This is a genomic window from Nocardioides alpinus, from assembly GCF_900112035.1.
In the GTDB taxonomy this organism is placed as follows: Bacteria; Actinomycetota; Actinomycetes; order Propionibacteriales; family Nocardioidaceae; genus Nocardioides; species Nocardioides alpinus.
On sequence record NZ_FOKC01000011.1, the window covers coordinates 57,672 to 148,542 of the forward strand.

At 71.7% G+C, this 90,871-nt stretch carries 85 protein-coding genes and 1 pseudogene (1 of these 86 running past the window's edge); 51 read left to right on the forward strand and 35 right to left on the reverse strand.

Features of this window, described 5'->3' with window-relative positions; all coding sequences use genetic code 11:
• Positions 1 to 1,151, forward strand: the 3' portion of a protein-coding gene (locus tag BM127_RS18040; RefSeq protein WP_091200843.1) for an ABC-F family ATP-binding cassette domain-containing protein. Its footprint begins 493 nt before the window's first position; only the last 1,151 of its 1,644 coding nucleotides appear in the window; its start codon lies off the left edge, out of view; the stop codon is at positions 1,149 to 1,151.
• 17 nt (positions 1,152 to 1,168) lie between these two features.
• Here BM127_RS18040 and BM127_RS18045 read toward each other — a convergent pair whose 3' ends face one another.
• Positions 1,169 to 2,611, reverse strand: coding sequence for a phospholipase D-like domain-containing protein (locus BM127_RS18045; RefSeq protein ID WP_157829584.1), 1,443 nt, complete (start codon positions 2,609 to 2,611; stop codon positions 1,169 to 1,171).
• Between the two features lie 136 nt (positions 2,612 to 2,747).
• On the opposite strand from BM127_RS18045, the gene BM127_RS18050 reads away from it, so the two are divergent.
• Genes BM127_RS18050 through BM127_RS18060 form a run of 3 tightly spaced genes read left to right on the forward strand, consistent with a single transcriptional unit; the run spans position 2,748 to position 8,427 of the window.
• The gene (locus BM127_RS18050) at positions 2,748 to 3,413 is read left to right on the forward strand and encodes a hypothetical protein (RefSeq protein ID WP_198554356.1); all 666 of its coding nucleotides are present in this window, start codon (positions 2,748 to 2,750) and stop codon (positions 3,411 to 3,413) included.
• 7 nt (positions 3,414 to 3,420) lie between these two features.
• A complete protein-coding gene (locus BM127_RS18055) occupies positions 3,421 to 5,013 on the forward strand; it encodes a Y-family DNA polymerase (RefSeq protein WP_091200847.1) in 1,593 nt (530 codons plus the stop codon).
• Positions 5,014 to 5,031: 18 nt separating this feature from the next.
• Positions 5,032 to 8,427 (forward strand): error-prone DNA polymerase, encoded by a 3,396-nt coding sequence (locus BM127_RS18060; protein WP_091200849.1) that lies wholly within the window; start codon positions 5,032 to 5,034, stop codon positions 8,425 to 8,427.
• Positions 8,428 to 8,494: 67 nt separating this feature from the next.
• Here the strand turns inward: BM127_RS18060 and BM127_RS18065 are convergent, their stop codons facing one another.
• The 11 genes from BM127_RS18065 to BM127_RS18115 all read right to left on the reverse strand — a co-directional run bounded on the left by BM127_RS18065 (position 8,495) and on the right by BM127_RS18115 (position 24,777).
• The gene (locus BM127_RS18065; RefSeq protein WP_091200851.1) at positions 8,495 to 10,918 is read right to left on the reverse strand and encodes a phosphoketolase family protein; all 2,424 of its coding nucleotides are present in this window, start codon (positions 10,916 to 10,918) and stop codon (positions 8,495 to 8,497) included.
• Positions 10,919 to 10,993: 75 nt separating this feature from the next.
• Entirely contained in the window at positions 10,994 to 11,689 is a 696-nt protein-coding gene (locus BM127_RS18070; RefSeq protein ID WP_091200852.1) for a DUF2238 domain-containing protein, read from the reverse strand.
• A gap of 178 nt (positions 11,690 to 11,867) precedes the next feature.
• The gene (locus BM127_RS18075; protein WP_091200854.1) at positions 11,868 to 12,203 is read right to left on the reverse strand and encodes a cupin domain-containing protein; all 336 of its coding nucleotides are present in this window, start codon (positions 12,201 to 12,203) and stop codon (positions 11,868 to 11,870) included.
• A 34-nt stretch (positions 12,204 to 12,237) separates the two neighbouring features.
• Positions 12,238 to 12,690 (reverse strand): hemerythrin domain-containing protein, encoded by a 453-nt coding sequence (locus tag BM127_RS18080; protein WP_139227790.1) that lies wholly within the window; start codon positions 12,688 to 12,690, stop codon positions 12,238 to 12,240.
• 49 nt (positions 12,691 to 12,739) lie between these two features.
• Positions 12,740 to 13,468 (reverse strand): respiratory nitrate reductase subunit gamma, encoded by a 729-nt coding sequence (gene narI, locus BM127_RS18085; RefSeq protein WP_091200857.1) that lies wholly within the window; start codon positions 13,466 to 13,468, stop codon positions 12,740 to 12,742.
• A complete protein-coding gene (narJ, locus tag BM127_RS18090; protein ID WP_091200859.1) occupies positions 13,465 to 14,163 on the reverse strand; it encodes a nitrate reductase molybdenum cofactor assembly chaperone in 699 nt (232 codons plus the stop codon). The genes narI and narJ overlap by 4 nt, the downstream gene beginning before the upstream one ends.
• Positions 14,160 to 15,809: a nitrate reductase subunit beta gene (gene narH, locus BM127_RS18095; protein WP_091200861.1), complete on the reverse strand. Its 1,650-nt coding sequence runs from the start codon at positions 15,807 to 15,809 to the stop codon at positions 14,160 to 14,162. The genes narJ and narH overlap by 4 nt, the downstream gene beginning before the upstream one ends.
• The gene (locus BM127_RS18100) at positions 15,809 to 19,525 is read right to left on the reverse strand and encodes a nitrate reductase subunit alpha (protein WP_091200995.1); all 3,717 of its coding nucleotides are present in this window, start codon (positions 19,523 to 19,525) and stop codon (positions 15,809 to 15,811) included. The genes narH and BM127_RS18100 overlap by 1 nt, the downstream gene beginning before the upstream one ends.
• Positions 19,526 to 19,539: 14 nt before the next feature.
• The gene (locus BM127_RS18105) at positions 19,540 to 20,712 is read right to left on the reverse strand and encodes an MFS transporter (RefSeq protein ID WP_091200863.1); all 1,173 of its coding nucleotides are present in this window, start codon (positions 20,710 to 20,712) and stop codon (positions 19,540 to 19,542) included.
• Between the two features lie 238 nt (positions 20,713 to 20,950).
• Positions 20,951 to 22,414, reverse strand: a complete 1,464-nt coding sequence (gene cls / locus BM127_RS18110) for a cardiolipin synthase (protein ID WP_091200865.1) — start codon at positions 22,412 to 22,414, stop codon at positions 20,951 to 20,953.
• Between the two features lie 185 nt (positions 22,415 to 22,599).
• The gene (locus BM127_RS18115) at positions 22,600 to 24,777 is read right to left on the reverse strand and encodes a glutamine synthetase III family protein (protein ID WP_091200867.1); all 2,178 of its coding nucleotides are present in this window, start codon (positions 24,775 to 24,777) and stop codon (positions 22,600 to 22,602) included.
• Positions 24,778 to 24,956: 179 nt separating this feature from the next.
• Between BM127_RS18115 and BM127_RS22905 the strand changes: the two genes are divergently transcribed.
• Positions 24,957 to 25,373, forward strand: a complete 417-nt coding sequence (locus BM127_RS22905; RefSeq protein ID WP_157829585.1) for an SHOCT domain-containing protein — start codon at positions 24,957 to 24,959, stop codon at positions 25,371 to 25,373.
• 12 nt (positions 25,374 to 25,385) lie between these two features.
• Positions 25,386 to 26,654, forward strand: a complete 1,269-nt coding sequence (locus BM127_RS18125) for a histidinol dehydrogenase (protein ID WP_139227791.1) — start codon at positions 25,386 to 25,388, stop codon at positions 26,652 to 26,654.
• 6 nt (positions 26,655 to 26,660) lie between these two features.
• Here BM127_RS18125 and cls (BM127_RS18130) read toward each other — a convergent pair whose 3' ends face one another.
• A complete protein-coding gene (gene cls / locus BM127_RS18130) occupies positions 26,661 to 28,127 on the reverse strand; it encodes a cardiolipin synthase (protein WP_231263240.1) in 1,467 nt (488 codons plus the stop codon).
• A 3-nt stretch (positions 28,128 to 28,130) separates the two neighbouring features.
• On the reverse strand, positions 28,131 to 28,322 hold the full coding sequence (locus BM127_RS18135; RefSeq protein ID WP_139227792.1) for a hypothetical protein: 192 nt from the start codon (positions 28,320 to 28,322) through the stop codon (positions 28,131 to 28,133).
• 153 nt (positions 28,323 to 28,475) lie between these two features.
• Here BM127_RS18135 and BM127_RS18140 point away from each other — a divergent pair, with 153 nt between their 5' ends.
• On the forward strand, positions 28,476 to 28,964 hold the full coding sequence (locus tag BM127_RS18140; RefSeq protein ID WP_091200874.1) for a DUF1269 domain-containing protein: 489 nt from the start codon (positions 28,476 to 28,478) through the stop codon (positions 28,962 to 28,964).
• Between the two features lie 151 nt (positions 28,965 to 29,115).
• A complete protein-coding gene (locus BM127_RS18145; protein ID WP_139227793.1) occupies positions 29,116 to 31,821 on the forward strand; it encodes a LuxR C-terminal-related transcriptional regulator in 2,706 nt (901 codons plus the stop codon).
• 7 nt (positions 31,822 to 31,828) lie between these two features.
• Here BM127_RS18145 and BM127_RS18150 read toward each other — a convergent pair whose 3' ends face one another.
• From BM127_RS18150 to BM127_RS18170, 5 genes are all read right to left on the reverse strand, one after another.
• Positions 31,829 to 32,761: an HAD family hydrolase gene (locus BM127_RS18150; RefSeq protein ID WP_091200999.1), complete on the reverse strand. Its 933-nt coding sequence runs from the start codon at positions 32,759 to 32,761 to the stop codon at positions 31,829 to 31,831.
• The gene (locus BM127_RS18155; RefSeq protein ID WP_198554358.1) at positions 32,758 to 33,696 is read right to left on the reverse strand and encodes a formylglycine-generating enzyme family protein; all 939 of its coding nucleotides are present in this window, start codon (positions 33,694 to 33,696) and stop codon (positions 32,758 to 32,760) included. The genes BM127_RS18150 and BM127_RS18155 overlap by 4 nt, the downstream gene beginning before the upstream one ends.
• 1 nt (position 33,697) lies before the next feature.
• On the reverse strand, positions 33,698 to 35,197 hold the full coding sequence (locus BM127_RS18160; RefSeq protein ID WP_091200878.1) for an arylsulfatase: 1,500 nt from the start codon (positions 35,195 to 35,197) through the stop codon (positions 33,698 to 33,700).
• A gap of 101 nt (positions 35,198 to 35,298) precedes the next feature.
• Positions 35,299 to 36,411, reverse strand: a complete 1,113-nt coding sequence (locus tag BM127_RS18165) for an AI-2E family transporter (protein WP_091200880.1) — start codon at positions 36,409 to 36,411, stop codon at positions 35,299 to 35,301.
• A gap of 102 nt (positions 36,412 to 36,513) precedes the next feature.
• Complete coding sequence (locus BM127_RS18170; RefSeq protein ID WP_091200882.1) at positions 36,514 to 37,080, reverse strand: HdeD family acid-resistance protein; 567 nt, start codon at positions 37,078 to 37,080, stop codon at positions 36,514 to 36,516.
• A gap of 136 nt (positions 37,081 to 37,216) precedes the next feature.
• Between BM127_RS18170 and BM127_RS18175 the strand changes: the two genes are divergently transcribed.
• The 6 genes from BM127_RS18175 to BM127_RS22910 all read left to right on the forward strand — a co-directional run bounded on the left by BM127_RS18175 (position 37,217) and on the right by BM127_RS22910 (position 40,354).
• The gene (locus BM127_RS18175; RefSeq protein WP_198554359.1) at positions 37,217 to 37,594 is read left to right on the forward strand and encodes a phage holin family protein; all 378 of its coding nucleotides are present in this window, start codon (positions 37,217 to 37,219) and stop codon (positions 37,592 to 37,594) included.
• Between the two features lie 137 nt (positions 37,595 to 37,731).
• A complete protein-coding gene (locus BM127_RS18180) occupies positions 37,732 to 38,163 on the forward strand; it encodes a DUF6325 family protein (RefSeq protein ID WP_091200884.1) in 432 nt (143 codons plus the stop codon).
• A gap of 54 nt (positions 38,164 to 38,217) precedes the next feature.
• Positions 38,218 to 38,484: an SHOCT domain-containing protein gene (locus BM127_RS18185; protein WP_091200885.1), complete on the forward strand. Its 267-nt coding sequence runs from the start codon at positions 38,218 to 38,220 to the stop codon at positions 38,482 to 38,484.
• 31 nt (positions 38,485 to 38,515) lie between these two features.
• The gene (locus BM127_RS18190) at positions 38,516 to 39,196 is read left to right on the forward strand and encodes a GAP family protein (RefSeq protein WP_091200887.1); all 681 of its coding nucleotides are present in this window, start codon (positions 38,516 to 38,518) and stop codon (positions 39,194 to 39,196) included.
• 97 nt (positions 39,197 to 39,293) lie between these two features.
• Positions 39,294 to 39,824: a DUF1269 domain-containing protein gene (locus BM127_RS18195; protein ID WP_091200889.1), complete on the forward strand. Its 531-nt coding sequence runs from the start codon at positions 39,294 to 39,296 to the stop codon at positions 39,822 to 39,824.
• A 113-nt stretch (positions 39,825 to 39,937) separates the two neighbouring features.
• A complete protein-coding gene (locus BM127_RS22910; RefSeq protein WP_091200892.1) occupies positions 39,938 to 40,354 on the forward strand; it encodes a DUF7144 family membrane protein in 417 nt (138 codons plus the stop codon).
• Between the two features lie 24 nt (positions 40,355 to 40,378).
• Here the strand turns inward: BM127_RS22910 and BM127_RS23170 are convergent.
• A pseudogene (locus BM127_RS23170) lies at positions 40,379 to 40,849 on the reverse strand (acyl-CoA-like ligand-binding transcription factor); the annotation flags it as partial.
• Here BM127_RS23170 and BM127_RS22915 point away from each other — a divergent pair.
• The 8 genes from BM127_RS22915 to mftF all read left to right on the forward strand — a co-directional run bounded on the left by BM127_RS22915 (position 40,776) and on the right by mftF (position 46,895).
• A complete protein-coding gene (locus BM127_RS22915) occupies positions 40,776 to 40,934 on the forward strand; it encodes a hypothetical protein (protein WP_157829586.1) in 159 nt (52 codons plus the stop codon). The pseudogene BM127_RS23170 and the gene BM127_RS22915 sit on opposite strands and share 74 nt — an antisense overlap.
• Positions 40,935 to 41,048: 114 nt before the next feature.
• Positions 41,049 to 41,180 carry a mycofactocin precursor MftA gene (gene mftA / locus BM127_RS21970; protein ID WP_101228900.1) on the forward strand — a complete coding sequence of 44 codons (132 nt, stop codon included), beginning with the start codon at positions 41,049 to 41,051 and terminating at the stop codon, positions 41,178 to 41,180.
• Positions 41,180 to 41,479, forward strand: a complete 300-nt coding sequence (gene mftB, locus BM127_RS18210; protein ID WP_175507447.1) for a mycofactocin biosynthesis chaperone MftB — start codon at positions 41,180 to 41,182, stop codon at positions 41,477 to 41,479. Before mftA ends, mftB begins: the two co-directional genes overlap by 1 nt.
• Positions 41,476 to 42,729 (forward strand): mycofactocin radical SAM maturase, encoded by a 1,254-nt coding sequence (mftC, locus tag BM127_RS18215; protein ID WP_091200896.1) that lies wholly within the window; start codon positions 41,476 to 41,478, stop codon positions 42,727 to 42,729. Before mftB ends, mftC begins: the two co-directional genes overlap by 4 nt.
• Complete coding sequence (gene mftD / locus BM127_RS18220; protein ID WP_091200898.1) at positions 42,726 to 43,955, forward strand: pre-mycofactocin synthase MftD; 1,230 nt, start codon at positions 42,726 to 42,728, stop codon at positions 43,953 to 43,955. The genes mftC and mftD overlap by 4 nt, the downstream gene beginning before the upstream one ends.
• A complete protein-coding gene (gene mftE, locus BM127_RS18225) occupies positions 43,955 to 44,629 on the forward strand; it encodes a mycofactocin biosynthesis peptidyl-dipeptidase MftE (RefSeq protein WP_091200900.1) in 675 nt (224 codons plus the stop codon). The genes mftD and mftE overlap by 1 nt, the downstream gene beginning before the upstream one ends.
• The gene (locus BM127_RS18230; protein WP_091200902.1) at positions 44,626 to 45,396 is read left to right on the forward strand and encodes a mycofactocin-coupled SDR family oxidoreductase; all 771 of its coding nucleotides are present in this window, start codon (positions 44,626 to 44,628) and stop codon (positions 45,394 to 45,396) included. Before mftE ends, BM127_RS18230 begins: the two co-directional genes overlap by 4 nt.
• A complete protein-coding gene (mftF, locus tag BM127_RS18235; RefSeq protein ID WP_091200903.1) occupies positions 45,393 to 46,895 on the forward strand; it encodes a mycofactocin biosynthesis glycosyltransferase MftF in 1,503 nt (500 codons plus the stop codon). Before BM127_RS18230 ends, mftF begins: the two co-directional genes overlap by 4 nt.
• Here the strand turns inward: mftF and BM127_RS18240 are convergent.
• Together BM127_RS18240 and BM127_RS18245 are read right to left on the reverse strand one after the other, a co-directional pair.
• A complete protein-coding gene (locus BM127_RS18240) occupies positions 46,799 to 48,421 on the reverse strand; it encodes an AMP-binding protein (protein WP_091200904.1) in 1,623 nt (540 codons plus the stop codon). The two genes, mftF and BM127_RS18240, sit on opposite strands and share 97 nt — an antisense overlap.
• Before the next feature lie 64 nt (positions 48,422 to 48,485).
• Positions 48,486 to 50,132 (reverse strand): sigma-54-dependent Fis family transcriptional regulator, encoded by a 1,647-nt coding sequence (locus tag BM127_RS18245; RefSeq protein ID WP_139227794.1) that lies wholly within the window; start codon positions 50,130 to 50,132, stop codon positions 48,486 to 48,488.
• Between the two features lie 138 nt (positions 50,133 to 50,270).
• On the opposite strand from BM127_RS18245, the gene BM127_RS18250 reads away from it, so the two are divergent.
• The 5 genes from BM127_RS18250 to BM127_RS18270 all read left to right on the forward strand — a co-directional run bounded on the left by BM127_RS18250 (position 50,271) and on the right by BM127_RS18270 (position 55,928).
• Complete coding sequence (locus tag BM127_RS18250; RefSeq protein WP_091200906.1) at positions 50,271 to 51,386, forward strand: Zn-dependent alcohol dehydrogenase; 1,116 nt, start codon at positions 50,271 to 50,273, stop codon at positions 51,384 to 51,386.
• A 14-nt stretch (positions 51,387 to 51,400) separates the two neighbouring features.
• Complete coding sequence (locus BM127_RS18255) at positions 51,401 to 52,336, forward strand: AAA family ATPase (RefSeq protein WP_175507448.1); 936 nt, start codon at positions 51,401 to 51,403, stop codon at positions 52,334 to 52,336.
• Positions 52,337 to 52,467: 131 nt separating this feature from the next.
• Positions 52,468 to 53,304, forward strand: a complete 837-nt coding sequence (locus BM127_RS18260) for a vWA domain-containing protein (protein ID WP_198554361.1) — start codon at positions 52,468 to 52,470, stop codon at positions 53,302 to 53,304.
• A gap of 9 nt (positions 53,305 to 53,313) precedes the next feature.
• Positions 53,314 to 54,879: a peptide chain release factor 3 gene (locus tag BM127_RS18265; protein WP_091200910.1), complete on the forward strand. Its 1,566-nt coding sequence runs from the start codon at positions 53,314 to 53,316 to the stop codon at positions 54,877 to 54,879.
• Positions 54,880 to 54,968: 89 nt separating this feature from the next.
• Entirely contained in the window at positions 54,969 to 55,928 is a 960-nt protein-coding gene (locus tag BM127_RS18270) for a trypsin-like serine protease (RefSeq protein WP_091200912.1), read from the forward strand.
• Between the two features lie 5 nt (positions 55,929 to 55,933).
• On the opposite strand, the gene BM127_RS18275 is transcribed toward BM127_RS18270, so the two are convergent.
• A complete protein-coding gene (locus BM127_RS18275) occupies positions 55,934 to 57,544 on the reverse strand; it encodes an amidohydrolase (protein WP_091200914.1) in 1,611 nt (536 codons plus the stop codon).
• 16 nt (positions 57,545 to 57,560) lie between these two features.
• On the reverse strand, positions 57,561 to 58,487 hold the full coding sequence (locus tag BM127_RS18280; RefSeq protein ID WP_091200916.1) for a hypothetical protein: 927 nt from the start codon (positions 58,485 to 58,487) through the stop codon (positions 57,561 to 57,563).
• Between the two features lie 116 nt (positions 58,488 to 58,603).
• Here BM127_RS18280 and BM127_RS18285 point away from each other — a divergent pair, with 116 nt between their 5' ends.
• Together BM127_RS18285 and BM127_RS18290 are read left to right on the forward strand one after the other, a co-directional pair.
• Positions 58,604 to 59,980 carry an ATP-binding protein gene (locus BM127_RS18285; protein ID WP_091200918.1) on the forward strand — a complete coding sequence of 459 codons (1,377 nt, stop codon included), beginning with the start codon at positions 58,604 to 58,606 and terminating at the stop codon, positions 59,978 to 59,980.
• Positions 59,980 to 62,010: a phage holin family protein gene (locus BM127_RS18290; protein WP_091200920.1), complete on the forward strand. Its 2,031-nt coding sequence runs from the start codon at positions 59,980 to 59,982 to the stop codon at positions 62,008 to 62,010. Before BM127_RS18285 ends, BM127_RS18290 begins: the two co-directional genes overlap by 1 nt.
• A 24-nt stretch (positions 62,011 to 62,034) precedes the next feature.
• Here BM127_RS18290 and BM127_RS18295 read toward each other — a convergent pair whose 3' ends face one another.
• From BM127_RS18295 to BM127_RS18305, 3 genes are all read right to left on the reverse strand, one after another.
• Positions 62,035 to 62,334, reverse strand: coding sequence for a hypothetical protein (locus tag BM127_RS18295; protein ID WP_091200922.1), 300 nt, complete (start codon positions 62,332 to 62,334; stop codon positions 62,035 to 62,037).
• 80 nt (positions 62,335 to 62,414) lie between these two features.
• A complete protein-coding gene (locus BM127_RS18300; RefSeq protein WP_091200924.1) occupies positions 62,415 to 62,951 on the reverse strand; it encodes a potassium channel family protein in 537 nt (178 codons plus the stop codon).
• A 24-nt stretch (positions 62,952 to 62,975) separates the two neighbouring features.
• On the reverse strand, positions 62,976 to 63,206 hold the full coding sequence (locus tag BM127_RS18305; RefSeq protein WP_198554362.1) for a hypothetical protein: 231 nt from the start codon (positions 63,204 to 63,206) through the stop codon (positions 62,976 to 62,978).
• 174 nt (positions 63,207 to 63,380) lie between these two features.
• Between BM127_RS18305 and BM127_RS18310 the strand changes: the two genes are divergently transcribed.
• Positions 63,381 to 66,008 carry a LuxR C-terminal-related transcriptional regulator gene (locus BM127_RS18310; protein ID WP_175507450.1) on the forward strand — a complete coding sequence of 876 codons (2,628 nt, stop codon included), beginning with the start codon at positions 63,381 to 63,383 and terminating at the stop codon, positions 66,006 to 66,008.
• Between the two features lie 6 nt (positions 66,009 to 66,014).
• Here the strand turns inward: BM127_RS18310 and BM127_RS18315 are convergent, their stop codons facing one another.
• Positions 66,015 to 66,392: an SHOCT domain-containing protein gene (locus tag BM127_RS18315; protein WP_091200929.1), complete on the reverse strand. Its 378-nt coding sequence runs from the start codon at positions 66,390 to 66,392 to the stop codon at positions 66,015 to 66,017.
• Positions 66,393 to 66,528: 136 nt separating this feature from the next.
• Positions 66,529 to 67,287: an aquaporin Z gene (gene aqpZ / locus BM127_RS18320; RefSeq protein ID WP_091200931.1), complete on the reverse strand. Its 759-nt coding sequence runs from the start codon at positions 67,285 to 67,287 to the stop codon at positions 66,529 to 66,531.
• A gap of 150 nt (positions 67,288 to 67,437) precedes the next feature.
• Between aqpZ and BM127_RS18325 the strand changes: the two genes are divergently transcribed.
• Complete coding sequence (locus BM127_RS18325) at positions 67,438 to 68,865, forward strand: short-chain fatty acid transporter (RefSeq protein ID WP_091200933.1); 1,428 nt, start codon at positions 67,438 to 67,440, stop codon at positions 68,863 to 68,865.
• A 20-nt stretch (positions 68,866 to 68,885) separates the two neighbouring features.
• Entirely contained in the window at positions 68,886 to 69,179 is a 294-nt protein-coding gene (locus tag BM127_RS18330) for a hypothetical protein (protein WP_091200935.1), read from the forward strand.
• A gap of 12 nt (positions 69,180 to 69,191) precedes the next feature.
• On the opposite strand, the gene BM127_RS18335 is transcribed toward BM127_RS18330, so the two are convergent.
• Positions 69,192 to 70,040, reverse strand: coding sequence for a DICT sensory domain-containing protein (locus BM127_RS18335; RefSeq protein ID WP_091200937.1), 849 nt, complete (start codon positions 70,038 to 70,040; stop codon positions 69,192 to 69,194).
• Positions 70,041 to 70,128: 88 nt separating this feature from the next.
• Between BM127_RS18335 and BM127_RS18340 the strand changes: the two genes are divergently transcribed.
• The 10 genes from BM127_RS18340 to idi are packed head-to-tail and all read left to right on the forward strand — an operon-like array spanning position 70,129 to position 78,842.
• Complete coding sequence (locus BM127_RS18340) at positions 70,129 to 71,172, forward strand: polyprenyl synthetase family protein (protein ID WP_091200939.1); 1,044 nt, start codon at positions 70,129 to 70,131, stop codon at positions 71,170 to 71,172.
• Positions 71,169 to 72,053: a phytoene/squalene synthase family protein gene (locus BM127_RS18345; protein ID WP_091200941.1), complete on the forward strand. Its 885-nt coding sequence runs from the start codon at positions 71,169 to 71,171 to the stop codon at positions 72,051 to 72,053. Before BM127_RS18340 ends, BM127_RS18345 begins: the two co-directional genes overlap by 4 nt.
• On the forward strand, positions 72,050 to 73,669 hold the full coding sequence (gene crtI, locus BM127_RS18350) for a phytoene desaturase family protein (protein ID WP_091200943.1): 1,620 nt from the start codon (positions 72,050 to 72,052) through the stop codon (positions 73,667 to 73,669). The genes BM127_RS18345 and crtI overlap by 4 nt, the downstream gene beginning before the upstream one ends.
• Before the next feature lie 7 nt (positions 73,670 to 73,676).
• On the forward strand, positions 73,677 to 74,003 hold the full coding sequence (locus BM127_RS18355) for a lycopene cyclase domain-containing protein (RefSeq protein ID WP_091200945.1): 327 nt from the start codon (positions 73,677 to 73,679) through the stop codon (positions 74,001 to 74,003).
• Positions 74,000 to 74,332, forward strand: coding sequence for a lycopene cyclase domain-containing protein (locus BM127_RS18360; protein ID WP_091200947.1), 333 nt, complete (start codon positions 74,000 to 74,002; stop codon positions 74,330 to 74,332). Before BM127_RS18355 ends, BM127_RS18360 begins: the two co-directional genes overlap by 4 nt.
• Positions 74,329 to 75,729, forward strand: a complete 1,401-nt coding sequence (locus tag BM127_RS18365) for a cytochrome P450 (protein ID WP_091200949.1) — start codon at positions 74,329 to 74,331, stop codon at positions 75,727 to 75,729. Before BM127_RS18360 ends, BM127_RS18365 begins: the two co-directional genes overlap by 4 nt.
• On the forward strand, positions 75,726 to 76,874 hold the full coding sequence (locus tag BM127_RS18370; protein WP_157829587.1) for a glycosyltransferase family 2 protein: 1,149 nt from the start codon (positions 75,726 to 75,728) through the stop codon (positions 76,872 to 76,874). The genes BM127_RS18365 and BM127_RS18370 overlap by 4 nt, the downstream gene beginning before the upstream one ends.
• Positions 76,874 to 77,374: a glycosyl-4,4'-diaponeurosporenoate acyltransferase CrtO family protein gene (locus tag BM127_RS22390; protein WP_091200953.1), complete on the forward strand. Its 501-nt coding sequence runs from the start codon at positions 76,874 to 76,876 to the stop codon at positions 77,372 to 77,374. Before BM127_RS18370 ends, BM127_RS22390 begins: the two co-directional genes overlap by 1 nt.
• Positions 77,371 to 78,249: a phosphatase PAP2 family protein gene (locus BM127_RS22395; RefSeq protein WP_091200955.1), complete on the forward strand. Its 879-nt coding sequence runs from the start codon at positions 77,371 to 77,373 to the stop codon at positions 78,247 to 78,249. Before BM127_RS22390 ends, BM127_RS22395 begins: the two co-directional genes overlap by 4 nt.
• Complete coding sequence (gene idi, locus BM127_RS18385) at positions 78,246 to 78,842, forward strand: isopentenyl-diphosphate Delta-isomerase (protein WP_091200957.1); 597 nt, start codon at positions 78,246 to 78,248, stop codon at positions 78,840 to 78,842. Before BM127_RS22395 ends, idi begins: the two co-directional genes overlap by 4 nt.
• 24 nt (positions 78,843 to 78,866) lie before the next feature.
• On the opposite strand, the gene BM127_RS18390 is transcribed toward idi, so the two are convergent.
• The gene (locus tag BM127_RS18390; RefSeq protein ID WP_091200959.1) at positions 78,867 to 79,241 is read right to left on the reverse strand and encodes a DUF2256 and DUF3253 domain-containing protein; all 375 of its coding nucleotides are present in this window, start codon (positions 79,239 to 79,241) and stop codon (positions 78,867 to 78,869) included.
• A gap of 51 nt (positions 79,242 to 79,292) precedes the next feature.
• On the opposite strand from BM127_RS18390, the gene BM127_RS18395 reads away from it, so the two are divergent.
• A complete protein-coding gene (locus BM127_RS18395) occupies positions 79,293 to 80,270 on the forward strand; it encodes a zinc-binding dehydrogenase (RefSeq protein WP_091200961.1) in 978 nt (325 codons plus the stop codon).
• A gap of 15 nt (positions 80,271 to 80,285) precedes the next feature.
• Here the strand turns inward: BM127_RS18395 and BM127_RS18400 are convergent, their stop codons facing one another.
• On the reverse strand, positions 80,286 to 81,140 hold the full coding sequence (locus BM127_RS18400) for a universal stress protein (RefSeq protein ID WP_175507451.1): 855 nt from the start codon (positions 81,138 to 81,140) through the stop codon (positions 80,286 to 80,288).
• A 100-nt stretch (positions 81,141 to 81,240) separates the two neighbouring features.
• Here BM127_RS18400 and BM127_RS18405 point away from each other — a divergent pair, with 100 nt between their 5' ends.
• Positions 81,241 to 81,735 carry an SRPBCC family protein gene (locus tag BM127_RS18405; RefSeq protein ID WP_091200965.1) on the forward strand — a complete coding sequence of 165 codons (495 nt, stop codon included), beginning with the start codon at positions 81,241 to 81,243 and terminating at the stop codon, positions 81,733 to 81,735.
• 15 nt (positions 81,736 to 81,750) lie between these two features.
• Here BM127_RS18405 and BM127_RS18410 read toward each other — a convergent pair whose 3' ends face one another.
• On the reverse strand, positions 81,751 to 82,074 hold the full coding sequence (locus tag BM127_RS18410) for a putative quinol monooxygenase (protein ID WP_091200967.1): 324 nt from the start codon (positions 82,072 to 82,074) through the stop codon (positions 81,751 to 81,753).
• Positions 82,075 to 82,223: 149 nt separating this feature from the next.
• Between BM127_RS18410 and BM127_RS18415 the strand changes: the two genes are divergently transcribed.
• Genes BM127_RS18415 through BM127_RS18435 form a run of 5 tightly spaced genes read left to right on the forward strand, consistent with a single transcriptional unit; the run spans position 82,224 to position 88,371 of the window.
• Positions 82,224 to 84,299 carry a catalase gene (locus BM127_RS18415; RefSeq protein WP_198554363.1) on the forward strand — a complete coding sequence of 692 codons (2,076 nt, stop codon included), beginning with the start codon at positions 82,224 to 82,226 and terminating at the stop codon, positions 84,297 to 84,299.
• Positions 84,292 to 85,326 (forward strand): acyl-CoA dehydrogenase family protein, encoded by a 1,035-nt coding sequence (locus tag BM127_RS18420; RefSeq protein ID WP_091200969.1) that lies wholly within the window; start codon positions 84,292 to 84,294, stop codon positions 85,324 to 85,326. The genes BM127_RS18415 and BM127_RS18420 overlap by 8 nt, the downstream gene beginning before the upstream one ends.
• Positions 85,320 to 86,639: a PIG-L family deacetylase gene (locus BM127_RS18425; RefSeq protein WP_198554364.1), complete on the forward strand. Its 1,320-nt coding sequence runs from the start codon at positions 85,320 to 85,322 to the stop codon at positions 86,637 to 86,639. Before BM127_RS18420 ends, BM127_RS18425 begins: the two co-directional genes overlap by 7 nt.
• The gene (locus BM127_RS18430) at positions 86,636 to 87,346 is read left to right on the forward strand and encodes a glycosyltransferase family 2 protein (protein WP_091200973.1); all 711 of its coding nucleotides are present in this window, start codon (positions 86,636 to 86,638) and stop codon (positions 87,344 to 87,346) included. The genes BM127_RS18425 and BM127_RS18430 overlap by 4 nt, the downstream gene beginning before the upstream one ends.
• 29 nt (positions 87,347 to 87,375) lie before the next feature.
• Positions 87,376 to 88,371: a 5'-3' exonuclease gene (locus tag BM127_RS18435; RefSeq protein ID WP_091201010.1), complete on the forward strand. Its 996-nt coding sequence runs from the start codon at positions 87,376 to 87,378 to the stop codon at positions 88,369 to 88,371.
• 15 nt (positions 88,372 to 88,386) lie between these two features.
• On the opposite strand, the gene BM127_RS18440 is transcribed toward BM127_RS18435, so the two are convergent.
• On the reverse strand, positions 88,387 to 89,061 hold the full coding sequence (locus tag BM127_RS18440) for a GOLPH3/VPS74 family protein (RefSeq protein ID WP_091200975.1): 675 nt from the start codon (positions 89,059 to 89,061) through the stop codon (positions 88,387 to 88,389).
• Positions 89,062 to 89,070: 9 nt separating this feature from the next.
• Complete coding sequence (locus BM127_RS18445; protein ID WP_139227796.1) at positions 89,071 to 89,685, reverse strand: DUF6198 family protein; 615 nt, start codon at positions 89,683 to 89,685, stop codon at positions 89,071 to 89,073.
• Positions 89,686 to 89,773: 88 nt separating this feature from the next.
• On the opposite strand from BM127_RS18445, the gene BM127_RS21980 reads away from it, so the two are divergent.
• Together BM127_RS21980 and BM127_RS18455 are read left to right on the forward strand one after the other, a co-directional pair.
• Entirely contained in the window at positions 89,774 to 90,088 is a 315-nt protein-coding gene (locus BM127_RS21980; protein WP_101228902.1) for a hypothetical protein, read from the forward strand.
• A gap of 3 nt (positions 90,089 to 90,091) precedes the next feature.
• Positions 90,092 to 90,484, forward strand: a complete 393-nt coding sequence (locus BM127_RS18455; protein WP_091200979.1) for a nuclear transport factor 2 family protein — start codon at positions 90,092 to 90,094, stop codon at positions 90,482 to 90,484.
• Positions 90,485 to 90,871 lie beyond the last annotated feature (387 nt).

The window sequence follows — 90,871 nt, forward strand, 5'->3', positions numbered from 1 at the left end:
CCCGGGTGGCGCTGGCCGCGCTGCTGCTGAGCCGCTTCGACGTCGTCCTGCTCGACGAGCCCACCAACGACCTCGACCTCGATGGTCTGGCGCGGCTGGAGGCCTTCGTGCAGGGCCTGCGCGGCGGTGTCGTGCTGGTCTCGCACGACCGGGAGTTCCTGGCCCGCTGTGTCACCCGGATCGTCGAGCTCGACCTCGCCCAGGGGCAGGTCTCGGTCTACGACGGCGGCTACGACGCCTTCCTCGAGGAGCGCGCCGTCGCCCGGCGCCATGCCCGCGAGGCCTACGAGCAGTACGCCGGCACCCGCGCCGACCTGGTGCAGCGGGCGCGCACCCAGCGCGAGTGGAGCTCGCAGGGGGTGCGCAACGCGATGAAGAAGAGCCCCGACAACGACAAGATCCGCCGCAAGGCGGCCACCGAGTCCTCGGAGAAGCAGGCGCAGAAGGTCCGTCAGATGGAGTCGCGCATCGCGCGGCTCGACGAGGTCGAGGAACCCCGCAAGGAGTGGGTCCTGCAGTTCGACATCGCCGCCGCACCGCGCTCGAGCGGAGTGGTCGCGACCCTCAACGAGGCGACCTGCCGACTCGGCGACTTCGAGCTCGGCCCCGTCTCCGTGCAGGTCAACGCTGGCGACCGGATCGGGATCACCGGCCCCAACGGGGCAGGCAAGACGACGCTGCTGCGCCTGCTGCTGGGCGGCGCCGAGCCGGACACGGGCTCGGCCTCACGGGGTGCCTCGGTCGCGGTCGGCGTCATCGACCAGGCCCGCACCGGGCTCGACGACGACCTGCCGCTCGGCGACGCCTTCGAGGCCGCCGTGCCGGAGCTGACCCAGGCCGAGGTGCGCACCCTGCTCGCGAAGTTCGGGCTCAGGGCGGACCAGGTCACCAGCCAGGTCGGTCGTCTCTCCCCCGGCGAGCGCACCCGCGCCGCCATGGCCCTGCTGCAGGCCCGCGGGGTCAACCTGCTCGTCCTCGACGAACCCACCAACCACCTCGACGTCCCGGCCATCGAGCAGCTCGAGCAGGCGCTGGCGTCGTACGACGGAGCGTTGCTGCTGGTCTCGCACGACCGCCGGCTGCTGGAGAACGTCCGGCTCGACCAGCGGTGGGACGTCGATGCCGGCCGCGTCGTCGTACGCCACGTCTGACGCCGGACCGGCCTGCGTCAGTCGTTCTCCCAGTAGGGGCCCTTCGCGTACGGGTCGCGCTCGATCGTGGTGACCGGACGGCGCACCGTGGTCCAGATCCGGCGCGTCGTCCCGTCGGCGTCGCGCACGGTCCGCTGCACCCGGAAGTTGGCGTACGTCGTCGTGTAGGCGTTGCGGGTGTTGCGGGTGTTGTTCCACTGGTAGTCGTAGTTGGCCAGGTACTTCTTCGCCACCGTGGCGCCGCGGACGGTGAACCAGACCTCGTCGTTGGCGGTGCTGAGGCTCGACCAGTTGACCGAGCCGGTGAGCACCATCTGGGCGTCGGGCACCTTGTTGTAGGTCCCCTGGATGATGAGGTACTTCTGGTGGCTGTAGTAGTCGAGGATCAGGTCGTCCACGCCGTCGTTGTTGAGGTCGAAGTTGTCGTCGAGGTCGTAGTCGAGCCCGGTGGAGCGCAGCGGGATCCTGCCGCGGGGCGTGGGCGCGCCGAGGACGCCCTTGGTGTGGAACCCGATGAGGCCGTAGGTGACCCGCACGTCGCAGCCCTGGGCGTACTTGTTGCGGATCGCCGCGGCCAGGTAGTCGCCGCGCTCGCCGCGCATGGTGTGCATGGAGAGGGCCAGGCGGGTGCGGGTGATCGTGCCGGTGACGGGATCGGCGGTGCGGCACTGGACCCGGTCGAGCATGGTGAGGACGAGGTCGTTCTTCGGCCCGGACGCCCGCGGGAACGCGACGACGGTGTGCTTGTCGATCGAGTCGTCGCACACGCCGGCCAGCGGGACCCCGCAGAACGCGATCGGCTCCTGGCGGGTGTCGTAGTCCTTGCGCATGTCGTTGAACAGCCCGACCATCTGGCGGAACAGCTCGTGGTCGCCGTCAGTGAAGTAGAGGTCGTTCCACTGGTGGACCGCGGCATTGCGGGTCATGTTGGCCGACCCCACCGCCACGACGTCCTTGGACCGCCCGGCCTGGCTGAAGAGATAGAACTTCGAGTGCAGGTTGTTGAACTCGTTGGCTGCCCCGCGACAGCTCTGGCGGCACTTGTAGACGAAGCTGTTGCGTCGCGGGTCCTTCCCGACCTCGGCGCGGAGCACCCGCACCGCTCCGTTCTCCCAGTGGTCGTTGAGCAGCATCTGCACCTGCACGCCGCGCCGGTGGGCGGCCACCAGGGCACGGGACACGGAGAGGCGGTCCAGGGAGTAGATCGCGATCCGGATCGTCGACCCCTTGGGCGTGCGGTTGATCGTGTCGATCACCTTGCGCTCGATGCGGAAGTGACCGTCGCGGCGGTGCGGGTCGTTGAAGAACGGCCCGCTGGGTGCCTTCCACTTCTTCGCTGCGGCGGGCTGCTGGGCCGACGTCACGGACGTCTGCGCCGTTGCACCGGCCGACACGGCGGCTCCCAGCGACGCAGCCAGCACCAGGCAGATGCTCCCCACGAGCACCGACAACTTCGTCACGACTTGACCCCCATAGATTCAACAGCCGTGCCAGCATAAGCAGCCACCCCGCCGGAGACCGGCGCCGCGCCCACGACGGGGCGGTCTGCGAGTCGGTCCGCTTGACTCGTTCGAACAGGTGTTCGATCATGGGGACATGTCATCCGCCCGCTCCGTCGCCGCGCTCGACCCGGGGCGTTCGGTGGTCGAGCAGCTGCGCGAGCGGGTCGCTGCCATGGAGCGTAGGCCCGCCCTCGAGCCGGTCGCGACCCTGCCCGGGATCGCCGACCTGGTCCCGCTGCACGCCGGGATGAGCTATGCCGTCGACTCCGCGTCACTGGCCCTGGCCCTGGTCGCCGGGGCCTCTCAGGCCGGCGAGTGGGTCGGTTTCGCCGGCTGCACCGACTTCGGCGCGGAGGCCGCCGCAGAGCTGGGCATCGAGCTGTCCCGCACGGTGCTCGTGCCCGACCCCGGCGAGCACTGGCTGGAGGTGGCGGCGGCGCTGGTCGACGTGCTCCGGGTGGTGGTCCTGCGACCGCCCGCCTCCGTCGACGAGCGGACGGCCGGGATCCTCGACTCCCGCCTGCGGACGCGCTCCGCCGTCCTGGTGGTCCACGGTCACTGGCCCCGCGTGGAGGCGCGGCTGAGCATCGAGCAGTCGAGCTGGCGCGGCCCGACGGCCGGCACCGGCCAGCTGCAGGAGCGTCGCGCCCGCGTCCTCGTGCACCGGGGCGCGCGGCCGCCGCAGCGTGCGGACCTGACCTGGCCGGGGCTCCAGCGGGTGGAGGCGCCCGTGCGCGAGATCCGCCGGGTCTCCGGGTGAGCCTGCGATGAGGGTGATGGTCGTGTGGTGCCCCGACTGGTCGGTGGTCGCCGCGCTCGACGAGGCCGACCGGTCGCTGCGCTCCCCCGCCGCCGTGCTCTCCGGCAACGTCGTCGAGGTGTGCAACGGACCCGCGCGGGCCGAGGGCGTACGCCGTGGGCAGCGCCGCCGCGACGCCCAGGCCCGGTGCCCCGAGCTCGTGCTGCTGCCCGCCAACGCCGACCGCGACGCGCGCGCCTTCGAGCCGGTCCTGGCCATCGTCGAGGAGCTGCGTCCGGGGGTCGCGGCGCTGCGCCCCGGCCTGCTCGCCGTACGAGCTCCCGGCAGCTGGTACGGCACGGAGACTGCGGCCGCCGCGACAGCGTGCCAGGCCCTGGTCGAGGGAGGGATCTGGGACGTGCGGTTCGGCATCGCCGACGACCTGTTCACCGCCGAGCAGGCCGCGCGCACCGCCGACGTCCAGTCGTGGACGGTCGTCCCCGAGGGCGGGTCCGCCGCGTTCCTGCGCGGCCTGCCCGTCCACGTCCTCCAGGACGGCGGCGCCCAGGGGCGCGACCTGGTCGGCCTCCTGCAGCGGCTCGGTCTCCGCACCCTGGGTGACCTGGCCGACCTGCCCGGCGACGCGGTCGAGCACCGGCTGGGCACCTACGGCGCCGAGGTCCGTCGTCGCGCGCGGGGCGAGGACCGCGCGCTCTTCGCCGCCCGCACCCCGCCTCCCGAGCTCGACGCCGAGGTGTCCTTCGAGCCGCCCCTCGACTCCGTCGAGGCGATCACCTTCAGCGTCCGCACCACCGCCGAGCGGTTCGTCTCCCAGCTGGCGCGCCACCAGCTGGTCGCGACGGCGGTCCGGGTGGAGGCCGAGTCCGACGGCATCGTCTGCTCGTCGCGCGCCTGGCTGCACCCGCGCCACTTCGGCGCCCGCGACCTGGTCGACCGGGTGCACTGGCAGCTGCAGTCGGCAGGCACCACGAGCGGGCCGGGCGGAGCGCTCCGCGGGCGCAAGCAGTCCGGCAGCGTGCGGGCCCCGATCGACCGCGTCCGGTTCGTCCCGGAGGTAGTCGAGCCCGCCGCGGCCCACGGCGAGGCGCTGTGGGGTGGCGCGGGCGACGACCTCGTCGAGCGCGGGGTGGCCCGGGTGCAGGGCATGGTGGGCTTCGACGCCGTACGCCGCCCGGTGCTGCAGGGCGGTCGCAGTCCCGCGGCACGGCAGTCCCTGGTGCCGTGGGGCGAGCGGGCCGTCGACCTGCGTCCGGTGGACCGGCCCTGGCCGGGCCGGGTCCCGGGGCCCGCACCCGTCCGGGTGTTCGCCGCTCCCCCGGTCGCCGAGGTCGTCGACGACGCGGGGCGGGAGGTCTCGGTCACCGATCGCGGAGTGGTCAGTGGTGAGCCCCGACGGTTCAGGGTGGAGGGTGCCGGTGACGGGCCACGCCTGACCTGGCAGCCGGTGACCGCGTGGGCGGGGCCGTGGCCCACCGACGAGGGCTGGTGGTCCGGTGGCTCCGGACCGAGCGCGCGGTTCCAGGTCGTCGGTGCCGACGGGCGGGCCTGGCTGCTGCTGCGCGCACCCGAGGGCTGGTCCCTGGAGGCGGGCTATGACTAGGGATCGAGGGGTGCGCTGATGGGCTGGAACAACCCCGCCATGCACTGGAAGGAGCTCGAGCGCCGGCTCAGCGGCCTGCCGGGTGCCGACGACGCACCGGTGTCGCGGCGCAAGCGCGGCGCCACCGAGGCCCGGACGATCGAGCGTCCCGCGGTGGTGACCCCCTACGCCGAGCTGCACTGCCACAGCCACTTCAGCTTCCTCGACGGCGCGAGCTCGCCCGCCGCGCTGGTCGAGGAGGCCGTGCGCCTCGGCCTGCACGCGCTCGCCATCACCGACCACGACGGCTTCTACGCCGCCCCGATGCTGGCCGAGGCCGCGGCGGTCTACGACCTGCCGACCGTCTTCGGAGCCGAGCTGTCCCTCGGGCTCAGCAGTCCGCAGAACGGCGTCCCCGACCCCGAGGGCAGCCACCTGCTGGTGCTCGCGCGCGGGGTCGAGGGCTATCACCGGCTCGCCGCCGCGATGACCGACGCGCACCTGCGCGGCGACGAGAAGGGGCGCCCCGTCTACGACCTCGACGAGCTGGGCGAGCGTGGGCGCGGGCACTGGGCGGTGCTGACCGGTTGCCGCAAGGGCGCGGTCCGGCAGGCGCTGGCGACGGGGGGCGAGGCCGCCGCCGCCGAGGCGCTCGACCGGCTGACGTCGCTGTTCGGGATCGAGCACGTCCTCGTCGAGCTCTCACCACGACCAGGGTCCGACGGCACCAACACCTCCCTCGCCCGCCTGGCCGCGGTCCACGGCCTCGACGTCGTCGCCGCCGGCAACGTCCACCACGCGACCCCGCAGCAGCACCGGCTGGCCTCGGCGATGGCGGCCGTGCGTGCCCGGCGCAGCCTGACCGACCTCGACGGCTGGCTCGACCTGTCGGGCTCGGCCCACCTGCGCAGCGGCGCCGAGACGGCCTCCGCCCTCACGGCGTACGACGGCGCCGTGGCACGCAGCGTCTCGCTGGCCGACGAGCTCGCCTTCGACCTGCACAAGGCCTCCCCCGCGCTTCCCAAGCGACAGATCCCCGAGGGCCACACCGCCGACTCGTGGCTGCGGGTGCTGGCCGAGCGCGGCTTCGCCGAGAGGTACGCCGGTGTCCCCCACGAGCAGCAGGCGCGCGAGCGGCTCGAGCACGAGCTGCGCGTGGTGTCCGAGAAGGACTTCGCCGGCTACTTCGTCATCGTCCACGACATCGTCGCCTTCGCCCGGAGCAGGGGCATCCTCTGCCAGGGCCGCGGATCCGCGGCGAGCTCGGCCGTCTGCTACGCCCTCGGCATCACCGCGGTCGACGCCGTCTTCTACCGGTTGCCGTTCGAGCGGTTCATCTCCGCACACCGCGACGAGGAGCCCGACATCGACGTCGACTTCGACTCCGACCGGCGCGAGGAGGTCATCCAGTGGGTCTACGACACCTACGGCCGCCGCAACGCCGCCCAGGTGGCCAACGTCATCTCCTACCGGCCGCGGATGGCGGTGCGCGACGCCGCCAAGGCCCTCGGCTTCTCCCAGGGCCAGCAGGACGCCTGGTCCAAGCAGATCGACGGGTGGCAGTCGGTGGTGTCCGGCGACGCGGGTGACCCGACCGCCCACGACGTGCCTCCGACGGTGGTGGCACTCGCCGAGGAGCTGATGGGTGCGCCCCGCCACCTCGGCATCCACTCCGGCGGGATGGTCCTCACCGAGCGGCCCATCGGCGAGGTCTGCCCCATCGAGCGGGGCCGGATGGACCGGCGGACGGTGCTGCAGTGGGACAAGGACGCGTGCGAGTCGATGGGGCTGGTGAAGTTCGACCTGCTCGGCCTCGGCATGCTCGGCGCGCTCGACCACATGATGCGTCTCGTCGCCGACCACCTCGGCGAGCGGTGGGACCTCGCGACCATGCCCAAGGAGGAGCCCGCGGTCTACGACATGCTCTGCCGGGCCGACTCGATCGGGGTCTTCCAGGTCGAGAGCCGGGCCCAGATCGGCACCCTGCCGCGGCTGCGCCCGCGCGAGTTCTACGACCTGGCCATCGAGATCGCGCTGATCCGGCCCGGCCCCATGCAGGGCGGCGCCGTGCACCCCTACGTACGCCGAGCCACCGGCAAGGAACCCGTCACCTACGACCACCCCGAGCTCATCCCCGTGCTCGAACGCACCAAGGGCGTGCCGCTGTTCCAGGAGCAGCTGATGGCGATGGCGGTGACCCTCGGCGACTGCAGCCGCGACGACGCCGACCTGCTGCGTCGCGCGATGGGGTCCAAGCGCGGGGTCGAACGGATCGAGTCGGTGAAGCAGAAGCTCTACGCCGGCATGGCACGACGCGGGATCACCGGCGACCTCGCCGACTCGATCTACGTCAAGATCCTGTCCTTCGCCAACTTCGGCTTCGCCGAGTCGCACGCGCTGTCCTTCGCGCTGCTGGTCTACGCGTCGTCCTGGTTCAAGCTGCACTACCCGGCGGCGTTCCTGGCCGGGCTGCTCCGCAACCAGCCGATGGGCTTCTACTCCCCGCAGTCCCTGGTCGGTGACGCCCGGCGCCACGGCGTCGACGTACGCCGTCCCGACGTCACCCGGTCGGCGGCACAGGCCGAGCTCGAGGCGGTGGTGCTCGGTCCGGTCGCGGCCACCGGGCTCGACGCGTGCTGCCAGCCGCGGTTCGACCGCGTCGAGTGGGTGCCGGGCACCCCCGACCCGGTCCCCGCCCACCGCCGCGACGCGGCGCTCGCCGTACGTCTGGGGCTCGACTCGGTGCGCGGCATCGGCCTCGAGGTGGCGCGGCGCATCGTCGCGGCGCGTGACGAGGCACCGTTCACCGGCGTCACCGACCTGTCGCGTCGCGCGGACCTCACGTCCGCCCAGCTCGAGTCGCTGGCCACCGCCGGCGCGTTCGACGCCTGGGGGCTGGACCGTCGTGAGGCGCTGTGGGCCGCCGGCTTCGCCGAGGGGGCCGGGCACCTGCCGGGCACCACCCCGTCTCCGGCCGCGCCCGCCCTCCCCGGCATGAGCGAGCCCGAGATCACGCTGGCCGACCTCTGGGCCACGGGCATCTCACCGGAACGGCACCCGGTCGAGCACCTGCGTGACGAGCTGCGCCGCGCCGGCGTGCGCTCGGTCGCGGAGCTGGCCGACACCGAGCACGGCCGCAGGGTCCACGTCGGCGGGCTGATCACCCACCGTCAGCGACCGGGGACGGCGATGGGCGTCACCTTCCTCAACCTCGAGGACGAGACCGGCATGCTCAACGTCGTGTGCTCGATCGGGGTGATGAAGGCGCACCGGCACGCCGCCCGCAACCGGGTCGCCGTGGTCATCCGCGGGCGCCTCGAGCGCAACGAGGGAGTCACCAACCTCCTCGCCGACCGCGTGGAGGCCATCGACGTCGTCGTCCCGGGCGCAGGTGCCGTGCTCCAGGCGCGGGCGTCCTCGCGCGACTTCAGGTGACGCCGGGAGTGACGCGGTCCGGGCGACGTGGTCGCGGACCCGAGCGGCCTGACGGGGATCCGCGTGGTCAGGTGTTGTCGGCCCCGGTGTCTGGCTCTGCCGTGGTCGAGGGCGACTCCCCGCGCCCCGTGTCGGCTTCGGCGGACCAGGCCCAGTCACGCACCTCGGGGAGGTCCTCGCCGTGGACCCGGGTCCACGCACGTGCCCGACGGCGGGTGTCGACCATCTCCTGCCGCAGGCCCGCGGCCCGCTGCCCGAGGCCCGGCACCCGGTCGATCACGTCCATCACGAGGTGGTAGCGATCGAGGTCGTTCATCATGACCATGTCGAAGGGCGTGGTGGTGGTGCCCTCCTCCTTGTAGCCCCGCACGTGGATGTTGGGGTGGTTGGTGCGCCGGTAGGTCAGGCGGTGGATCAGCCACGGATAGCCGTGATAGGCGAAGATGACCGGCCTGTCGGCGGTGAAGACGGTGTCGAAGTTGCGCGCGGACAGCCCGTGCGGGTGCTCGGTCTCGTCCTGCAGGCGCATCAGGTCGACCACGTTGACGAAGCGCACTGCCAGCTCGGGCAGGCGCTCCCGGAGGATCGACGTGGCGGCCAGCGCCTCGATGGTCGGCACGTCACCGGCGCACGCAATGACGACGTCGGGGTCGCCCTCGGTCGTCGAGGCCCAGTCCCAGATGCCCAGCCCACGGGCGCAGTGGAGGTCTGCCGCCTCCGCGTCCAGCCAGTCGAAGGTCGGCTGCTTGCCGGCCACGACCACGTTGACGTAGTGGGTGCTCTCCAGGCAGTGACGCATGGTCGACAGCAGCGTGTTGGTGTCCGGCGGCAGGTAGACCCGTACGACCTCGGCACTCTTGTTGACCACGTGGTCGATGAAGCCGGGGTCCTGGTGGGAGAACCCGTTGTGGTCCTGGCGCCACACGTGCGAGGTGAGCAGGTAGTTCAACGAGGCGATGGGTGGACGCCACCCGATCGAGCGCGTCGTCTTCAGCCACTTCGCGTGCTGGTTGACCATCGAGTCGACGAGGTGGATGAAGGCCTCGTAGCAGCTGAAGAGCCCGTGCCGCCCGGTCAGGAGGTAGCCCTCCAGCCAGCCCTGGCACGTGTGCTCGGAGAGGATCTCCACCACGCGCCCGCTGCGGGCCAGGTGCTCGTCGACCTCGAGGATCGTGCCGGCGAAGACCTTGTCGGTCACCTCGTAGACGGCGTCGAGACGGTTGGAGGCCGTCTCGTCGGGACCGAAGATGCGGAAGTTGTCGGGGTTGTCGCGCACGACGTCGACCAGGTAGTGCCCCAGCACGCGCGTCGCCTCGTGGGTGGTGACGCCCGGCGCGGGCACGTCCACCGCGGACGCGCGGAAGTCGGGGAGGCGGAGCGGTCGGCGCAGCAGGCCGCCGTTGGCGTGGGGGTTGGCGCTCATCCGACGCTCACCGAGGGGTGCGAGCGCGCGCAGCTCGGGCACGAGCCGGCCGTCAGCGTCGAAGAGCTCGTCGGGAGCGTACGACGCCAGCCAGGACTCGAGCAGCGCGCGGTGAGCGTCGTCCTCGCGGGTGTTGGCGAGCGGCACCTGGTGGGCACGCCACGTGCCCTCGACCTGCACGCCGTCGACCACGTCCGGTCCGGTCCAGCCCTTGGGGGTGACGAGCAGGATCATCGGCCACGGTCGTCGCTCGAGGTCGCCGTCCTCGCGGGCTGCGCGCTGGATCTCCAGGATGCGGTCGTGCGCGTCGTCGAGGGCGCCGGCGAGCTGACGGTGCACGTCGGCCGGGTCGTCGCCCTCGACCGTCCACACCTCGTGGCCGTAGCCCCGGAGCAGGTCGAGCAGCTCCTCCCGGTGGATGCGCGCCGGGATCGTCGGGTTGGCGATCTTGTAGCCGTTGAGGTGAAGCACCGGCAGGACCGCCCCGTCGTGCACGGGGTCCACGAACTTGTTGGCGTGCCACGACGCAGCCAACGGCCCGGTCTCGAACTCACCGTCGCCGACCACCGCGGCCACCACGAGGTCAGGGTTGTCCATCGCCGCGCCGTAGGCGTGCGAGAGCACGTAGCCGAGCTCGCCCCCCTCGTGGATCGAGCCCGGCGTCTCGGGCGCCACGTGGCTCGGGATGCCGCCGGGGAAGGAGAACTGGCGGAAGAGCTCCTGCATGCCGCGGGCATCGTCGCCCACGTGCGGGTAGACCTCGCTGTAGGTCCCCTCCAGCCAGGTGTTGGCGACGACGGCCGGGCCACCGTGACCGGGTCCGGCGAGGAAGATCGCCTTGACGTCGCGCTCGCGGATCAGACGGTTGAGGTGGGTCCACAGCAGGTTGAGGCCCGGGGTGGTGCCCCAGTGGCCGAGCAGGCGCGGCTTGATGTCCTCACGGACCAGGGGCCGCTGCAGCAGGGGGTTGTCCATCAGGTAGATCTGGCCAACCGACAGGTAGTTGGCGGCCCGCCACCACGCGTCGAGCGCCGCCACCTGGTCGTCCGTGAGCTGTGCATCCACCATGGTGGCCTCCTGGGCTCGATCGGGTCCGCGGCGTACGCCACCTCCCGCACGCTAGGCGATCAGGTGCGGTGCGAACTAGGGACGAAGGGCCCTGGTCGCGTGACCGATCGGATCGATCAGGGCCAGGTCCAGGTCCTGCTCCTCATGTGAGGGTCCGTCACCATGCCTCACCCGAACATCGTGGCTGGGGGCGCCCACCAGCAGGGCAGCGAGCACCGCGCCGGCCCAGCCCAGGGTCAGGTCACCGATCGTGTCGGCGTACGCCGTCGACACCTCCGTCGACCTGGTCACGAACGCGACGTACTCCCACAGCTCCCATGCCAGTGCCATCGTCATGCCGGACGCGACGGCCAGCGCGAGCCGATGTCGGAGCGCTGACCCGGCGGCGCCGCACAGGATGACGACCGCGGCGCTCAGGAAGCCCGTGTTGGCGAAGTGCATGAGGTCGTCGAACCAGGACACCCGGTCGTAGAGGTCGAGCCGGTTGCCCAGCACGTCGGAGAACGCGGGGATCGTGATCAGCAGGTCCGCACCCCAGGGGTATCGGCCACGCGAGGGACGCAGCAGGTGGGCCGCAGGAACCAGGAGTGCGAGGAGCGGGTAGGTCCATGCACGCGTGAGGGGTGCCTTGCCCTCGAGGTTGCCCCAGGCAGGATCCAGCGCCACCCGCAGCATGAGCAGGACCAGCACGACCTTGGCCGTGACGTCCACGACCACGACCACGGCCGGGACGGCTCTGACGTCGGGAGTACGGCCCTCGTGCACGTCCATCGCGGACCTCCTGCCTGCGGCCGGTCACGGCACGGCTCTCGCCCCACAACCAGCCTCGCGCACCGCTGTCGAGATCAGCAGGGGCGAAGGTCCCCGCGGTTCCGGGATCCGTCGGTCCCGCTCCCCGCGTCCGTTCGGCCCTGCCGCAGCGCGAGGTCCGGTGACGGATCGCTCCCCCTCAGCCGAGCGCCTTGGCCACGGTCAGCAGGACCGCGGAGTCCTCGACCGCCTCGAGCGAGTGGCGCGAGTCAGGGATCGTGATGAGGTCTCCCGGTGAGCCGTTCCACCGGTGCTCCCCCGCCACGAGCGTGACCCGGCCGTGCAGCACCTGGAGGGTCGCCTCGCCGGGGTTCTCGTGCTCGTCGAGGCTGCTGCCGGTGCGCAGCGCGATCAGCGTCTGTCGCAGGACGTGCTCGTGCCCCCCGTGGACCGTGTGCGCACTCCGACCGCTCGATGCGGTCGCGGCCGCTGCGAGGTGGTGTCGGACGAGCGCGGTCAGTGATTCCTTCTGCATGGGCTCTCCTCGTGTCTCGTGCGGTGGTGGTGCATCAGGTGGCGGCGTTCGCGTCCGCAGTCGTCGTCGACGCGACGTCGAGGAGGAAGCTCGGCGACCCCCTGCGGGCCACGTCGACGGTGGCCCACCCGCTGGCGCCGAGGGTCACGACGGACACCGGGAAGATCCCGAGGTCCTCCCTCTCCACGTGGGTGTCGAGGTCGTCGAGGAACCGGGACACGTCGGCCGCGAAGGTGGTGGAGTGGTGATCGAGTGCGGCGACCACCGCCGCCAGGTCACGGTGCTCACCCTCGAGGTCGTCGATCTCGTCGATGAACTCTCCGGCTGCTCGCATGGCGAGGAAGATGCCGTCCTCCTCGCGGCGCACGTGCCGGTCGAGGTGGGCGACCAGGCTGCCCAGGAGCCGCATCGCTCCGGCGAAGTCACCCGTGCCGAGCGCCTGGCGGACGTAGTGGCCCTCGTCGGCGAGTGCTGTGTGCTCGTCCATGAGCTCGGCGATCGCGGGGACCTCCCGGCATCCGCAGTACTCACACACCTCAACCCACCCGGTCCCAGCCCCGACGGGGCCGGTGGCTGCCGAGCTGGTCGTCGTCACGGCTGCGGTAGACGATGTAGGGGCGGGTGAGGTAGCCCAGCGGCGCGCTGAACACGTGCACGAGACGGGTGAACGGCCACAGCGCGAAGAGCCCGAACGCCACGAGGGCATGGAGCTGGAAGCCCAGGGGTGCCGCCCCCATCAGGTCGCCGTCCGGGTTGAGTGCGAGGAACGAGCGGAACCAGACCGACACTCCTTCGCGGTAGTTGTACTCACCGCCGATGGTCAGGATCGAGCCCGCGACGGTGTTCCACATCCCCAGCAGGATCGCGACGATCAGGAAGGCGTACATCACCTTGTCCATGACCGTCGTCGCCGAGAAGACCGGCCCGACGGTGCGCCGCCGGTAGACCAGGATGGCGAGCCCGACGACCGTAGCGACCCCGGCCAGCAGACCCCCGCCGACCGCTGCCACGTGGTAGGCCTGCTCGCTGATCCCCACGGCGTCGGTCCACGACTGCGGGATCAGCAGGCCGAAGACATGGCCACCGACGACGCCCAGCATCCCGAAGTGGAACAGCGGGCTGCCGATGCGCAGCAGCCGGTTCTCGTAGAGCTGCGAGGACCGCGTGGTCCAGCCGAACTTGTCGTAGCGGTAGCGCCACAGGTGGCCCACGACGAAGACCGTGAGGCAGATGTAGGGGACGACCACGAAGAGGAAGTCGTTCATGCAAGCACCCCCGGGAAGGACGGCATGGGCAGGAGCGTCGGTCCGGCGGCCGCACCCGGGCTGAACTGCGGACTGGCGAACGGCGCCAGCCCCACCTCCTCCTCCGGAGGACCCTCGGCTGCGAGACGTCGTACGGCGTCGCGCTCCTCACCGCGCAGGGGCGGGAGCGTGGCCGTGACCGCATCGATCAGGCTCGCCCAGGGCGAGTGCATGTCACGGAGCGAGAGCCGCAGCAGCTCCAGGCCCGCCCGGTGGTCCAGCATCAGCTGCCGGCCGAGGTCGCGGTCGATGGTGGCAGCGAACTCGAGCACGACACAGAGGTGGTCGGGCAGCTCGGCGTCGTCCAGCTCGAAGCCGGCACCGAGATAGGTCTGCTTGAAGCGCAGCAGCGCCATCCCCCGCTTGCGGGTGTCCCCGTGGGCGAAGTAGGTGAGGAAGAGGTTGCAGCGCCGACGGTTGTCGAACGTCTCGACGTAGTCGGCCTGGAGCTCCGGCAGGGGCGTCGCCTCGAGGTGGCCCAGGAAGTCGCGCAGCGAGTCACCGATCGCGGACGGCAGTCCGGTGGCAGAGGCCCTGACCAGCTCGGCGCGCGCGAGCACGCTCTCGTCGGGGTAGTCGAGCAGCAACGAGACGGACTGCCACACGATGGTCAGCTGGTCGGGCGAGAGCGCCGACGTCGGACGCCGGCCGATCACGACTCCGGTCCCTTCGACGGGAAGAGTCCGGGAGGAGAGCCCTTGCCGTCCCAGTTGAGGAGGTTGATCCGCGCCCCCTTGTTGTCCGGGCCCGCGAGCGAGTCGGAGGTCTGCCGGTCCTGCAGCATCTGGAAGTTCTCCACCGCGATGGGTGTCGGCACGCCGGAACCCTCGCCGAAGAGGTCCTGCTGCCCGCCGCCGTACTCCGACACGGAGCACTCGGTCGACAGCTCCTCCAGCGAGTGGGCCTGCTCGGCGTGCGCGGCGGGGATGACGTAGCGCTCGTCGTACTTCGCGATCGCGAGCAGGCGGTACATGTCGTACATCTCCTCCTCCGTCATGCCGACCGAGGCGGGGATGGAGGCGTCGGGGTCGCGCCCCATGTTGATGTCCCGCATGTAGCAGCGCATCGCGGCCAGCTTCTTGAGCACCGCATCGACCGGTACGACGTCGCCGGCGGTGAAGAGCTCGGCGAGGTACTCGACAGGGATCCGCAGGGCATCGATGGCAGCGAACAGGTTGCCCGTGTCCTCGGCGTCCTCCCCGGTCTCCGCGACCACGTCGACGACCGGTGAGAGCGGCGGGATGTACCAGACCATCGGCATCGTGCGGTACTCCGGGTGCAGCGGGAGGGCCACCCTGAAGGTGTTGATGAGTGCGTGGATCGGCGAGCGCTGGGCAGCGTCGATCCAGTCGCGCGCGATGCCTGCCTTCTCCGCCTCCCGCACGACCTCGGGGTCGAACGGGTCGAGGAACACGTCGCGCTGCGCCTCGTAGAGCCCGTGGTCGTCCTCGGTGGACGCCGCCTCGAGCACCTTGTCCGCGTCGTAGAGCATCAGGCCGATGTAGCGCAGCCGACCGACGCAGGTCTCGGCGCAGACCGTGGGGAGGCCCACCTCGATGCGCGGGAAGCAGAACGTGCACTTCTCGGCCTTGCCGGTGCGGTGGTTGAAGTAGATCTTCTTGTAGGGGCACCCGGACACGCACTTGCGCCACCCACGGCACTTGTCCTGGTCGACGAGGACGATGCCGTCCTCCTCGCGCTTGTAGATCGCACCGCTGGGGCACGACGCCGCGCACGACGGGTTCAGGCAGTGCTCGCAGATGCGCGGCAGGTAGAACATGAAGGTCTGCTCGAACTCGAACTTCACCTTGTCCGCGATCTTCGCGAGCATCGGGTCGCGGTGCGCCGTCTCGGTCGAGCCGCCGAGGTCGTCGTCCCAGTTGGCCGACCACTCGATCTTCATGTTCTTGCCGCTGATGAGGGACTTGGGTCGCGCGACCGGCGTGTGCTCCTGCGCGGGGGCGTCGGTGAGCGTCGAGTAGTCGTAGGTCCACGGCTCGTAGTACTCCCCGATCGACGGCAGCTTGGGGTTGGAGAAGATCGTCATGAGGTTCTTGAACCGACCCCCGGCCTTGAGGACCAGCCGTCCGCGCTGGTTGAGCTCCCAGCCGCCCTTCCACTTCTCCTGGTCCTCGTAGGTCCGTGGGTAGCCCAGGCCGGGTCGGGTCTCGACGTTGTTGAACCAGATGTACTCCGTGCCCGAGCGGTTGGTCCACGCCTGCTTGCACGTGACCGAGCACGTGTGGCAGCCGATGCACTTGTCGAGGTTCATGACCATCGCCATCTGCGCCATGACCCTCATCAGTACGTCACGTCCTGGCTGCGCTTGCGGATGATGGTGACCTCGTCACGTTGGTTGCCGGTGGGACCGAGATAGTTGAAGGCGAAGGTCAGCTGCGCATAGCCACCGATGAGGTGCGACGGCTTCACGAGCAGCCGGGTGAGCGAGTTGTGGATGCCACCGCGCTTGCCCGACGTCTCCGCCAACGGGACGTCGATGAGCCGGTCCTGGGCGTGGTACATGTACACCGTCCCCTCGGGCATCCGGTGCGACACGATCGCCCGGGCGACGACCACGCCGTTGCGGTTGACCGCCTCGATCCAGTCGTTGTCCTTAATGCCGACCTTGACGGCGTCCCGGTCGCTCATCCAGATGTTCTGGCCCCCGCGTGACAGCGAGAGCATGAAGAGGTTGTCCTGGTACTCCGAGTGGATCGACCACTTGTTGTGCGGCGTCAGGTAGCGCACGGTGAGGCCCTCCACCTGCTCGACGCCGTCGACGGACGAGCCGTCGGAGACGTTGCCGAGCGCAGGCTCGGCGAACAGGGCGGCCATGTTGAGCGGTGGCCGGTAGACCGGCAGTCCCTCACCGAGCTCGGTCATCCAGTCGTGGTCGAGGTAGAAGTGCATCCGCCCGGTCAGCGTGTGCCAGGGCTTCTTGCGCTCCACGTTGATGGTGAAGGGCGAGTAGCGCCGACCTCCGGTCTCCGAGCCCGACCACTCCGGTGAGGTGATGACCGGCACGGGTGGGCCCTGGGTGTCGGCGAACGTGATCTGCTTGCCCTCGTGCTCGGCGGCCAGGTCGGCGAGCCGGACGCCGGTCCGCTTCTCGAGGGTCCTGAAGCCCTGGGTGGCGAGGTGGCCGTTGGTCGTCCCCGACATCGCCAGGATGGCCTCGCAGACGTCGACGTCCTTCCGCAGCGACGGCCGGCCGTCGGCGACACCGCCACGCACGGCGCCGTTCTTCGCTCGCAGGTGGTCGACCTGCTTGCTCAGCTCGAAGGTGACGCCCTTGGTCGTTGCGCCGAGGGTGTCGACCAGCGGCCCGAGGGCGTTCATCTTCTCGGCGACCGCGCCGTAGTCACGCTCCACCTCGACCAGCTTGGGCATCGTGACGCCGGGGACCGGCTCGCACTCACCCTTCTTCCAGTCCCGGACGACGCCGTGCGGGTTCGCCATCGCGTCCGGGGTGTCGTGGGTCAGCGGGACCGCCACGACGTCCTTGCGCACGCCCAGGTGGGTGGCTGCGAGCTCGCTGAACTTCTCGGCGATCGTCTGCCACGCGTCCCAGTCGGTGCGGGTCTGCCACGGTGGAGCGATCGCGGGGTTGAACGAGTGCACGAACGGATGCATGTCGGTGGTGTTGAGGTCGTGCTTCTCGTACCAGGTCGCCGCAGGCAGGACGACGTCGGAGAAGATCGTCGTGCTCGTCTGCCGGAAGTCGATCGTCATCAGCAGGTCGAGCTTGCCCTCGGGCGCCTCCTCACGCCACGTCACGTCCACCGGCCGGTGCTCCTCCGGCGTCTCGGTCGCCCGCACCGACGAGTCGGTGCCGAGCAGGTGCTTGAGGAAGTACTCGTTGCCCTTGCCCGACGAGCCGAGCAGGTTGGCCCGCCAGATCGACAGGATGCGGGGGTAGTTCTGGGGGGCGTCCGGGTCCTCGCCGGCGAAGTCGAGCTCGCCCGACTTGAGCTGCTCGACGACGTACTCCCCCACCGGCTGGCCGGCCGCGGCGGCGTCGTCGCAGAGGTCGAGCGGGTTGCGGTCGAAGGTCGGGTAGGACGGCATCCAACCCATCCGCGCGCTCTGCGCGATGACGTCGGCGGTGGACTTCCCGGCCAGCTGGCCGGTGCCGGTGGTGGCGGAGAGCGTGTCCGCGCCGAACTGGTCGTAGCGGAACTGGTTGGTGTGGAGGTACCAGTAGGCGGTCTGGATCATGTTGCGCGGGGGCCGGTTCCAGTCGAGCGCGTTGGCGATCTGGGTGTAGCCGGTGATGGGCCGGACCTTCTCCTGGCCCACGTAGTGCGCCCACCCGCCGCCGTTGACGCCCTGGCACCCGGTGAGGTTCGTCAGGGTGAGGAAGGCGCGGTAGATCGTGTCGGAGTGGAACCAGTGGTTGGTGCCGGCACCCATCACGATCATCGAGCGGCCCCGGGACTCCTCAGCGTTGGCGGCGAACTCACGACCGATCCTCGCGGCCGTCGCGGCCGGTACGCCCGTGATGGCCTCCTGCCAGGCAGGGGTGTACGGCGACTCCGCGTCGTCGTAGCCCGTGGCCCACACGCCGGGCAGGCCAGGGCGCCCGACGCCGTACTGCGCGAGGAGCAGGTCGAACACCGTGGTCACGAGGTGGCCGTCGACGCGGCGTACGGGCACACCCCGCGGCAGGTCGGCAGCGGCACCGTCGGGGGTGTCGAAGCGCGGCATCCGCACGAGCACCGTCTCCACCGGAGAGCCGTCCCCGTCGAGCAGCGAGAGCTGCGGGTCGACCTCTCCGAGCTCGAGGTTCCACCGGCCGACGCCGGCATCGCCGAAACGGTGGCCCAGCGACCCGTTGGGCACGACCGGCTCGCCGGTCCGCGCGTCGATGAGGACCGTCTTGAACGCGGCGTTCTCCTCGTCCGCAGCGGTCGCGTCGAGGTCGGAGGCGGTCAGGAACTTGCCCGCAGTGAGCTGCCCGTCCTCTCCCTCGTGGAGCTTCACCAGGTGGGGCAGGTCGGTGTAGGTCTTCACGTACTGCGTGAAGTAGGGGATCTCCCGGTCGACGAAGAACTCCTTGAGCACGACGTGCCCCATCGCCATCGCCAGCGCGCCGTCGGTGCCGGGCCTGGCGGCGAGCCACTCGTCGGCGAACTTCACGTTGTCGGCGTAGTCGGGGGCGACGGCGATCACCTTCTGGCCGCGGTAGCGCGCCTCGGTCATCCAGTGCGCGTCGGGCGTACGCGTGACCGGCAGGTTCGAGCCCCACATGATCAGGTAGCCGGCGTTCCACCAGTCGCCCGACTCGGGGACGTCGGTCTGGTCACCGAAGACCTGCGGCGAGGCGACGGGCAGGTCGGCGTACCAGTCGTAGAAGCTCAGCATCGAGCCGCCGACCAGGTTGACGAACCGGGCACCGGAGGCGTGCGACACCATCGACATCGCCGGGATCGGCGAGAAGCCCGCGACCCGGTCGGGGCCGTACTTCTTGATCGTGTGGACGTGCGCGGCCGCGATGATCTCGCTGGCCTCGTCCCACGTCGCGCGCACCAGGCCGCCCTTGCCGCGCGCGGACTTGTAGGCCCTGGCCCGCTGCGGGTTCTCGACGACGTGCTCCCACGCCTTCACGGGATCGCCGCCGTGCTGCGACTTGGCCTCACGGAACATCTGGAGCAGGACGCCGCGGACGTAGGGGTAGCGGACCCTGGTCGGCGAGTAGGTGTACCAGGAGAAGGCAGCTCCGCGGGGGCAGCCGCGAGGCTCGTACTCGGGTGAGTCCGGGCCGACCGAGGGGTAGTCGGTCTGTTGGGTCTCCCACGTGATGATCCCGTCCTTGACGTAGACCTTCCACGAGCAGGAGCCGGTGCAGTTCACGCCGTGGGTGGAGCGCACCACCTTGTCGTGGCTCCAGCGGTCGCGGTAGAAGTCGTCCGCCTCCCTCCCGCCTGCGTGGGACAGGGTCCGCAGGTCCGCCGAGACGGTGCCGCGGGTGAAGAAACGACGGCTCCGCACGAGGGCGTCCGCCAAGGGGCCGTCCATGCCGATGTCCTTGCTCAATGGGATTCCTGTCCTTGGGCCGTGCGTCGGACGATGGTCAGCGTGAGGGCGAGGGTGAGGGCCGCGGTGATCGACAGCATCCACAGGCCGATCGCGTACGAATCCGTGCGGCCGTAGACGAAGCCCATGATCAGCGGAGGCAGGAAGCCGCCCAGACCACCCGCGGCACCCACCAGTCCGGTGACTCCACCGACCCGGCTCGGATCGGTGACGGAGGCAATCAGGGCGAAGGTCCCGCCGCTGCCGGCGCCGAGGGCCGCCGCCATCGCGAGGAACGCGAGGGTGCCGACGCCCTCGAGCGGAGGGGTGCCCGCCGAGACGGCGGCACCGACGACCACGACGGCGTACGACGTGGCCAGGACCGGGATCGCGCCGAATCTGTCGGAGAGCCAGCCGCCGATCGGTCTCATGACCACGGCGACCACCACGAAGCCGGCCATCCGGTTGGCGGCGTCGGCTGCGGTCAGGCCGTGCGCGGTCTTGAGGTAGGCCGGCAGGTAGACCGAGAAGGCGACGTAGCCGCCGAACGCGACGGCGTAGAGGATGCAGGCCTGCCACGTGATGGGCAGCCGGGCATTGGCGTTCAACCGGCTGGCCAGGCTGGTCGTCGGCACGGTGCGGCCGGGCGCGTCGCGCAGGAGCAGCCAGGCCACGACGGCATAGGCCGCGAGCACGACCGCCGTGATCAGGAACGGCGCCTTCTCCCCGGTGTTGGTGAAGAGCTTGACGGTCGTGAGCGCGCTGATCGCGGTTCCGCCCATGCCGGCACCGAAGATGCCGATCGCCAGCCCGCGGCGCTCGGGCGGGAACCAGGCGTTGACGAACGGGACGCCGACGGCGAAGACGGTGCCGCCGATCCCGAGGAAGAACCCGCCGACGAGCAGCAGTGCGTAGGAGTCGAGGGCGAAGAAGGCGATGAACAGGACCGGCACGATGGTCGCGGCAGAGATGATCGGGAACATGATCCGGCCGCCGAAGCGGTCGGTCATCGCGCCGGCCACGATCCGTCCGAGCGAGCCGACGAGCACCGGCACGGCCACCAGGAGCGCGACGTCCGACTCGCTCAGGGAGCCGAGCGCACCGGAGTCGCGGAACATGGGTCCGAGGGGGCTGATCAGCGCCCAGGCCCAGAAGTTGACCGCGAAGCCGATCGTCGCGATCGCCAGCATGAGCCACGGTGACCTGACGGCCGCGTCAGCCCGGTCCTCCGAGGTCGACGCACCCGCGGCGGCCGTCCGTGACGGCCCTGGTGCAACGTTTGCGTCTGACATCCACGCTCCCCTCGTAGGCCCACGACGGAGGTGAGACCCTCCGGACCGAGTAGAACGGAAGCCGTGGGCGTTCACGAGGGCCAAAGGTCCCGTCCGAGCGGGGCCCGTGGGCGGCCGAGGTCGACCACCGTTGCTCTCACATCAGCGCGGCGGTGAGGCGGCAGACGTTGTCGACGTACTTCTCGCGCCACGACCGGGCGCTCCACTCCTCCACGGTCAGCACCCGCGACACCGCGCGGTAGTCGGCGTCGTTGCGCTCGAGCCGTTCGACCAGGTCGCCACCGAAGGCGAGCAGCATGATCTCCGAGGTGAGCGCGAAGGACCGGAAGTCCATGTTGGACGAGCCGATCATCGCGACCCGCCCGTCCACGGTGAAGTACTTCCCGTGCAGCACGGTGGGCGCCGGGTAGAGGTGGATCGTCACCCCGGCGTCGAGGAGCGCGGCGTAGTAGGATCGCTGGGCGTGGCCGACGAGGAACTGGTCGGCCTTCTCGCCGACGAAGAGCTCGACCTGCACGCCCCGGTAGGACGCACTGGTGATCGCGGCGAGCAGCGCCTCGTCCGGCACGAAGTAGGGGCTGGTGATCGCGACCCGGTCCGTCGCGCCGTGGATCAGGGCGGTGAAGAGCCGCAGGTTGGGTTCGGTCGCGTAGCCCGGGCCCGACGGCACGAGCTGCATCGCGTGTCCCCGTCCGCCGGCCGGCTGGTCGGGCTGGTCGGCGAAGTAGCGCTCGACGTCGAGCAGCTCGCCGGTCTCGGTGTACCAGTCGGTCGCGAACACGACCGACACCGACGTCACGATGTCCCCGCTGACCTGGAGCGAGACGTCGCTCCACGCGCGGCCCATCTCGGCGTTCTTCGTGCTGCCGTAGCTGGGCGCGATCAGGTTGTGGGAGCCGAGGAAGGCACGCTCGCCGTCGACCACCACGAGCTTGCGGTGGTTGCGCAGGTCGGGTCGTCGCCAGCGCCCCTTCAACGGGTCGATGGGCATCATCAGGTGCCAGTCGATGCCGGCCTCGGTCATCCGCGGCCCGAGCTGCTTGCGGCCGGGATACTTCCGCGAGCCCAGGTGGTCGAGCAGCAGGCGGACCTCGACCCCGCGCGACGCCGCCCGGCGCATCGCCTCGAAGACCACGTCGGTCGCCTCGTCCCAGCAGACGATGTAGAACTCGACGTGGACGTACTCCCGGGCGTCGTCGATCGCCTCGGCGATGGCGGCGAAGTAGTCACCCGTGTCGGGGTACGTCTGCTCGTGGGCGCCGCTCACGCACGGCAGGCCGGTCAGCCGCTGGTTCATCGCCAGGACCGACGCCAGCGTGCGGTCAGGGTCGGCGCCCTCCGGCATCACCGGCCAGAGGTCCTTGCGATCGGCCAGCACCTGGTTGGCCCGCTGCTGGACGACGTGCCGGCGGCCGCTGACGTACGGGCTCCCGATCAGCCAGTACAGCGGGAACCCCACGACGGGGACGAACAGGATCAGCAGCAACCACGCGGACGACGCAGCAGGGCGGCGGTTCTCCGGCACCGTGCCGATCGCGAAGATCTTGAGCGCGTACTCGAGCACGACGACCGTCGTCGTCAGAACCGCAGCGAGCGTCATGCGTCAGCCCCTCTTCCGGAGTGCGCCGCGAGCGTACTCAGTCCTGCGAGGTTCCGCTCGGGTCCGGCCGCTCCGCTCCGCCCGGCTGCGCCCGACTCACGACGTCATGCGGAAGGCGTACCCGCTCGCCCCTTCCGTATGACGTCTGCGCGCGTGCCGATCGTCGTGCCGTGGTCCTCGCGCGGTCAGAGGATGTAGAGCATCTCCTGGTAGGTCGGGAGCGGCCACAGGTCGTCGGCCACGAGCGTCTCGAGCACGTCGGCCGCGGCGCGGACCGAGGCCATCGCCGGGATGACCGAGTCGCGCATGAAGGTCGCCGCCTCGAGCGGGTCGGCGGGGTGCTCGTGGTCGATGGCGGCCGACAGGTCGGCGAGGCCGGCCCGCAGCGCGGTGATGTGCCCGCTGATCGTCTCGAGCCCCGAGGCGTCGGCGTCGATGCCGGCGCCCTTGAGGGCGACGACGTTCTGGGCCAGCTCGGTCTGGTAGCGCGTGGCGGACGGCAGGATCGTCGTGGTCCCGATCTCGAGGGTCAGGTTGGCCTCGACCGCGACGGCCAGGATGTACTGCTCGGCGCCGATCTCGAAGCGGCTGTGGGCCTCGTGCTCGTTGAACACGCCGTACTTCGAGAACAGCTCGATGGCCTCCGGCGAGATCAGCTCGGGCAGGGCGTCGACCGTCGTGCGCAGGTTCTTCAGCCCGCGCTGCTCGGCCTCGATCGGCCACTCGTCGCTGTAGCCGTTGCCGTTGAAGATGACTGCGCCGTGGTTGGCGACGATCTCGGCGAGCAGCGTCTGGACGGCCTCGTTGAAGTCGGTGCCGGCGGCGACGGCCTCCTCGAGCGCGGTGGCGCAGTAGTCGAGGGCCTCGGCCATGATCGTGTTGATCATGACCATCGGGCCGGCGACGGTCTGCCCGGAGCCCGGGGCCCGGAACTCGAACCGGTTGCCGGTGAAGGCGAACGGCGAGGTGCGGTTGCGGTCGCCCGGGTCCTTGGTGAGGTTGGGCAGGGTGTCGACGCCGATGGTCAGCGTGCCCTTCTCCTTGGAGCGGGTGGCACCGCCCTTGGCGATCTGGTCGAACACGTCGGCCAGCTGGTCGCCGAGGAAGATCGAGATGATCGCGGGCGGGGCCTCGTTGGCGCCGAGGCGGTGGTCGTTGGACGCCGAGGCGACCGAGACGCGCAGCAGGCCGCCGTACTTGTGCACCGCGCGGATGACCGCGGCACAGAAGACGAGGAACTGGGCGTTGTCGTGCGGGGTGTCACCGGGCACGAGCAGGCTGCCGAGCTCGGAGTTGCCGAGCGAGAAGTTCACGTGCTTGCCGGAGCCGTTGACGCCCTCGAACGGCTTCTCGTGGAACAGGCACTCCATCCCGTGCTTCTTGGCCACGGCCTTGAAGGTCGTCATCAGCAGCTGCTGGTGGTCCGAGGCCTCGTTGGCGCGCTCGAACATCGGCGCGACCTCGAACTGGCCGGGCGCGACCTCGTTGTGGCGGGTCTTGGCAGGGATGCCGAGCTTGAAGAGCTCCCGCTCGGTGTCCATCATGAAGCCGAGCACGCGCGAGGGGATCGCACCGAAGTAGTGGTCGTCGAACTCCTGGCCCTTGGGCGGCTTGGCGCCGAAGAGCGTACGTCCGGCGTTGAGCAGGTCGGGGCGGGCCAGGAAGAAGTGGCTGTCGATCAGGAAGTACTCCTGCTCGGGGCCGCAGTAGGCCACCACGTTCTCGGGGTTGGCGTGGCCGAAGAGGTTCAGCACCCGCTTGGCGTGCACCGCCATCGCCTGCTGCGAGCGCAGCACAGGCGTCTTGTGGTCCAGCGCCTCACCGGTCATCGAGATGAAGATGGTGGGGATGCAGAGCGTGTTGCCGTTGGGGTTCTCGAGGATGTACGCCGGGCTCATCACGTCCCAGCCGGTGTAGCCGCGCGCCTCAAAGGTGTTGCGCAGCCCGCCGTTGGGGAACGACGACGCGTCGGGCTCGCCCTGGACGAGGGTCCTGCCGGAGAACGACGCGAACGCGGTGCCGTCGCCGACGGGGTCGAGGAAGCTGTCGTGCTTCTCCGCGGTCAGGCCGGTCAGGGGGTAGAAGACGTGCGCGTAGTGGGTCGCGCCCTTCTCCAGGGCCCAGTCCTTCATCGCCGACGCGATGGCGTCCGCGACGTCGGGGTCGAGCGGCGTGGACTTCTCGATGGTGGAGAGCACCGACTTGTAGACCGCCTTGGGCAGCCGCTTCTGCATCACGGTCAGGCTGAAGACGTTCTCGCCGAAGATCTCCCCGGGCTCCTCGCCGGGGTCGAACGTGATCGGCGGCGGCACGAAGGCCTCGACGGCGGTGATGGCAGAAAGACGAACCGGGTTGGCGCTCACGCATGCTCCTCAGACGTACGCCACGCTCCGTGGCACTGCGGCGACCGTAGTGCGGCGACATGTCGATCTCGTTTCGTCGCCGTGACGACCGGCGGCAGGAATGCGACTGTGCCCGAGCCCACTCTCACCCGCTGCGGGTGACGTGCCACTGGCTGCGACTCGACAGGTTGGACCCAGTCGTGCAGGACCCACCTGCCTTCATCCTCGCCCCGGGAGCACCCATGGACGACTTCTCGCTCCTCGACCTGTTCTTCACGTTGGGGTGGATCTACATCCTCGTGGCGTGGTTCTGGTTCCTGATCACGCTGATGGCCGACGTGCTGCGCAGCAAGGACCTGTCCGGACTGAGCAAGGCGCTGTGGATCATCGGTCTCATCTTCTTCCCCTTCCTCGCCGCGCTCGTCTACCTCGTCGCGCGCGGGGCGTCGATGAACGAGCGTCGCCGCGAGGACATGGCTGCCATGCAGCAGCCGCGTCACGCCGCAGCGGCACCGAGCACTGCCGACGAGATCGCCAAGCTGGCGTCCCTGCGTGACTCGGGCGCACTGACCGCGGCGGAGTTCGACACCCAGAAGGCGCGACTCCTCGCGTCCTGAGCGGGTCAGACCATGAGTGCGGAGACGACGACGCCGAAGCCCTCCGGCGCGCGCTGGAGGGCGGTGCTCTCCACCGTCCTGGTGCTGCTGGCAGCCGTACTGGCGCCCGTGGCCGTCGTGGCCTCGTGGGCCGACGACCAGGTCGGCGACACGGATCGCTACGTCGCCACGGTCGCCCCCCTCGCGGCCGAACCCGCAGTGCAGGACGCGGTCATCCGACGGATCACCGACGAGGTGGTCGGTCGTCTCGACATCGTCGGGGCGACCGAGGTGGCCGTGGACGCGCTCGCGGACCGCAACCTGCCGCCCCGGGCGCAGGCGCTCCTCCTGTCCCTCTCCGTGCCGCTGGCCACGCAGGTCAACGACGTCGTCGAGGAACAGGTGACGCGGCTCGTCCGGTCGGAGCAGTTCGAGCAGGCGTGGACCAACGCCAACCGCGAGGCACACACGCAGGTGGTCGCCCTGCTGACCGGTGAGGGCAACGACGTCGTCGCCACCCGCGGCGGGACGGTCAGCGTCAACCTCGCGACACTCATCGACACCGTGAAGGCGCGCCTCGTCGACCGCGGATTCGCCCTCGCCGGGGCGATCCCCGAGGTGGACGCGGAGTTCACCATCGTGCAGTCGGCCGACCTGTCGCGGGCCCAGTCGGCGTTCCGGCTGCTCGACGCTGCCTCGACCGTGCTCCCCTGGCTCGCCGTCGCGCTGCTGCTCGCCGGTGTGGCCGTGTCGCGCTCGCGCCGACGGACCGTGGTGGTCGGGTGCCTCGCCGTCGCCGTCGCGATAGGGTTGCTGGGCGCCGGCCTCAACGTCGCCCGGCTGTTCTACCTCGACGCCGTGCCGCCCGAGCAGCTGCCACCGAACGCGGCGGCGGCGATCTTCGACGCCGTCGTCGTCTTCATCCGGGTGGCCCTGCGCTCGGTGCTGGTGCTCTTCCTCGCCCTCGCGGTCGCCGCGTGGGTGTCCGGCCCCGGGCCGCTGGCCACCAGCGTCCGCGGGGCGTTCTCCCGCGGCGTGGACGGCGCACGCGGTGGCATGGCGCGTGCGGGTGTGGACACCGGACCCGTCGGCACCGCGCTCCACCAGCACGTCGTGGCGATCCGCTGGGGCGTCCTCGGCGTGGCGCTGCTCGTCTACGTCATGGCCCCGCACCCGACCGGCACCTTCTCCGCCGTCGTCGTCGGTGTCGCCCTGCTGGTGCTGCTGGTCATCGAGGTGCTGGCTCGGCCGGGCACCTCGACCCCCGCCGACTCCCCCGCCGACTCCCTTGCCGACGGGTAGCCCCGGTCACTGCAGGGCGGACGTGAGGCGCATGACGTTGTCGACATAGCGCGAGCGGTGGGACCGCTCCTGCCACTCCTCGAGGGTGAGCTCGCGCGACAGGGAGCGGTAGGTGTCCTCGACCACCCGGACCTGCTGCACCACCTCGCCGCCGAGCAGCATGAGGGAGACCTCGTAGTTGAGCGCGAACGACCTGAGGTCCATGTTGCTCGACCCGATCACGACCACGTCGTCGTCGACGGAGAAGTGCTTGGAGTGCAGGACGAACGGTGCCGGGTAGAGCTGGATCCGCACCCCCGCCTCCAGCAGCGCCTGGCAGTACGAGCGCTGGGCGTGGTGGACCATGAACTGGTCGCCGACCGCGCTGACGAACAGCTCCACCTCGACACCGCGCTGGGCGGCGGTGGTGATGGCGTAGAGCAACGACTCGTCCGGCACGAAGTAGGGGCTGGTGATGGAGAGGCGCCGCTTGGCGCCGTAGATCAGCGTGGTGAACATCCGGAGGTTGTTCTCGGTGGTGAAGCCCGGTCCGCTCGGCACGACCTGGGCCACCACGTCGCCGTCGCCGGTGCGGGCAAGGGCGCTGTCCACCGTGTCCGCCAGGATCTCGTCGGTCTCGCTGTACCAGTCGGAGAGGAACACCGCGTTGAGCTCGGCGACGACAGGCCCCTCGACCCTGGTGACCAGCTCGACCCAGGTCCGGCCGGCCTCCTGGTTGGCCGGCTTGTTGTAGGACGGCTCGATGAGGTTCTGGGACCCGGCGAAGCCGATCAGACCGTCCACGACGAGGATCTTGCGGTGGTTGCGCAGGTCGGGGCGCCGCCACTTCCCCTTCAGCAGCTCGAGGGGCATCATCGGGTGCCACTCGATCGTGGTCTCCCGCAGCCGTTCGAGCATGGTCCCGTAGACGGGGATGCCGCGCGAGCCCAGGTGGTCGAAGAGCAGCCGGACCCGCACCCCGCGCTCGGTGGCCCGGACCAGCGCCTCGAAGAACGGCGCGGTCACCTCGTCCCAGGCGCTGATGTAGAACTGCACGTGCACGAAGCGCTCGGCCGTCTCGACCGCCGCCGTCATCGCGGCGATGCTCGCGCCGTAGTCGGGGTAGAACCGGGCCCTGTTGCCGCCCACCATCGGCAGAGCACCCAGCCGACGGTTGAGGACGGCGACGCCCGCGACGTAGGGGATGTCGGGGCGGTGCTCCCCGAGCTCGGCGATGTCCTGGGTCCGGGCGTGGATCTCGGCGTTCACCCGCACCTGCCGCTCACGCCGGTCCCGCTCGACGCGGTTGCTGCCCACGAACAGGAAGGCGAGGAGCCCGAAGAACGGGACGGCCAGCACGAGGATCAGCCAGGCCATCCCGGTGGACGGACGTCGGTTGCCCGGGATGATCCCGAGGGCCGCGACACAGACGCCGATCTGCACCATCACGAGCAGGACACCGATGATCGCCGGGAGTGATCCCAGCCGGTCCACCCGCTACTCCGGGATCGTGAGCACGTCGACGATGGTCACACCCATCGAGGCCAGATAGTTGATGACTCCCTGCAGCTCTTCCTGGTCGACCACCGTGCCGGTCAGGGTGGTCTGGACGTGCGAGACGCTCGACACCAGGTGAGGGAAGGCGCTGAGGAGCTCGTCGCTCACCTCGTCGTCCACTCGGATCATCACCTTGGCCACTGTCGTGCGCCTCCTCGCCGTCCGGGACGGCCGCCCGGTGCTCGACAGTAGGACGCCCGGCGCCGCCGGCACTCACCCGAATCGGTGGATCGCCCGGGCGCTCCTCCGACACAGGGTGAGGAGACCCGAGGACGAGGACCACCCGTGACCACCCTGACCGTCTGGACGTTCGACACCGCAGAGGGTGCAGCAGCTGCCGCCCGGGCGCTCGAGGTGCTCGCCACCGAGCAGGCGCTCGTCCTCCAGGACGCCGCCCAGGTCCACTGGCCCGAGGGGGAAGGCAAGCCGAGGACCCGGCAGCTCGACGCCCTGGCCGGTCCGCTCGCCCTGGACGGTGCCTTCTGGGGCATGCTGTTCGGACTCGTCTTCTTCATGCCACTCCTCGGTGCGGCCATCGGAGCCGCCTCGGGCGCCGTGTCCGGAACCCTTGCCGCCGTCGGCATCGACGACCTGTTCATCAACCGCGTACGCGACGGCCTCACCCCGGGGACCTCGGCGCTGTTCCTGCTGGCGTCCGACGCCGCGGTGGACCGGGTGCGCGATGCTTTCGCCGGTGGCGATCCCGCCGAGCTGGTTGCCACCACCCTCGATGACGAGCAGGAGCGGGCAGTGCGGCAGGTGTTCACCCACTGAGACCGCTGGTCTGAACCACCCGGCCCATCACCCGCGCAGGGTGACGCGATCGGGGTGTGGAGTGGCTAGCGTGACCCGAGAAGCTGCTGGGGGCACCCAATTGGGAGGACCGGGTCGCCAGGGAGGCCAGTGGTCGTAGTGAGGGAGCGGCGTGACGGCAACCGAGGGATTGTCCGACACCACGACATCCGGCGCGCCGCCGGTGCCCGCGCCCGCCGAACGGCGCGACGACGACGGGGCACGCCGCTCGCCCGTGCCGGGAGCACCGTGGCTGCCGAAGCACTTCGTCCCGCGCCCCCTGCTCTGGAGCCTGCTCGACGAGGCCACGGAGCACCCCGTCACCGTGGTCGTGGCTCCTGCGGGTGCCGGAAAGACACTCGGCGTCGCCGGCTGGCTCGCCGCCTCGTCGCCCACGATCACCCCACGATGGTTCTCGGCCACGAGGAACACTCCCGTCGAGCTCCTCGAGGAGGTCCTCGACCAGGCCTCTGAACGGGCCGGGCCCGTGCCGCAGCTCGTCGTGGTCGACGACGCCCACCTGCTGCCGGCGGCCTGCGTCCGCATCATCAACCATCGACTGACCCACTCCCCCGACAGCGTGCGCCTCATCCTCCTGGGGCGGTGGGACCTCGCCATCGACCGATTGGTCCCGGAGCTGCTTGGTCATCTGACCGTCCTGCGCGGCGACGTGCTCCGGCTGACCGCCGAGGAGGCCGAGTCGCTCGCCGGCATGCACGCTCCCGGCGCCCGCCCCGAGGTCCTCGCGGCAGTGGTCCGGCGCGCGGACGGCTGGTGTGCCGCGCTGGTGCTCGCCGCGCGGGCCAGCAAGACGCTGCGCCACGCGGCAGACCTGGAGCTCCTCGGCACGTCCGGGGGACCGATCGCCGACCTCGTCGCGGGCGAGGTGTTCGTGGGGCTGCGGCCCCAGGAGCGTCACCTGCTGCTGTGCGTGGCGGGTGAGCCCGACCTCACCGAGGAGACGGCCCGCCACCTCACCCGGGACGCACGCGCCGGGGAGGCCCTGCGCGCCCTGGAGTCCACCGGGCTCCTCGTCAGCCGGGTCTCGACGGGCCCCGGTCCCGACGGTGGGGGCGACCCCGAGCACTACCGCATCCACCCGCTCCTGCTCGAGGTCGTGCGCCGCCGCATGGTCGCCGGCGGCGTCGACGTGCAGCAGGCGGTCGGCACGATCCTGCGAGCGACCCGGCTCGACCTGTCCAGGGGTCGCACGCAGGTGGCCCTGCGGCGCTTCGTCGCACTCGGCCGGCTCGACGAGGCCGCCGACGTTCTCGTCGAGCAGGGTCCGCGGCTCCTGGCCCACGGACCGGACGACCACGTGTCCTCCTTCGTGCGACAGGCCGGGCCAGCCCTTGAGGACCATCCCGACACCTGGGGGCTCCTGGCGCTCGCCCGCTGGTCCGCCGGTGACGACGACGGGGGCCGGCACTGGGCCGATCGGTTCCTCCGCCGCGTGGGCACCCACACCAGTGCGGTCTCGAGCCTCCAGCTGCACACGGTCCGGCTGCACCGCGCGCGGAGCACCGGCGAGCACGCCGACGAGCTGGTCACGGCGGCGCTCGACGACGTGCGACGTGCGGGTGAGGCCCCGGTCCACGACCCCTATCTCGCCCTCGCCCTGCTCCAGGTCGGCGTGGCGGAGAACTGGCTCGGCCGGTTGCGTGACGCAGAGGCGCACCTGAGCGAGGCGGTGACCGTCGGGCGCGCCGAGGGGTTGGTGGCGACGACCGCCGAGGCACTGACCCACCTCGCGCTCACCCAGGTCATGCTCGGCCGCGAGCAGGCTGCCCTGGAGCTGGCCGAGGAGGCCATCGACCTGGTCGAGCAGCACCCCGGCACCAGCCACGTGGCGCGGACCCGTGCCGACCTGGTCCGGATGCTGGTGTGGTTCGGCACGCACCCGCTGACCCCCGCGCCCGGACGCAAGCGGGACGCAGGTCGTGCGACCTATCCGGACGTGGACCCCCTGACCTTCCGGCTGCCCGACGAGCCGGACGACCTCACCAGCCGGTTCTGGTGGCAGATCATGCATGCCCGGCTCACCCTCCTGGAGGGATCGGTGTCAGGCGCGCTGCGGAGCCTGGACGCGCTGTCGCCGGCAGCGCAGCAGCCCGAGCACCTGCGCGTCAGCGCCCTCATGGAACGGGCCGGCCTCGCGGTCATCACGTCCAACAAGGACGCCCTGCGCGCCATCGACCAGGCGCTCGCCGAGTCCGACGCCGAGGCGGAGCGTTGCTGGGTGCGAGGTGCCAGCGCCGACATCGAGGGCGACCTGCCCGCTGCCGCCGCCCACTACCTCGACGCCGCCGAGCAGGCGCACCGCGCGCAACCTCCGACCGCCGTGCTGGCGCTGACGTGCGCCGCGCAGCTCGTGCACTACCTCGGCGACCCGGTGGCTGCCCACGCTCTCATCACCCGCGCCTCCGAGGCCGCCGAGACCCGACGGCTGGGCAGCCCGTTCCTGGGCTGGAGCCGCCACGGGACCCGCGTCGGCCAGCTGCTCGCGTCGGTGCCGGACACCGATGGATCGGGATGGCGGACCGAGCTGCGTGGGGCGTGCGCGGACCGGGCAGGGGTGGCCACCCTCTTCGCGACGACGGTCGCCACCGCCCGCGAGCTGGCGACGGTCGAGGACGACCGCGTCATGCCGACGCTCAGCCCACGCGAGCTCGAGGTGCTCCAGGAGCTCGCCCGCGGCTCGACCTACGGCGACGCAGCGGCCAATCTCTACCTCAGCGAGAACACGATCAAGACCCACGTGTCCAGCCTCTACACCAAGCTGTCCGTGAGCCGTCGCAGCGAAGCGCTGGCCGTGGCACGCAAGCTCCACCTGATCTGAAGTCGGGTCAGGAGCTCAGTCGCTTGAAGACCGTCTCCCAGTCGCGCGCCATGCTGACGACGGTCCAGCCCGCTCGCGCGGCCACGTCCAGGATCAGCTCGGGTTCCTGGACGCTCTCCGCGGAGCTCACGTAGGCGAACTCGCGTACGTCGTCGTCGTGGTCGACGAGCAGCGCGAGCGTCGGACCTTCGCCTGCAGCCGTCCACTCCAGCATCTCCCGATCGCCGCCGGAGTTCCCGGCGGCGAGCACCGGCCGACGACCCAGGTGCGTCTGGATGTGGGAGACCTTCGCGGCGCCCTCGTTGACGACTCCACTGACGCGCGCGGTCCGGTGCAGCACGGGTCGTACCCGACCACCTGCGCCCGCCGCCTCGGCGACGTAGTCGTAGTCCACCAGTGACCCGACCACCGCCTCCGGCGGGACGCCGTAGAGGTCGTGGCTGACCGCGCGCACGAACTCGGCCCCGCCGCCGGTGACGATGCAGACGGTGAAGTCCAGCGCGCGCAACGCGGCGACCAGCTCGAGCATCGGGACGTACGTCGTCGAACGCACGGGACAGCCGAGAGTGGCGTGCTCGGCTCGGTCCATGAACGCACGCACCTGGGCGGTGAAGTGCTCAGGACTCACTCCTTCGAAGATCCCGAGGAGGGCGAGCGCGATGCGCTCGAGGCCCATCTCGCCCATCGTCGCCCGGTCGCCGGCCAGGACTGCCGCCAGCTCGGGCACCCCCGCCAGGGCCGGGTCGTCGGCCCGGCTGCGCAGGACGTCGACGAAGAAGTCGAGCTGGACGTAGGTCGGTCGCTCGCACCACAGGGTGCCGTCATTGTCGAAGCACGCGACGCGATCACGCGGCGCGATCCCGGGCGCGGCGGCCAGGAACGCCAGCACCGCGTCCCGGGTCCGTCCGGGACGCCAGGACGGCAACCGGTCGTCGCTCATGCGGGTGGCGCCTCGGTCGGGGGCCGACGTACGCACCGAAAGCCCTGGTGGCTCGTGCCCGTGTCGACCATCTGCGGCCGCCGGGCGGCCGGACGGTAGCGCAGGCAGTAGGAGTCGGCGCACAGGTGCGAGCCCCCCTTCACCACCTTGCGCGGGATCGCGAACTGCGGCTGGGCGGGGTCGAAGCTCTGCTCGCGCACGCCGGGGCGCGGGTTGGACGGGATGCAGCACGGCTTGTCGGCGTCCGCCGGATGAGCCTCGGTCCACCAGTCGTCGGTCCACTCCCAGACGTTGCCGGCCATGTCGAAGAGCCCGTAGCCGTTGGCGGGGAAGCTGCCGACCGGCGCCGTGCGCAGGAACCCGCTCTCACCGCTGCTGCGCCAGGGGAAGTCCGGGCCGTCCCAGGTGTTCGCCATGATCCTGCCGTCGGGCCGGGCCACGTCGCCCCACGTGTACGCCGTCCCTTCGAGCCCTCCGCGTGCGGCGTACTCCCACTCGGCCTCGGTCGGCAGTGACGCCCCGGCCCACGCGGCGTACGCCGACGCGTCCTCGTGCGAGACGTGCACGACCGGGTGGTCGAGCAGCTTGTCGATCGAGCTCCTCGAGCCGTGGGGGTGGTGCCAGCACGCACCCGGCTTCCAGCGCCACCACTGGCTGAGGTGGCGCAGGTCGACCGGACCACGGGTCGGCACGAAGACCATCGATCCGGGCTGCAGGTTCTCGGCGGGCGCGGCCGGGTAGTCGGCAGGGTCGAGGTCGCGCTCGGCGACGGTGACGTAGCCGGTGGCGTCCACGAAGGTCGCGAACTCGGCGTTGGTCACCGCGGTCGTATCGATCGAGAAGGCGTCGACCCGCACCCGGTGGGTGGGCGCCTCCTCGGCGTAGTGGTCGTCGGAGCCCATGGTGAACGTGCCACCGGGCAGGTCGACGGCCACCTCAGCTGCTCCCGACGCCGGCCTTCAGCTTCTCCATGACCTTCTCCAGGCTGAAGCTGGCCGGCTCCTGGCGCGGGGGGAACTGCGCGAGGGTCTGCAGCATCCGGGCGACGTAGGTCTGCGCCGGGACGAAGAGCCAGACGCGGTCCAGCACCCAGTCGAAGTAGGTGTTGGAGGTGATGTCGGCCCGCTCGTAGGGGTCGGTCCTCAGGTTGAAGAGCTTGGGGAAGCGGAGCTCGGTGAAGGGCTCCTGCCAGATTCCGAGGGTCCCCGTGACCCGCTGCTCGAGGAAGACGAACTTCCAGTTGTCGTAGCGCAGGGCCGCGAGGTCGCCGTCGTCGGAGACGTAGAAGAAGTGCTTGCGCGGACTCTCGTCAGTGGCGCCGGTGAGGTAGTCGAGCTGGTTGTGCCCGTCGAGGTGCACCCGGTAGCTCGCGCCGTCGAGGTCGGTGCCCGCCCTGAGCCGGTCGGCGATGTCGGTGTCGCCAGCAGCGGCGAGCAGGGTGACGAACCAGTCGTTGTGGCTGACGATCCCGTTGAGCACCTGGCCCTCGGGGATCCGTCCGGGCCAGCGGATCATCGCCGGCACCCGGTAGGCGCCCTCCCAGTTGGAGTTCTTCTCGCTGCGGAACGGGGTCATGCCGGCGTCGGGCCAGCTGTTCAGGTGCGGACCGTTGTCCGTGGAGTACATGACGATCGTGTCGTCGGCGAGGCCCTGCTCGTCGAGCCAGTCGAGCACCGACCCGACCAGCTCGTCGTGGTCGCACATCGTGTCGTGGTACTCCGACTGCCAGCGCCCCGCCCTTCCCTTGCTGCCGTCCTTGATGTGCGTGCGGAAGTGCATGTGGGTGGTGTTGAGCCACACGAAGAACGGCGTGTCCGCCTCGTTCGCGTCGCCCATGAACCGCAGCGCCTCGGGCACGATCTCGTCGTCGATGGTCTTCATCCGCTCCTGGGTGAGCGGCCCGGTGTCCTCGATGCGTTGGGTGCCGTCCTCGTTGGCCCACGAGTGGATGACGCCCCGCGGCCCGAAGTTCTTGCGGAAGTCGGGGAAGTCCTCCTCGGTGGGGTAGTCGTCGAGCTCCGGCTCCTCCTCGGCGTTGAGGTGGTAGAGGTTGCCGAAGAACTCGTCGAAGCCGTGCGCCGTCGGCAGGAACTCGTCGCGGTCGCCGAAGTGGTTCTTGCCGAACTGTCCCGTGGCGTAGCCGAGGTTCTTCAGCGCCGTCGCGATGGTCGGATCCTCGTCCCGCAGGCCGATGTCCGCACCCGGCATGCCGACCTTGGTCAGACCGGTGCGGTAGGGGTTCTGCCCGGTGATGAAAGCGGCCCGGCCCGCCGTGCAGCTCTGCTCGCCGTAGTAGTCGGTGAAGCGGGCGCCCTCGGCGGCGATCCGGTCGATGTGGGGCGTGCGGTAGCCCATCAGGCCGTCGCTGTAGCAGCTCAGGTTGCTGATGCCGATGTCGTCGCCCCAGATGATGAGGATGTTGGGAGCCTTCGCCACGGGAGCCTCCTGGACTCGATGACCGGACCGCACGGCACCGGGTGCCCGTCACGCTAGGTCTGCGCCTCGGCGCGGTCTTCACCTGATGAGGGTGATCGCGATCACCGCTGTCGGCCCGGTCCGGCCGCGGGGTCGGGCTCGGGCTCGGGCTCGGGCTCGGGCTCGGTGCGGTTGGACAGCAGCGGCGTCAGCCAGCGCGACCGAGGCTCCACGTCGACCAGGATCGCCTTGGCCAGCAGGCTCAGCGGGATGGCGAGCAGTGCACCCAGTGCCCCCAGCACCCACGCCCAGAACACGAGGGACATGAAGGTGAGGCTCGTGGAGAGCCCGACCGCGTCGCCGACGAACTTGGGCTGGATCACCGACTGGATGACCACGTTGATGACACTGTAGACCAAGGTGACGGCGATGAAGAGACCGAAGCCGCCCTCCAGCAGGGCGAGGACTGCCGGCGGCACCAGTCCGATGATGAAGCCGATGTTGGGGATGTAGTTGGTGATGAAGGCCAGCAGCCCCCAGAGCAGCGGCACCGGGATCGCGAAGAGCGCCAGCGCGACGGTGTCGATGCACGCGACGATGAGGCCGAACACGGTGGAGACGAGCAGGTAGCGCCGCGTTCCGATCGCGAAACCGATCAGCGCCGCCGCCAGGGGCGCCCTGGCCTCCGCCATCGTCGCGAGCTGGGAGGGGAAGCCCGTCGCGTCCATGGCCAGGAACAGCACGAGGGACAGGATGAAGACCAGGTTGGACAAGACGCTGGCGAGGGCTCCCAGCAGCTCGCCGAGGACCAGGGCCAGGCGCTCGAGGGTGATCGACCCACTGATCTTGGCGATCTGCTCGTCCCCCACTCCCACGTTGGACAGCCAGGAGGCGGCGTCGTGCACCAACGCGTTGAACTCGGGCTTGTAGGTCGGCAGCAGGGTGGCGAAGCGGGCGGTGGCGATCACCAGCGCGATGCTCAGGCCGATCAGGATCAGGTAGACCACGACCACGCAGACGAGCGAGACGGCCCAGCCGGGAAGCTTGAGCCGCGCGAGCCGGTGGCGCAGCGGGTGCACCGCGATGGTGAGCACCAGCGCCAGCATCGCGGGACCGACGATGCCGGAAGCGGATCTCAGACCCGCCACGACGATGACCGCTGCCGCGAGCCCGACCATCACCGTCAATCCAGCCGCCCATCGGGGCGGTGCGTCCAACGGAACGGGCTGAGCCATGGTCACCTCGGAGTGTGCCGGGAGCCTCGTGGGCCGCTTGCGTCGTCCAGTGTCGATGGACCGGCGCCCCGGCACGTCACCCGAGTCAGGTGACTGACGGACTCATGCGGGCGCGGTCGACGCCTCGGTGTCGGACGGGGAGGCTGCGGCGAAGCGCTTGGCCTCGCGACCGAAGACCATGGTCATCAACCCTTCCGTGACCACCTGCACCCCCAGCAGCACGCCGAGGAGGGTGAAGGTCGCAGCCACGATGTTGAACAGGATGATCAGGCCCAGGACCGCGGAGACCGCGCCGCCGAAGACGAGCGACCACCGGTGCTCGGGGTCCTGGAAGGACGCCGCCAGTCGGGCGATGCCCACGACGAGGAACAGCGATCCGGCGGCCAGGGTGACCGTGAGTGCGGCCGCGCCCGTGTGTCGGAGGAACAGCAGTCCGAGCACCGTCATCAGCCCGCCGCCGAGGAGCGCCGTCCAGATCCCGTCCTTCCCGATCTGGAAAACCGCGAGGAACACGATGAAGATGCCGGTGGCGAGGAGCAACCACCCCACGAACAAGAGGGACAGCGCGGTCGCGGTCACCGTGTGCCCGAGGATGATGATCCCGACCAGCACCTGCAGCCCGCCCAGTAGCAGGTCGACCGCAGCGCGGCCCTTCGTCTCGCTCGCCATGCCAAGCTCCTGTCGTCGACCGTCGCCGCCCGCCGCGCTCGGAGGGCCCGGAGGGATTGTCGAACGGCCCGCACCGGACCCGGATCGCCCGTAGCGGGTGAGGAGGGCACGCCCACCCACGTCCTAGGTTCCGGGCATGATCATGAACCTGCTCCTGCGGCTCGTCGTGCTGGCGGCTGCCATCGCGCTGACCACCGCGATCGTGCCCGACATGGACGTCGACGGCGGTGTCCTGACGTACTTCTGGATCGCCCTGCTCTTCGCCATCGTCAACGTCACCCTCGGCCTGGTGCTGCACCTGTTGGCCCTGCCGTTGACCATCCTCACGCTGGGGCTGTTCGCCCTGGTCGTGAACGGCGTCCTCCTCCTGGTCACCGACTGGCTCAGCCGCGACCTCCAGGTCGACGGCTTCTTCACGGCGATCCTGGCCGCCCTCATCATCGCGGTGATCACGGCAGTCCTGCACGTCCTGCTGCCGGACCCGCGGCTTCGCGACGACCACGTCTCTGCCTGACCCGTTCCAGTCACCCAGTTCGGGTGACGCCGTCACCCCGCGGTGTCGGCAGAGTCCGGCACGGAGGCAGTCGGTGCGAGGCACCGGCGGCCCCGGGTCGGTGATCGCCGACCGCGCACCCCACGAGGAGTCCCGCCATGACGCTCGGTCCCATCGAAGTGGTCGTCATCGCCTTCCCCGGCAACCAGTTCAACGGACGCATCCTGCCCGAGCTCGGCCGTCTGCTCGACGCAGGCACGGTCAGCATCGTCGACGGGCTGCTGATCTCCAAGGACGCCGCGGGCAACACCACGTTCGTCGAGATCGACGACGACGGGCTGGGTGAGGACGTCGCCCGGCTCGCCCACCTCTTCGACAGGTTCGACGAGCTGATCTCCGACGAGGACGTCGAGGAGCTCGCCGCGGACCTCGACCCCGACAGCTCGGCTGCGGTGCTCGTGTTCGAGCACACGTGGGTCCGACCGTTGCGCGACGCCATCGTCGACTCCGGCGGTGTGCTCGCCGCCAACTTCCGGGTGCCGCGCGAAGTCGTGGACGAAGTCATGACTGCCCTCGAGACAGCCAGCTGAGAGAGACGAGGAACCGTGCGACGACGTGGAGGACGACCGGGACTGATCGGGACGATGGCGCGCACTGCCGTCATCACCAAGACAGCCACGACCGTGGCGGGCAACAGCCAACGCCGCCAGATGGCGCAGGCCCAGGAAGCGGCTGCGGCCCAGGCGCCCGTCGCGGCACCAGCGGCTCCGCCTCCGCCCCCGGTGGCAGCCGCCCCAGCAGGCACAGACGACCTGATCGACCAGCTGGGCAAGCTGGCGGACCTCAAGGCGGCCGGCGTGCTCGACGACGCCGAGTTCGCTGCGGCGAAGGCGCGCCTGCTGGGCACGTGATCAGCGGCGGCCGCGGTCACCGAGGCGTTCGATGACCTCACTGTGGACCACCCTCGCGCCACTGGCGATCGGCAGCGCTGTCGTCCCGATCCAGGTCGTGGTGACCCTCCTCCTGCTGCGCGGGACGGGCGGCCCGTCGGTGGCCGCGGCCTGGGTCGCGGGCATGACCTCCGTGCGGCTGACCCAGGGCGTCGTCTTCGGCTTGGTGCTCACGGGCTCGTCCACCGGGCAGGGTGCGGACGACGCGCCGGGTCCGGTCGTCTCAGGCATCCTGCTCGTGCTGGCCGTCCTCCTCTACGCCCTCGCCCTGCGCCAGCTCACCGCTGACGACGACCCGGACGCACCGCCGCCGCGCTGGATGGCGATGACCGACGGGATGGGTCCGGGGCGCGCCTTCGCGATGGGTGCCGGCGTGCTCGCGATCGGACCGAAGTTCTGGGTGTTCACCCTCGCCGCCGTCGGGGCGATCTCGGACGCCGACCTCGGGCAGGCGGCCGGGATCACGACCTTCCTCCTCTTCGTCGTGCTGGCCGCGTCCCTCAACCTCGTCCTGCTGGGCGCAGCCCTGGTCGCTCCAGCCAGGTCCGCGCGACTCATGGATCGTGCGTCCGACTGGCTGGTCGCGCACAACGGCCAGATCACCGTCGCCCTCGGGCTCGTGGTCGGCACGTGGTTCCTCGTGAAGGCGCTCACCGGCCTCGGAATCCTCTGAACCGCTTTCACCGATATCGGGTGAGCACCGCGCCGGCCGTGCCGGAGGAGTCTCGACGGTACGGCTCGGATGAAGCTCGGATGAGGGAGGTGACGATGTGCCGACACTGACCGTGTGGCGCTACGACACCCCGTTCGGCGCGGACGCGGGCGAGGTGCGGCTCAAGGCGCTGCAGGCGCGAGGCTCCGTCAAGGTCCACGACGCGATCACCGTGGCCTGGCTCCCCGGCTCGCACGAGCCGCGGATCGGCCACCTCCACCACGCGTCCGCGAGCGCAGCGGGCAAGGGCTCGGTCCTGGGTGCACTGGTGGGCATGCTGGTCCTGGCCCCCGCCGTGGGGGCTGCGGCCGGCGCCGGCGTCGGCGCCCTCGCGCAGCGGTTGCGGGGAACGGGTATCGACAAGGACTTCCTGGCCGAGATCGTCGCCCACCTCGAGCCGGGGTCCTCCGCGATGCTGGTGCTGTCCTCGGACGTCGACATCGACGCGGTCCGCCCGGTCGTCGAGCGCGGTCTCGCCAGCGGGCACACGCTCCTCCTCCACGCCGAGCTGGCCGACGACGCACCGCAGGCGATCCGCGACGCCGTACGCGAGTTCGACAGCCCTGCGAGCGAGCCGGACCAGCCCTGAGCCGCACCACGCCCCATCGCCCGTTCCGGGTGAGCACGGGCCCTGCGGAGCGCGCCTAGCATCGAGGCCCCCGGGTCGTCATCGACCCTTCGTTCGCACCGAGGAGACACCCGATGAGCACCTCATCCGAACGGGCCTTCCAGTCCACCACGGCAGGCATCGTCGCCCAAGGGGCCACGGCCTTCGCCGGCATCATGCTGGCCACCGCCTCGTTCCTGGGGATCCTCCAGGGCATCGCCGCCATCTCGGCCGACAACGTCTACGTCGACACCCTTCGCTACACCTACGAGTTCGACCTGACCCTCTGGGGCTGGATCCACCTCATGCTCGGCATCGCCGGCGTGGCGGTCGGCATCGGCATCCTGATGGGCAAGGTGTGGGCGCTCGTCGCCGGCATCGTGATGGCCGTGCTGAGCGTGTTCGCCAACTTCGCGTTCCTCCCGCAGTACCCGCTGTGGTCGATCGTGATCATCGCCCTGGACGTCTTCGTCATCTGGGCCCTCTGCGCGCAGGTCGACCAGAAGGTGTGACCGCGACTCGCCGAGGAGGTGCAGCAGCCGCTCGCGGTCGCCGCCCTCCTCGGTGAGCCACTGCTCGTAGGCACTGAGGGCGATCCCCAGGGCGACGTGCCCGTAGAGCTGCGGGCGCAGGTCCGTGGGCCGCTCCCCCAGCCGACCCGCGACGAACTCGGCGACGACTGATCGCCACTCCGCATACCTGAGCGCCGAGTGCGCACGCAGCGCCGGCGTCCGCAGGATCAGCTCCATCCGGGCGCTGTGGATGGGGACGGCGTCCTCGGGGAAGTCGTTGAAGGCGACGACGGCCTCCCCCACGGCATCCAGCACCGTGCGGTCACGTGGCTGGGCCTCCAGCAGCTCGCGGAAGTGGAGCAGGGTCCGGTCGAACCGCCCCCACGGGATGTCGTTCTTGGAGGCGTAGTAGCGGAAGAGCGTGCGCCGACCGACCCCCACCTCCGCGGCGATCGCCGCCAGGGTCGTCTGCTCGAAGCCCCGCTCGGCGAACAGCCGGAACGCCGCGGCCTCGATCTCCGCGTGGGTGGTCGCCAGCGGCCGCCCCAGCACCACGCGTACGTCCTGCTCGACCACGTGACCAGTGTGGTTGTGGCCACGAGTGCCAGATGTCCAGAGTCTGAACACCCGGGCCCCCTGGTGCGAGCGATCCTCGACAGGTGCCACCACCGGCACCGACCGAGAGGAGACACCCATGAGTGTCGACACCGACCAGCTCGCCGGCCCCGACCAGGACGAGGCCCTCGCGGCGGATGACGCGGCCGTCCTCGAGAGCGAGGACCTCATCGAGGAGGTCTCGATCGACGGCATGTGCGGCGTCTACTGATGCTCGACGAGGCCATCCTCGACCAGGCGTGGACCCTGTCGCCCTCCGTGGCGTTGCGCCCCGAGCCGTTCGGTGCGCTCGCCTACCACTTCGGCAACCGCAAGCTGACGTTCCTCAAGCGGCCCGAGCTCGTGGCCGTGGTCCGGGCCCTCGGCGAGCAGCCGGACGTGCGCTCGGCGCTGGTCGCTGCGGGTGTGCCCGCGGCGCAGCACGGGGCGTACGCCGACGCGCTGGCCCGGCTGGCCGACACCGACATGATCCGACCCCGCGAGACCGACCAGGGGCGGGCGGTCGCATGACGATCGCGCCCGCACGGCCCTCCTCTCCCACCCGCCCGGTCGGGGGCACCCTGGTCGAGCAGTTCGAGCTCGGCCTGGACGCTCCCATCTGCCTGACGTGGGAGCTGACGTACGCCTGCAACCTCGCGTGCGCCCACTGCCTCTCCTCGTCGGGTCGCCGCGACCCGCGCGAGCTGTCCACCGCGCAGGCCGAGGCCGTCATCGACGAGCTCCAGCGGATGCAGGTCTTCTACGTCAACATCGGCGGCGGCGAGCCCACCATCCGGCCCGACTTCTGGCACCTGCTGGAGTACGCCGTCGGCCACCAGGTCGGGGTGAAGTTCTCCACCAACGGCGTCCGCCTCACGCCCGAGCGTGCGGCCTTCCTCGCCTCCCCCGCCTGCCACGGCTACGTCGACGTCCAGATCTCGCTCGACGGAGCGACCGCCGAGGTCAACGACTACGTGCGCGGCCCGGGGTCGTACGACATGGCGCTCACCGCGCTGCAGAACCTGCAGGACGCCGGCTTCGACGACGTGAAGATCTCGGTGGTGTGCACCCGCCAGAACATCGGTCAGCTCGACGAGTTCCAGGCCCTGGCCGACCGATTCGGCGCGACCCTGCGCCTGACCCGGCTCCGCCCCTCGGGTCGCGGCGCCGACGTGTGGGACGAGCTCCACCCGCTGCCGCACCAGCAGCGCGAGCTCTACGACTGGCTGCTGGCCAAGGGCGACGACGTCCTCACCGGCGACTCGTTCTTCCACCTCTCCGCGTTCGGCGAGGCGCTGCCGGGACTCAACCTCTGCGGCGCCGGACGCGTGGTCTGCCTGATCGACCCCGTCGGGGACGTATACGCCTGCCCGTTCGCCATCCACGACGAGTTCCTCGCCGGCAACCTGCTCGCCCCGGGCGGCTTCCAGCGCGTCTGGCAGGACTCCGAGCTCTTCACCGAGCTGCGCTCGCCGCAGACCGGCGGGGCCTGCGCGAAGTGCCAGTTCTACGACACCTGCCGCGGCGGGTGCATGGCGGCGAAGTTCTTCACCGGGCTGCCCCTCGACGGCCCCGACCCCGAGTGCGTCCAGGGCTACGGCGAGCAGGCGCTGAGCGCCGACCGTACGGTCCCGGCCGCGAGCCAGGACCACTCGAGGTCCACCCCGACCCGCAACCAGCCGGTGATGCTCACCCTGATGAGCCGCCCCCCGGTCAGCGCGTGCGCCGAGAGCCCGCTCGCCGGCTTCGACCCCGGTCCCACGGCGGGCTGCTGCCCGTGAGCGCCGGACCGGAGTGGCTCGCCAACCCGTGGAAGCAGAACCCGTGGTTCGAGTCGGTGGCCGTCGCCCAGGAGCGGGCACGCAGGCGCCTGCCGGCGCCGGTCTACGGTGCCTTGGTCGCGGGGTCCGAGCGCGGCCAGACCGTGGACGACAACCAGGCCGCCTTCTCCGAGATCGGACTCTCACCTCACGTCGCCGGCCACCAGGCGCACCGCACGATGTCGCGGATGCTGATGGGCCAGGAGATCTCCCTCCCGGTCGTCATCAGTCCGACCGGTGTCCAGGCCGTGCACCCGGACGGTGAGGTCGCCGTCGCCCGGGCTGCCGCCGCACGCGGCACGATCATGGGCCTGTCCAACTTCGCGTCGAAGTCGGTCGAGGAGGTCACCGCGACCGGCGCCACGACGTTCTTCCAGATGTACTGGACCGGCGATCGCGACGTGATGGTCCAGCGCATGCAGCGCGCCCACGACGCAGGCGCCCTGGGCCTGATCGCCACCCTCGACTGGTCGTTCTCCATGGGCCGCGACTGGGGCAGCCCCGAGATCCCCGAGAAGGTCGACCTCCGGACGATGGTGCGGATGGCGCCGAAGGTCCTCACCCGGCCCCGGTGGCTCTACCAGTTCGGCCGTGCCGGCGCGATCCCGGACCTCACCGCCCCGAACCTCGCCAGGCCCGGCGAGACCACCGGTCCGACCTTCTTCGCCGCCTACTACGAGTGGATGACCACGCCTCCCCCGTCGTGGGACGACGTCGCGTGGATGCGCGAGCAGTGGCACCAGATCAGCGGCCGACCGTTCATGCTCAAGGGCGTCGGCCGTGTCGACGACGCCCTGCGGGCCGTCGATGCCGGCGTCGCGGCCCTGTCGGTGTCCAACCACGGCGGCAACAACCTCGACGGCACCCCCGCCGCGATCCGGCTCGTGCAGCCGATCGCCGAGCGGGTGGGCGGCCAGGTCGAGGTGGTCATGGACGGCGGCGTCCGCCGCGGCTCCGACGTCGTCAAGGCCGTCGCGCTGGGCGCCCGCGCGGTGCTGATCGGCCGCGCCTACCTGTGGGGCCTGGCCGCCAACGGCCAGGCGGGGGTCGAGAACGTCCTCGACGTGCTGCGCTCCGGCATCGACTCCGCGCTGCTCGGCCTCGGGGTCGCCTCGCTCGACGAGCTCACCCCGGAGCACGTCCTGGTCCCCGACGGGTTCCACCGCTCGATCGGCGCGCCGGACTGATGCGCCTGTCGGAGGCCACGTCGCGCGACACCGCCGGCGCACCGCTGGTCCTGGTGCCGGTCGGCTCGCTCGAGCAGCACGGACCGCACCTGCCCCTCGACACCGACACCGTGATCGCCACCGCCGTCGCCACCGCGGTCGCCGCGAAGGTCGGCGGGTGGGTCGCGCCGCCCCTGGCGTACGGCTCCAGCGGCGAGCACCAGTCCTTCGCCGGCACCAGCTCGATCGGCACGGACGTCCTGCGCAGCACCGTGGTCGAGCTCGTCCGGTCGATGCGCACCTGGTCGGACCGGGTCGTGCTCGTCAACGGGCACGGCGGCAACGTCACGGCACTCACGTCCGCCGTCGACCAGCTGGTGGACGAGGGACATGCCGTGACGTGGGTCCCGTGCGCCACCGAGCTGGTCGACCTGCACGCCGGTCGCACCGAGACCTCGCTCATGCTGCACCTCGCCCCCTGGTCCGTACGCCGCCACCTGGCCGAGGTCGGCGACACCCGACCGCTGGCCGAGATCCTGCCCCTCATGCGTGCGGGCGGCGTCTGCGCCGTGTCCCCCAACGGGGTGCTCGGAGATCCGACCGGAGCCACTGCCACCGAGGGCGAGGAGGTGCTCCGGGCGATGGTCGACGACGTCCTGCGCCGCCTCGTCACCACCGGGGTCGGGGCGCGATGACGCCGACCAGGGTCGCGCTCGTCACCGGCGCTGCCCGGGGCATCGGCGCCGCCACCGTGGACCGTCTCGTCGCCGACGGGTGCCACGTGGTCGCCCTCGACTCCTGCGGCGGCGGCGGCCTCGCGACGCGCGCCGACCTCGACGGCGTCGGAGCGCGGCACGGCGACCGGGTGCTGCCGGTCGTCGCCGACGTACGCGACCGTGCGGCCCTGGACGGGGCGGTCGCCCTGGCCGTCGACCGGTGGGGACGGCTCGACGCGGCGGTCGCCGCCGCAGCTGTCATCCGGGGCGGCACCCCGCTGTGGCAGACCCCCGAGGCCGACCTCGACGAGCTCTGGGACGTGGACGTCAGGGGCGTGTGGCACACCGCCGCCGCCACCGTGCCCGCCATGCTCGCCGGCCCCGACCCGTCGGGGTGCCGCTTCGTCGCGGTCGCGTCCGCCGCAGGCACGCGCGGCCTCTTCCACCTCGCCGCCTACACCGCCGCCAAGCACGCCGTGGTGGGAATGGTGAAGGGCCTGGCCGCCGACCTCGTGGGCACGGGCGTGACCGCGAATGCCGTCTCCCCCGGCTCCACCGACACCGCCATGCTCGCGGCCACCGCGGCGCTCTACGACGTCCCCGCCGACGAACTCGCCGGGCACCAGCTGCTCCAGCGGCTGCTCGACCCCGGCGAGGTGGCGGCTGCCATCGCGTTCTGCGCCTCGCCCGCCGGTGGCGTCGTCAACGGCACGGTGCTGCACGCCGACGGCGGGTTCACCGGGTGAGCCTGCCGCGCGGCTTCAGCGTGACCCTCGACCCGTCAGCGCTGCGGGCGGACGGCGGGCGGCTGCTGGTCGGTGGCTCGCCCCTGACCGCCCTGCGGCTCTCCCCTGCGGCAGCGGCCCGTCTCGACCAGCGCCGGCTCGTGGTCACCGACGAGGCGTCGTCCCGGTTGGCCGACCGGCTCCTGTCGACCAACCTCGCTCGGCCCGATCTCCGCGACGCCACTGCCCCGGCGCAGAACCAGCTCACCGTGGTCGTCCCGGTGCGGGACCGTGCCGACCAGCTCGACCGCTGCCTCGCGGCACTGCACCCCCTGGCCGTCATCGTGGTCGACGACGCCTCCCTCGATCCGGCGGCGGTGGCCGACGTCGCGCGACGTCACGGCGCCATCCTCGTGCCACTCGTCGTCAACGTGGGGCCGGCCGGTGCCCGCAACGCGGGCCTGGCGCGGGTCACGACACCGGTCGTGGCGTTCGTCGACTCGGACGTCCAGGTCGACGGCGGCGACCTCCTGCGACTCGCGCGGCACCTCGACGACCCCGCTGTCGCGCTCGTCGGACCGCGGGTCGTCGGCCACTCGGCCGCCGACCGACCACGCTGGTTCGAGCGCTACGACGTCATCGCCTCCTCGCTCTCGCTCGGCTCCACGCCCGCCACGGTGCGTCCCGGCGCGAGCGTCGCCTGGTTGCCCAGCGCCTGCCTCGTGGGACGTACGGCCCTGCTCGGACCGGGCTTCGACGCCGCGATGCGGGTCGGCGAGGACGTCGACCTCGTGTGGCGGCTCGGCGCTTCGGGCCACCGGGTCCGCTACGACCCCGACGTCGCGGCCCGCCACGACGTGCGTACGACGGTGCGTGGCTGGCTCGGCCGCAAGCTGTTCTACGGCACCGGCGGCGCGGACCTCGCCGAGCGCCACGGCTCCCACGTGGCGCCTGCAGTCCTGAGCCCGACGATGGCGGTCGCCGGCGCGGCCCTGCTGCTGCGACGTCGCTGGTCGCTGCCGGTCGTCTCGGCGGCGTACGCCGTGGCGACCTGGTCGGTCGCGCGCGGACTGCCGTCGACGGTCGAGCGCCGCACCCGGGTGAGGATCGCGGCCCGGCTCGCCGGTCGCGGGGTCGGGTGGGCCGCCCGTCAGGAGTCCGCCCTGCTGCTGCGGCACTGGTGGCCGGTGGCGGCCGTCGGCCTGCCCTCGGCACACGTGCGGCGGGCCCTCGCGACGGCCCTCGTCATCGACACCTGCGTCGCGGTCCGCGAGGCCGCGGGGGCCGACGAGCCGTCCGTGTCCCTGCCCGTCCTGTTCGCCGGCCGGCGCCTCGACGACCTCGCCTACGGCACCGGCCTCTGGTGGGGCGCGCTGCGTCGACGCTCCACCACCGCCCTGGCACCGAGACGGGCAACAGCGCCTCAGAGGCCGAGCTCGCGCGCAGCGGCCTCCCGCATCTCCACCTTGCGGATCTTGCCGGTGACGGTCATCGGGAACTCCTCGACGATCATCACGTAGCGCGGCACCTTGTAGTGCGAGAGCCTGCCGTCGCAGTAGGCCCGCACGGCCGCGGCGTCGAGCGGGGCAGCGCCGGCCCGCATCCTGATCCAGGCACACAGCTCCTCGCCGTACTTCTCGTCCGGCACCCCGATGACCTGGACGTCCTTGATGTCGGGGTGGGCGTAGAGGAACTCCTCGACCTCGCGCGGGTAGACGTTCTCGCCCCCGCGGATCACCATGTCCTTGATCCGGCCGACCACGTTGCAGTAGCCGTCCTCGCGCATCTCCGCCAGGTCACCGGTGTGCATCCACCCGTCGGCGTCGATCGCCTCCGCGGTCTTCTCCGGGTCGTTCCAGTAGCCCACCATGACCGAGTAGCCGCGGGTGCAGAGCTCACCCGTCTGGCCACGCAGGACGGTCTCGCCCGTGACCGGGTCGACGATCTTGACCTCGAGCTGGGGATGCACGCGGCCGATCGAGGCCGTACGCCGGTCCAGGTCGTCGTCGGCCCGGGTCTGCGTCGACACCGGACTGGTCTCGGTCATCCCGTAGGCGATGGAGACCTCGGACATGTGCATGTCGTTGATGCAGCGCTTCATCACCTCGACCGGGCAGATGGACCCGGCCATGATCCCGGTGCGGAGGGTCGAGAGGTCGTGCTCGGCGAAGGTCGGGTGGTTCTGCATCGCGATGAACATCGTCGGCACGCCGTAGACGCCTGTGCACCGCTCGGCCTCGATCGTGCGCAGGGTGGTCTCGGGGTCGAACCCCGGCGCCGGGATCACCATCGTGGTGCCGTGGCTGGAGCAGCCGAGGTTGCCCATCACCATGCCGAAGCAGTGGTAGAAGGGCACCGGGATGCACAGCCGGTCCTCGTGCGTCAGGTTGATGAGCTCGGTCGTGAAGAACCCGTTGTTGAGGATGTTGCGGTGGCTCAGCGTCGCGCCCTTGGGACGCCCGGTCGTGCCGGAGGTGTACTGGATGTTGATCGGGTCGCCCGGCACGAGGGTGGCCAGGACCTCGGCGACGGCGCCCTCGGGGAGCGAGCTCCCCTCCTCGACCAGCGCGGCCCAGTCGTCGGTGTCGAGGAAGACCACGCGCTCGAGGTCCGGGCACTCGGCGCGGGTCTCCTCCACCATCGCGCGGTAGTCGCTGGTCTTGAAGCGCGAGGCCGCGATGAGCATCCGCATGCCCGACTGGTTCACCGCGTAGGCGAACTCGTGGGTGCGGTAGGCCGGGTTGACGTTGACCAGCACCACGCCCAGCTTGGCGGTGGCGTACTGCGCGATGGTCCACTCGGCGCAGTTGGGCGCCCAGACACCGAGCCGGTCGCCGGTCGTCAGCCCGGCGGCGAGCAGCCCACGGGCGAGGGCGTCGACGTCGTGGTCGAGCTCCGTCCAGGTCCAGCGACGCCCGCTGGCGACCTCGACCAGCGCCTCGCCCTGCGGGTGCGCGGCGACGGTCCGCTCGAAGTTGGCCCCGATGGTCTCCTCCAGCAGCTCGCCCTCGTCGAGGCCGCTGGCGTACGCAGGTTGCGTGGTCATGGCTCCAGCCTTTCCCGGGCGCGCCGAGGTGGGTGTTCAGTCTCTGGACAGCGACCCGTCACGCTCAGAAGCCCTCGATCCGGAGCTGGCGGATCCGGGCGTAGAGCGTCGTGCGGGAGAGGCCGAGCTCGCGCGCGGCCTGCACCTTGTTGCCGTCGGCGGCACGGAGGGCCACCACGATGGCATCGCGCTCGGCACGGTCGAGTGCGGACAGGTGGCGGACCGGCGTCGTCAGGCGGTAGCCCTCCGGCAGGTCGGAGACCGCGATCCCACCGCTTGAGCGGCACGCCGCAGCGTGCGCGATGACCGCCTTGAGCTCGCGCAGGTTGCCCGGCCAGCTGTGCGCCGCCAGGGCGTGGAGGGCGCCCGGGGTCAGGTGGACCGACTCGCTCGCGGCGACGTCACGCAGCATCGACGCGGCGAGGTCGCGCACCTCGTCGCGGCGCGCTCCCAGCGGGGTGAGCTCCTCGCGGACCGTCGCGGCTCCCGCCAGGACGGCGGCGCGACCCGTCAGCGACTCGACCGGGCCGCTCGTGAGGATCAGCTGGGGGCGCGACCGCTGGTCGACGGCCTCGATCACCAGGTCGAGCAGCTCGTCGCTGAGGAGGTCGATCCCGTCGACGACGACCGACCCCTCGCTGCGCCTCATGGCTCCGGCGAACTCCTTGGCCCAGGCGGCCTCGCCCTCGAGCAGGGCGGTCGCGGCGCGCATCACCTTCGTCGGGAGCACGGCCAGGTGGCGGGCCCGCGTCGACCGACCGGTGCCCGGCGGACCGGACACGAGGGTGGGAGCAGGAGCCCGCATGACCACCGTGGTCGAGATGGTCACCGGGGTGAGGTGCGGGCCGCTGGCCCGCTCGACCACGCGCAGCAGGACACCGCGACGCGCCCCCGACACCCGGGTGACCGTGACGTCGGCAGCGCGACCGGAGTCGAGGGTCAGCCGCAGGGCGCTCTCCCCCTTGCCCGGGGGGTCCTCGGCCAGCACGCGCAGCAGCGCGATGTCGGAGGGGCTGAGCAGGTCGGACGCGGCCTGGTTGCACATCACGATGTCCTCGCCGATGGCCAGCACGGCGTCGCGACAGTGACCCGACGCGGCCTGGAACGCCGCCAGCAGGCTCTTCTCCGACAGCCGGCTGCCGCCGAGCAGGCGCTCCTCGATGTCGTGCACGGCCCGGGCGATGAGGGGCGGGAGCAGCGGGCTCGCCCGGTCGACCACGGCCGAGATGTCCAGGACTCCCTCGATGCGCCGGGTGAGCGGGTGGCGGATGGGGTGCCCGTAGCAGCTGAAGCGGCGCAGCACCTCGGCGAAGTGCTCGGGACCGTTGATGAGGACGGGGTGCCTGGTCTCGAAGACCGTGCCGAGGGCGTTGGTGCCCACCGCGTCCTCGAGCAGGCTCGCGCCCTCGCGGAGGTTGAGCAGGTCGAAACCGTCGCGGGTCTGCGGGTCGTCGAACCAGCGCCGGACGACGCGGCACTCGCGGTCGCCCAGGATCGTCGAGTAGCCGGTGCCGACCAGGCTCTCCTCGAGCTGGTCGAGGACGGGCCCCGCCCCGACGAGCAGCGAGCTGTTGGGATCGATGTCGCGTGGGTCGAGTCGGCTGAACGGTCCGTCGTGCTCGACACCGGCCAGGCTGGCCCGGCGCCAGGACGCGGCGATGTCGGCGCGCCCGCCCGGCGGGTCGTCGTGCGTCGTGGCTGCGTGGGGCACCTGCACACGTCCTCTCCCAGGGTGTGCTCCTCGTCACACATCATGCACCCGCTGTCCACGGGCGCCTGTCCAGTTCTTGAACAGCCTCGAGGTGTGACGGGTGTCACGGTGGGGGTCCGCGAGCGCAGAGGAGACCCCATGAAGACCCAGGCAGCAGTCGTCGTCGAGGCCGGCAAGCCGATCGAGATCGAGGAGCTCACCCTCGACAAGCCGCGCGAGGGCGAGGTGCTGATCCAGTACACGCACGCCGGCCTGTGCCACTCCGACGTGCACGTGGCGCACGGCGACCTCGAGGCCCGGCTGCCGATGGTCCTGGGCCACGAGGGAGCGGGGATCATCCAGGAGGTCGGTCCCGGTGTCAGCCGCGTCAAGGTCGGCGACCACGTCGTCTGCTCGTTCATCCCCAACTGCGGCACCTGTCGCTACTGCGCCAACGGCCAGCAGTCGATCTGCGACATGGGCGCCACCATCCTCGAGGGCTACCTGCCCGGCGAGCGGTTCCCGATCACCGGCCCGCGCGGCGACTACGGCGCGATGTGCATGCTCGGCACCTTCAGCCAGTACGGCGTGATCCACCAGAACTCGTGCGTGAAGGTCGACGACGACCTGCCCCTCGAGAAGGCGGTCCTCGTGGGCTGCGGCGTGCCGACCGGCTGGGGCGCTGCGGTCAACACCGCCGCGGTGAAGGCGGGCCAGACCGTCCTGGTCGTCGGCATCGGCGGCATCGGCATCAACGCCGTCCAGGGCGCGCGTCTCGCCGGGGCGAAGAACATCATCGCGATCGACCCGCTGGAGAACAAGCGCGAGAAGGCGATGGAGCTCGGCGCCACCCACAGCTTCGCCAGCACCGACGAGGCCATGGAGGCGATCACCGACATGACCCGCGGGCAGATGGCCGACTCGGCCATCCTGACGCCCGGGCTGATGACGTCCGAGATCGTGGCCGGCGGCTTCCACGCCGTGGGCAAGGGCGGCGTCGTCGTGCTGACCGGCCTCAACAAGCTGATGGAGCAGAACATCGAGCTCCCCGGCTCGATCATGACCCTGTTCCGCAAGACCCTGAAGGGCAGCCTCTTCGGCGACTGCAACCCCACCACGGACATCCCGCGTCTCCTCGGGCTCTACCAGAGCGGTGACCTCAAGCTGGACGAGATCATCACGCGCACCTACACGCTCGACCAGGTCAACGAGGGGTACGACGACCTGCTGGCCGGCAAGAACGTCCGCGGCGTCGTCGTCCACAGCCACAACTGAGGGTGCCGGAGACCGTGACACAGACGTCCTCCGTGGGTGCGGCCGCTGCCGCCGTGCCCACGGAGGTCATCGAGCGCGCCGCCGAGGCCGAGCTGCTCGAGGCGGCGCTCCTCAGCGGCGCCCACGTGCTGCTGGAGGGCCCCCCGGGCACCGGGAAGTCGACCCTGCTGCGCCGCGTCGCCACCGGGCGACGGATCCCGTTCGTGATGGTCGAGGGCAATGCGGAGCTGACCCCGTCGCGCCTCATCGGCCACTTCGACCCCGCCCTCGTGCTGTCCAAGGGCTACGTCCCGGAGATCTTCGAGGACGGGCCGCTGCTCGAGGCGCTGCGCAGCGGTGGGCTGCTCTACGTCGAGGAGCTCAACCGGATCCCGGAGGAGACCCTCAACGTCCTGCTGACCGCGATGTCCGAGCTGGAGATCACCGTCCCGCGCCTCGGCCGGGTCGCCGCCGCGCCGGGCTTCGCGCTGGTCGCGGCGATGAACCCCTTCGACGCCGTCGGCACGGCGCGCGTCTCCGGAGCGCTCTACGACCGCACCTGCCGGATCTCGATGGACTACCAGTCCGCGCAGGCCGAGCAGGCGATCGTCGGGCTCCGGACGTCCGACCTCGACCCCGCCTGGCGGGCCCGGGTCGTCGAGCTCGTCCGCAGCACCCGGGACCACGACGACATCCGGTTCGGGTCGTCGGTCCGGGGCGCGATCGACGTGGCCCGGCTCTCGGTCGAGCTGGGTCGCCTGCGGGGCACCACCACGGACGACTGGCACGTCGGGCTCGCCGCCGCCAAGGCATCGCTCTCGGGTCGGATCCGCCTGCAGGACGGGTGCGATCGGTCCCCGGAGCAGGTCGTCACCGAGCTGTACGTCGCCGTGTTCGGCGCCGAGCCGTCCGCCGACTCCCCCGACCCGAGCGACCCCGGCAGTGCAGAGGGGTCGCCGGGGGAACCCTGAGCCCGCCCCCCGGGGCGGGCGGCACCCCACCACCGACGAAGCCCGAGTCGCGCCAGCGCCGCTCGGCCCCCCGCACCACGGGTCGTTCCGAGCTGTCCAGGAACCCCACCTTCGCCGAGCTGTCTCCCGAGGTGGGCGAGCTGGACCTCGAGGCGCTCGACGACGCGCTGCGCAGCGATCCCGACGACACCCTGACCCTCCTGGTCGAGATGTCGCACGCGACCGACGAGCGCCTGCGCGCCGCCGTACGCCGCCTGGCGCCCCGGCTGATCCTCGACCAGACGCGCCGCGGGATCCCGCGCAACCGCGGGGTCGCCAAGCCCCGGCCGGTGCCGGCGCACCGGGGCGGCGACCTGGACCTCGACCGCTCGATGGATGCGATCGTCGGGGCCCGCGCCGAGGCGCGGATGCCGTCGCTCGACGACATGACCTCGGTGCAGTGGAGCCGCCCCGACCTGGCCCTGTGCCTGGTGATCGACCAGTCCGGCTCGATGAGCGGCGCCCGCCTCACCACCGCCGCGGTGGCCGGGGCGGCGTGCCTCACGTATGCGCCGCAGGAGCACGCGGTGCTGGCCTTCGCCGGCAGCACCGCCGTGCTGAAGCCGATCTCCGAGACGTCGCGGCCGACCGCGACCATCGAGCGGGTGCTCGCTCTGCGCGGGCACGGCACCACCGGACTGGCCGACGCCCTGCGCCAGGCCCACGTCCAGCTGGCCGGCGCCCGCGCGCGCCGCCGGGTCGTGCTGCTCCTGTCCGACTGCCGCGTCACCGACGAGGTCGACGCCACGCCCGCAGCGCGGGCCCTCGAGGAGCTCGTGATCCTGGCTCCTGCCGAGGACGACGACGAGGCCCGCCGGCTGGCACGCGACAGCGGGGCCCGCGTCGCTCCTGTCGGCTCGGTCCTCGACGTCCCGGCCGCGCTCAACGCCATGCTCGCCGATGACCGGGTCCACACGCCGGGCCGGTAGATTCGGGCGGTGCCCGACACCCGCCCCCGCCGTACGTTCGCCGTCATCAGCCACCCCGACGCGGGCAAGTCGACCCTCACCGAGGCGCTCGCCCTGCACGCCCGGGTGATCACCGAGGCCGGCGCGGTCCACGGCAAGGGCGACCGGCGCGCCACGGTCTCGGACTGGATGGCGATGGAGAAGGCCCGCGGCATCTCGATCACGTCGGCCGCACTGCAGTTCGTCTACCGCGACCACGTGATCAACCTCGTCGACACCCCCGGCCACAGCGACTTCTCCGAGGACACCTACCGCGTGCTCTCGGCCGTCGACTCCGCCGTGATGCTGGTCGACGCGGGCAAGGGGCTCGAGCCGCAGACGCTCAAGCTCTTCAAGGTCTGCGCCCTGCGCGGCATCCCCGTCATGACGGTGATCAACAAGTGGGACCGTCCCGGTCTCTCGGCGCTCGAGCTGATGGACCTCATCCAGGAGAAGATCAAGCTCCGGCCCACTCCCCTGACCTGGCCCGTCGGCGAGGCCGGCGACTTCCGCGGCGTGCTCGACCGTCGTACGGGTGAGTTCGTGAAGTACACCCGCACCGCCGGCGGTGCGACCCGCGCGCCCGAGCGCCGGATGGCCGCCGACGAGGTCGACGAGATCGACGCCGCGCTGTGGGCGGACGCGGTCGAGGAGCACGAGCTGCTCGGCCTCGACGAGGCCGACCACGACCAGGACCGCTTCCTCGCCGGCGAGACCACGCCCGTCATGTTCGCCTCGGCGCTCCAGAACTTCGGCGTCGCGCAGCTGCTCGACCTGCTGCTCGACATCGCGCCCGACCCCAGCCCCACCGAGGGCGTCGACGGCTCCGTCCGCAAGGTCGAGGACGACTTCAGCGCCTTCGTCTTCAAGGTGCAGTCCGGCATGAACAACGCCCACCGCGACCGGCTCGCCTACGCGCGCGTCGTGTCCGGCGCCTTCGAGCGCGGCATGGTGGTCACCCACGCGTCGACCGGTCGGCCGTTCGCCACCAAGTTCGCCCAGTCGGTCTTCGGCCGCGACACGCAGTCGGTCGAGACCGCCGAGCCGGGCGACATCATCGGCTTCGTCAACGCGCAGTCCCTGCGGGTCGGCGACACGGTCTACGTCGGCGACCCGATCGAGTACCCGCCGGTCCCGAGCTTCGCCCCCGAGCACTTCGTCACGGCCAGCGCCGGCGACATCGGCCGCTACAAGCAGTTCCGCCGCGGCATCGAGCAGCTCGACCAGGAGGGCGTGGTCCAGGTCCTGCGCTCCGACCTGCGCGGCGACCAGAACCCCGTCCTGGCGGCGGTCGGCCCGATGCAGTTCGAGGTGGTCGAGGACCGGATGACCAACGAGTTCAACTCCCCCATCAGGTTCTCGCGGCTCGACTACCAGGTCGCGCGGCGCACGGACGCGGCCGGTGCTGCGGCGCTGGCCGGGGTGCGCGGCGTCGAGGTGCTCCAGCGCAGCGACGGCACCTACCTCGCGCTCTTCGTCGACCAGTGGCGCGCCATGGTCACCGCGCGCGACAACCCCGACCTGATGCTCGAGGCCCTGCCTGCCGGCGGCAGCTGACCCTCTCCTTGACCATTTCTCCGATTGACACCTCCGGGCGTCGGGGCGCTGACTGGACGGGACCGCATCCCCTCCGAAGGAGCACACCCATGCCGCTGTCCCCCGGCCGGCTCACCCTCACCCTGCTCGCGTCCACCGCAGTCTGGGTGGCGACCACCCAGCCCGCGACCGCGATCGTCGGTGGTGCCCCCGACGCGGGCGAGCACCCCTATGTCGGGCAGCTCCTCTTCTACGTGCCCGACGCCGCCGACTCGCGCTTCACCGATCCTGGCGGCTGGTTCACCTGCAGCGGCACCCTCGTCGACGCCGACACGGTCGTCACGGCCGGGCACTGCACCTATGCCGTCGGCGTCGACGGCTCGGTCCCGGCGAACCCCCTCAAGGGCGGCACCGACGTGTGGTTCTCCGTCGAGGAGGTGCCCGACTTCGACATCCTGCCGGCGAGCTCCACCTTCGTCCCGGACGGCAACGACGCGCGTTACACGGCCTGGTCGACCGCGCTCGACGCGAGCACCACGTGGCACCAGACGGCGTCGACGTTCACCCACCCCGACTACGTCGACGCGGCGTTCCTGCTGCACGACGTCGCCGTCCTCGAGCTGAGTGAGCCGGTGACCCTGCCTGAGTACGGCTCCCTGCCCGAGGCCGACTACCTCGACACCTACTACTCCAAGGCGGCCAAGCAGACGGGTCTCTTCGAGTCCGTGGGCTACGGCCTCGAAGGCAGCAGCCCCAAGTCGTCCGTCGGCGGCGACACCCGGCGCAAGGCGGACCGGCGACTGACGAGCTTCAAGGGCGCCTACGGCTACAAGGACATCTCGGTGCAGTTCAGCCACGCCGGTCGCGGCACCACCGGTGGCACCTGCTTCGGCGACTCCGGTGGTCCGACGTTCGACATCTCCACTCCCTTGCTGGCCGAGCAGAACCTCGTCGTGGCCGTCACGTCGTTCGGCCTCAACGCCAACTGCAACGCGAGCGGCAGCTATCGCCTCGACCAGCCCGACGACATCGCCTTCCTGGAGGACCCCGCGGGGGCCTACGGGTCCTGACCGCGTCAGGACTCGTGGACACACTCCCCGTCGATCCAGGTCGACCGCACCCGCGCAGCACCGATCTCCTCCGGTGACGCGAGCGGATCGCGGTCCAGCACGACGAGGTCGGCGACGGCGCCGGGACTGATGGTCCCGGCGTCGTCGCGGTGGTTCACCCAGGCGGATCCGCTCGTGTAGGCGGCGAAGGCCACCTCGATGGGCAGCGCCTGCTCGGGCAGGAACGGCACCGTGCCCGCCGGCGCCGGTTCGTCGTACGACGTCCGGTGCACGGCGGTGTGGATCGCCGCGAGCGGGTCGGGCGTGCTCACCGGCCAGTCGCTCCCCGCGACGAGCCGCGCGCCGGCGGCGTGCAGGTCGCCGAAGGGGTACTGCCGGGCGGCCCGCTCGGCCCCGAGGAACGGGATGGTGAGCTCGGTCATCTGGTCGTCGTGGCACGCCCAGAGCGCCTGGATGTTGGCCGCGACGCCCAGCTCGCCGAAGCGCGGGACGTCGTCGGGGTGCACGAGCTGGAGGTGGGCGATGTGGTGCCGCCGCGCGCGATCGGTGCCCTCGAGGGAGTCGAGCGCCTCGCGCACGCTGCGGTCGCCCAGCCCGTGGAAGTGGACCTGGAAGCCCTGGGCGTCGAGCTCTCGGACGTGGCCCCGCAGGCTCACCGGGTCCACGAAGGAGATGCCGGTGTTGCGGGTGGCGTGGCCGCAGCGGTCGAGGTAGGGCTCGACGAGCGCCGCGGTGCCGTTCTCGGCAACCCCGTCCTGCATGATCTTCACCGCCGTGGCCGAGAACCGGCCGCTCGTCCAGGCCGCACGCCGGGCGACGAGGTCCGCGACCTGCTCGCTGCCGCGGTCCCGGTCCCACCAGAGCGCCCCGACCACCGTCCCGGTGAGGGTGCCTGCCGCGGCGGCCCGGGCGTACGTCGGGCCGGCGTCGCGCATCCCCGAGTAGGCACCGACGATCGCGTCCTGCCAGCTGGTGACACCCAGCGAGTGGAGGTGGCGTTGACCCTCGAGGAACCCCGCATACATCTGGTCGTCGTCGGCCACCGGGAGGACGTGCGCGAGCAGGCCCATCGCGCCCTCGTGCAGCACCCCGGTCGGTCGGCCGTCGGCGCTGCGCTCGACGTGACCGTCGGCGGGGTCCGGCGTCGCGGCGGTGATCCCGGCGACCTGGAGCGCCCGCGAGCTCACCCACATCCCGTGGTGGTCGCGGTTGGCGAGGGCCACCGGCCTGTCCGGCACCGCCTCGTCGAGCTCGGCAGCGGTCGGCAGGCCGCCGGGAAAGGCGGCCATCGCCCAGCCACCGCCCTCGATCCAGTCCAGCTCGGGGTGCGCATCGGCGTACGCCCGGATGTGCGCGAGGTAGGCGCCGGACTCCGCCGGCAACGCACTGAGGTCACAGCTCAGCCGCTCGAGCCCGCCCTGGACGGGGTGGACGTGGGCGTCGGTGAAGCCGGGCAGGAGCAGTCCGCCGGCCGCATCGACGACCCTCGCGCCGGACGGGACCGCGTCGACGCCGACGCCCGTGATCCTGCCGTGCTCCACGACCACGTGCCCGATCCGACCCCGGTGGCGGTGGCCGTCGAAGACGGCAGCGTTCGCGAAGACAGTGGCACTCACCCCCGCACGATATCGATCAGTCGCGGTGCGGCGGGTCGACCTGGGACCGCTGTGAGCGCCGGTCCTCGACGCGATCCAGCACGCGGCGCCAGGCCTCGCTCTCCGCCACCAGACGGCCGATCAGCGAGCTGAGCACCAGGACGCCGGCGAACGCGACGAGCCACGAGGCCGCGGCGAGGATCAGCCCGAAGCTGCCGAACTGCGCCACCGACGACCGCGTGTAGGGCGGCATCACCACACCGGACCCGACGAAGAGGAGCAGGCTCGCGGCCGTGGTGATGAGCGCCGCGGGCAGCAGCTGGCCCCAGGACCGCACGCCCGAGAGCATGAAGTGCATGCTCCACCACCAGAAGGCGACCTGCATCGCGACCGAGAGCACCGGGATCCAGAGGTTCCCGCCCAGGAGCCCGTCGGGCCACCGGGCGAGCAGCGCCACGCCGAGCAGGTAGCTCAGCCAGACCGGCAGCCACACCACGCTCCGTTGGATCCGGCCGGTGCTGTCCTCCTTCGCGACCTCGAAGACGCGCGCATACATGCGTTGCAGGGCCCGGGAGAAGCTCGTGGCCGAGACCAGCGCGACGAGGAAGCCGAAGACGCCGGTGTTGCTCTCGATCGACGGCGAGTCCACGAGCTCCTCCGCCGGGCGGAGGTCGCCGGACGCCAGGCCCATGGTCTCCCGCACGTGGTCGACGACGGCGCCGGCGAAGTCCTGGGGGGCGTAGGCGGCGAGGACCACCAGGAAGGGCAGGAGGGCCAGCAGGGCCTGGGCGCCGAGGGCAAGGGACCGGTCGACGAGCTCGATGCGGGTCAGCTCGGCCACCAGTCGGCGCACCCACGGCAGTCGGTCCGCCTGGGCCTGCCGGTGCGCGACCTGCCGCGCCAGCCAGCCGGTCGGCTCCGGGCGCCGGCCGGCTTGGGCGAGCCCTCGGCCTCGTCGGGACATGCCAGTGATCCTCACGGCCGACCACACCCGTGCCCTCACCTTGTCCGGGTGATGCCGGGTGCGGTCTTCGCCACGAAGGTGGGTGGAGCGGCACACGTCAACCAGGGAGGTGCCCCATGCCCGAGTCCTCCATCACGGCCGACTCCGCCGACGGCCGTCGGTTCGGCTTCGCCGGCGTCGGAGCCGACGCGCTGCGATCCGGCGACCTCGTGGTCCTGTCCCCGGGCTCCGGCCGGATCCTCGGCCAGGTCACCGACCCCGCCCGCGCCGGCGCCGACGGGTACGGACAGGTGCTCGGCGGGATCGACGGTGACCGGCTCGACCACCTCCCCCAGCCCCCGTTCGCCTCGGCCGCGGTGGCACCTGCAGGTCACCCGGAGCTCCAGCTCCTCCAGGCCTCGAGCGGCGCCGGGCTGCCGGTCGGCACCTGGACCTCGGGCGACACCGGCGCGGACGCGCGGCTGCGCGCCCAGGGGTTCGGCAGGCACACGTTCCTGTGCGGGCAGAGCGGCTCGGGGAAGACCTATGCCCTCGGCGTGCTGCTCGAGCAGGTGCGGCTGCACACCGGGCTGCGGATCGTGGTGCTGGACCCCAACGCCGACTACGTCCGGATGAACCAGGTGCGCCCCGGCGTGCCCGACGACGTGGCCGCCGCCTGGCAGGAGCGGGGACCGGTCACCGTGCTCGGTTCCGACGCCAGTGGCGCCGAGCCGCTGCGGCTCCGCTTCGCCACCATGCCCCGGGCCGCCCAGGCTGCGGTGCTGCGGCTGGATCCGCTGCGCGACCGCGGCGAGTACAACCTGTTCGTACGCCTCATGGGACACGGCAGGACCGCCGGGGTGGCGACCGTCGTGGCCGAGCTCGCCGCGGGCACGCCCGACGAGCGGGCCCTCGCGCAGCGCATGGAGAACCTCGGACTCCTCGACTGGGAGGTGTGGGCCGCGGGGCAGACATCGGCGGCCGAGGTGGTGGACGCCGGGGCCTCGATGACCGTGCTCGACCTCAACGGCTTCAAGGACCCGCACGAGTCCACCGCCGTGTGCCTCGACCTCGTCGAGCACCTCTGGGCGCGGCGCGCCGACCGCACCCCGACCCTGCTCGTCCTCGACGAGGCACACAACCTGTGCCCGGCCGAGCCCTCGGGGACCATGCAGGCCGCCCTCGTCGACCGGCTCATCCAGATCGCGGCCGAGGGGCGGAAGTACGGCCTCTGGCTGCTCCTCTCGACGCAGCGCCCCTCCAAGCTGCACCCCCAGGTGCTGTCCCAGTGCGACAACCTGGTCCTCATGCGGATGAACTCGCGCGCGGACCTCGCGGAGCTGGCCACGGTGTTCGGGTCCGTGCCGCACGAGATGCTGGACGCGTCCCCGACCTTCACGCAGGGGGAGGCACTGGTCGCCGGCCCGCTGGCGCCCGTCCCGACGCTGCTCCGGATGGGTGACCGCATCACCGTCGAGGGTGGCAGCGACGTCCGGGTGCCCGACAGGTCCTGATGGCCGCCCCGAGGGTTCGCTCCCACCTGGGTGCCGGCGACGGCGCCCGGCTCCTCGTCGCCTGGCTCGCGTCGGCGGGGTCCCTCGGCGTGGCCGCATGGCTCCTGCCGGGTCTCGAGGTCGACTCGTTCCGGTCCCTGCTGCTCGCGTCTGCCGTCACCGGCGTCGTCGGACTGCTCGTGCGTCCGGCGCTCGTGCGCGTGACGGCGTACGTCGGCTGGATCGCGGTGCTGCTCGCCGGCCTGCTCGGCCAGGCGCTGGTCACCTACGTAGCGCTGCAGCTCGTCCCGGGCGTCTCCACGACGGTGTCGGCGGCCGTCGCCGCGGCCTGGATCGTCGCCGCGACCGGGAGCGCGGTTGCCTGGCTCGGCATCGCCGGCACGGACGACGCCTTCGTCTCGGCTCTCGTGCGCCGCCTGCCACCGGCGGCGACCGTGGAGGATCCCGACGTCGACGGGATCGTCTTCGTCCAGGCCGACGGCGTGCCGTTCCCCGTCCTCCAGTGGGCGATCCAGGCCGGGGCGACGCCGACGATGCGGCGGTGGGTGACCGGTGGCACCCACGTGCTGCGGGAGTGGACGCCCCAGCTGCCCTGCACGACGCCCGCCAGCCAGCTGGGGATCCTGCACGGCACGGTCGACCGTGTCCCGGCCTTCCGGTGGTACGACCGCGAGCTCGGACGGCTGCTCGTCGCCAACCGCCCGGCGGACGCCGCCGTCATCGAGGCGCGCGCGAGTGACGGTCGCGGACTGCTCGCCGACGACGGCCTGTCGGTGTCCAACCTCTTCACCGGTGACGCGCCGCGGTGGTTCCTGACGATGAGCCGCGCCCGGGTGGCCCGCGGGTCGGCCCACAACCGCCGTACGGTCGCCGGCTTCCTCGCCGACCCGCAGGGGCTGATGCGCGGGCTCGTGCACACCGTCGCCGAGATCGCCAAGGAACGTTTCCAGGCACGGGGCCAGGTGCGCCGCGACCTCACGCCCCGGGTGCACCGCGGCTGGACCTTCGCGGGGCTGCGTGCCGTGACCAACGTCCTGATGCGGGACCTCAACACCTCGATCGTCGCCGAGGAGATGCGTCGAGGCAGGCGGTCCATCTATGTCGACTACGTCGACTACGACGAGATCGCCCACCACGCCGGGATGTTCCGACCGGAGTCCCTGGCTGCGCTCGACGGCGTCGACCGGGTGCTGGGCACCCTGGAGCGCCTGGCCGCCACGGCACCCCGCCGCTACCACTTCGTCGTGCTCTCCGACCACGGCCAGTCGCAGGGCCAGCCCTTCGCCGAGCGCCACGGCACCGACCTCGCCGGGCTCTGCGCGCGACTCATGGAGGAGCAGGTCGAGTCGGTCGACGCCCCTGTCGAGGGCTGGGGCCGCGCGGACGCCGTCGCCGAGGAGATGGCGGCGCCGGGGATCAAGGGTCACCTGGCCGGGCGTGCTGCCGACGTGACGCGCCGCCACCTGGGCGACGAGAGGGAAGACGACCAGCGCGGCGCGCCGGCCGTGAGCGTGCTCGGTTCCGGCAACCTCGGGCTGCTCTACGTCCACGGTCCCACGCGTCTCACGCTCGACGAGCTGTCCCTCCGGTGGCCGGACCTGATCCCCGGGGTCAGCAACCACGCGGGGATCGGATTCGTGGCGGGCATCGACGTCGCGGGGCGCCCCTGGGCCATCGGCCGCACCGGGCGGATCGCCCTCGACTCCCTCGAGGTGGAGGGCACCGACCCCATGGCGGCGTACGGCGAGCACGCGGCGCGCGTGCTGCGGCGAGCGGTGCTGATGCCCGAGGCCCCCGACCTCTACGTCAACAGCACCGTCGACGAGGGCACCCTCGACATCGCCGCCTTCGAACCCCTGGTCGGGGCCCACGGAGGGTTGGGCGGCTGGCAGGACCGGGCCATGTTCCTGGTGCCCCGGGAGCTGCTCGGATCACTGCCCGAGGGCCGGATCGAGGGCGCGGACCACCTGCACCGTGTGCTGGTCGGGATGCTGACCTCGCTGGGCCACCGCGACGGGATCGACCTCTGAGGAGGTGCTGCGGTCGGGTACTGGTCAGACGGGATCGGTGTACGAGACCGGCGTGCCGGTGGCGTGGGCATGGGCGATCTCCCTGCGCGTCGACTCGCCGACGTATCCGCCGGGGTTGACGACCAGGACCCGGTCGGCCAGGTCGATCTTGTGCAGGTGGAGCGCGTCGAGCACGACCTTCTGCTCCTCGGTGACCACCTCGTCCGCCTCTCCCGGTGCGACGACGATGACCCCTGCGTAGGTCAGGTCGCGGTTGGCCGCACGCATCTCGGCCACGAACCGCGCAGAGCCGCAGATGCAGACGATCTCAGGTCGGTCGGGCACGGCTCGCTCCTTCGGTAGGACGGCAAACGTCAGGGTGCAGGGTGACATCCTGCTCACCGGGTTCGTCCGGCGCCACGGCCTCAGTCGCGTGGGGGGTCGGAGCGCGCGACGCCGATCCGGTTGTTGACGAGCCGTGCGACCACAGCGACGAACACCACGTTGACGCCCAGGTGGAGCGTGGTCACCGCGCGGGCGAGCTGTCCGGTGGGGTGGATGTCGCCGTAGCCGACGGTGGTCATCGTGGTCGCCGCGTAGTAGAGGGCGTCCAGCTTGGTGACGATGCCCGACATCTGGCCGTCGCTCCGCACGGCCAGCGTGTAGTAGGTCAGGGCGAAGACGAGGAGCGTGAGCTCGAGCAGGATCACGAGGTGCGGGGCGCGCAGGCGTCCCCCACCGCCGCGCAGCTCCGCGGCGAGCTCCCTGACGACCAGCGCGACGATGAAGGCCGCGCTGAGCACGGTGATCGCCAGGTTGACGCCCAGCCGGACCGGGGCGTCCCCCGAGCTCACCGGGACCGTGAAGTAGCACACGAGCACTGCCACGAGGACGAGCACGACGACCAGCGGCCCACGTCGGTGGTGCGGGGCCGTCGTGTCGGGCGTCAGTCCCGTGGGCATGAGGTTCTCCTGGTCGTGCCGGAGTCAGTCCGGAAGGCGTCGCATCTCGATGACGTCGATGCCGAAGGTCTGGAAGCGACCGAGCACCCCGTGCAGGTGTGCGGCGTCCTCGATCTCACCGAAGAGCGCGGTTCCGCCCATCGGCCCGGGGGTCGAGGTCAGCTCCGGGAAGGACGCGAGGACCGCGCCCGAGGGGCGCTCGGCGATCAGGAACTCGTAGCGCACGACAGGGTGGTGTTGCCGTTGCTCGGTCACGCGCATGCTCCTCTCACGGTGCTTCGCCCCATCGTCGGTGCGCCGACGGGCCGCGACGTCATCCGTTGCGGGTGAACGTCGACGGTGGTGGCCGGGTCGGCCTGCCTGTCTGGACAGCAACGCGGAGCCGCTGTGAGTCCCACTATCCTGCAACGCGGGGGACGGAGGCCGGAGGTGGACGCGTCGCGAGCGCGGGTGCTGCGCGCGAAGCTGTTGCCTCCCGCGCTCCCCGGGTCCGTGCTCGTGCGGCAACGCCTGGTGGACCGGCTCGCCACCCTCCTCGACCCCGACGGCGACGCCCGCCTCGGCCTGGTCACAGGACCGGCCGGCTTCGGCAAGACGACGCTCCTCAGCAAGTTCGCCACCCATGCGGAGAAGTCCGGGGTCCGCCTCGCGTGGTGCTCGCTCGACCATCGCGACGCCGACACCTTCCGCTTCTGGTCCTGCGTGCTGGCCGCCCTCTCGGTGGCCGACGCCGGCCTGTCCGCCAGCCTCGCCGGGGTGCCCGCGCCCCGCCGCGCGGGGAACGAGGACTTCGTCACCACCCTGCTCGAGGCGGTCGACGACCGACCGTCCGTGCTGGTCCTGGTGCTGGAGAACGTGCACGAGATCGCCGACCAGGGAGTCCTGCGCGACCTCGACCACCTGCTCAGCCGCGCGTCGACCGGACTGCGGATCCTGCTCTCGAGCCGCTCCGACCCGCCGCTGGTCGCGCTGCAGGCCGCCAAGGTCTCCTGCCGCCTGACCCAGCTGCGCGTCCACGACCTCGCGTTCACCGAGGACGAGACGGTGACGTGGTGCCGGGACCTCGAGGTCGAGCAGCGCCGGGCGGTGTGGAGCCGGACCGAGGGCTGGCCGGCGATGGTCCGCCTGATGGAGATCGCCATGCGCTCGGGAGCCGTGGACGTCGAGGGGACGCCCTGGGACACCGGCCTGGCCGACTACCTCTTCACCGAGATCATGCGTCGACAACCCGAGACGGCCCAGCAGGGACTCATGCGGCTCGCCGTCCCGCACACCATCCCGCTCGACCTCGCCGTCGAGCTGAGCGGTCTCACCGACGCCGGCCACCTCCTCGAGCTGGTGTGCCAGAGCACCGGGCTGATCTCGCTGGTGGCGCAGCCCGGCCCGACAGCGCCGACCTACCGCATGCACCCGATGCTGCGTGCCTACCTGCACGGTGAGCTGACCCGCCGCGACATCGTGGCCGAGCGCCTCGCGCAGCGGCAGAGCGCTCGCTGGTGCCTCGCCGCCGGCTTCGGGCTGGACGCGCTCCGCCACTCCACCGCGGTTGCTGATCCTGCCTTCCAGGAGTCCGTCGTGCGGGCGGTGGGCCCCGGCCTCGTCAACGACGGAGAGGGCGCCCTGCTGCTCGCCGCGCTCGACCAGCCCGGGCGCCGCCGGGGCGAGGAGTCGGTGTGGACGACGGTGATCCGAGCGGCCGCGCTGCTCGACTGCGGCCGACTGGCCGAGGCAGCGGTCGCGCTGCAGGGGCTCGGGCCGGTCGAGGGCGACCAGGACGCCGACCTCGTGCTCGCGCACCGGGCCACCGAGGCGCACCTGCTCCGGCGTCGCGGGTCGTTCCTCGCCGTGCCGCCCGACACCGGCGAGGCGTCGGGGGCCGAGGACCCCGACCTCCGCCTGATGCTGGCCGTCCAGCGCGGTTCGGCCTGGGTCTGGCAGGGGGACCTCGACGCCGGTGAGGCCGAGCTGCTCCGGGGCATCGAGATCGCGCGTGGGCTGGGACGCGAGGCCGCCCTCATCGACTGCCTGGGCGTCCTGGGCGGCCTCCACTCCTCGCGGTCACGCTTCGACGCGATGGTGGTCGTCGCCCAGGAGGCGATCGACCTCGGTGAGGCGCACGGATGGGCGGACACGCCGCGCATGGCGTACCCCCACATCCTACGCGGGTGGAGTGCCTACCAGGACCTCGACGACGACCTGGCCCGCGCGCACGCGCACCTCGCCGAGGCCGCGGTCGAGAAGACCGCCGACCCGACCGTGCTGGCATCGGTCGCCGCCCTCAACGCCGCACTGTCCTACGACTCCCCCGCGACCGTGGTGGCGGGGCAGCAGGCCGACGACGCCACCGCGATGCACGACCTGGTGGTGGGCCTGCCCGGGCGCGAGGTCAACCCCGCCCTGGTGGTCTACGCCGCTCTGGGCGACGTCCGGATGAGCATCGAGATGCAGCGCCTGCCACGCGTCCACGAGGTGACGTCCCTGCTGCGCGCGCGCTTCGGCTCGTGCGGTGACGCGGACCTGATCGAGGCGATCCTGGCGGAGGCGACCGGCCGGCGTGCCGAGGCCCGCGCCCTGCTCGCGGGGCTGACGCGCGGCCCGCAGCGCCTCGTCGTACCCCTGGTCGAGGCCGAGGCGCTCGTCCTCGCCGCCACGCTGGCCCACGCCGACCACGACGCGTTCGTCGCCACCGACCTCGCGCGGCGTGCCCTCGACGTCGCTGCGCGGCTCCACGGGTTGCGGCCGCTCGTCGACTCCTACGCAGGGTTCCAGGACCTGCTGCGCGAGGGCGTGGGCCGCTGGGGCCGGCACGAGCCCCTGGTGGCGCGGGTCCTGGACTACGCAGGCAGCCCGACGACGGTCTCCTCCATCGCCCTGACCGCGCGCCAGCTCGAGGTGCTACGGGAGCTGCCGTCGCTGCACACCGTCGAGGAGATCGCGGCCATGCTCTACGTGTCGGTCAACACGGTGAAGACACACCTGCGCAGCCTCTACCGCAAGCTCGGGGTGACGTCGCGCCGCGACGCGGTGGCCGAGGCGCGACGTCTGTCCCTGCTCTGACAGGGGTCAGACGGCGAGCAGCTTCGCCTTCTGGGCGGCGAACTCCTCCTCCGACAGCACTCCGGAGTCCCGGAGCGCGGCGAGCTTGGTGAGGTCGTCCGCAGTGCTCGGTCCGCCGAAGTGCGCCCGGAGCGCGTCCTCGCGTGCCCTCACGTCCGCCACCTGGCGCTTGCGCATCCCGTCGCCGCGCACGCCGATGTAGACCAGCGCGGTGAGCAGCGGGAGGAGGATCAGGAGGAAGATCCATCCCGCCTTGCCCCAGCCCGAGAGGTCGTCACTGCGCAGGATGTCGCCGGTCAGGTTGATCAGCAGGAACAGCCAGGCGATGAAGAGGAAGAACCAGATCATCGTGAAGACCAGGCTCAGCAGTGGGTAGTTGTCCATGTCGATCCTTCTGCGTTGATGTCCCGATCAGGGACGGGTGAGCCGCACAGCTCGCGGCGCCCCCAGCATGGGAGCCTCGTGAGCGCGCCGGGTCATCCGTTGCGGGTGAGATGCAGGGGCGCGCCACGCTCAGGGGTCAGCCGGCCGTCGCGTCCTCGAGCGGCGCGGGGTCGCCCTCCGCAAGGAGCAAGCGGTACGACGCTCCGGCGATGAGCGCGCCGACGATCGGGGCGAGGATGAAGACCCACAGCTGGACGATGGCGTCCCCCCCGGCGAACAGCGCCGGGCCGATGGACCGCGCCGGGTTCACCGACGTGTTGGTCACCGGGATGCTGACGAGGTGGATGAGCGTGAGCGCCAGCCCGATGGCGATCGGTGCGAAGCCCTTGGGGGCGCGGGTGTCGGTGACGCCCAGGATGACGTAGAGGAAGACGGCAGTGAGGACGACCTCGATGACGAGGCCGGCGAGCAGGCTGTAGCCGCCGGGCGAGCGGTCGCCGAAGCCGTTCGTGGCGAAGCCCGAGGCAGACGCGGAGAAGCCGTCGCGTCCGCTGGCCACGACCCAGAGCACCGTGGCCGCGACGACCGCCGCGACGACCTGCGTGACGATGTAGGCGGGCGCCTCGCGCCAGGCGAACCGGCGGGCGGCAGCCAGCCCCAGCGTGACGGCCGGGTTGAAGTGGCCGCCGGACACGTGCCCGACGGCGTACGCCATGGTCAGCACGGTGAGACCGAAGGCAAGGGAGACGCCCACGAACCCGATGCCCAGCTGGGTCCCGTTGTCGTTGAGGAACTCGGCGGCGAGCACGGCGGAGCCGCACCCTCCGAGGACGAGGACGAACGTCCCGAGGAACTCGGCGGCCAGCTTCTGCGCGACGGTGGGGATGGTGGGCATGTCGACTCCGAGGGGTCAGCAGGTGGCGACCCGGTGGGCCGACCGGGCTTGTCCACCTGACACCGTGGCCGCGCCGGCTCGCGCGAGCGTCACCCGGAACAGGTGACTCGCCGCGGCGGGCCACCTGTGGAACCGGTACGTTCGACGACCATGTCGACGATCTCGGGAACCGACCAGGAGCGTGGCCTCGCGCGCCTCGCCCAACGCAGCGCAGCATGGACCGAGAAGTGGTTCCCCGACGCCTACGTGTTCGCCCTGGCCGGCGTCGTGCTGGTCTCGGTGGCCGCGATGGTCAACGGCTCCTCGTTCTTCACCGTGGCCGAGACCTTCGGCGGCGGCTTCTGGGACCTGGCCACCTTCACCCTGCAGATGGCGATGGTGGTGCTGACGGGCTACGTCGTGGCGACCTCGCCGCCGGTGGCCCGGATCATCGAGCGGATCGCGCTCTATCCCTCCACCCCGCGCGGCGCAGTGGCGTTCGTGGCGCTCCTGTCGTGCCTGGTGTCGATGCTCAACTGGGGCCTCAGCCTGGTCTTCAGCGGCCTGCTCGCCCGGGCGATCGCCCGCCGCAGCGACCTGCGCACCGACTACCGGGCGCTCGGCGCCGCGGCCTACCTCGGCCTCGGTGCCGTGTGGGCGCTCGGGCTCTCCTCGTCGGCCGCGCAGCTGCAGGCCACGCCCGCGTCGCTGCCGCCGGAGCTGCTCGAGATCACCGGAGTGCTGGACTTCGGGACGACGATCCTGACCTGGCAGTCGCTGGTGATGGCCGCGGTCCTGATCGCGCTCAGCGTGGCAGTCGCGTGGGCCTCCGCGCCGCAGGGCAGGGCGATCCGCACGGCCGAGGACATGGACGTCGACCTCTCCGACGACGTGCAGGCGCTCGCTCCGCGGAGCCGGCCGGGCGAGTGGCTCGAGTACTCCCGCATCCTCCCGATCCTCATCGGCCTGCTCACCCTGGGCTGGCTGGTCCAGCAGTTCATGGACCTGCCGTTCCTCTCCGTGATCAGCAGCCTCAACGGCTACCTCATGGTCTTCCTCGTCCTCGGCCTGGTGCTGCACGGGACCCCGCGCGGCTTCCTCAACGCCGTGACGAAGGCGGTGCCCACCACGGCCGGCGTGCTGGTGCAGTTCCCGCTGTACGCCGCCATGGCCGCCGTCCTCACCCGCGCCGAGGGCCGCGGCGGGGTCACCGTCTCCGAGCACCTCGCGGACCTCTTCACCAGCATCGGCGGCGGCGGCGGTTTCGCGGTCGTCATCGCGCTCTACACCGCGCTCCTCGGCCTGCTGGTGCCGTCCGGCGGCGGCAAGTGGCTCGTCGAGGCGCCGTACGTCATGCAGTCGGCGACGGACGTCGGGATGAACCTCGGCTGGACGGTGCAGATCTACAACGCCGCCGAGGCGCTCCCCAACCTGGTCAACCCGTTCTTCATGCTGCCGCTGCTGGCGGTGCTCGGGGTGCGGGCCCGCGACCTCGTGGGCTTCACGTTCCTGCAGTTCCTCTTCCACCTGCCGGTGGTGCTGCTGCTCCTCTGGCTGCTCGGCATGACCTTCGAGTTCGTGCCTCCCGTGATGCCGTGATGCCGTGATGCCGTGATCACGTGAGCGAGGACCAGCTGCGGCAGGCGGTGGACGCGGCGATGGTGCCGATCGTCGCCTCGCTCGCCCCTGCCGGCGTGCTGGAGGCGCACTGGCTGCCCGACCGGGCCGGCGATCCCGTCGTGTGGATCCGGGTCGACACCGAGGCGTCCCGGGTGGCCGTGCAGTCCTACAGCTGGGTGCTGCCACAGGTGCAGGTCATCCTCGCGAGGCTCGGGCTGTCGCCGGAGAAGGTGATGGCCCTGCGGATGGAGGTCACCTCCGGCGAGGCGGAGGACCGGCTCTTCGGCGAGTGATGCTCGCGTCGCTCAGGCGCGTGCCTCGAGGTAGCCGAGCATCCGGTCGAAGAGGTCGTGCGCATGGCGGAGGTCCGCCGAGGCCGGTGCCGGGTCGTCCGCGTCAGGCAGTGCGACGCCGTTGCCGCGTCGGGGTGGCAGGTAGTCGTCGGCCAGCGCCGCAGCGACCCGGCTGGCGTCACGGACCACCTGAGGGTCGACCGACCAGATCGCCTCGAACCGCCGGTCGCCGTCGCCGAGCGGTCGCTCGGAGGTCAGCTCCACGGCCGTGAGGCATGCCGGGAGGTCGGCGGCGTCGCAGACCACGAACCACTCGCGCCGCAGGGGCGAGTCCTCGGGGATCCACACCTCGACCAGCGGGCCTGCCTGCGGGGACGTGGTCGACCCGTGCGCGAAGGTGACAGCCGCACGGGCGGTCCGGGCGAGCTCGTGCCAGCGATGGTGGGCGCTCTGGAGGAACTCCTGCCGCTGGAAGCCTCCGAACAGCAGGGGTTCGGCGGCCCGCGCGCAGCACTCGTCCTCGATGGCTCGGCTGAGCGCCGTGAGCGTGCGCTTCGACAGCACCCGCGGGGCGAGCTCGGGATGGAGCCGGCGCACCTCGGCGAACACCGACCGGCTCCGAGCCGGACCGGCGGTGACCCGACGTACCGCTGTGGCCAGGGACAACCCGGCGCCCCGGTGGCGCACCACCTCCGTCACCGCAGCCACGTCCGCGTCGGTGTAGCGCCGGTGGCCGCCGGCCTGCCGTGAGGGTGCGGGAAATCCGTGGCGCGACTCCCAGCTGCGGATCGTCGCGATGGGTACTCCAGTGCGGGAGGCGAGGTCGCCGATGGTCAGCGGGGCGCTGTGCACAGACTCCATCCCGACCGCAACTCCTCACCGTGCCTAGATTTGCTTTGCAGTCTTGCATAGGTTGTTGCCAGCCACGACGGGGAACGGGGAGGGACCGATGACCGCAGTGACGACCGACCAGGCGCTGCAGCGCCTGCTGGAGGCAGGGCGCGTGCGCGCGCTGGCCACCGACCCGGAGCACGCCCGACTGTGGGACGCCCTCGTCTGCGCCACCGAGGGGGGCAAGCGGTTCCGCCCCTCCCTCGTCGTCGCCCTCCACGAGGCCCTCGGCGGCGCGCTCCCCGAGGCTGCCGTGGAGGTGGGCGCGGCCGTGGAGCTGCTCCACACGTCCCTAGTCATCCACGACGACGTCATCGACGGCGACCACCTGCGCCGCGGCCGGCTCAACGTCAGCGGCACCTTCCGCGACATCGCCGCCGAGGCCGGGGCCGACCCGGGCGCTGCCGCGGGCTACGGCCGGACGGCCGCGATCCTCGCCGGCGACCTCGCCCTCGCCGCAGCCGTCCGGGCGATCGCCACGTGCGGGGCGCCCACCGAGGTGGTGCACCGGTTGCTGGACCTGTTCGACGCGGCGCTGCACACGACCGCGGCCGGCGAGCTGGCCGACGTACGCCTCTCGCTGGGCGTGAGCGCCGCGACCCTGCGGGAGAGCCTGGCCATGGAGGAGCAGAAGACCAGCGCCTACTCGTTCGCACTCCCCCTCCAGGCAGGTGCCGTCCTGGCAGGGGCCGACGAGGCGACCACCGCCCGTCTCGGGGAGGCGGGCCGGGTGCTGGGTGTCGCGTTCCAGCTCACCGACGACCTCGTCGGCGTCTTCGGCGATCCCACGCAGTCCGGCAAGAGCGCCACGTGCGACCTGCGCACCGGCAAGCAGACACCCCTGCTCGTGCACGCCCGGACCACACCGGAGTGGACGCAGATCTCCCCCTACGTCGGCCGCGACCTCGAGCCCGACGAGCTCGCCCGGGTCCAGGACATGCTCGGGACCTGCGGCTCCCGCTCCTTCGTCGAGGACCTCGCCGCCGGCCACCTCGCTGCAGCACGCGAGGTCATCGACGGGCTGGGCCTGCGGGTCGAGCTCGTGGACAGCGTCATCGCACGGTCCGCGGTCCTGCTCGCCCCTCGCGAGGTCGCCGCGTGACGCTCTTCCTCCGCCGTTCCGTCCCGCGCAACCTCTACGACACCGTCTCCGAGGACAGCGCAGCGGTCGTCATCTCGCAGTACTCCAGCTCCTTCGGCGTCGCCTCGCGGCTGCTCGCCGAGCCGGTGCGCACCCAGGTGCGCAACATCTACGCCCTGGTCCGGGTGGCCGACGAGATCGTCGACAACCCCAGCCCCGACCTGGCGCGGGAGGCGCGTGAGCGCATGCTCACCTGGCTGCTCGAGGACGTGCGCCACGCCCTCGTTGCCGGCTACAGCGCCAACCTGGTCGTGCACGCCTTCGCCCGCACCGCCCTCTCCGTCGGCATCGAGGACGACGTCGTCGAGCCCTTCTTCGCCTCGATGCGGATGGACCTCGACACCACCACCCACACTCCGGCGACCTTCGATCGCTACGTCTACGGCTCGGCGGAGGTGGTCGGGCTGATGTGCCTGCGCGCCTTCGTGGCGGCGCCGGACGGTCCGGCCGACCCCGCCGCAGCCTACGACGCCCTGTCTCCCGGTGCGCGTCGCCTCGGAGCCGCCTTCCAGAAGCTCAACTTCCTGCGTGACCTCGCCGATGACCACGACCTCCTCCACCGGACGTACTTCCCCGGCCTCGACCCGGACCGGTTCTGCGACGCCGACCGCGACCGCATCCTCGACGACATCGACGCCGACCTGGCCGCGGCATCGGCCGTCGTGCCAGAGCTGCCCCCGAGCAGCCGACGCGCGGTCAGCGCCGCGCACGCCACCTTCGCCGAGCTGTCGTCCCGGCTGCGCCGGACGTCCGCGCAGGAGATCCGCCGGTCCCGCGTCAGGGTCCCGACGGCGGTCAAGCTGCGGATCGCGGCCGGCGCTGTCTACGGAGGTCGCTCATGAAGTACGGACTGCCCGAACGGTTCTCCCGGCGCTCCGCCCCGGCTGAGGGCGAGGCCCTCCGGGTCGTGGTGATCGGTGGAGGCATTGCCGGCCTGGCGACCGCGGCGCTGCTCGCTTCGCGCGGCCACAGCGTCGACCTGCTCGAGAAGAACGACGCGCTCGGCGGGCGGGTCGGCAGCGTCGAGCGCGACGGGTTCCGCTTCGACACCGGTGCCTCCTGGTACCTCATGCCGGAGGTCTTCGAGCACTTCTTCGAGCTGCTCGGGACGACCGCGGCGGCCGAGCTCGACCTCGTCACGCTCGACCCGAGCTATCGCGTGTTCTACGAGGACCACGCCGACGCGGTCGACGTACGCCCCGACGTCGCCCACAACCGCGCCCTCTTCGAGTCGCTCGAGCCGGGAGCCGGCGAGCGCTTCGACGCCTACCTCGCCTCGGCCCACGAGACCTACGACATGGCGCTGCGACGGTTCCTCTACAGCAACTTCGACTCCGCCTCGGCGTTCCTCCACCCTGACGTCGTACGCCGGACACCGCGGCTCGGGCGGCTGCTGACCCGCTCGCTGGAGAGCCACGTCGCGGCCCAGTTCTCCGACAACCGGATCCGGCAGATCCTCGGCTATCCCGCGGTCTTCCTCGGGTCCTCTCCGAGCCGCGCGCCGAGCATGTACCACCTGATGAGCCGGCTCGACCTCGGCGACCGCGTGCTCTACCCGCAGGGCGGCTTCACCCGGCTCATCGAGGTCATCGCCGCACTGGCGGAGAAGCACGGTGCGCGCCTGCACACGGGCACCGGTGTCACCCGGATCCTCACCTCGGAGGGACCTGCCGGGACCGGTCGTCGACCCGTCGTGACCGGGGTCGAGCACGAGGTCGGCGGCGGGCACCGCACGCTCGAGGCCGACGTCGTCGTGGGCGCTGCGGACCTGCACCACCTCGAGACCGAGCTGTTGCCGACAGGCCTCCAGACGCACCCCGAGCAGTCGTGGCGCGGCCGCTCCCCCGGCCCCGGTGCCGTGCTGGCGATGCTCGGCGTGGAGGGCCAGCTGCCCCAGCTGCCGCACCACTCGCTGTTCTTCACCACCGACTGGTCGGCCAACTTCGGTGACATCTTCGGCGCCGACGCCAAGGTGCCGGACCCGGCCTCGGTCTACGTGTGCAAGCCCTCGGAGACCGACCCGTCCGTCGCGCCGGAGGGGTACGAGAACCTGTTCGTCCTCGTCCCGGTGCCCGCCGACGTGTCCATCGGCAGCGGCGGAGACGACGGCCACGGCTCGGCGACCGTCGAGCGCACCGCGGACGCCGCCATCGACCAGGTCGCCGCCTGGGCCGGCATCCCCGACCTGCGCGAGCGGATCCGGGTGCGGCACACGGTGGGACCCGAGGACTTCGCGACCCGCTACAACGCGTGGCAGGGCGGTGCCCTCGGCCTGGAGCACACCCTGCGGCAGAGCGCGTTCTTCCGGCCCGGCAACACCTCGTCGAAGGTCGACGGACTGTTCTACGCCGGCGCCAGCACCGTGCCCGGCGTGGGCCTGCCGATGTGCCTGATCAGCGCGGAGCTCGTGCTCAAGCGGTTGAGCGGTGACCGGTCGGTCGTGCCGGTGACCGGATGATCACCCCATGAGCCTTCCGCACTGGTCGTACGTCGCCATGCTGGCGTTCTGCCTCGCCGGAACGCTCCCGCTGGTGCCTGCCTTTCGGCTCACCGTGCTGCGGCAGCCGGTCCGCCTCCTGCTCACGGTCGCCATCGCCGGCACGCCGTTCCTCGTCTGGGACCTCTACGCCACCCACGCAGGGCACTGGTGGTTCGACGAGGGCCAGACGCTGCCCTGGCGGGTGGCCGGACTGCCGCTGGAGGAGATCGCCTTCTTCATCGTGATCCCGCTGGTGGCCGTGCTGACCTACGAAGCCGTCAAGGTCGCCCGTCGCAGAGGGGTGGCCAGGTGACCTACACCGCCCTCGCCGTGCTCGGCGTGCTGGTCACCGTCGCCCTCGATCGCTGGGTCGCCCGCACGCGGCTGACCAGCACCCGCGACTGGTGGTCGGCCTACGCGATCATCGTGTTCTTCCAGCTCCTCACCAACGGCTGGCTGACCGGTCGCCGCATCGTGCAGTACGACCCCGCCACGATCCTCGGCAACGACCGGGTCGTGCTCCTCGGCGAGTGGCGCCTCCTCTACGCACCGGTCGAGGACCTGCTCTTCGGCTTCGGGCTGGTCCTGCTGGCCTGCACCGCCTGGTCGTGGCTGGGCCGGCGCCGGGAGCGCACGACGTGAGCGGCCGGACCAGTGTCGCGACGCGGCTGCAGGCGATGCAGCCGACCGACCTCGGAGTCCCCGGGCCCACCTCCCTCGACATGGCGCGCGCCTTCCGCTCGGTGCGCCGCGACCCCCTCTCCTTCCTCGTGGAGGTGTCGCAGCGCTACGGCGACCTCGTCGCGTTCCCGGTCCCCGGGCCGCCGGCCCTGCTCGTCAACGACCCCGACGACGTCCGACACGTCCTGCAGACCGCCGCCCGCAACTGGGGCAAGAAGACCGTGCAGTACGGCGCCCTTTCGCGGGTCACCGGCCAGGGACTCCTCGCGTCGGCCGAGCCCGGCTGGATCGAGCACCGTCGCGTGGCGGCGCCGGCCTTCCACCACCAGCGGCTCGAGGCGGTGAGCGACCAGGTCCGGGCCGCGGCCGACGAGGCGTTCTCCGCCGGTCTCGGCGCGCTCTCCCCCGGGAGCGGCCGCGTGGTGGACGTGGCGTCCCTGACCCACCGCGTGGGCCTCGACGCCGTGGGACGTGCGCTCTTCTCCGCCGACCTGTCCGGGCACGCGCAGCAGCTCCTCGACGCGACCAGCGACGCCGCCGAGCTGGTCGTCCGGCTCGGCCGGTCGATCCTGCCCACCGCGGAGTGGGCTCCGACGCCGACCAACGTACGGCTGCGGCTGACGCGTCGCCGCCTCGATGCCATCACGTCCGACCTCATCGCCGAACGACGTGCGGCGGGGCGCCCCACGGCCGGGTCGGTGCACGGCGACGACCTGCTCGGCCTGCTGCTCGACAGCGGCATGGCCGACGCGGAGGTCCGCGACGAGCTGGTGACCATGGTCATCGCGGGCCACGAGACGGTGGCCGGTGCCCTCACCTGGACCCTCATGCTCCTGGCGGAGCACCCGGCCGCCCAGGACCGGCTCCGGAGCGAGCTCTCCGGCCTCGACCGGCCGGTGTCCCTGCTCGACCCCCGGGACCGCATCCCGTGGACCCGGGCGGTGATCGACGAGGCGCTGCGTCTCTACCCGCCGGCCTGGGCGATCTCGCGCCGTTCGCTGGGCCCGGACGTCATCGGCGGAGTCGAGGTCCCGGCCGGCACCCTCGCCATCATCAGTCCCTGGCTCGTGCACCGCCGCGCGGAGTCGTGGCCCGATCCGGCCTCCTTCCGTCCCGAGCGCTTCCTCGACCCCGCGGCCGCACGGTCCGGCTACCTCCCGTTCGGGCAGGGACCACGTCTCTGCATCGGGCGCGACTTCGCGATCGGCGAGATGGCCGTGGTGCTGGACCGGCTCCTCGTCGACCACCGGGTGGGGCTGCCGCAGGGATGGTCGCGGCCGGAGGCGCAGGCCCAGGTGGCGGTGCACCCCCGCGGAGGCATGCCCCTGCTGGTGACCAGGCTGGCAGGCACGGCGTGACCGACCTCCTGATCGTCCTCGTCCTGCTCGTGGCGGCCGCCGTGCCGCTGTGGCTCCTGCGTGACCTGCGCACGGTGCCGCAGGGCGCGGCGCGAACCACCGACGGCACCCGCGTCTCGGTCGTCGTGCCCGCGCGGGACGAGGAGCAGACGCTTCCGGGCCTGCTCCGCTCGTTGCGCGACCTGGCCGTCGCCGAGGTCATCGTGGTCGACGACGCCTCCCGCGACGCGACCGCCACCGTCGCCCACGAGGCCGGGGCACTCGTGCTGCCCGCCGGCGTCCCGCCCGACGGGTGGACGGGCAAGGCGTGGGCGTGCCACACCGGCTCCGGGGCGGCGACGGGCGACGTCCTGCTCTTCCTCGACGCCGACACGGTCCTGGCCCCCGATGCCCTCGACGGCCTGCTGCAGCTGCACGCCGACCGGGGAGGGCTCGTGTCGGTGCAGCCGTTCCACCGCGTCCTCCGCCCCTACGAGCAGCTCTCCGCCTACTTCAACGTGGTCGCCCTCATGGCGAGCGGAGCCTTCATCGGCCGGCCCCCGTCGACGCCGATGGCGTTCGGCCCCTGCCTGCTGACCTCACGCACCGACTACGACCTCGCCGGGGGCCACGAGGCCGTGCGTGGCGCGATCCTCGACGACGTACGACTGGCCGAGGCCTACGACCGCGCCGGCCTGCCGGTGACCTGCGCCGTCGGCGCGCGGTCGGTGACGATGCGCAGCTATCCGGGCGGCCTGTCCCAGCTGGTGTCCGGGTGGACCAAGAACATCGCCTCCGGCGCCTCGGCGGCCGGCACCCGCGCCTCGCTGGCCGCGGTGCTGTGGATCTGTGCCCACCACGCGGTTGCCGTCGGCGCGCTCCTGGGACTGCTCGCTGCGCTCACCGGACGGGGCGACGGATGGACCGTCGGGTCGCCCCTGGTGTGGACGCTGGCCTGGGTCGGCCTCGCCTGGCAGCTGCGCGGCATCCTGCGCCGCGCCGGCTCGTTCCGGTGGTGGACGTGGGCACTGTTCCCGCTCCCCCTGCTCGCCTTCGACCTCGTCTTCGCGCGCTCGGCGGCGCTCACCGTCGTACGCCGATCGGTGTCGTGGCGCGGACGCCCGGTCGACCTGCGCCACGAGCGGTCCGCGGAGGAGGTCGGCTGATGCTCCGCCTGCTCATGCCGCAGTGGCTCACGATCCTCGTCGACATCCTCGCCTGGGGGGTCTTCCACGCAGCCACCGGCTACGCCGCCCACCGGCTCGGCGACCGACGTCTGTCCCGGGACGGCTGGTTGCTGCGCCCGCGCGCCTTCGAGGCGGACGGGCGGTGGTATCGCCGCAGGTTGCGGATCCACCGCTGGAAGGACCGTCTCCCCGAGGCCGGGGCGCTCTTCGACGGGGGGATCAGCAAGCGCGAGCTGCCGTCCCACGACGCCGACGGGCTGGAGGTGTTCGTGCGCGAGACGCGTCGCGCCGAGCTCGCCCACTGGTGGGCGATGTGCTGCTCGCCGCTGTTCCTGATCTGGAACCCGCCGCTCGCGGCGGCGCTCCTCGTCGCCTACGGCGTGCTCGTCAACCTGCCCTTCATCGTGATCCAGCGCTACAACCGCGCCCGCACCCGGTCGCTGATCACCCGGCTCGAGCGCCGCAGGAGCGTCCGGTGACGACGCAGGCCGGACCGCGGACGCGGGTGGGAGAGGGCGGCGGGCCGGACGACGGCGCGTCCACCTCGCGCCACGGACCCGTCGCCCAGCTCCTGATCGCCTGGTCCCCGCTGAGCGCGATCCTCGTCGCCTACTGGTTGGCGCAGTGGATCACCGCACCGCTCGGCGACGGGGACGCCGACAGCACCAACCGGGTCGGTGCCGGGCTCCACGTCCTGGGGCCGGCGCGTGCCGACGAGGTGCTCGTCGGCACGGTCCCGACGGTCTGGCTGCAGGAGCGGTTCGCAGCCGGGTCCCCCCAGTGGTGGGACGCCGTGGCAGCGCTGGTCTACGTCACCCACTTCGTCGCGATCCCGCTCGTGACCGCGGTGGCGTGGTTCGCGCTGCGTCACCGCTTCCGCGAGTGGGTGGTGGCGGTGCTGACGATGTCGCTCGTCGGCATCGTGGGCTACATCGGCTATCCCGCCGCTCCCCCGTGGCTGGCGTCCGAGCGTGGCGACATCGGTGACGTCGCCCGCATCTCGGGGATCGGGTGGGACGTGATGCACCTCGACGTCGTGCGCCGGCTCACTGAGCTCGGGCAGTCCGGCAGCAACCCCGTCGCGGCCATGCCGTCCCTGCACGCGGGCGCAGCACTGCTGGTCGCGCTCTTCCTCTGGCCATCGGTGTCGCGGAGCATGCGCGCGGCGCTGGCGGCGTACGCCGTGGCGATGGCGGTCACGCTCGTCTACACCGGCGAGCACTACGTGGTCGACGTCCTCGCCGGCTGGCTGCTCGCCGCGCTGGCGGCGGCAGCGGCCGTGGCCGTGCGTCGGGGCCGTGACGCAGCGCGGCCCAGAGACCCATCCGCTCCGGACGAACGAGGTGCCCCATGACATCCCCCGCCCCCACCCGGACCGAGTCCGTGGTGCTCCTCGACGAGCACGGCCGCGCCATCGGCACTGCCGACAAGACGACCGTGCACTCCGCGGAGACCCCGCTGCACCTCGCCTTCTCCTGCTACCTCTTCGACGACGACGGCAACGTCCTCATCACCCGACGGGCACTGCACAAGCGCACGTTCGCGGGCGTGTGGACCAACGCGTGCTGCGGTCACCCCGGTCCGGGCGAGGACCTCGAGGCCGCTGTGCGCCGGCGCGTCGACCAGGAGCTCGGCATCGGCCTCGGACAGCTGCGCCTGCTGCTGCCGTCCTTCCGCTACCGCGCCGAGCAGGACGGGGTCGTCGAGAACGAGATGTGCCCGGTCTTCGCGGCGCGGGTGCCCGGCACGCGCCCCGCGGTGCACCCCGATGCCGAGGAGGTCGCCGAGGCGCTCTGGGAGCCGTGGCCGTCGTTCCGACTCGGCGTGCTGGACGGCTCTCGCGAGGTGTCGGCGTGGTGCCGCGAGCAGGTCCACCAGCTTCCCGAGGACCCCGCGTCCGCGGCGGCGGCACCGGCGGACGACCTGCCTCCTGCTGCGCGCGACTGAGCCCAGCCCACCCCACCCGGCCGCTCAGGCCCGGCGGATCCGGATCGCGCCCCTGGCCGTGGACGGGTCGACGACGCGCCCGCCCTGGGTGATCACGACCTCGCCGCGGTCGACGAGTCGGCGGGCGGCCCGCCGGGCAGGCTCCATCAACTCGCGCCAGGCGTCCTCGTCGGCCCCCCCGACGAGACGGGCCGCGTCGGAGGGACAGATGGTGGCCGTACGGGCGCGTTGGGCGAGCAGGTCGGTGATCGCCGCCTCGAGGCGGCGGTCGACGTCACCGACGCCCCGCTTGCGGCACGCCGTCGAGCAGTAGCGCACCTGGTCCCAGTCGCGCTCCCACTTCTTGCGCCACTCGATCGTGCGGCCGCAGGACTGACAGGTCTTGGGCTCCGGGGGCATGGCTCCAGTGTGCAGGCACCCCCCTTTTGACGTGCACGGTTGACTGGAGGCATGCGCGCACTCGTACAGCCCCAGTTCGGTGACCCCTCCGAGGTCCTGTCGGTCCAGGAGCTCCCCGACCCCGTGCCCGGGCCGGGCCAGGTGCTGGTCCGGGTCCTGCTGTCACCGATCCACAACCACGACCTGTGGACGGTCCGGGGCAGCTACGGCTTCAAGCCCGAGATGCCGGCGCGTGCGGGCACCGAGGCGGTCGGCGTCGTCGAGGCGCTCGGCGAGGGCGTCGAGGGCCTCACGGTCGGCCAGCGTGTCGCGAGCGGCGGCTCGTTCGGGGCGTGGGCCGAGCTCATCGTCGCCCCGGCCGCCGGCCTCATCCCGGTGCCGGACGCGATCGGCGACGAGGCAGCCGCCCAGCTGGTCTCGATGCCGTTCAGCGCGATCGCGCTGCTCGACTTCCTCGAGGTGTCCGAGGGCGACTGGATCGTGCAGAACGCCGCCAACGGCGCCGTGGGTCGCCTCCTCGCCCAGCTCGGCGAGGCGCGCGGCGTCCACGTCCTCGGACTCGTACGCCGGGCCGAGGGCGTCGACGAGCTGCGTGAGCAGGGCATCGAGCAGGTCGTCGCCACCGACGACGACGGCTGGCGCGACCGGGTCCGCGAGATCGTCGGCGACGCCCCGATCGTCGCGGGCGTCGACTCCGTGGGTGGCTCCGCCGCGGGCGACGTGGTCTCGCTCCTGGCCGACGACGGCGTCCTCGTGGTCTTCGGTGCGATGGCGTCCCCCACCCTGGAGATCGGGTCGGGCGACGTGATCTTCAAGCAGGTCGTCATCAAGGGTTTCTGGGGCAGCAAGGTCTTCCCCGCAATGGACCGCGCGAAGCGCGCCGCGCTGATGGGGGAGCTCGTCAGCGGCATCGGCTCCGGCGCCCTGACGCTGCCGGTGGAGAAGGTCTACTCCCTGGACGAGATCGCCGAGGCCGCGCGGGCCAACCAGGCACCGGGGCGACGCGGCAAGGTCCTGCTCCGCCCCTGACCCGACAGTCCGGGCTCAGCGCACCACGGCGACCGGGCAGGTGGCTCGGTGCAGGACGGCCTGGCTGACCGACCCGAGCAGCAGGCCGCTGAAGTAGCCCAGCCCGCGCGAGCCCACCACGACCAGCGAGGCGCTGGCGGAGGCGTCCACCAGGCACCGCTCGGGTGCGACCGCGACGACCTCCTGCTCCAGGCGTACGTCGGGGTGGTCCTCCCGGACGCCCGCGATGCTCTCCGAGAGCAGTCGCTCGCGCTCGTCGGTCTCCACGCTGCGTGGCGTGCTCGCCCACACGTCGGTGGACGGCACCCGGACGTGGAAGCCGTGGATCGCGACGACCGTCTCGCCGGTGGTCTCGGCCCGCCGGCAGGCGTACTCGAGCGCCGCGGCGCTGGTGCGCGACCCGTCGATGCCGACGATGATGCGCCGGGCTGCGCTGTCGCGCGGCTCCCGCACGACCACGACGGGGCAGGTGGCGTGGCGTGCGAGGTGCTGGCTCACCGAGCCGATCAGGGCCTCGCCCGCCGCTCCGTGTCCCTGGCTGCCGATCACGAGCGCCGAGGCGGACTCGGCCGCCAGCAGCAGCTCGGACACGACGGGGCCGGTGCGTTGCTCGGTGATCGCATTCGTCACGCCCTCGTCGGCCAGCGTCTTCTCGGCCTCCTCCAGGAGCGCCGAGGAGTCGAGGACGTAGCCCTCGGTCACGACGACCATTCCGCCCACACCTCCCCACGTCGGCGGCAGGATCTCGTTGACGGCAAGGACGCGCACCGGCGTGCCGGTGCGGAGGGACTCACGTGCGGTCCAGATCAGGGCGCGTCGGGCGTCGGCGGAACCGTCGTACGCCACGAGGAGGGGCAGTGTCGTTGTCATGCCTCCAGCCTCGCGCCGGCCGAGCGACGGGGGCAGAGGCGTTGGTCCCGGCCCCGTGGGACCAGGGTCCCGCCGCGCGACCGCTCCGTAGGGTGGCGCCATGACGCGCCCCATGACAGTCAGCGCCAGCACCGTCGTGTCGGCGACGCCCGACGCGATCTACGCGCAGGTGGCCGACCCGTCGCAGATGCCCCGGTGGAGCCCCGAGAACGTCGCAGGCGACGTCCCGGCCCCCGGGTCACCGCTGTCGGTCGGCGACGCGTTCGTCGGCACCAACAGGCGGGGCCGCGCGAGCTGGTCCACCCGCTGCGTCGTCACGCGCGCCGAACCGGGCCGGGAGTTCGCCTTCAAGGTCCGCCAGATCGGTCTGCGCAGCCCCCGTCTCACCAGCCGGGTGGCGACGTGGACCTACACGTTCGAGCCGGTGGCGGGCGGCACCCGCGTCACCGAGACGTGGACCGACGACCGCCGTTGGCCGGACGTGATCGCCGCCGCCTTCGACAAGGTCGCGACGGGTGGACAGCACTTCCACCAGTTCCAGCAGCGCAACATCGCCACGACGCTCCAGCGGCTGAAGGCCGACCTCGAGTCCTGAGGCAGCGGTGCCGGGTCAGTCGACCTGCATCTCGCCGAGCTCGGACCAGTCCGCCTGGTCGACCTCCTGGCTGACGATCCTCGGCGTGGACGCGAGGTACGGCGGCAGCTCGGCCTGCGCGGCCTTGAAGTGCGCGGAGCCCACGTGGGCACCACCCGCCTCGCCGTCGCGGAACGCCTCGACCAGGACGTACTCGTTCGGGTCGTCGAGGCTGCGCGACCAGTCGAACCACAAGCAGCCGTCCTCTGCCCGGGTGGCCTCGGTGAAGGCACGGGAGATCTCCGGCCACGCCTCGGCGTGCTCGGGGCGGACGGCGAACTTGGCGGTGATGAAGATCAAGACGTCTCCTCCGAAGGGGGGTGGGTCGGACGCTCACGACCCTACTGACAGCCCATGGGGTGTGACCGGCTCCGGGTCCCGCGCCTAGCGTCGAGGACCGGGCGCGCTCGCGCGTCCCCCACCACTCTTGACCACTCTTGGGAGACCCCATGCCGAACAAGCGACCGAGCAACACCCCCGACCAGCGCGGCGAGGGCGACGAGCTGCACCAGGGCGTCAAGCGCGGCGAGCGCATGACGACCGCGACGGGGACCCCGCTGGGCGACGGGCAGAACTCGCTCAAGGTCGGCGACCGCGGACCCACCCTGCTCGAGGACTTCGCCTTCCGCGACAAGATGTTCCACTTCGACCACGAGCGGATCCCGGAGCGGGTCGTGCACGCGCGCGGCTACAGCGCCCACGGCACCCTCGAGTGCCTCGACGCGATCCCCGACCTGACGCGGGCGGCGCCGTTCGCCACGAAGGGCAAGACGACCGAGGCCTTCGTGCGGTTCTCCACCGTGGCCGGCAACCTCGGCTCCCCCGACCTCGCCCGTGACGTCCGGGGCTTCGCGGTGAAGATGTACACCGAGGAGGGCAACTGGGACCTCGTCGGCAACAACATCCCGGTCTTCTTCATCCAGGACGCGACCAAGTTCCCCGACCTCGTCCACGCAGTGAAGGAGGAGCAGGACCGCGGCTGGCCGCAGGCGGCCTCGGCCCACGACACGTTCTGGGACTTCGTGTCCCTGATGCCGGAGTCGACCCACATGCTGATGTGGGCGATGAGCGACCGCGCGATCCCGCGCTCGTTCCGCTTCATGGAGGGCTTCGGCGTCCACACCTACCGCTTCGTCAACGCAGAGGGCGACGACACCTTCGTCAAGTTCCACTGGAAGCCGCGCCAGGGCATGCAGTCGGTGGTCTGGAACGAGGCGCTCAAGATCAACGGCGCCGACCCCGACTTCCACCGTCGCGACCTCCACGCAGCGATCGACAGCGGCGACTTCCCGCAGTGGGACCTCGGCGTGCAGGTCTTCGACGAGGCCTTCGCCGACGAGTTCGACTTCGACGTCCTCGACGCGACCAAGATCATCCCCGAGGAGATCCTGCCGGTGCGGATCATCGCGCGGCTCACCCTCGACCGGAACGTCGACAACATGTTCGCAGAGAACGAGCAGGTCGCCTTCGGCACCCACAACGTCATCCCGGGCATCGACTTCAGCAACGACCCGCTGCTGCAGGGGCGCAACTTCTCCTACCTCGACACCCAGCTCAAGCGGCTCGGCAGCACCAACTTCACCCAGCTCCCGGTCAACGCGCCCCGCTGCCCCGTCATGCACTTCCAGCGCGACGGCCACATGCAGACCGACCCGCAGCTCGGCCGCGGCAACTACGAACCCAACTCGCTGACCGGTGATGACCGCGGCCCGCGGGCCGACGTCGTCCACGGCTACCAGAGCGTGATGCGCGAGGAGGCGGGTCCGACCCGTCGCCTGCGGGCCGCGTCGTTCGCCGACCACTACAGCCAGGCCCGCCAGTTCTTCCTCAGCCAGACCGAGGTCGAGCAGGGCCACATCGTCGACGCCTTCTCCTTCGAGCTCGCCAAGGTGGAGGACCCGAAGATCCGCGTCCGGATGCTCGGCAACCTGCGCAACGTCCACGACGACCTCGCCCAGGGCGTGGCCGACAAGCTGGCGATGCCGCTGCCCGAGGCGGCAGAGGCAGCGGTGCCGACGCGCACCGACCTGCCGGAGTCGCCCGCGCTGAGCATCCTGCGCAACGGACCGGAGTCCTTCGCCGGCCGCAAGCTCGGTGTGCTGGTGACCCACGGCAGCGACAAGGTCGTGGTCAACGCGGTCGCCGCGGCGTTCGAGGACGCCGGTGCGGTCGTGGAGTACGTCGCTCCCGCGATCGGCCCGGTCAAGCTCAAGGGGGGCGGCACGCTGACGCCCGACCACGCCATCGACGGCGGTCCGTCGGTGCTGTTCGACGCGGTGGCGCTGCTGCCGTCGGCCGACGGTGCGAGCGACCTCGCCGGGCGCGCGAGCGCGCAGGACTTCGTCAGCGACGCCTTCGCCCACCACAAGCTCGTCGGGCTGGGCGCCGACGCCGCCGCCCTGCTGGCCGCGGCGGGGGTGGAGCCGGACGAGGGCTTCCTCGACCTCGCCTCCACCGACGACGCGACCGTGTTCGTCACCCGCTGCGCCTCGCTGAGGCACTGGGAGCGCGACGTCCGTGCGTGAGCACCGGCCCGTGCTGCTCGGCGGTCGCACCGACGCCGAGCAGCGCGCGCTGGCGGACCTCGTCGACCGCGCCCGCGAGGCGGCGGGCGACGTGCCTGCCGCGCTCGAGCTGGCCGAGGTGGTCGGCGGGCAGCTGCCGACCCCCGGCGACGGTCGTACGGGGCAGCTGTGGTCCGCGCTGGCCAGCGTGGCGGCAGCCGACCTGACCGTCGCACGCACGCTCGAGCCGCACCTCGACGCGCTCGCGATCCTGGAGCAGGCGGGCCTGACCGTCGAGCCGGGGACTTGGGGCGTCTTCGCGGCGGAGGGGCCGGGCGAGCCGCTGCGCGCGGAGCCCAGCGACACGACGTACGTCCTCAGCGGGCGCAAGCACTGGTGCTCGCTGTCGAGCGTGCTCGACCGGGCGCTGATCAGTGCGCGGGTCGGTGACGAGCGACAGCTGTTCGCCGTCGACCTGACTGCTCCCGGGGTCTCCGCGGTGTCCGGCACGTGGGTGGCGCGGGGCCTGGCCGCGGTCGACTCGGGACCGGTCGACTTCACGGACGTGCCGGCGAGCGCGGTCGGCGCCCCGGGGTGGTACCTCGAGCGGCCGGGCTTCGCCTGGGGCGGCATCGGGGTCGCGGCCGTGTGGTTCGGCGGTGCCGTCGGGATCGCCCGCCGGATGCTGGCGGCCTCGGAGAGCCGACCGCCGGACCAGGTGGCACTGATGCACCTCGGCGCGGTCGACGCCCAGGTCCACGCAGCGCGCTGCGTCCTCGAGCAGGCGTCGTACGCCGTCGACGCGGGGGTGCTGTCCGGATCGGCCGGGTGGCGCGCGGCGCTCCGGGTGCGCGAGGTCGTCGCGCTGGCCGCGGAGGACGTGCTGCGCCGCGCGGCGCACGGGCTCGGACCCGGTCCGCTCGCGACCGAAGAGGAGCACGCGCGCCGGGTGTCCGACCTCGAGCTCTACCTGCGCCAGTGGCACGCCGAGCGCGACCAGGTGGCGCTGGGACAGGACGTCGTGACCGGCGACGGGGCGCGGTGGTGACTCCGCCCGACTTCCACCACGCACGACCCGGCACGCCCGCCGACGCGTGGACCACGGCACTCGCCGCGCGGGAGCTCCCGGCGCTGTCGCTGCCGACCGCGCGCGACCGGCTCGTCGTGGCCGGTGCCCATCCCGACGACGAGACCCTGGGGGCGGGTGGTCTCATCCGGACCGCCGCTGCCGCCGGCTGGCGCGTCGAGGTCGTCACGGCCACCGCCGGGGAGGGATCGCACCCGCACTCCCCCACCCACCCCCCGCAGCGGCTGGCCGCGGCTCGGCGCGCCGAGCTGCGGGCCGCCATCAGCGTCCTCGCACCCGAGGCGACGGTCAGGTGCCTCGACCTGCCCGACGGTGGCGTCGCCGCCCACGAGTCGGACGTGGTCGCCGCCCTGGTGCGCATCATCGGGACCGACGGCGACGACGTGCTGCTGTGCGCGCCGTGGCGCGGCGACGGCCACCCCGACCACGAGGCGGTCGCGCGCGCGGCCGCGATCGCTGCCTCACGGACCGGCGCGCAGCTGCTCGAGTACCCCGTCTGGCTGTGGCACTGGGGAGGCGCGGACGACCTGCCGTGGGACGAGGCCGTCCGGTTGCCGCTCGACGCCGCCACGCTGGGCGTCAAGCGCGACGCGATCGCCGCGCACGCCAGCCAGGTACGGCCGTTGTCGGACCGGACCGGCGACGAGGTGCTGCTCGACGGCGACCTGCTGGCCCACTTCGACCGCGACGAGGTCTTCGTCGCACCGACTGGTCCGACGGAGGACGATGCGCTCGACCTCGTCCACCGCGACCGGCGCGACCCCTGGCAGGTCGACTCCTTCTACGAGCGACGCAAGCGCGCCCTCACCCTTGCCAGCCTGCCGCGCGAGCACTACGGCCGTGTCCTGGAGGTCGGCTGCTCCGTCGGGGCGCTGGCGGTCGACCTCGCCGGACGTTGCGACACGCTCCTCGCGCTCGACAGCAGCGAGACCGCGGTCGACCTCGCCCGCACCAGGACCGCGGACCTGGACCACGTCGACGTACGCGGTGCGCGGGTGCCCGGCGACTGGCCCGAGGGCCGCTTCGACCTCGTGTCGATCTCGGAGGTCGGCTACTTCCTGAGCCCGCGCGAGCTCGACGAGGTGATCGCCCGCGCCCGCGCGGCCCTCACCGACGACGGGCACCTGCTGCTGTGCCACTGGCGCCACCAGCCGGTCGGGTGGCCACTGGCGGGACCTGCCGTGCACGCAGCGTTCCTCGCCACCGGCGCGCCCGTCCTGGTCGAGCACCACGAGCCCGACTTCCTCCTGCACGTGCTGGGTCGACCGGCATGAGGGTGCCTGCAGCGGTCGGGGTCGTGATCCCGGCCCGCGACGAGGAGGTGCTCCTGCCGGCGTGCCTGGACGCGGTCGACGGCGCCGTGAGCGTGCTGCGTGAGGAGCACCCGACGATCCTGGCGCGTGTCTTCGTGGTCCTCGACGCGTGCGGCGACCGCTCGGCCGAGATCGTCGCCGGACGCCCGGAGGTCACGGCGATCGTCACGCAGGCAGGCAACGTCGGGGTCGCGCGGGCGCTCGGCGTGGCGGCCGCAGCGGACTGGGCGCTTGCCCTGGGGGTGGGATCCGGCACCGGGTCACTGTGGGTCGCCAACACCGACAGCGACAGCGTCGTGCCCCGTCACTGGTTGCGGTCCCAGGTGCGGATGGCCGGTGAGGGACGGCGACTCGTCGCGGGCAACGTCGTACCCCGCGCGAGCGACCTGACCACCGAGGAGCTGGAGCAGTGGCGTGCGCGGCACAGCTCCGCCGACGGCCACGCACACGTCCACGGCGCCAACCTCGGGTTCACGTGGGACGCCTACGAGTCGGTCGGCGGCTTCGCCCCGATCGCCACCCACGAGGACGTCGAGCTCGTGGGTGCGATGCGCCGCGCCGGGTTCGACTGGATCGCCGCCGGCGACATCGCGGTGACGACGTCGGGGCGCCGGGTGGCCCGGGCACCGGGTGGCTTCGCCGACTACCTCGAGGACATGGGCGCCTGAGCGCTCCGTCTAGGCTGGCGGTGATCGCCATGACCCAGACCGACACCCCACCGCGCAGGCTCCTGCTCGTGGTCGACGCCCCCTCGCTGCTGCACCGCAACCACCACGCGCGGGCGCACACCGGGCTGCGGGACCGGGCGGGCCGACCGATCTGGGCACTGCACGGGATGCTGCGCCAGATCCTGGAGTCGATCGACACGATCGGCCCGGACGCCGTCATCTTCGGGCTCGACGACCGCACCGGCTCGGTGCGCCGCGACGCCTACCCCGACTACAAGGCCGGCCGCGCCGAGAAGGACGCCGACCTCGTCGACCAGCTCGACCGTGCCGGTGCCCTCCTCGACGCTCTCGGCCTCGCCACGCTGACACCGCCCGGGCTCGAGGCCGACGACGTCAACGCCTCCGGCGCGACATGGGCGACGGCCAACGGCTGGGACTGCGTGATCATCACATCCGACCGCGACGCCTTCGCGCACATCAGCGCGCACACCCGCGTGCTCCGGCTGATCGACGGCGGCATCCACGGCTCGCCGATGCTCAACCCCGCGCGCCTGTTCAACATGTACGGCGTCCGCGCCGCCAACTACCTCGCCTTCGCCGCCCTGCGCGGCGACTCCAGCGACAACCTGCCGGGCGTGCAGGGCATCGGCGAGAAGACGGCCGCGATCCTGCTCGACGTGGCCGGATCGATGGACGCCGCCTGGTCCGACGTCGACCACAACGAGGGACGCGCGCTCACCGAGGCCCTCGACGACTGGGCTGCCGAGACCGGCGGACGCCGCCTCGGCGCGACCGTCGTACGCCGTCTGCGTGCCGACGGTGCGCGCGAGCGCTACGACTTCAACGTGCGGATGATGTCGGGCCAGGACGACCTCGACCTCGGCCTCACACCCGACGTGCCGGGCTCCCGCGGGCTGCTGCCGCTGGACCTGGACCGGGTGACCAAGGTGGTCGGGTTCCTCGACAACGACTTCACGACCGACCTCGCCGTGCGGGTGCTGACCGACCGCCCGGCAGCGGGCTGACCCAGCGCCGGTCTGTCAGTCCCCGCCGCCCCCGCCGCCGTCACCGCCACCGTCGGTGACGATCACGGTCATCATCGCCGAGTTCATCGACGCCACCGCCCGGGCGACCGCGTCCCCGGCCCTGACCTCCGAGGTGACCTCCTCGATGCGGGTCCTGAGGTCGCGACGCCCGAGCGTGCCCTTCTCGTCCTTCAGGACCGACGAGACGATCCCGAGCCCCTGGAGGATGGCGAGCAGGGTGGCGTCCTCGGGACGCGGGGTGGCGCCGGCGAGGACGACGCGCAGCTGCTCACGCGTACGCCGCTCCGGCACGGGATCGAGCACGGGGTACTTCGCGGGCACGAGGCCCAGGGCGCGCTTCTCCTCGATCCCGATCACGCCCGCGGCGGCGAGCGCTGCTGCCACCTGCTCCTCGACGGCGAGCCTGCGGTCCGTCACGAGCGACGACAGCTTCTTGCCGTCGCGCTCCCGGAGCCGGAGCATCGCGGCGTCGAGGGCGGGGTGCCCGGGCGGCCCGTGCTGCAGGACCGACATGCGTGGGTCCTTGTCGTCGCTCAGCGTGATGCGCTCGGCGAGCACGAGGTCGGTGATGACTGCGGCGGCGAGACCGTAGCCGCGCTGGGCAGACATGCTCTCGGGCCTGCCGTCGTCGCGACGCAGCAGCAGGAACAGCTCTTCGGCGATCAGCATGCCGTCAGACTAGGCAGCGTCCGCCGTCGTGGGATCCGTCGCCTGGTGGAGATCGACCCGCATGATCCGGGCCGCGACATCCACCGCAGGACCGAGGAGGAAGATGACCGCGAGCGTCCCGACGCCCACGGTCGCGCCGAGCAGGTAGCCCCCGATCGCTCCCCCGCCCTGGACCACGCTGTAGCTCCACCTGAAGGCGACCGGCGGGTCCCACGCGAGTGCCGCGGCCTCGGCCGGACCGGCACCGGTGTGGCTCCCGAGGTAGAGCGCGATGCCGACCGCCAGGACCGGGAAGGCCGCGGCGAGCAGGACGGCTCGCCACACCAAGTCATCCGGCGTCTCCACCAGGCCGAGTGCCACGTCGACGACCACGCCCACCAGGACGACCTGCACGACCGTGCCGATCCCCGGGTAGACCTTGCGCAGCATCGCTAGGGCCACGAGCACGGCACCGACGATCAGGTTCGCGATCCAGAAGGCCATGCCGGTCTGCAGCGCGATGCCGTTGACTAAGGTGGAGTAGCCGTCCGAGCCGAGATCGGCAGTCAGGAGCATCGCCACTCCCGTCCCGAGGACGACGCAGCCGACCAGGAGCATCGCCGTACGGCGCGGGCTGGGGATCACGTCGCCAGCATGTCAGGCGGGTGGCACCTCTTCGAACTGGTCCGCCCGGACGCGTGCCACCGGGGCGTTCGTGGTCCACACTCGGAGCATGAGCACCCGACTCTCGGCACACCCTCGTCGGACCTGGGCGATCTTCGGCTCCACCTGCGTCCTCGCGCTGGGTGCGGCCGTCGTTGCAGCCCTGAACGCCGGCGGGCCCGCCAGCGTCGGCCTGACGTTCCTGGGCGGCGCGATCGTGGTCGGCCTCGCGGCCGCTCTCATGTACGCCATCGCCTCACCCCAGCCGGACAGCCTCAGCCCGTTCGCCGGCTCGCGCGGCGGCTGGGGCGACGGCTCCGGCGGCGGCTTCGGTGACGGCGGCGGTGGCGGTGGTGGTGGCGGCGGCGGTGACGGCGGCTGCTGACACATGCCCGACACCACCGATGTGATCGCTGCGGCCGAGGCACGCGCCGCGGCGCTCGCCGACGGTGACGCCGCCCGGCTGCTCGAGCTCCTCCACCCCGACTTCTGCTGGACGACGCACACGGGGCAGGTCTTCGACCGCACCGACTACGTCCGCCGCAACACCGAGGGCGTCACGGTCTGGCGCTCCCAGGCCCTCGTCGACCCGCGCGTGCGCGTCGTCGGCGACACCGCTGTGCTTCTCGCGGAGGTGGCCGACGTGGTGCTGGGCGCCGACGGCGAGCCGGAGACCTTCCGGATGCCGATGACCCAGGTCTGGGTTCGCCGCGGCGCCGGCTGGGTGTGTCTGGCAGGACACGCAGGCCCCCGCCTCACCGCCACCCCCACCGCTGGTTGAGCAGCTCGCGCAGCCGGTCCCGTCCGCTGGTTGAGCAGGTCGCGCAGCCGGTCCCGTCCGCTGGTTGAGCAGCTCGCGCAGCCAACCCCGTCCGCTGGTTGAGCAGGTCGCGCAGCGACCGTGTCGAAACCAAGGTCCCCACCACCGCAGGTCGAGTAAGGCGCCCAGCGCGCCACCGCCGGTTGAGCAGGTCGCGCAGCGACCGTGTCGAAACCAAGGCCACAGGACGGCCTCACATCCGGGGATCACCTGTTCGGAAATACTTATCCACACCGGTCTTCTAGCAGCCCCGAGTGTCGGTGGGTCCTGCTTGACTGGTACCCATGACCACCACCTCGGACCTCCGCTCCTCGACCAGCAGCCCGCTGGTCGAGGACCTGGACGCGT

Excerpts from the sequence above, each read along its gene's own strand:
- BM127_RS18050 (WP_198554356.1), top strand. The coding sequence starts at position 2,748 with ATGTCATCCGCCCGCTCCGTCGCCGCGCTCGACCCGGGGCGTTCGGTG.
- BM127_RS18055 (WP_091200847.1), top strand. The coding sequence starts at position 3,421 with ATGAGGGTGATGGTCGTGTGGTGCCCCGACTGGTCGGTGGTCGCCGCG.
- BM127_RS18060 (WP_091200849.1), top strand. The coding sequence starts at position 5,032 with ATGGGCTGGAACAACCCCGCCATGCACTGGAAGGAGCTCGAGCGCCGG.
- BM127_RS18065 (WP_091200851.1), bottom strand. The coding sequence starts at position 10,918 with ATGGTGGATGCACAGCTCACGGACGACCAGGTGGCGGCGCTCGACGCG.
- BM127_RS18070 (WP_091200852.1), bottom strand. The coding sequence starts at position 11,689 with ATGGACGTGCACGAGGGCCGTACTCCCGACGTCAGAGCCGTCCCGGCC.
- BM127_RS18075 (WP_091200854.1), bottom strand. The coding sequence starts at position 12,203 with ATGCAGAAGGAATCACTGACCGCGCTCGTCCGACACCACCTCGCAGCG.
- BM127_RS18080 (WP_139227790.1), bottom strand. The coding sequence starts at position 12,690 with ATGGACGAGCACACAGCACTCGCCGACGAGGGCCACTACGTCCGCCAG.
- narI (WP_091200857.1), bottom strand. The coding sequence starts at position 13,468 with ATGAACGACTTCCTCTTCGTGGTCGTCCCCTACATCTGCCTCACGGTC.
- narH (WP_091200861.1), bottom strand. The coding sequence starts at position 15,809 with ATGAGGGTCATGGCGCAGATGGCGATGGTCATGAACCTCGACAAGTGC.
- BM127_RS18100 (WP_091200995.1), bottom strand. The coding sequence starts at position 19,525 with ATGGACGGCCCCTTGGCGGACGCCCTCGTGCGGAGCCGTCGTTTCTTC.
- BM127_RS18105 (WP_091200863.1), bottom strand. The coding sequence starts at position 20,712 with ATGCTGGCGATCGCGACGATCGGCTTCGCGGTCAACTTCTGGGCCTGG.
- cls (WP_091200865.1), bottom strand. The coding sequence starts at position 22,414 with ATGACGCTCGCTGCGGTTCTGACGACGACGGTCGTCGTGCTCGAGTAC.
- BM127_RS18125 (WP_139227791.1), top strand. The coding sequence starts at position 25,386 with ATGAGTGCGGAGACGACGACGCCGAAGCCCTCCGGCGCGCGCTGGAGG.
- BM127_RS18150 (WP_091200999.1), bottom strand. The coding sequence starts at position 32,761 with ATGAGCGACGACCGGTTGCCGTCCTGGCGTCCCGGACGGACCCGGGAC.
- BM127_RS18165 (WP_091200880.1), bottom strand. The coding sequence starts at position 36,411 with ATGGCTCAGCCCGTTCCGTTGGACGCACCGCCCCGATGGGCGGCTGGA.
- BM127_RS18170 (WP_091200882.1), bottom strand. The coding sequence starts at position 37,080 with ATGGCGAGCGAGACGAAGGGCCGCGCTGCGGTCGACCTGCTACTGGGC.
- BM127_RS18175 (WP_198554359.1), top strand. The coding sequence starts at position 37,217 with ATGATCATGAACCTGCTCCTGCGGCTCGTCGTGCTGGCGGCTGCCATC.
- BM127_RS18180 (WP_091200884.1), top strand. The coding sequence starts at position 37,732 with ATGACGCTCGGTCCCATCGAAGTGGTCGTCATCGCCTTCCCCGGCAAC.
- BM127_RS18185 (WP_091200885.1), top strand. The coding sequence starts at position 38,218 with ATGGCGCGCACTGCCGTCATCACCAAGACAGCCACGACCGTGGCGGGC.
- BM127_RS18190 (WP_091200887.1), top strand. The coding sequence starts at position 38,516 with ATGACCTCACTGTGGACCACCCTCGCGCCACTGGCGATCGGCAGCGCT.
- BM127_RS22910 (WP_091200892.1), top strand. The coding sequence starts at position 39,938 with ATGAGCACCTCATCCGAACGGGCCTTCCAGTCCACCACGGCAGGCATC.
- mftA (WP_101228900.1), top strand. The coding sequence starts at position 41,049 with ATGAGTGTCGACACCGACCAGCTCGCCGGCCCCGACCAGGACGAGGCC.
- mftB (WP_175507447.1), top strand. The coding sequence starts at position 41,180 with ATGCTCGACGAGGCCATCCTCGACCAGGCGTGGACCCTGTCGCCCTCC.
- mftC (WP_091200896.1), top strand. The coding sequence starts at position 41,476 with ATGACGATCGCGCCCGCACGGCCCTCCTCTCCCACCCGCCCGGTCGGG.
- mftE (WP_091200900.1), top strand. The coding sequence starts at position 43,955 with ATGCGCCTGTCGGAGGCCACGTCGCGCGACACCGCCGGCGCACCGCTG.
- BM127_RS18230 (WP_091200902.1), top strand. The coding sequence starts at position 44,626 with ATGACGCCGACCAGGGTCGCGCTCGTCACCGGCGCTGCCCGGGGCATC.
- BM127_RS18240 (WP_091200904.1), bottom strand. The coding sequence starts at position 48,421 with ATGACCACGCAACCTGCGTACGCCAGCGGCCTCGACGAGGGCGAGCTG.
- BM127_RS18250 (WP_091200906.1), top strand. The coding sequence starts at position 50,271 with ATGAAGACCCAGGCAGCAGTCGTCGTCGAGGCCGGCAAGCCGATCGAG.
- BM127_RS18270 (WP_091200912.1), top strand. The coding sequence starts at position 54,969 with ATGCCGCTGTCCCCCGGCCGGCTCACCCTCACCCTGCTCGCGTCCACC.
- BM127_RS18280 (WP_091200916.1), bottom strand. The coding sequence starts at position 58,487 with ATGTCCCGACGAGGCCGAGGGCTCGCCCAAGCCGGCCGGCGCCCGGAG.
- BM127_RS18285 (WP_091200918.1), top strand. The coding sequence starts at position 58,604 with ATGCCCGAGTCCTCCATCACGGCCGACTCCGCCGACGGCCGTCGGTTC.
- BM127_RS18290 (WP_091200920.1), top strand. The coding sequence starts at position 59,980 with ATGGCCGCCCCGAGGGTTCGCTCCCACCTGGGTGCCGGCGACGGCGCC.
- BM127_RS18300 (WP_091200924.1), bottom strand. The coding sequence starts at position 62,951 with ATGCCCACGGGACTGACGCCCGACACGACGGCCCCGCACCACCGACGT.
- BM127_RS18315 (WP_091200929.1), bottom strand. The coding sequence starts at position 66,392 with ATGGACAACTACCCACTGCTGAGCCTGGTCTTCACGATGATCTGGTTC.
- aqpZ (WP_091200931.1), bottom strand. The coding sequence starts at position 67,287 with ATGCCCACCATCCCCACCGTCGCGCAGAAGCTGGCCGCCGAGTTCCTC.
- BM127_RS18325 (WP_091200933.1), top strand. The coding sequence starts at position 67,438 with ATGTCGACGATCTCGGGAACCGACCAGGAGCGTGGCCTCGCGCGCCTC.
- BM127_RS18335 (WP_091200937.1), bottom strand. The coding sequence starts at position 70,040 with ATGGAGTCTGTGCACAGCGCCCCGCTGACCATCGGCGACCTCGCCTCC.
- BM127_RS18340 (WP_091200939.1), top strand. The coding sequence starts at position 70,129 with ATGACCGCAGTGACGACCGACCAGGCGCTGCAGCGCCTGCTGGAGGCA.
- crtI (WP_091200943.1), top strand. The coding sequence starts at position 72,050 with ATGAAGTACGGACTGCCCGAACGGTTCTCCCGGCGCTCCGCCCCGGCT.
- BM127_RS18355 (WP_091200945.1), top strand. The coding sequence starts at position 73,677 with ATGAGCCTTCCGCACTGGTCGTACGTCGCCATGCTGGCGTTCTGCCTC.
- BM127_RS22390 (WP_091200953.1), top strand. The coding sequence starts at position 76,874 with ATGCTCCGCCTGCTCATGCCGCAGTGGCTCACGATCCTCGTCGACATC.
- idi (WP_091200957.1), top strand. The coding sequence starts at position 78,246 with ATGACATCCCCCGCCCCCACCCGGACCGAGTCCGTGGTGCTCCTCGAC.
- BM127_RS18390 (WP_091200959.1), bottom strand. The coding sequence starts at position 79,241 with ATGCCCCCGGAGCCCAAGACCTGTCAGTCCTGCGGCCGCACGATCGAG.
- BM127_RS18395 (WP_091200961.1), top strand. The coding sequence starts at position 79,293 with ATGCGCGCACTCGTACAGCCCCAGTTCGGTGACCCCTCCGAGGTCCTG.
- BM127_RS18400 (WP_175507451.1), bottom strand. The coding sequence starts at position 81,140 with ATGACAACGACACTGCCCCTCCTCGTGGCGTACGACGGTTCCGCCGAC.
- BM127_RS18405 (WP_091200965.1), top strand. The coding sequence starts at position 81,241 with ATGACGCGCCCCATGACAGTCAGCGCCAGCACCGTCGTGTCGGCGACG.
- BM127_RS18415 (WP_198554363.1), top strand. The coding sequence starts at position 82,224 with ATGCCGAACAAGCGACCGAGCAACACCCCCGACCAGCGCGGCGAGGGC.
- BM127_RS18430 (WP_091200973.1), top strand. The coding sequence starts at position 86,636 with ATGAGGGTGCCTGCAGCGGTCGGGGTCGTGATCCCGGCCCGCGACGAG.
- BM127_RS18435 (WP_091201010.1), top strand. The coding sequence starts at position 87,376 with ATGACCCAGACCGACACCCCACCGCGCAGGCTCCTGCTCGTGGTCGAC.
- BM127_RS18440 (WP_091200975.1), bottom strand. The coding sequence starts at position 89,061 with ATGCTGATCGCCGAAGAGCTGTTCCTGCTGCTGCGTCGCGACGACGGC.
- BM127_RS21980 (WP_101228902.1), top strand. The coding sequence starts at position 89,774 with ATGAGCACCCGACTCTCGGCACACCCTCGTCGGACCTGGGCGATCTTC.
- BM127_RS18455 (WP_091200979.1), top strand. The coding sequence starts at position 90,092 with ATGCCCGACACCACCGATGTGATCGCTGCGGCCGAGGCACGCGCCGCG.